This window comes from Staphylococcus sp. NWU MKU2 (genome assembly GCF_033283605.1).
In the GTDB taxonomy this organism is placed as follows: domain Bacteria; phylum Bacillota; class Bacilli; order Staphylococcales; family Staphylococcaceae; genus Staphylococcus; species Staphylococcus haemolyticus.
Genome location: NZ_JAVSMH010000007.1, coordinates 1 through 106,673, shown reverse-complemented (window position 1 = coordinate 106,673; position 106,673 = coordinate 1). Strand labels below are relative to the sequence as shown.

General features: G+C 31.9%; 105 protein-coding genes and 1 pseudogene. 38 read left to right on the top strand and 68 right to left on the bottom strand.

Features of this window, described 5'->3' with window-relative positions; all coding sequences use genetic code 11:
* Nucleotides 1–625: 625 nt before the first annotated feature.
* From perR to bcp, 3 genes are all read right to left on the bottom strand, one after another.
* Nucleotides 626–1,078 (bottom strand): peroxide-responsive transcriptional repressor PerR, encoded by a 453-nt coding sequence (gene perR, locus SBL15_RS10545; protein ID WP_011275403.1) that lies wholly within the window; start codon nucleotides 1,076–1,078, stop codon nucleotides 626–628.
* Between the two features lie 93 nt (nucleotides 1,079–1,171).
* A complete protein-coding gene (locus SBL15_RS10540) occupies nucleotides 1,172–2,122 on the bottom strand; it encodes an NAD(P)-dependent oxidoreductase (RefSeq protein ID WP_317955931.1) in 951 nt (316 codons plus the stop codon).
* Between the two features lie 5 nt (nucleotides 2,123–2,127).
* Nucleotides 2,128–2,583: a thioredoxin-dependent thiol peroxidase gene (bcp, locus tag SBL15_RS10535; protein ID WP_037537928.1), complete on the bottom strand. Its 456-nt coding sequence runs from the start codon at nucleotides 2,581–2,583 to the stop codon at nucleotides 2,128–2,130.
* A gap of 81 nt (nucleotides 2,584–2,664) precedes the next feature.
* Between bcp and SBL15_RS10530 the strand changes: the two genes are divergently transcribed.
* Nucleotides 2,665–3,954, top strand: coding sequence for a glutamate-1-semialdehyde 2,1-aminomutase (locus SBL15_RS10530; protein ID WP_107612151.1), 1,290 nt, complete (start codon nucleotides 2,665–2,667; stop codon nucleotides 3,952–3,954).
* Between the two features lie 153 nt (nucleotides 3,955–4,107).
* Nucleotides 4,108–5,202: an aromatic acid exporter family protein gene (locus SBL15_RS10525; RefSeq protein ID WP_317955929.1), complete on the top strand. Its 1,095-nt coding sequence runs from the start codon at nucleotides 4,108–4,110 to the stop codon at nucleotides 5,200–5,202.
* 187 nt (nucleotides 5,203–5,389) lie between these two features.
* On the opposite strand, the gene SBL15_RS10520 is transcribed toward SBL15_RS10525, so the two are convergent.
* The 3 genes from SBL15_RS10520 to mutY all read right to left on the bottom strand — a co-directional run bounded on the left by SBL15_RS10520 (nucleotide 5,390) and on the right by mutY (nucleotide 9,002).
* Nucleotides 5,390–7,126, bottom strand: a complete 1,737-nt coding sequence (locus SBL15_RS10520) for an ABC transporter ATP-binding protein (protein ID WP_107612153.1) — start codon at nucleotides 7,124–7,126, stop codon at nucleotides 5,390–5,392.
* A 164-nt stretch (nucleotides 7,127–7,290) separates the two neighbouring features.
* Complete coding sequence (locus SBL15_RS10515) at nucleotides 7,291–7,833, bottom strand: DUF402 domain-containing protein (protein ID WP_011275396.1); 543 nt, start codon at nucleotides 7,831–7,833, stop codon at nucleotides 7,291–7,293.
* 122 nt (nucleotides 7,834–7,955) lie between these two features.
* Nucleotides 7,956–9,002, bottom strand: coding sequence for an A/G-specific adenine glycosylase (mutY, locus tag SBL15_RS10510; protein ID WP_107612154.1), 1,047 nt, complete (start codon nucleotides 9,000–9,002; stop codon nucleotides 7,956–7,958).
* A 143-nt stretch (nucleotides 9,003–9,145) separates the two neighbouring features.
* Here mutY and SBL15_RS10505 point away from each other — a divergent pair, with 143 nt between their 5' ends.
* A complete protein-coding gene (locus tag SBL15_RS10505) occupies nucleotides 9,146–10,123 on the top strand; it encodes a metal-dependent hydrolase (RefSeq protein WP_016931354.1) in 978 nt (325 codons plus the stop codon).
* 56 nt (nucleotides 10,124–10,179) lie between these two features.
* Here the strand turns inward: SBL15_RS10505 and SBL15_RS10500 are convergent, their stop codons facing one another.
* The 7 genes from SBL15_RS10500 to SBL15_RS10470 all read right to left on the bottom strand — a co-directional run bounded on the left by SBL15_RS10500 (nucleotide 10,180) and on the right by SBL15_RS10470 (nucleotide 15,696).
* Complete coding sequence (locus SBL15_RS10500; RefSeq protein ID WP_107612155.1) at nucleotides 10,180–10,971, bottom strand: teichoic acid transporter; 792 nt, start codon at nucleotides 10,969–10,971, stop codon at nucleotides 10,180–10,182.
* An 8-nt stretch (nucleotides 10,972–10,979) separates the two neighbouring features.
* Nucleotides 10,980–12,491 carry an ATP-binding cassette domain-containing protein gene (locus tag SBL15_RS10495; protein WP_107612156.1) on the bottom strand — a complete coding sequence of 504 codons (1,512 nt, stop codon included), beginning with the start codon at nucleotides 12,489–12,491 and terminating at the stop codon, nucleotides 10,980–10,982.
* A 15-nt stretch (nucleotides 12,492–12,506) separates the two neighbouring features.
* Nucleotides 12,507–12,821, bottom strand: a complete 315-nt coding sequence (locus SBL15_RS10490; protein WP_053017412.1) for a YfhH family protein — start codon at nucleotides 12,819–12,821, stop codon at nucleotides 12,507–12,509.
* Nucleotides 12,814–13,617, bottom strand: a complete 804-nt coding sequence (gene recX, locus SBL15_RS10485) for a recombination regulator RecX (RefSeq protein ID WP_037537945.1) — start codon at nucleotides 13,615–13,617, stop codon at nucleotides 12,814–12,816. Before recX ends, SBL15_RS10490 begins: the two co-directional genes overlap by 8 nt.
* 206 nt (nucleotides 13,618–13,823) lie before the next feature.
* Nucleotides 13,824–14,636 (bottom strand): monofunctional peptidoglycan glycosyltransferase SgtB, encoded by an 813-nt coding sequence (gene sgtB, locus SBL15_RS10480; protein ID WP_107612157.1) that lies wholly within the window; start codon nucleotides 14,634–14,636, stop codon nucleotides 13,824–13,826.
* Between the two features lie 290 nt (nucleotides 14,637–14,926).
* Nucleotides 14,927–15,445 (bottom strand): type 1 glutamine amidotransferase domain-containing protein, encoded by a 519-nt coding sequence (locus tag SBL15_RS10475; RefSeq protein ID WP_053041859.1) that lies wholly within the window; start codon nucleotides 15,443–15,445, stop codon nucleotides 14,927–14,929.
* A gap of 89 nt (nucleotides 15,446–15,534) precedes the next feature.
* On the bottom strand, nucleotides 15,535–15,696 hold the full coding sequence (locus SBL15_RS10470; RefSeq protein ID WP_011275386.1) for an SE1561 family protein: 162 nt from the start codon (nucleotides 15,694–15,696) through the stop codon (nucleotides 15,535–15,537).
* 153 nt (nucleotides 15,697–15,849) lie between these two features.
* Here SBL15_RS10470 and yfkAB point away from each other — a divergent pair, with 153 nt between their 5' ends.
* Nucleotides 15,850–16,989 carry a radical SAM/CxCxxxxC motif protein YfkAB gene (yfkAB, locus tag SBL15_RS10465; RefSeq protein WP_182703535.1) on the top strand — a complete coding sequence of 380 codons (1,140 nt, stop codon included), beginning with the start codon at nucleotides 15,850–15,852 and terminating at the stop codon, nucleotides 16,987–16,989.
* A 132-nt stretch (nucleotides 16,990–17,121) separates the two neighbouring features.
* Here the strand turns inward: yfkAB and SBL15_RS10460 are convergent, their stop codons facing one another.
* Genes SBL15_RS10460 through SBL15_RS10450 form a run of 3 tightly spaced genes read right to left on the bottom strand, consistent with a single transcriptional unit; the run spans nucleotide 17,122 to nucleotide 19,158 of the window.
* On the bottom strand, nucleotides 17,122–17,655 hold the full coding sequence (locus SBL15_RS10460) for an acyl-CoA thioesterase (protein ID WP_011275382.1): 534 nt from the start codon (nucleotides 17,653–17,655) through the stop codon (nucleotides 17,122–17,124).
* Between the two features lie 32 nt (nucleotides 17,656–17,687).
* Nucleotides 17,688–18,935 (bottom strand): aminopeptidase, encoded by a 1,248-nt coding sequence (locus SBL15_RS10455; RefSeq protein WP_107612159.1) that lies wholly within the window; start codon nucleotides 18,933–18,935, stop codon nucleotides 17,688–17,690.
* Between the two features lie 13 nt (nucleotides 18,936–18,948).
* Complete coding sequence (locus tag SBL15_RS10450) at nucleotides 18,949–19,158, bottom strand: DUF1128 domain-containing protein (RefSeq protein WP_080290985.1); 210 nt, start codon at nucleotides 19,156–19,158, stop codon at nucleotides 18,949–18,951.
* Nucleotides 19,159–19,299: 141 nt separating this feature from the next.
* Here SBL15_RS10450 and SBL15_RS10445 point away from each other — a divergent pair, with 141 nt between their 5' ends.
* The 3 genes from SBL15_RS10445 to SBL15_RS10435 all read left to right on the top strand — a co-directional run bounded on the left by SBL15_RS10445 (nucleotide 19,300) and on the right by SBL15_RS10435 (nucleotide 21,466).
* Entirely contained in the window at nucleotides 19,300–19,764 is a 465-nt protein-coding gene (locus tag SBL15_RS10445; protein ID WP_037537954.1) for a low molecular weight protein-tyrosine-phosphatase, read from the top strand.
* Between the two features lie 5 nt (nucleotides 19,765–19,769).
* Nucleotides 19,770–20,054: a YtxH domain-containing protein gene (locus SBL15_RS10440; RefSeq protein WP_011275378.1), complete on the top strand. Its 285-nt coding sequence runs from the start codon at nucleotides 19,770–19,772 to the stop codon at nucleotides 20,052–20,054.
* A gap of 200 nt (nucleotides 20,055–20,254) precedes the next feature.
* Nucleotides 20,255–21,466, top strand: coding sequence for a YihY/virulence factor BrkB family protein (locus tag SBL15_RS10435; protein ID WP_107612160.1), 1,212 nt, complete (start codon nucleotides 20,255–20,257; stop codon nucleotides 21,464–21,466).
* Nucleotides 21,467–21,528: 62 nt separating this feature from the next.
* Here the strand turns inward: SBL15_RS10435 and vraR are convergent, their stop codons facing one another.
* The 4 genes from vraR to SBL15_RS10415 are packed head-to-tail and all read right to left on the bottom strand — an operon-like array spanning nucleotide 21,529 to nucleotide 24,303.
* Nucleotides 21,529–22,158 (bottom strand): two-component system response regulator VraR, encoded by a 630-nt coding sequence (vraR, locus tag SBL15_RS10430; protein WP_037551137.1) that lies wholly within the window; start codon nucleotides 22,156–22,158, stop codon nucleotides 21,529–21,531.
* On the bottom strand, nucleotides 22,148–23,194 hold the full coding sequence (locus SBL15_RS10425; protein WP_037537960.1) for a sensor histidine kinase: 1,047 nt from the start codon (nucleotides 23,192–23,194) through the stop codon (nucleotides 22,148–22,150). The genes vraR and SBL15_RS10425 overlap by 11 nt, the downstream gene beginning before the upstream one ends.
* Nucleotides 23,191–23,892: a cell wall-active antibiotics response protein LiaF gene (gene liaF, locus SBL15_RS10420; protein ID WP_011275374.1), complete on the bottom strand. Its 702-nt coding sequence runs from the start codon at nucleotides 23,890–23,892 to the stop codon at nucleotides 23,191–23,193. Before liaF ends, SBL15_RS10425 begins: the two co-directional genes overlap by 4 nt.
* A 24-nt stretch (nucleotides 23,893–23,916) precedes the next feature.
* Complete coding sequence (locus tag SBL15_RS10415; protein ID WP_037537962.1) at nucleotides 23,917–24,303, bottom strand: hypothetical protein; 387 nt, start codon at nucleotides 24,301–24,303, stop codon at nucleotides 23,917–23,919.
* A 213-nt stretch (nucleotides 24,304–24,516) separates the two neighbouring features.
* Here SBL15_RS10415 and SBL15_RS10410 point away from each other — a divergent pair, with 213 nt between their 5' ends.
* Nucleotides 24,517–25,524 carry a HoxN/HupN/NixA family nickel/cobalt transporter gene (locus tag SBL15_RS10410; RefSeq protein WP_053019077.1) on the top strand — a complete coding sequence of 336 codons (1,008 nt, stop codon included), beginning with the start codon at nucleotides 24,517–24,519 and terminating at the stop codon, nucleotides 25,522–25,524.
* Nucleotides 25,525–25,592: 68 nt separating this feature from the next.
* Nucleotides 25,593–26,450 (top strand): annotated as a pseudogene (locus tag SBL15_RS10405) (SDR family oxidoreductase).
* A gap of 114 nt (nucleotides 26,451–26,564) precedes the next feature.
* Here the strand turns inward: SBL15_RS10405 and map are convergent.
* Nucleotides 26,565–27,317 carry a type I methionyl aminopeptidase gene (gene map / locus SBL15_RS10400; RefSeq protein WP_011275369.1) on the bottom strand — a complete coding sequence of 251 codons (753 nt, stop codon included), beginning with the start codon at nucleotides 27,315–27,317 and terminating at the stop codon, nucleotides 26,565–26,567.
* A 151-nt stretch (nucleotides 27,318–27,468) separates the two neighbouring features.
* On the opposite strand from map, the gene SBL15_RS10395 reads away from it, so the two are divergent.
* Complete coding sequence (locus tag SBL15_RS10395; RefSeq protein ID WP_053017429.1) at nucleotides 27,469–28,458, top strand: FUSC family protein; 990 nt, start codon at nucleotides 27,469–27,471, stop codon at nucleotides 28,456–28,458.
* Nucleotides 28,459–28,522: 64 nt separating this feature from the next.
* Here SBL15_RS10395 and SBL15_RS10390 read toward each other — a convergent pair whose 3' ends face one another.
* Both SBL15_RS10390 and SBL15_RS10385 read right to left on the bottom strand, forming a co-directional pair.
* Nucleotides 28,523–29,239 carry a type 1 glutamine amidotransferase gene (locus SBL15_RS10390; protein WP_107612162.1) on the bottom strand — a complete coding sequence of 239 codons (717 nt, stop codon included), beginning with the start codon at nucleotides 29,237–29,239 and terminating at the stop codon, nucleotides 28,523–28,525.
* 2 nt (nucleotides 29,240–29,241) lie between these two features.
* Complete coding sequence (locus SBL15_RS10385; RefSeq protein WP_107612163.1) at nucleotides 29,242–30,552, bottom strand: Mur ligase family protein; 1,311 nt, start codon at nucleotides 30,550–30,552, stop codon at nucleotides 29,242–29,244.
* A gap of 196 nt (nucleotides 30,553–30,748) precedes the next feature.
* Between SBL15_RS10385 and ftnA the strand changes: the two genes are divergently transcribed.
* Nucleotides 30,749–31,249, top strand: a complete 501-nt coding sequence (ftnA, locus tag SBL15_RS10380; protein ID WP_011275365.1) for an H-type ferritin FtnA — start codon at nucleotides 30,749–30,751, stop codon at nucleotides 31,247–31,249.
* A 254-nt stretch (nucleotides 31,250–31,503) separates the two neighbouring features.
* Entirely contained in the window at nucleotides 31,504–32,055 is a 552-nt protein-coding gene (locus tag SBL15_RS10375) for a 3'-5' exonuclease (RefSeq protein ID WP_037537979.1), read from the top strand.
* 61 nt (nucleotides 32,056–32,116) lie between these two features.
* Here the strand turns inward: SBL15_RS10375 and dinB are convergent, their stop codons facing one another.
* The 7 genes from dinB to gatC form a co-directional block, all read right to left on the bottom strand.
* Nucleotides 32,117–33,187: a DNA polymerase IV gene (gene dinB, locus SBL15_RS10370; protein WP_317955925.1), complete on the bottom strand. Its 1,071-nt coding sequence runs from the start codon at nucleotides 33,185–33,187 to the stop codon at nucleotides 32,117–32,119.
* A gap of 114 nt (nucleotides 33,188–33,301) precedes the next feature.
* Entirely contained in the window at nucleotides 33,302–33,850 is a 549-nt protein-coding gene (locus tag SBL15_RS10365) for a DUF3267 domain-containing protein (RefSeq protein ID WP_037537985.1), read from the bottom strand.
* Between the two features lie 127 nt (nucleotides 33,851–33,977).
* Nucleotides 33,978–35,342: a 23S rRNA (uracil(1939)-C(5))-methyltransferase RlmD gene (gene rlmD, locus SBL15_RS10360; RefSeq protein WP_317955923.1), complete on the bottom strand. Its 1,365-nt coding sequence runs from the start codon at nucleotides 35,340–35,342 to the stop codon at nucleotides 33,978–33,980.
* A gap of 101 nt (nucleotides 35,343–35,443) precedes the next feature.
* Nucleotides 35,444–36,436, bottom strand: a complete 993-nt coding sequence (locus SBL15_RS10355; RefSeq protein ID WP_037537988.1) for a diacylglycerol kinase — start codon at nucleotides 36,434–36,436, stop codon at nucleotides 35,444–35,446.
* A gap of 248 nt (nucleotides 36,437–36,684) precedes the next feature.
* Nucleotides 36,685–38,112, bottom strand: coding sequence for an Asp-tRNA(Asn)/Glu-tRNA(Gln) amidotransferase subunit GatB (gene gatB / locus SBL15_RS10350; RefSeq protein ID WP_107612167.1), 1,428 nt, complete (start codon nucleotides 38,110–38,112; stop codon nucleotides 36,685–36,687).
* Nucleotides 38,113–38,124: 12 nt separating this feature from the next.
* On the bottom strand, nucleotides 38,125–39,582 hold the full coding sequence (gene gatA / locus SBL15_RS10345) for an Asp-tRNA(Asn)/Glu-tRNA(Gln) amidotransferase subunit GatA (RefSeq protein ID WP_011275357.1): 1,458 nt from the start codon (nucleotides 39,580–39,582) through the stop codon (nucleotides 38,125–38,127).
* A 1-nt stretch (nucleotide 39,583) separates the two neighbouring features.
* Nucleotides 39,584–39,886 carry an Asp-tRNA(Asn)/Glu-tRNA(Gln) amidotransferase subunit GatC gene (gene gatC, locus SBL15_RS10340; protein ID WP_011275356.1) on the bottom strand — a complete coding sequence of 101 codons (303 nt, stop codon included), beginning with the start codon at nucleotides 39,884–39,886 and terminating at the stop codon, nucleotides 39,584–39,586.
* A gap of 465 nt (nucleotides 39,887–40,351) precedes the next feature.
* Between gatC and putP the strand changes: the two genes are divergently transcribed.
* The gene (putP, locus tag SBL15_RS10335; RefSeq protein WP_107611671.1) at nucleotides 40,352–41,890 is read left to right on the top strand and encodes a sodium/proline symporter PutP; all 1,539 of its coding nucleotides are present in this window, start codon (nucleotides 40,352–40,354) and stop codon (nucleotides 41,888–41,890) included.
* Nucleotides 41,891–41,949: 59 nt separating this feature from the next.
* Here putP and SBL15_RS10330 read toward each other — a convergent pair whose 3' ends face one another.
* The 10 genes from SBL15_RS10330 to SBL15_RS10285 all read right to left on the bottom strand — a co-directional run bounded on the left by SBL15_RS10330 (nucleotide 41,950) and on the right by SBL15_RS10285 (nucleotide 53,436).
* On the bottom strand, nucleotides 41,950–43,155 hold the full coding sequence (locus SBL15_RS10330; protein ID WP_107611672.1) for a CamS family sex pheromone protein: 1,206 nt from the start codon (nucleotides 43,153–43,155) through the stop codon (nucleotides 41,950–41,952).
* Between the two features lie 12 nt (nucleotides 43,156–43,167).
* Nucleotides 43,168–45,171: an NAD-dependent DNA ligase LigA gene (gene ligA / locus SBL15_RS10325; protein ID WP_107634581.1), complete on the bottom strand. Its 2,004-nt coding sequence runs from the start codon at nucleotides 45,169–45,171 to the stop codon at nucleotides 43,168–43,170.
* A 3-nt stretch (nucleotides 45,172–45,174) separates the two neighbouring features.
* Complete coding sequence (pcrA, locus tag SBL15_RS10320; protein WP_107613491.1) at nucleotides 45,175–47,370, bottom strand: DNA helicase PcrA; 2,196 nt, start codon at nucleotides 47,368–47,370, stop codon at nucleotides 45,175–45,177.
* Nucleotides 47,367–48,062, bottom strand: a complete 696-nt coding sequence (locus SBL15_RS10315; protein ID WP_317955919.1) for a heptaprenylglyceryl phosphate synthase — start codon at nucleotides 48,060–48,062, stop codon at nucleotides 47,367–47,369. Before SBL15_RS10315 ends, pcrA begins: the two co-directional genes overlap by 4 nt.
* 276 nt (nucleotides 48,063–48,338) lie before the next feature.
* Nucleotides 48,339–48,641, bottom strand: a complete 303-nt coding sequence (locus SBL15_RS10310; protein WP_011275350.1) for a YerC/YecD family TrpR-related protein — start codon at nucleotides 48,639–48,641, stop codon at nucleotides 48,339–48,341.
* Between the two features lie 94 nt (nucleotides 48,642–48,735).
* Nucleotides 48,736–50,031 carry an adenylosuccinate lyase gene (gene purB / locus SBL15_RS10305; protein WP_107611676.1) on the bottom strand — a complete coding sequence of 432 codons (1,296 nt, stop codon included), beginning with the start codon at nucleotides 50,029–50,031 and terminating at the stop codon, nucleotides 48,736–48,738.
* 277 nt (nucleotides 50,032–50,308) lie between these two features.
* Nucleotides 50,309–50,479, bottom strand: coding sequence for an NETI motif-containing protein (locus tag SBL15_RS10300; protein ID WP_011275348.1), 171 nt, complete (start codon nucleotides 50,477–50,479; stop codon nucleotides 50,309–50,311).
* Complete coding sequence (locus tag SBL15_RS10295) at nucleotides 50,460–51,068, bottom strand: DUF2179 domain-containing protein (protein ID WP_011275347.1); 609 nt, start codon at nucleotides 51,066–51,068, stop codon at nucleotides 50,460–50,462. The genes SBL15_RS10300 and SBL15_RS10295 overlap by 20 nt, the downstream gene beginning before the upstream one ends.
* Before the next feature lie 84 nt (nucleotides 51,069–51,152).
* Nucleotides 51,153–51,974, bottom strand: coding sequence for an ammonia-dependent NAD(+) synthetase (gene nadE, locus SBL15_RS10290; protein ID WP_107611677.1), 822 nt, complete (start codon nucleotides 51,972–51,974; stop codon nucleotides 51,153–51,155).
* On the bottom strand, nucleotides 51,967–53,436 hold the full coding sequence (locus SBL15_RS10285; RefSeq protein ID WP_107611678.1) for a nicotinate phosphoribosyltransferase: 1,470 nt from the start codon (nucleotides 53,434–53,436) through the stop codon (nucleotides 51,967–51,969). Before SBL15_RS10285 ends, nadE begins: the two co-directional genes overlap by 8 nt.
* Before the next feature lie 179 nt (nucleotides 53,437–53,615).
* Here SBL15_RS10285 and SBL15_RS10280 point away from each other — a divergent pair, with 179 nt between their 5' ends.
* Nucleotides 53,616–54,683: a nitric oxide synthase oxygenase gene (locus tag SBL15_RS10280; RefSeq protein ID WP_317955916.1), complete on the top strand. Its 1,068-nt coding sequence runs from the start codon at nucleotides 53,616–53,618 to the stop codon at nucleotides 54,681–54,683.
* 29 nt (nucleotides 54,684–54,712) lie between these two features.
* The gene (locus SBL15_RS10275) at nucleotides 54,713–55,513 is read left to right on the top strand and encodes a prephenate dehydratase (protein ID WP_107611680.1); all 801 of its coding nucleotides are present in this window, start codon (nucleotides 54,713–54,715) and stop codon (nucleotides 55,511–55,513) included.
* Between the two features lie 158 nt (nucleotides 55,514–55,671).
* On the opposite strand, the gene SBL15_RS10270 is transcribed toward SBL15_RS10275, so the two are convergent.
* The gene (locus SBL15_RS10270; RefSeq protein WP_107613488.1) at nucleotides 55,672–56,754 is read right to left on the bottom strand and encodes a glycosyl hydrolase family 28-related protein; all 1,083 of its coding nucleotides are present in this window, start codon (nucleotides 56,752–56,754) and stop codon (nucleotides 55,672–55,674) included.
* A gap of 168 nt (nucleotides 56,755–56,922) precedes the next feature.
* On the opposite strand from SBL15_RS10270, the gene SBL15_RS10265 reads away from it, so the two are divergent.
* The 3 genes from SBL15_RS10265 to SBL15_RS10255 all read left to right on the top strand — a co-directional run bounded on the left by SBL15_RS10265 (nucleotide 56,923) and on the right by SBL15_RS10255 (nucleotide 60,013).
* Nucleotides 56,923–57,483 carry a cysteine hydrolase family protein gene (locus SBL15_RS10265; RefSeq protein ID WP_107611682.1) on the top strand — a complete coding sequence of 187 codons (561 nt, stop codon included), beginning with the start codon at nucleotides 56,923–56,925 and terminating at the stop codon, nucleotides 57,481–57,483.
* 50 nt (nucleotides 57,484–57,533) lie between these two features.
* Nucleotides 57,534–58,463, top strand: a complete 930-nt coding sequence (locus SBL15_RS10260; RefSeq protein WP_107611683.1) for a manganese-dependent inorganic pyrophosphatase — start codon at nucleotides 57,534–57,536, stop codon at nucleotides 58,461–58,463.
* A 167-nt stretch (nucleotides 58,464–58,630) separates the two neighbouring features.
* The gene (locus SBL15_RS10255) at nucleotides 58,631–60,013 is read left to right on the top strand and encodes an aldehyde dehydrogenase (protein WP_053018845.1); all 1,383 of its coding nucleotides are present in this window, start codon (nucleotides 58,631–58,633) and stop codon (nucleotides 60,011–60,013) included.
* 51 nt (nucleotides 60,014–60,064) lie between these two features.
* Here the strand turns inward: SBL15_RS10255 and SBL15_RS10250 are convergent, their stop codons facing one another.
* Nucleotides 60,065–61,099, bottom strand: coding sequence for a lactonase family protein (locus SBL15_RS10250; RefSeq protein ID WP_107611684.1), 1,035 nt, complete (start codon nucleotides 61,097–61,099; stop codon nucleotides 60,065–60,067).
* Between the two features lie 141 nt (nucleotides 61,100–61,240).
* Nucleotides 61,241–61,414 (bottom strand): hypothetical protein, encoded by a 174-nt coding sequence (locus SBL15_RS10245; protein ID WP_011275337.1) that lies wholly within the window; start codon nucleotides 61,412–61,414, stop codon nucleotides 61,241–61,243.
* A gap of 364 nt (nucleotides 61,415–61,778) precedes the next feature.
* On the opposite strand from SBL15_RS10245, the gene SBL15_RS10240 reads away from it, so the two are divergent.
* The gene (locus SBL15_RS10240; protein ID WP_107611685.1) at nucleotides 61,779–62,819 is read left to right on the top strand and encodes a C45 family autoproteolytic acyltransferase/hydolase; all 1,041 of its coding nucleotides are present in this window, start codon (nucleotides 61,779–61,781) and stop codon (nucleotides 62,817–62,819) included.
* 66 nt (nucleotides 62,820–62,885) lie between these two features.
* On the opposite strand, the gene SBL15_RS10235 is transcribed toward SBL15_RS10240, so the two are convergent.
* The 3 genes from SBL15_RS10235 to SBL15_RS10225 form a co-directional block, all read right to left on the bottom strand.
* Entirely contained in the window at nucleotides 62,886–63,728 is an 843-nt protein-coding gene (locus SBL15_RS10235) for a DUF4097 family beta strand repeat-containing protein (RefSeq protein ID WP_107611686.1), read from the bottom strand.
* The gene (locus SBL15_RS10230) at nucleotides 63,725–64,282 is read right to left on the bottom strand and encodes an HAAS signaling domain-containing protein (RefSeq protein ID WP_107611687.1); all 558 of its coding nucleotides are present in this window, start codon (nucleotides 64,280–64,282) and stop codon (nucleotides 63,725–63,727) included. Before SBL15_RS10230 ends, SBL15_RS10235 begins: the two co-directional genes overlap by 4 nt.
* Nucleotides 64,283–64,366: 84 nt before the next feature.
* Nucleotides 64,367–64,852, bottom strand: a complete 486-nt coding sequence (locus tag SBL15_RS10225; protein ID WP_107611688.1) for a hypothetical protein — start codon at nucleotides 64,850–64,852, stop codon at nucleotides 64,367–64,369.
* A gap of 211 nt (nucleotides 64,853–65,063) precedes the next feature.
* Here SBL15_RS10225 and SBL15_RS10220 point away from each other — a divergent pair, with 211 nt between their 5' ends.
* On the top strand, nucleotides 65,064–65,624 hold the full coding sequence (locus tag SBL15_RS10220; protein WP_107611689.1) for a thioredoxin family protein: 561 nt from the start codon (nucleotides 65,064–65,066) through the stop codon (nucleotides 65,622–65,624).
* Between the two features lie 79 nt (nucleotides 65,625–65,703).
* Here the strand turns inward: SBL15_RS10220 and pmtD are convergent, their stop codons facing one another.
* The 7 genes from pmtD to SBL15_RS10185 form a co-directional block, all read right to left on the bottom strand.
* Nucleotides 65,704–66,432, bottom strand: coding sequence for a phenol-soluble modulin export ABC transporter permease subunit PmtD (gene pmtD / locus SBL15_RS10215; RefSeq protein ID WP_107611690.1), 729 nt, complete (start codon nucleotides 66,430–66,432; stop codon nucleotides 65,704–65,706).
* Nucleotides 66,433–67,305 (bottom strand): phenol-soluble modulin export ABC transporter ATP-binding protein PmtC, encoded by an 873-nt coding sequence (gene pmtC, locus SBL15_RS10210; RefSeq protein WP_011275330.1) that lies wholly within the window; start codon nucleotides 67,303–67,305, stop codon nucleotides 66,433–66,435.
* Nucleotides 67,302–67,985: a phenol-soluble modulin export ABC transporter permease subunit PmtB gene (pmtB, locus tag SBL15_RS10205; protein ID WP_107611691.1), complete on the bottom strand. Its 684-nt coding sequence runs from the start codon at nucleotides 67,983–67,985 to the stop codon at nucleotides 67,302–67,304. The genes pmtC and pmtB overlap by 4 nt, the downstream gene beginning before the upstream one ends.
* A complete protein-coding gene (gene pmtA, locus SBL15_RS10200; protein ID WP_053041871.1) occupies nucleotides 67,982–68,881 on the bottom strand; it encodes a phenol-soluble modulin export ABC transporter ATP-binding protein PmtA in 900 nt (299 codons plus the stop codon). Before pmtA ends, pmtB begins: the two co-directional genes overlap by 4 nt.
* A complete protein-coding gene (pmtR, locus tag SBL15_RS10195; RefSeq protein ID WP_011275327.1) occupies nucleotides 68,878–69,258 on the bottom strand; it encodes a PSM export ABC transporter transcriptional regulator PmtR in 381 nt (126 codons plus the stop codon). Before pmtR ends, pmtA begins: the two co-directional genes overlap by 4 nt.
* A 187-nt stretch (nucleotides 69,259–69,445) precedes the next feature.
* Entirely contained in the window at nucleotides 69,446–69,622 is a 177-nt protein-coding gene (locus SBL15_RS10190) for an SE1626 family protein (RefSeq protein ID WP_029376652.1), read from the bottom strand.
* A gap of 175 nt (nucleotides 69,623–69,797) precedes the next feature.
* Nucleotides 69,798–69,893, bottom strand: coding sequence for a Trp-rich small protein (locus tag SBL15_RS10185; RefSeq protein ID WP_233641593.1), 96 nt, complete (start codon nucleotides 69,891–69,893; stop codon nucleotides 69,798–69,800).
* A gap of 194 nt (nucleotides 69,894–70,087) precedes the next feature.
* Between SBL15_RS10185 and SBL15_RS10180 the strand changes: the two genes are divergently transcribed.
* Nucleotides 70,088–71,374, top strand: a complete 1,287-nt coding sequence (locus SBL15_RS10180; protein WP_011275324.1) for an aminotransferase class I/II-fold pyridoxal phosphate-dependent enzyme — start codon at nucleotides 70,088–70,090, stop codon at nucleotides 71,372–71,374.
* Nucleotides 71,375–71,771: 397 nt separating this feature from the next.
* Here SBL15_RS10180 and SBL15_RS10175 read toward each other — a convergent pair whose 3' ends face one another.
* The 3 genes from SBL15_RS10175 to groES form a co-directional block, all read right to left on the bottom strand.
* Complete coding sequence (locus SBL15_RS10175) at nucleotides 71,772–72,284, bottom strand: ClbS/DfsB family four-helix bundle protein (protein WP_107611693.1); 513 nt, start codon at nucleotides 72,282–72,284, stop codon at nucleotides 71,772–71,774.
* Between the two features lie 165 nt (nucleotides 72,285–72,449).
* Nucleotides 72,450–74,069 carry a chaperonin GroEL gene (groL, locus tag SBL15_RS10170; RefSeq protein WP_011275310.1) on the bottom strand — a complete coding sequence of 540 codons (1,620 nt, stop codon included), beginning with the start codon at nucleotides 74,067–74,069 and terminating at the stop codon, nucleotides 72,450–72,452.
* Nucleotides 74,070–74,130: 61 nt separating this feature from the next.
* The gene (groES, locus tag SBL15_RS10165; RefSeq protein WP_016931053.1) at nucleotides 74,131–74,418 is read right to left on the bottom strand and encodes a co-chaperone GroES; all 288 of its coding nucleotides are present in this window, start codon (nucleotides 74,416–74,418) and stop codon (nucleotides 74,131–74,133) included.
* 176 nt (nucleotides 74,419–74,594) lie between these two features.
* On the opposite strand from groES, the gene mroQ reads away from it, so the two are divergent.
* Nucleotides 74,595–75,335: an intramembrane glutamic endopeptidase MroQ gene (mroQ, locus tag SBL15_RS10160; protein WP_107611694.1), complete on the top strand. Its 741-nt coding sequence runs from the start codon at nucleotides 74,595–74,597 to the stop codon at nucleotides 75,333–75,335.
* Nucleotides 75,336–75,396: 61 nt separating this feature from the next.
* Here the strand turns inward: mroQ and SBL15_RS10155 are convergent, their stop codons facing one another.
* Nucleotides 75,397–77,424, bottom strand: a complete 2,028-nt coding sequence (locus tag SBL15_RS10155) for an SdrH family protein (RefSeq protein WP_260678026.1) — start codon at nucleotides 77,422–77,424, stop codon at nucleotides 75,397–75,399.
* 185 nt (nucleotides 77,425–77,609) lie between these two features.
* Between SBL15_RS10155 and SBL15_RS10150 the strand changes: the two genes are divergently transcribed.
* From SBL15_RS10150 to agrA, 6 genes are all read left to right on the top strand, one after another.
* Nucleotides 77,610–78,233 (top strand): nitroreductase family protein, encoded by a 624-nt coding sequence (locus SBL15_RS10150; RefSeq protein WP_317955907.1) that lies wholly within the window; start codon nucleotides 77,610–77,612, stop codon nucleotides 78,231–78,233.
* Nucleotides 78,234–78,425: 192 nt separating this feature from the next.
* On the top strand, nucleotides 78,426–79,211 hold the full coding sequence (locus SBL15_RS10145; protein WP_107611696.1) for a carbon-nitrogen family hydrolase: 786 nt from the start codon (nucleotides 78,426–78,428) through the stop codon (nucleotides 79,209–79,211).
* A 729-nt stretch (nucleotides 79,212–79,940) separates the two neighbouring features.
* Nucleotides 79,941–80,507 (top strand): accessory gene regulator AgrB, encoded by a 567-nt coding sequence (locus SBL15_RS10140; protein WP_033079903.1) that lies wholly within the window; start codon nucleotides 79,941–79,943, stop codon nucleotides 80,505–80,507.
* A gap of 2 nt (nucleotides 80,508–80,509) precedes the next feature.
* Nucleotides 80,510–80,650, top strand: a complete 141-nt coding sequence (agrD, locus tag SBL15_RS10135; protein ID WP_317955905.1) for a cyclic lactone autoinducer peptide AgrD — start codon at nucleotides 80,510–80,512, stop codon at nucleotides 80,648–80,650.
* A 26-nt stretch (nucleotides 80,651–80,676) separates the two neighbouring features.
* Complete coding sequence (agrC, locus tag SBL15_RS10130) at nucleotides 80,677–81,960, top strand: quorum-sensing sensor histidine kinase AgrC (protein WP_053017475.1); 1,284 nt, start codon at nucleotides 80,677–80,679, stop codon at nucleotides 81,958–81,960.
* An 18-nt stretch (nucleotides 81,961–81,978) separates the two neighbouring features.
* Nucleotides 81,979–82,695, top strand: coding sequence for a quorum-sensing response regulator AgrA (gene agrA / locus SBL15_RS10125; RefSeq protein ID WP_037538035.1), 717 nt, complete (start codon nucleotides 81,979–81,981; stop codon nucleotides 82,693–82,695).
* Between the two features lie 177 nt (nucleotides 82,696–82,872).
* On the opposite strand, the gene SBL15_RS10120 is transcribed toward agrA, so the two are convergent.
* The 7 genes from SBL15_RS10120 to SBL15_RS10090 form a co-directional block, all read right to left on the bottom strand.
* The gene (locus SBL15_RS10120) at nucleotides 82,873–83,778 is read right to left on the bottom strand and encodes a carbohydrate kinase family protein (RefSeq protein ID WP_107611698.1); all 906 of its coding nucleotides are present in this window, start codon (nucleotides 83,776–83,778) and stop codon (nucleotides 82,873–82,875) included.
* A 3-nt stretch (nucleotides 83,779–83,781) separates the two neighbouring features.
* On the bottom strand, nucleotides 83,782–85,266 hold the full coding sequence (locus SBL15_RS10115) for a sucrose-6-phosphate hydrolase (protein ID WP_107613506.1): 1,485 nt from the start codon (nucleotides 85,264–85,266) through the stop codon (nucleotides 83,782–83,784).
* An 84-nt stretch (nucleotides 85,267–85,350) separates the two neighbouring features.
* On the bottom strand, nucleotides 85,351–86,310 hold the full coding sequence (locus tag SBL15_RS10110) for a LacI family DNA-binding transcriptional regulator (protein WP_107611700.1): 960 nt from the start codon (nucleotides 86,308–86,310) through the stop codon (nucleotides 85,351–85,353).
* A gap of 100 nt (nucleotides 86,311–86,410) precedes the next feature.
* Entirely contained in the window at nucleotides 86,411–87,655 is a 1,245-nt protein-coding gene (locus SBL15_RS10105; RefSeq protein ID WP_317955901.1) for an ammonium transporter, read from the bottom strand.
* Nucleotides 87,656–87,775: 120 nt separating this feature from the next.
* Nucleotides 87,776–88,000 (bottom strand): sulfurtransferase TusA family protein, encoded by a 225-nt coding sequence (locus SBL15_RS10100; RefSeq protein WP_037538043.1) that lies wholly within the window; start codon nucleotides 87,998–88,000, stop codon nucleotides 87,776–87,778.
* A 19-nt stretch (nucleotides 88,001–88,019) separates the two neighbouring features.
* Nucleotides 88,020–89,117: a YeeE/YedE family protein gene (locus tag SBL15_RS10095; RefSeq protein WP_317955899.1), complete on the bottom strand. Its 1,098-nt coding sequence runs from the start codon at nucleotides 89,115–89,117 to the stop codon at nucleotides 88,020–88,022.
* Nucleotides 89,118–89,313: 196 nt separating this feature from the next.
* Complete coding sequence (locus tag SBL15_RS10090; RefSeq protein ID WP_317955898.1) at nucleotides 89,314–89,952, bottom strand: redox-sensing transcriptional repressor Rex; 639 nt, start codon at nucleotides 89,950–89,952, stop codon at nucleotides 89,314–89,316.
* A gap of 240 nt (nucleotides 89,953–90,192) precedes the next feature.
* On the opposite strand from SBL15_RS10090, the gene SBL15_RS10085 reads away from it, so the two are divergent.
* Nucleotides 90,193–92,136: an ABC-F family ATP-binding cassette domain-containing protein gene (locus tag SBL15_RS10085; RefSeq protein WP_107611702.1), complete on the top strand. Its 1,944-nt coding sequence runs from the start codon at nucleotides 90,193–90,195 to the stop codon at nucleotides 92,134–92,136.
* Between the two features lie 382 nt (nucleotides 92,137–92,518).
* On the opposite strand, the gene tsaD is transcribed toward SBL15_RS10085, so the two are convergent.
* The 4 genes from tsaD to tsaE are packed head-to-tail and all read right to left on the bottom strand — an operon-like array spanning nucleotide 92,519 to nucleotide 95,084.
* The gene (gene tsaD, locus SBL15_RS10080; RefSeq protein ID WP_107611703.1) at nucleotides 92,519–93,547 is read right to left on the bottom strand and encodes a tRNA (adenosine(37)-N6)-threonylcarbamoyltransferase complex transferase subunit TsaD; all 1,029 of its coding nucleotides are present in this window, start codon (nucleotides 93,545–93,547) and stop codon (nucleotides 92,519–92,521) included.
* Nucleotides 93,540–94,004 carry a ribosomal protein S18-alanine N-acetyltransferase gene (gene rimI / locus SBL15_RS10075; RefSeq protein WP_107613510.1) on the bottom strand — a complete coding sequence of 155 codons (465 nt, stop codon included), beginning with the start codon at nucleotides 94,002–94,004 and terminating at the stop codon, nucleotides 93,540–93,542. The genes tsaD and rimI overlap by 8 nt, the downstream gene beginning before the upstream one ends.
* Nucleotides 93,977–94,642 (bottom strand): tRNA (adenosine(37)-N6)-threonylcarbamoyltransferase complex dimerization subunit type 1 TsaB, encoded by a 666-nt coding sequence (gene tsaB / locus SBL15_RS10070; RefSeq protein ID WP_317955896.1) that lies wholly within the window; start codon nucleotides 94,640–94,642, stop codon nucleotides 93,977–93,979. The genes rimI and tsaB overlap by 28 nt, the downstream gene beginning before the upstream one ends.
* Entirely contained in the window at nucleotides 94,623–95,084 is a 462-nt protein-coding gene (tsaE, locus tag SBL15_RS10065; protein WP_053017493.1) for a tRNA (adenosine(37)-N6)-threonylcarbamoyltransferase complex ATPase subunit type 1 TsaE, read from the bottom strand. Before tsaE ends, tsaB begins: the two co-directional genes overlap by 20 nt.
* 496 nt (nucleotides 95,085–95,580) lie before the next feature.
* Here tsaE and ilvD point away from each other — a divergent pair, with 496 nt between their 5' ends.
* The 9 genes from ilvD (at nucleotide 95,581) to ilvA (ending at nucleotide 106,276) form a co-directional block, all read left to right on the top strand.
* On the top strand, nucleotides 95,581–97,269 hold the full coding sequence (ilvD, locus tag SBL15_RS10060; RefSeq protein WP_107611706.1) for a dihydroxy-acid dehydratase: 1,689 nt from the start codon (nucleotides 95,581–95,583) through the stop codon (nucleotides 97,267–97,269).
* Nucleotides 97,270–97,329: 60 nt separating this feature from the next.
* On the top strand, nucleotides 97,330–99,063 hold the full coding sequence (gene ilvB, locus SBL15_RS10055; RefSeq protein ID WP_317955932.1) for a biosynthetic-type acetolactate synthase large subunit: 1,734 nt from the start codon (nucleotides 97,330–97,332) through the stop codon (nucleotides 99,061–99,063).
* The gene (locus tag SBL15_RS10050; protein ID WP_037538958.1) at nucleotides 99,060–99,302 is read left to right on the top strand and encodes an ACT domain-containing protein; all 243 of its coding nucleotides are present in this window, start codon (nucleotides 99,060–99,062) and stop codon (nucleotides 99,300–99,302) included. Before ilvB ends, SBL15_RS10050 begins: the two co-directional genes overlap by 4 nt.
* Nucleotides 99,303–99,437: 135 nt before the next feature.
* Nucleotides 99,438–100,442 (top strand): ketol-acid reductoisomerase, encoded by a 1,005-nt coding sequence (gene ilvC / locus SBL15_RS10045; RefSeq protein ID WP_119472236.1) that lies wholly within the window; start codon nucleotides 99,438–99,440, stop codon nucleotides 100,440–100,442.
* Between the two features lie 20 nt (nucleotides 100,443–100,462).
* Nucleotides 100,463–101,995, top strand: a complete 1,533-nt coding sequence (locus SBL15_RS10040; protein WP_053018823.1) for a 2-isopropylmalate synthase — start codon at nucleotides 100,463–100,465, stop codon at nucleotides 101,993–101,995.
* Nucleotides 101,995–103,035 (top strand): 3-isopropylmalate dehydrogenase, encoded by a 1,041-nt coding sequence (leuB, locus tag SBL15_RS10035; RefSeq protein WP_107611709.1) that lies wholly within the window; start codon nucleotides 101,995–101,997, stop codon nucleotides 103,033–103,035. Before SBL15_RS10040 ends, leuB begins: the two co-directional genes overlap by 1 nt.
* Before the next feature lie 17 nt (nucleotides 103,036–103,052).
* Nucleotides 103,053–104,423, top strand: a complete 1,371-nt coding sequence (leuC, locus tag SBL15_RS10030) for a 3-isopropylmalate dehydratase large subunit (protein ID WP_037538950.1) — start codon at nucleotides 103,053–103,055, stop codon at nucleotides 104,421–104,423.
* 2 nt (nucleotides 104,424–104,425) lie between these two features.
* Nucleotides 104,426–105,001 carry a 3-isopropylmalate dehydratase small subunit gene (gene leuD / locus SBL15_RS10025; protein WP_053017507.1) on the top strand — a complete coding sequence of 192 codons (576 nt, stop codon included), beginning with the start codon at nucleotides 104,426–104,428 and terminating at the stop codon, nucleotides 104,999–105,001.
* A gap of 6 nt (nucleotides 105,002–105,007) precedes the next feature.
* Nucleotides 105,008–106,276 carry a threonine ammonia-lyase IlvA gene (gene ilvA, locus SBL15_RS10020; RefSeq protein ID WP_053017509.1) on the top strand — a complete coding sequence of 423 codons (1,269 nt, stop codon included), beginning with the start codon at nucleotides 105,008–105,010 and terminating at the stop codon, nucleotides 106,274–106,276.
* Nucleotides 106,277–106,673: the final 397 nt, after the last annotated feature.

The window sequence follows — 106,673 nt, the reverse complement described above, 5'->3', positions numbered from 1 at the left end:
AACTCTCCATAAAAATTTATGATGTTTGATTAGCTCATAATACTAAATAGTGTTTGTAACATTTAAGTTACTGTTTTTTTGGAATTAACGTTGACATATTGTCATTCAGTTTTCAATGTTCATTTAAAGCAATTACATTTATTAATTATATCAATAATCTTTATATTATGTCAAGAACTTTTTTAAATTTTATTTTATTCAAAAATTCTTCTGTTCAAAACTTAATTGATTATTTCAACAAATAACATCTTATATTGTCTTGCAAAGTTTTTCAATAGTCAAAATTACACTTTCTTAACATTAATTTAATGAAATTAATTTCTGAAACAAGAAAGTTTACATTCGTTTTTGACGACTTTTATATAATAGCAAGTTTGCAAAGGTACGTCAATCATTTTCGCATCATAATAATGGCTAAATTTTCACCTCTAATGTATTGTTTTGAATTAAGAGTATAATTTACATAATTTTTATCATTATTTTGTCGATGGATTTATTATAAATACTAGTGTATATGATTTTCGCGCTTAATAAATCATTTAAGGTGTGTTTATTTATCGCTTATAGCTAGTTTTAATAAAAGAAGCAATGGTTTAGTACCATTGCTTCTTTTACTTCTATTCTACTATTCTTCTTTATCTTTGCATTCTTTACAAATACCATATATTTCCATACGGTGATGTGTTACGTCGAACTCTGTGATGTGCTGTGCAAGTTGTTCAACTTCATCAAGTTGAGGATAATGAAAGTCTACAATCTTGCCACATTTCTCACAGATAACGTGATAATGATTATGAGTATTAAAATCAAATCGACTTGATGCATCTCCATATGTTAACTCTTTAACTATGCCAATACTTTTAAACACTCTTAAATTATTATATATAGTCGCAACACTAATATTTGGAAAATCAGGTGAAAGTGCTTGATAAATTTCATCCGCAGTTGGATGTGAATGAGATGCAATGAGATAACGAATGATGGCTTGACGTTGTGGTGTGATTCTTACACCAGCTCTTCTTAGGGCTGCAATTGACTCTTCTAACTCATGATCAATAGACTCTAATTCTGCACTCATTTGATTCACCACTTTCTACTTAATAATAATTATTACTTGATATTAATATAACCGTTTCGAAAGTGTGATGTCAATAAGTACGAACGATTTCCATTAATAACCTTTATATAAATCGACTCTATTCTCAATTACATCATTTTTATTGAGAAAATCATCCAAATTCCTCTCAAATAGTTTTGTAGCATCACTTTTTATATTTTTGTCATTTCCTGTTATATGTGCTGTAATCGTCACATTATCTAATTTATATAATTCATTGTTTGCATCTAATGGTTCATTTTCAAATACATCTAAATATGCATGGCGAATTAAGTTATGACTTAATACTTTTATGAGTATTTTCTCCTCAACAATTGTTCCTCTACCTACATTAATAAATAAACATTTATCATCCATAATTTTGAAATGTCTCTCTGACAATAAATGATATGTTTCTTGAGTTTCAGGTAATGTATTAATAATAATATCAGCTTTATTTAAATGTGATTCTAAATCTTCTATTGTATAAATATTATCGAAACCATCTTTATGATGACCGGATTTACTTATACCGATTATTTCCAATTCAAACGGTTTGAGTAATTTGACGGTTTGTTGAGCTAACGATCCTGTTCCTAGTATTAATACTTTTTCATCGCTCAATCGTTTACCAGTTAGTTTAGAATCATAAACTTTATTTACTTGATTAACATATGATGTACGCATTTTCTTATAGTCATCAAGTATGAAGGATAAAACAAATTCTGAAACTTGTTTAGCCTGTATTCCCCTAGTATTAGTTAAAATAATATTTCTTTCTTTAATAACTTCTAATGGTAGATTATTAACACCTGTAGCATACCAGGAGATCCATTTTAAGTTTGGACAGGCATTAATAAAGTTCTTATCAACGCCACTATCATAGCCAATCAATATCTCTAATTCATCTTTAAGTTCTGTCGGTATATCTACTGCATTCTTGAAAAAGTAAAATTCTAAATCCGGGTAGTTGTTTATAAGTGAAGCTTCTATTTCTCCTAATCGCTTTAAACTAACTATTTTCATTGATTTCACCCCAAAATTTGATTTAGTTCTTCAATTTGTGTTTTTACTTTAACCTTTTCAATGACATCGATGATAACGCCATCCTCATCAATAATAAATGTTGTGCGAACAATACCCATAGATTCTTTACCAAATGATTTTTTCAATTGATAGACACCTATTGCTTTAGATAATTGAAAATCCTCATCAACTAATAAATCAAAATTAAGATTATGTTTTGCAATAAAATTTTGATGTTTTTTCTTAGTATCACCACTGACTCCATATATTTGAACATTCAAGCCATTAAATTGTTCTAAGTTGTCTCTAAAGTCACATGCTTCTGTTGTACAAGTTGGAGTGTTATCACGTGGATAAAAATAAATAATTGTTTTACTTCCTTTTATTGTCTCATTGGTAATCCATTCACCATTCTGATTTTCTAATTTAAAATTTGGAAATTTTTGACCTTTTTTGAGCATTATATCACCTATTTCTTAATTATATTAATTATATGATACGATAGTAAGGAATAATATTAAAATAAGAGAGGTTGAAATAAGATGAAATTCACTGAGAGTGAACGTCTACAACAATTGTCAAATGAATATATTTTGGGTGGCGTTAATTCACCATCACGCTCTTATAAAGCGGTTGGTGGAGGTGCTCCTGTTGTAATGCGCGAAGGACACGGCGCATACTTGTATGATGTTGATGGCAATAAATTTATTGATTATTTACAAGCATATGGTCCTATTATCACAGGTCATGCTCATCCTCATATAACTAAAGCTATTCAAGATCAAGCAGCTAAAGGTGTACTCTATGGCACGCCAACAGAATTAGAAATTGAATTTAGTAAAAAATTACGAGAAGCTATTCCGTCACTAGAAAAAATACGATTCGTAAACTCTGGAACTGAAGCAGTTATGACAACGATTCGTGTTGCGAGAGCTTATACAAAGAGAAATAAAATTATTAAATTTGCAGGTTCCTATCACGGTCATTCTGATTTAGTATTAGTAGCTGCTGGTAGTGGTCCATCACAATTAGGATCTCCTGACTCTGCAGGTGTTCCAGAAAGTGTCGCTAAAGAAGTAATTACAGTACCGTTTAATGATATTGAATCATATAAAGAAGCTATGGAGCATTGGGGAGACGAAGTAGCTGCTGTGCTAGTTGAGCCAATTGTTGGTAATTTTGGTATGGTTGAACCACAACCAGGTTTCTTAGAAAAAGTTAATGAAATTACTCACGATTATGGTGCGTTGGTGATTTATGATGAAGTTATTACTGCATTCCGCTTCCATTATGGTGCAGCCCAAGATCTATTAAATGTATATCCAGACTTAACTGCATTCGGAAAAATAATTGGGGGCGGCCTTCCAATTGGTGGCTATGGTGGCCGACAAGATATCATGGAACACGTTGCCCCATTAGGTCCGGCTTACCAAGCTGGAACGATGGCAGGTAATCCACTTTCTATGAGAGCAGGTATCGCATTACTAGAAGTACTAGAACAAAAAGGTGTCTATGAAAGATTAGATCAATTAGGAAAACGACTTGAAGATGGTCTATTAGAGCTAATTGATAAATATAATATTACAGCAACTATTAATAGAGTATATGGCTCTTTAACACTTTACTTCACAGATGAAAAAATCACACATTATGAGCAAGTTGAGAATTCAGATGGAGAGGCATTTGCTAAGTTCTTTAAATTAATGTTGAACCAAGGTATTAATTTAGCTCCATCAAAATTTGAAGCATGGTTCTTAACTACAGAGCATACTGAAGAAGACATTGATGAAACACTCAAAGCTGCTGATTATGCGTTTAGCCAAATGAAATAGCAAATTTATAACCTACAATAAAGGAACGTAAATTATAACGTTGCCCTTATTGTAGGTTTTTTTAATCAAAACAAAAACTTGTATCTATTCAGTCTTCAAGTGTATACTAGTTTAAAATATTATTATAAAAATATATTTAAAGGAGCGTTATAGTTGAGGCTAGGAGCTCGTATACTTAAGACTGGTATTGCAATTATTCTTGCTTTGTTTATAGCGTCTTTCTTACCTGATAATGTCGGTTTAAAATCTGTAGCAGGAATTAGTGCGATTGTTGCTATGCAACCTAATATCTACCGTTCTATTAAAACTATTTCAGAACAAGCTACAGGTAATGTCATTGGTGCTTTATTAGCAGTCATAATGGTAACAATATTTGGGAAAAATATCGTTATTATGGGTGTTACTGTCATTCTATTAATTGCTATCTTATATAAATTAAATTTAGCTCACGTTGCTACATTAGCTGGCGTAACAGCGCTTATTATAATGGGACAACATACTGGGTCATTCTATGTCACTGCAGCATTTAGGTTTATACTAGTAATGATTGGTGTTGTCAGCGCTTCTGTAGTTAACTTAATATTTTTACCACCCAAATTTGAAACTAAGATATATCACAACTCAGTGAATATTGCTTCTGATATTTTCATTTGGTTTAAACTCGTATTAAATGACGCATCCGATTATCATCAGATAAAAGAAGATGGAGAACAAATTGAATCACATATATCAAAACTTGAACAGATTTTTAATTACTATAATGAAGAAAAAGCATTAACTAGAAAGGCTGCCTTCCAACAAAATAGAAAGAAAATTTTATTTAAAGAAGTTGTAGGCACTACAAGACAAGCTTATGAAGTACTAAATCGTATGGCTAGATATCAGAATGATCTTCACAATCTAAATTACAATTTAATTTTCCAGATTAAATTAGAATTAGATTCATTAACAGCCTACCACGAACAAATTTTAAAAAGCTTGTCGAAAAAAGCTCGTTACAATGTGGAACATTTTGATAATCAAATCATGAATCCTCAAAAGAAAGACCTAATGGATGCTTTTCAACAGCAGTTAATTCAAAACCCTTATCAAGTAGAATATTCATATTCAAATATCATGCAAATTATTGCTACAATAGAAGAATATCGTTATTATTTAGAACATCTAGATCGATTAAGATTAAGCTTCTTCACTTATCACCGCAATGACACTGATATAGATATTGCTGATGAGGATTTTGATTTATAACAAAAAATGGGGTTACGAAGCTTGTAAAATTTTCTTTATGAAATTCTCTTTGCTGACCCCCGACCACTCCGGCAAGGTTGACTAGAATTAAAAAGGATTGTTACAAGTGCATTTTTAGCCAGTCAACTACTGCCAATATATATTTGGAGCCTGAGGCATTGAATTATGCCACAGGCTCATTTTTTTACTATAAATTTTGTATGCTATATAAATGCTCATAAGCACCTTGTTTTTCAATCAACTCTTTATGCGTTCCTGTTTCTACTATTTCACCATTTTGCATTACAATTATTTTATCTGCATGTGTAATTGTTGATAGTCTATGTGCAACAATGAGTGTAGTTCTGTCTTTACTTAATACATCTAATGCTTCCTGTATAATTGCTTCACTTTCTAAATCTAATGCTGATGTGGCTTCATCTAAAATTAAAATTGGTGGATTATTTAAAAAGATTCTTGCAATTGAAAGACGTTGTTTTTGACCACCAGATAATTTAACGCCTCGCTCCCCTACTTCGGTATCATAGCCATCATGAAGATTCATTATAAATTCATGCGCGTTTGCCATTTTAGCCGCTTCAATAACTTCTTCCTCAGTAGCATCTGGGCGACCTAGTAAGATATTTTCTCTCACTGTATCTGAGAAAAGAATATTATCTTGTTGGACTAGACCAATTTGATTTCTTAAACTACCAGTAAGAAAGTCTCTAACATTATGATCATCAATTAATATTTCACCTTCAGACACATCATAGAAGCGAGGTATCAAGTTAATTAAGGTTGACTTACCACCACCACTCATACCAACAAAAGCTACAGTATCCCCTTTATTAATATTAAGATTTATATCTTTTAGTATAGTTGATTCATCTTCATTGTATTTAAAACTTACATTCTTCAACTCAATATGCCCTTGTTTAATTTCAATAGGTTGAGCGCCAATACCATTTTTTATATCGTAATCTTCATCCATCAATTGGAATACCCTATCCATAGATGCAAAACTTTGAGTTAGTGTTGTAAAGGAAGAAACCAATCTTCTCAGTGGTCCGAATAATTGTTCCAAGTATCCTACAAATGCAGCAAGTGTACCAACAGTGATTGAACCATTAATGGCTAAATAGGCACCGAAGCCAATTACGATTATTGGTCCTAAATCTGTCACAGTATTAATTGCTGCAAATGAGTAGGCATTCCATGACGTATGTTGAAATGCTCGATTTAAGAAATGTTGGTTTTTATGATCAAAGTTTTTAGCTTCATTATCTTCTATCGCAAAACTTTTAATTACAGACATACCTTGTACACGTTCATGTAAAAAGCCCTGTACTTCAGCTAAAGCTTGCGAACGTTTACGAGTTAATTTTCTTAAACGACCGAAGAAGAAATACACTGTCAAAATATAGAATGGAAAGATGAATATAGCTGCGAAAGTTAACTTAACATCTAGGAAAAACATGATAGATAGTGCAATGACAATTGTTATACAATCTAACCATATGTTCATTAAACCGGTTAAAATAAAATCTTTAGTTTGTTCTACATCATTTATCACTCTTGAAATAACTTGCCCTACCTGATTGTTCGCATAAAATCTAGCACTTAAAGCTTGCAAATGATTATATAATTGTTTTCGAATATCATATAAAATCTTGTTACTCGTCCATTGTGCAAGATATTGACGTAAGTATTCGATTGGTGGTCTCACAATTAAGAATATAAATAAAGCTATGCCGATAGCTACACTTAGATGTTGAAATTTTTCATTCGTAGAAAGTGCACTATTATTAATAACGCCATCAATTGCATATTTGATAAGTAAAGGAATTAACATAGGAATGCCGAATTTTATAATCCCGATAATTATCGTCGCTATTATACGATATTTGTAAGGTTTAACAAATTCTAAATAGCGTCGTATCATACTAGTCCCCCCTATAATTTTCAATTCAATTTTTTAGAAAATTAATAGAGGTTGAAACTTTCAATTGCAAACAATCTCCTTTTGCAACTTTAAGTAAATTCAACCTCTGCTTATAATTACTCAAGTACTATAAAACATATATGTAGCAATTACATCTTTTATGCTTAGTAATTTCGAATTTTTTTGTAACGCTCTTTCCAAACTTTTATAAAATCAGGGGCGAACGGACCTTTCTTTTGTTCTATCCACTGCTGTAAAATATCTACATTACGGCGTAAAATAACATCGATATCGTGTGGATAATTCATCTGATTCATATGTTGTTCATACTCATCTTCATCTAGCAAATGATATTTACCATTAGGATAAACTTTAATGTCTAAATCATAATCGATATATTTCAAAGCTTCTTCATCACAAACGAATGGTGATGAAAGATTACAATAGTAATAAATGCCATCTTCTCTAAACATACAAATAACGTTAAACCAGAATTCTGAGTGAAAATAAACGATTGCCGGTTCTCGAGTAATCCACGTGCGACCATCACTTTCAGTAACTAAAGTATGATCATTTCCACCGATAATAACATGATCTGTTCCTTTTAAAATCGTCGTTTCAGACCATACTCTATGAATATTACCATCGTGTTTGTAACTTTGAATTTTTATATTTTCGCCTTCTTTAGGTATGGATTCTTTTACCATACTCCACACCACCCTTTTAGTAATTTTCGCACTTTAGATTATATCATAATTTTAATTAAGTCTTTAAAGATGCGTTACTATTTTTAATATAGCCTTCAAAAATCACCTATAAATTTATGTTTTTAACCATTTATATATTTATATATTTTATCCATTGATACAGGTAATGTATATTCATCACGGCGATTTAAATTCATCCACTCAAGTTTATAGTCTTCCATCATTTTTTTAGAAAGAGATACTGTCTCAATTACACTATATACTCTAATATCCCAAGTCATATGAGTGAATTGATGTTTTAGCTTAAACACTATTTCCTCAGCTATCGATAGTGACATTCCTAATTTATTCTCTAATTGTTCCAATGCATTTGGTGCTTCAAACATAGGAAATTGCCACATACCATTTAACAATCGCTCTTGTCGTTGCTCAATTAAATACTCCCCTTTTGCATTTCTAACTAAAAACACATGTTGCTGAATCGTTTTCTTCTTTATGTTTTTAGTTTTTACTGGTAAATCTAGCACAGTCCCTTCTTTGAAAGCACTGCAGTTGTCTTGAACAGGACAGAATAAGCACAACGGATTCTTAGGTGTGCAAACTAATGCTCCTAATTCCATCATTGCTTGATTGAAAGTACCAGATTGATGATAAACATAGGGCTGTAATTCTTTTTCATATGCCTTTCGTGTTGATTGCAATTTAATATCTCGTTGATCATTATTTAATCTAGACCATACTCGAAAGACATTACCATCAACGGTTGCTAAAGGTTTATTAAACGCTATACTCAATACAGCTGCTTGTGTATATGGACCAACGCCTTTAAGTTTTCCAAATTGATCTGGTGTTGAAGGAACGACGCCATTGTATTCAGATGCCACTTCTTTTACAGCAGTATGAAAGTTACGTGCACGGCTATAATAACCTAAACCTTCCCAATATTTAAGCACTTCATCTTCATTTGCCTGACTCAAGTCTTCTATAGTCGGAAAACGGCTAATAAACTTATGATAGTAGTCAATAACGGTTTTAACTTGTGTTTGTTGAAGCATAACCTCACTTAACCAAATATAATATGGATTAGAAGTCTCACGCCAAGGCATTTCTCTTTGATTTTCATTAAACCACTGTATTAATCTTTTTTTAAATGTAGATTCATTTAACATACTTAAATCCTTTCCAATCTCATTATTTATTTCATCTAATCGGTTTATAGCAAACTAATAGTATTTTAATAAGTTTCTTAATTTCGTTATTTCAATTTTTAGATTATAATATATATTAAATTAACATGAAAAGAGTGAATGTTATGGATACAGCCACGCATATAGCAATAGGTGTTGGATTAACTGCTCTAGCTAGTCAAGATCCAGCTATGGCAAATACTATGGCAGCTACTGCTACAACCTTAATTGCCGGATCGTTAATTCCAGATGGTGACACCGTTTTAAAATTGAAAAATAACGCCACATATATTTCACACCATCGTGGTATCACTCATTCTATACCATTTACAATTTTGTGGCCTATACTGATCACATTTATTATTTATGTTTTATTCCCAGGAGTAGATACAACGCATATATGGTTATGGGCACAGTTAGCAGTGTTTTTACATGTGTTTGTTGATATATTTAATTCTTATGGTACTCAAGCTTTGCGTCCACTCACAAACAAGTGGATTCAATTAAGTGTTATTAATACATTCGATCCAATCATATTTATTATACTTTGTGTAGGGATTGTCGTTTGGTTATTCGGTGTACATCCATTCATAGTATTCTTTCCAATTATTGGTATACTCATCATTTATTATATTATTCGTTTCAAAATGCAGAGTATCATTAAAAAGCAAGCATTAAGCCAGATTAAAGCACAGCATAATCCTGTTAAAATATTTGTGGCACCTACGATGAAATTCATGGAATGGCGCGTTGCTATTCAAACTGAAGAACATGATTATGTTGGAAGAGCATTTGGTCGAAATGTTGTCTTTAGTGATAAAGTTAAACGACAGAAATTTTCTCCAGACACTTTACTCTGGCAGATTAAAAGTAATAAAGACATTAGAACATTTTTGAACTTCTCATCAATTTATCGATGGCAAACTCGTAAGCTGGATGACGACACTACAGAAGTTCGTCTAATAGATTTACGCTATTTAAATAAAGGGCATTATAGTTTTGCTGCAATAGCACATGTCGATAATGATAACAATATAGATCACTCATATATAGGATGGGTTTTCACTGAAGAAAAATTACAAAAAAAATTATATTCTAAATAATTTTTAAAAAGAGTGAACCAGAACCATAAACTACACTATGATTCTGATTCACTCTTTTATTTATTTTTTGTCGCAATTATATTAGAGGAATATTTATATTTTGAATGTGCTACATATCTCATAAGCATAAAATTAATTGCTCCAATCGTTACTATTATTAAAATGAAATAGATATGATATGAAATATTATACATATTCACTACGCCATAAATCGTAGAAGTCGCTAATCCATCAATTAAATAAAACAGAGGATTTAACTTTAACAATTGAATCATTAAATTCTCATTTGCAGAAGGAATAAAAATAATAGGTACTATAAAAAAGTTTATAACTACAGCTAACCAGAATATCATAGTCATATTTTTATATATAGTATCTAACAATCCTAAAGTAACAGATATGAATATTATAAATAGAATCATCATTATATAAAATACAATAAATGCAATGAAAGATGCATCGAAATTCACTGGTTTAAACAATAAAGAAATAATTGATAATATACAACAAATAGAACTTCCGATAAGTGCGTTCGCAACTGTAGTTATCAATGGTGTTGATTGGAACGACTTAGTTATTAAATAATCTTGACTATACTCTTTAAAAGATTTAAAAATTGTCGCAAACATTGTCACAAATGTAATCAAAGCAACAATTCTATATAACCATCTAGCTTTACTAATATCTTCAATCTCGATAAACGACAGCGTAATTAGTGCTATTAATACTAAGACAAGTTCAACAATGAAGAGAAATGCAAACCATTTCCAAGTATCTATTATACGTTGCTTAGTAAACTTTATTAGTGAAGGGAAAAGTTTTATATATAATAAAATGTTATCTATCATTTTTACACCTACAATTCAATGTATATCCACTTACTATTTTTCATATCTGCGATTAAATATCCATCACCTGACTTAACTATCCATAAATCTTGATTAATATGATATTTATCTTTAAGTTCATCTTTATTAATTATTGGAAAAACAAATCCTGTTAATTTATCTTGATCATTAAATAACATTTCTACTGGTTGTTGCGTTACTCCTACAACATATCTAGAATCCTTATCGGGAACAAGTGTTTTTTTAACTCGATCATGTTTTTTATGTAAATGGCTATTATAATAATCTACAAAATTACTATAATTTGATTTCATATATGGAGATAATTTTTTAAATGAATGCGACTCATATAAAGCTGCTGGGTTAAAATATTGTAATTTATGTTTTTCTACAACATAATCTTGATTATCGATATTAACACGATATTTTTTTGAATTTTCACCTGTTATTGTTAAAAATGCGTATTTAGGAACTTTTGTATTAGAATCACCATTTAACGTTATCGAGTCGTCTAATACGATTCCATATGCCAATTTTTCCTCAAATGGGTCTTTATTTTCAACTTTCTTTTGAGCTTCAATTATAGGAACATCAAAGCGCCCAATGTTGTTAATGACTAATGCTCCAACGATGGCCAAACAAATCAAGCTTGCAATCAAAATTGTCCAAAACCTCACGACAAAATCAGGAACTTTCGCATGTCTATATCTTTCTACTCTTTTAAAGTTATAACTCATTTCAGGGAGTCGACTACGACTTTCTTTCCAATCTAAATCAAAATTTTGCTGTTCTTCATCATTTCCTATACTCATTCGATCTTGCTCATGTTCTTTAAACACAGGTAAAACTTGATTTAGTGAACCTTCCATCCTTAATTGCCCATGTGAAATCCATGCTACATAATTACTTACTTTTTCAACTTTTTCAATATCATTATCGATGAATACTAACGAATTATTATCGTTAACATAGTCTTTCGATAATTGTTTTGCTTTTTCTAAAAAGTCTTCATCAAGATGTTCAATGATATGGTTCAAAATAATCAATTCTTTTCGACATACACGTGCAATGCTTAATATTAATTGTGCAAAATCAGAGTGACTAAGCATATTTATATTAAACGTAGACTTATCATCTAAATGTGCAAATTTGATAATTTGATCAACACTGTGTGATGTTGTTTCGTAAGAAAATAATCTTTGAATTTCTTTTACATATTGTCGCACTGTTATATGTATTAAATGTTTGTCTTTTATATCACCATAATAAGTAGAGACCGATTTATTAATTTTACCTCTATCAGGTTTAATATCACCAGCCATTATCCTACCTAATAAAGTTTTAGAAGCCCCCAGCTCGCCAATAATAGCTAAAGCCTCACCTTGATATATATGTAGTGAAATATTGTTTAATTCTATGTCTTCTGCGGCATAACCAAATGGTAAATACCACTTTCTATTTTTCTTACTTCTATAATAATGCGTGACATTGAGCATTTTTAAGACTATTGAACTTCCCATTCATGTTACATCCTTCTAAATTTTTAATAAAGCGAGTGGCAATCCTTCTTCAGGGGTCTTACTATTAATTCTATATCCCCATGCAAATACACCTTTTAATCGTTCGACTTTGAAGTATTGGTCGCTTCCATCATTAAGTTTATACATTCTACCAAGCACTACCTTAGTACGATCGACTAAGTAACTTTCAGCAATGATGACTTTACTTTGATATACATCGTACTCATTCATGATGCCATTCATTTCAGCTTTACGCATTTTTTCTTTATATGTTTGTATTTCATGTCTTAATTCTTGCTCAGACATTTCACTTAGCTTTTTATCATTCATCTGAAATACCACTTTCTTCTAATTTTGATTTAATTTTATCATATTTATATCCTTTTCTCATAAGTGACTCTATCGTCTTCATTACTAATTGTTGTCCGTCATACTTACGTCTTTGTTTTGTATATACTTTTTCAAGATCTTTTTGCAATAAATCATCTAATATATTTTCATCTTGTTCAAAATTTAATTCAGCTATTGCTTGTTGTGCAACATCCATAGAATATCCTTTTTGTATCAGACTTTGAAGTACCTTCTGACGTATTTTAATTTCAGGGCCTTTTTTAGTTTTCATAATTTTTTTGGCAACTTCGATTACCGCTTCAAATGATTGCTCTTCTTCGTAAATCGGAACATATGTATTTATAATATTAGGTTCAATTCCAACTTGATATAATTTCTGTCTATAAATTTCAGGACCTTTGTCAGTAGTGTTTATCATCGTATTCTTTAAGCTTTCAGCATAATCTTCATGGTTAATATACGATTCTTTGTAACAATAATCTATAACTTGTTGGATTGCTATGTCACTTATTTCATTTTGTTGCAAATGTTGTCGCACTTCTTTTTCAGTTCTTTTTTTATATGATAAGTATTGAATTGCCATATTAATACCTAAACGATAATGCTCATACTTTTGAATATTCTCCATATCTGATGGCTCAAGAATTTGACCTTTTTTTAAATTGAACTTTACAAGTGTATCGATATCTATTCCCATTTCAAATACTTCATCCAAGAATAGATTAAATCGTTCTTTGTTATTCTTTTGTACTTCTATTTTCGTAATTTTAGTCATACACCCACCACCTTCACTTATAAATATGTCCTCTATTAACTCATTCAGTTTAAAATATTCTAACAATCATTATTTTATATCACTTATCGCATTACACAAAATGTTTTACCTATATAAAAAGTCCTCATAAAGTTCATTTATATTATGACTACTTTATGAAGACTAAATTATAATTACGAAATTTGTATATACGCATGCAAAACAAATCAATAGTTATTTAGTTGACTTAATGCCTCTTGATATTGGCTATCAGATATATATTCTTGTTGTTTCATTTTTTCAAGGTTTGTTTTAATTCTATTTTTAAAGTTATCAGACATATTACTTATATCATAAACACTAGGTGCATTGACCTTACTAGCTAATATCGCACTTTGTAATACTGTAATTTGAGACATACTATCACTATTTTTATTTACTGTAGTACCAAAATAGTAATTGGCGGCACTTTCGATTGTATATTGATCGCTACCGTAATAAATGTTATTTAAATAAAAACTCAATATTTCATTTTTACTATATTGTTGTTCTACTTTATGTGCTACAAACAATTCTTTTAATTTTCTAGTGAAAGAACGTTCATTATCATAATAATAATTTTTCACAGTTTGTTGCGTAATTGTACTTCCACCTTGAACATCTCTATCCCCTATCGTTGAAAACAATGCTCGTGTTGTACGTTTTACATCAAAACCGTGGTGTTTATAAAAACGTTCATCTTCCATTGAAATAAATGCACCTTTTACATAATCAGGCATATTATCTGCAGATACATAACTGCTTTTATTTTCAATAGTTTTAAGGTCATCAACATTTGCTCTAGAAGATAAGTAATACATTAATCCGATAAACAATGCAAATATGATGATAAATATAATAAACAGACGTAAAAATATGCGTTTACTCTTTTTCTTTTTAGGTGGTTTACCTACAGGTTGATAATACGTATTGTAATGTGGTTCATTACGGTATTGTGAATGTCTCTCAGGCGAGTTGTTCATTCTTTGGCTTCTTTTCATGCGGTAGCTCCTTTACTTAAACTCACTCTATATTTGAGAGTTTAACAGTAGTTCTTATAATAAGCCATACTTAAAGCGAAAAATCGGTCCCGGGGTGTATGAGAATATATGACTATGAGACCAATATCTGAAGTTAAGTCATTAAATTACTATAACTAAATTTTTGAAAGCAAAAAAGAACCGAGAAAAGACATATTAAAGTCTCTCCTCAGTTCATTAAATATTGCGAATTTATAAAATTGACTTATAAGATTATATCGAATAATATTCAAGCTTTACATCAACAAGATTTATGCTTGAAGTTGTTTAACAATTTCTCTGTTAAAATCATCTAAGTCATCTGGTGTACGACTAGTTACGATATTTTTATCAACTACAACTGATTCGTCTACTACGTTTGCACCAGCATTTGATAAATCTTTACGTACATTAAGTACAGCTGTTAGCGTACGTCCATTTAAATCATCAGTATCAATTAAAATTTGAGGTCCGTGGCAAATTGCAAATGCTGGAACATCATTTTTAGTGAAGTATTTAGCAAACGTACCATATCGACCTTCTGCATCTCCGCGAAGATGGTCTGGTGAGAATCCACCTGGAATTAGAAGTCCATCATAATTTTCTGGTTTAGCATCAGCAATACTTACGTCTACAGTAACTTTTTCACCATGCTTACCTACTACTTCAGCATTTGCAGTATCACCAATGATTTCTGTTTCAAAACCAGCTTCTTCAATTGCTTCTTTAGGGCTAGTTAATTCAATATCTTCAAATTCATTTGATAAGATAATTGCTACTTTTTTAGTCATGTATTAATCACCTTTCTTGTTCGAATTATATTTATTATATAGACGAAATAGAAGGCTATTAAACATAGTTGAACTTAAACGGCTATTATTTAGTTAGACACTTGCTTTACTTTTTCTTCTAATTGATCTAGTAAGCCAATCCATTCATCAATGTCTTCAACACTTACTTCATCAGGATTAACATGATCAATATCTTCTAAGAATTTTGATAATCTCGTTTTAATTTGTTCCATTGTTTGTTGTTCATTCATAAATGTTTCTCCTTTTTTATATGAGTTTATTTAACAATACGTTAATTTTATCCTAACAGAATTTGACAAAAAGGGATATAATCTTAATAATGTTTACTGTACTTTTGCAACGAATAGAGGAATTTTTTTAGTTTAGGAGTAATAAATATGTGGATGACAAATCAGAAAAAACCCATTTCAATTTCAAATGATCCTTGGGAAGCTTATAACGATATTGAAGACTACGGACAGTTGACGTTGAGTAATATAGAATTTACAACCACAACGCTATGTAATATGAGATGTAGCCATTGTGCAGTAGGTTATACATTACAAACAAAAGATCCGGATGCATTACCTATGGATATTATTTATCGTCGTTTAGATGAAATACCTCAATTAAGAACAATGTCAATCACAGGCGGAGAACCAATGTTCTCAAAGAAATCAATTAAAAATATCGTTAAACCCCTATTAAAATACGCGAAAGATCGAGGTATTTATGTTCAAATGAATTCTAATTTAACATTGCCTCAAGATCGTTATTTAGATATCGCGGAATACATAGATGTTATGCACATTTCACATAATTGGGGAACTATACAAGAATTTACTGATGTTGGCTTTGGCGCCATGAAAAAACAACCACCTTTAAAAGCAAAATTAAAATTATATGAACAGATGTTAGATAATGCGAGCACCCTTTCAAGTCAAGGTATGTTTGTTTCAGCTGAAACGATGTTAAATCAGAGTACTTTACCTTACTTAGATAAAATTCATAAAGAAATCGTTAATGATATGAAATGCAATCGTCATGAAGTTCATCCTATGTACCCAGCGGATTTCGCAAGTCAATTAAATGTGCTTTCTCTAAAAGAAATGAAACAAGCAATTCATCATTTATTAGATATTCGAGATGAGAATGTATGGATGCTGTTTGGTACGTTACCTATCTATCCATGTATTAATGACGAAAATGATCAAGCACTATTACAACGCTTAAGAGATGCAAAAAATGTGACAACACGAAATGATCCAGATGGACGAAGTCGCTTAAATGTAAATGTGTTTAGCGGAGATGTCATTGTAACAGACTTTGGAGATGAAAATGGTACCATCTCAAATATAAAAACAGACAAATTGACTGATGTATTTAATAAATGGCTCACTTCAGATTTAGCAAAATCTTTAAATTGTCATTGTGAGGCATTTCATTGTTTAGGCCCTAATGTTTTAGTGAAAAACATGTATTATCCAAACACTGATTTCAAACAGAAAGAAATAGAAATGCACACAGAAAATATTTTTAGTTAAGCATCCATAATTCACATATATCTATAAACTAAGCACCACATAAAGTAAGTTTTAGAATAACATTATGTGGTGCTTAGTTCTGTTTTATGAGAATTATAATATATTAGTTCCAGCGTTTAACTTGTCCGTGATTTATAATTCTTCAATATGTTGTGCATTCGATAAAAATTCAATCGTATTTTTACTTTCTTCTCTTCTATCTTTTCTACGCTGTACACGCTTAGGCGCACTTTCATAGAACCATTTTTCAACTTTTGATTCTGGATAGACATCTGGTACTTGGACTGGCTTACCATTATCATCTAATGCAACAAAAGTTAAGAAACTTAAGGCTGCTAAATGTCTTTCTTTATTTAATACATCCTCAATAATTATTTGAACACAAACTTCCATTGAACTTGTACCTGCATAACTAACCATCGCTTCATAAGAAGTAATATCTCCTGTTTTGATTGGTCTCAAAAAATCTACAGAATCAGTTGATGCTGTAACTACTTGGGCATTAGCATGTTTCATTGCAGTAATGGCTGCAATTTCATCTATGTTAGCCATCAATGATCCACCAAACATTGTGTGGTGATGATTGGTGTCTTGAGGAAATACTTGTTTAGCTTTATAACTTTTTGATTCAGACATTGATTTACGAATACCTTGAGAATTTGACATGCGTTATACCCCTTTTATTTTAATTTCTATTTTTATTGAGCCCAATTGCCGTTTTTAAACACTAATTCTTTAGTGTCATCCTGTTTAATTCCATAAATCGTTAAATCTGCACTTCCTATCATGAAGTCAACATGGACATTTGAATCATTAAGACCACTGGCAATTTTTTCTTCAGTCGTCATTTCAGTACCACCTTCAACATTAAAGCCATATGCCGAACCAATGGCTAAATGACATGATGCGTTTTCATCAAATAACGTGTTGTAGAAAATAGTATTACGATTTGAAATTGGAGAATCATCAGGTACTAAAGCGACTTCTCCTAGTCGCTTAGAACCCTCATCAGTATTGATCAAATCTCTAAGCACATCTTCGCCTTTGTCTGCTTTGAAATCTACGATTTGTCCATCTTTAAACGTTAATGTAAAGCCATCAATGATTGTACCATTATAGCTTAATGGCAATTTATTTGTTACATATCCATTAACGTTGTTACGATCAGGAGCTGTAAAAACTTCTTCAGTTGGTAAATTAGCTATAAAAGCTTGTTGATTGCCATTAACATAGCTCGTAGCATCTTCCCAAATATGTCCTTTTGGAAGTCCTACAACTAAGTCTGTTCCTTTGGATTGATAATGTAACGCTTTATAATTTTTTTCTTGCATCAATTTAGCATGTACACTTAAGTTTTCTATATGCTTTTTCCAATTTTCAATAGGATCGTTCCCGTCAATTCTTACGATATCAAACACTTCATCAATAAACTTTTCTAATGCAATTTCTTCATCTAAATCTGGATAAACACGTCTAGCCCAATCTTTAGAAGGAAAAGCAGCAACAACCCATGGAAACTGATTCTTCTGACTTCCTTCCATATATCCTTTGAATGCTTGACTATAACTCATTTGATTGGCTTTGAGTTTTTCAGGGTCTATACCATTTAGCAAGTTTGGATCACCACTAAGTAAAGCTAAATTTGCAGCGCCACGATTAGCATAATCCATTCGTTCATCTACTTCATACGATTTAACTGCCTGATTTTCAAAGTAATCTACTGATTCATACTCAAATTTAAGTCTATTTAATTTAGAATCTGAATAATTTACTTTTACGTCTGATGCTCCAGCTTTATATGATTCTTCAACTATTAAACGTGTTAAATCGATGGCATCAACTGAAGATCTAATAAAAACAGGTTGTTTAGGTTGTACATTCATACCTATTTTAACTAATAATTCTGCATACTGTTGTAATTTCTCGTTATAACTTAATGAAGTCATATCATCATCCTCCCTAATCTTGACGTAAGTTTCCCAACTCATCAGCAATTGCTGTAACTTCGCTTGGTGAAAAAGAATCTTTAGACATAACAAAATTATGAATTTCTTCTATATCTTGCTGATTGGCATTTTTAAATTTATCTGGATTTAACAAACCTTGATTAACAATATTTAATTTTTTTCTAATATCTGCAATCATTGTTTCATTTTTATTTTGACTCACGTTATCACCTCTTTAATACAATATTCTATCAAAGTATGATAATTTAACAAACTTTTATCGTATATAGTATTATTATGTCTTTATAAAATTTTAAAATAACTATAAAATGGTTTATATAAGATTAATTAGGGGGAATACAATATGGTAGATGTAGCATTTGTATGTCTAGGAAACATATGTCGCTCTCCTATGGCTGAAGCAATCATGCGTCAACGTTTGATAGATAGAAACATTTCAGACGTTAACGTTTACTCAAGAGGAACAGGTAAATGGAACCTTGGAGAACCTCCCCATGAAGGTACTCAAGATATTCTTAATCGCCATAATATACCTTTTGATGGTATGATTAGTGAGTTATTTGAATCAAGTGATGATTTTGATTATATTATTGCTATGGATCAGAGCAATGTTGATAATATCCAAAACATCAATCCTAATATAAAAGGAAAATTGTTCAAATTGCTCGAATTTAGTAACATGGAAGAGAGTGATGTGCCAGATCCTTATTACACTAATAATTTTGAAGGTGTATATGAAATGGTACAATCATCTTGTGACAATCTAATTGATTTCATCGTCAAAGATGCAAATTTGAAAGAGGGGTAAATAAAATGGAAAACAAATTAATTCCTGGTATTTTAATTGGCGCTATTGTTGGTGGTGCTGCTACTTTAGCTGACAAATCAACACGTAACGCTTTAGTTCAATCTGTAAAAGATGTTAAAGAAGGTAATCGTTCACGCAAACCTTCTAAATTCAATTCTATTAAAGACGAAGTTTTATATTGGAAAGATACAATTGAAGAAATTCGTCGCAATAACCCAGAATTAGAAAAATCAATTAAAGATGCTAAAGATACTTTCGTTGAACGTAAGAATAACCGCATTGGTCAATAATTGATTGTTTATTTTAGCTAAATCTCTTTTTTATAACTTTAGTTAAAATAAAAACTAACTGAAAGTGAAAAGTAAAATATTATTTTTGTTTTTCACTCATAGTAAGGTGGGACAATGAAATCTTTATTATATAACAGGTTTCTGTCCCGCTTATTTTACTATTTAAATTAATGTATGTGGTTAAAGCAAAGGAGATTGTTATGTCAAAAGAAAATAAATCAAACTCGAAGTATCTTAACTCTATTAAAGACGAGCAAGAGAAGAATCAAGATAAAATTAATGTTGATCGTACATATGTAGAGCCTCAAGAATTTCAATCTAAAGAACCAAAAAAAGACAATCAAGTCTTTTTCGTTTCAAGATTAAACAAACCAGCTAAGTATACAAAAAAATCTAATTTTCTTTCTTATTTAATTTATCGAATAGGCAAAGATGACGCTTCAGGCTTAGCAGCACAAATGACCTATCATTTTGTATTAGCTATGTTCCCAATGTTAATTTTCCTATTAACATTGTTACCATTATTTAACCTAGACCAAAGCCAAATCACTGGTTTATTAAGTAATGCACCTGCTGACACATCGAGTCTTATTAAAGGTGTAATTAGCGATGTCACTAAAAATTCTAGTGGCGGTTTACTTTCTATCGGGTTAATCTTAGCAATTTGGTCAGCTTCAAATGGTATGACTGCAATTATGAATTCATTCAATGTAGCTTATGATGTTGAAGATAATAGAAATGGTATTCTTTTAAAGATACTAAGTGTTATTTTCACGATTGTGTTAGGTGTCGTATTTTTAGTTGCGATGGCATTACCTACTATGGGGTCAGTTATTGCTCATTTCTTATTCGGTCCTCTTGGATTAGATAGTCAAGTTAAATGGATCTTTAGTTTAATTAGAGTTGTATTACCATTAATTATTATTTTGATTCTATTTACAATTCTATACTCTGTAGCTCCAAACGTTAAAACTAAACTAAAATCAGTATTACCAGGAGCTATATTTACATCAGTCATCTGGTTACTTGGGACTTTCGCATTTGGTTTCTACATTTCAAATTTTGGAAACTACTCTAAGACTTATGGCAGTATCGCAGGTATTATTATCTTATTAATTTGGTTATATTTAACAAGTTTTATCATTATTATTGGTGCTGAAATTAATGCAATCATCCATCAAAGACATGTTATTAAAGGACAAACTCCTGAAGAAGCAGCGCTCGACCATGATGATAATAACCAGAACCACTATAATGAAGATACTACTTATGAATATAAACATACAGCTACTGGCAAAGATGAAGACTATAAAGTCGATAAAGATCCAGAAGATAAACATGAAGAAGATGCTTCATTGACTGAGAAAATTAAAGATAAATTTACTAATAATGACGATGATAATAAAAAATAAGTGTTTAAATACTAATTAAATTAATAAAAGGTTGAGGCAACGGTTTATCGCCTCAACCTTTTTTATTGAATCAAATTATGTTGGAATGCATAAATTACGGCTTGTGTTCTATCTTGTACTTCTAATTTACTCAATATATTACTTACATGAGTTTTAACGGTTTTAATTGTAATATGAGAAGCACTCGCTATTTCTTGATTTGAATACCCTTTTGCAATTAATAATAAAATTTCCATTTCACGCTCAGTCAGCATTTCATATAATTCTGCACGTTTCTTCATTCTGTTACGCATCTTAACTAAAACTTCAGGTTCAAATACCGATTCACCATTATAAGTTTTGCGTACTGCGTCGGCTATATCACTAGCACTAGTCGTTTTTAAAATATAGCTATCTACACCAGCATCTAATGCTCTATATACTTCTTTATCTTCAATAAAACTAGTTAACATTACAACTTTAATATGCGGCAAATCTTTTTTGATTTGAGTAGTTGCTTCGACACCATCCATGTCATCCATTAATAAATCCATAAGAATTAAATCAGGTTTTAATTCATGAGCTTTTGCAATGGCGTCTTTACCAGATTCCCCTTCTCCAACTATCTCAATGTCAGATTGTGTTGATAGATAACTTGATATCCCAATTCTAACCATTTCATGGTCATCAACGAACAAAACTTTAATCGTCATTATTATCATCCTCCTTATTTAACGGTGCTTTAACTTCTATTCTCGTTCCAGAATCCGGTAACGAAACAATATGGAATGTCGCACCAATTTCTAATGCGCGTTCCCTCATATTTTTTAATCCATAACTTTGTTCTAATTTCTCGTCAACATTGAATCCTTTACCATTATCTTGAATTCGAAGTAATAGATAATCTTGTTGGTTAAATAATTCCACTGTAACTTTAGATCCATTAGAATGTCTTAACGTATTTGATATAGCCTCTTGTGTAATTCTAAATAAATGATCTTCTATACCTTTAGGCACCTTAAAATCTTGAATATCGTGTATGACTTTCATAGGCACTTTCTTTTGCAAATCAATAACTAAATCTTTGATACCTTCACCTAGAGATTTATCTTTCAGTCCTAAAGGTCTTAAATGAAGTAACAATGCGCGCATTTCAAGTTGAGATTCCTGTACCATTTTCTCTAATACTGGTATTTGTTGATCAAGCGGTGCCTCTAATTTTGTTTCTTTTATTGCAGATAACATCATGCTTGCTGCAAAAAGTTGTTGACTAACAGAGTCGTGTAACTCGCGAGCTAATCTCTGTCGTTCATCCTCAATGATTTTCTTAACTTTAACATCATTCATATTATAATTCTCATTAGTTAAGTTTTGCGTTTTCATTCGTAAACGGTGTAACTCTTGATTCAACGGAACTAATGTTTGATAAATATCTATGGTTTCGTTATAGAGCTCAATGTTTTGATCATTAATACCTACTGTTTCTCCTTCAATGGCATGCTCGATTTGCGACTTAATCCACTGATTTTGTTGATTAATTTTATATGCGAGAATTGAACCTACTATAATACAAAGTAAAATGATGACTAAATTTAAAAATAGAAAAACAGGTATCCCAAAAATTTGAGTATAAAACATACCTTGGAAATAGATAATATTAACAAATACTTTATCTATAAATAAGAACGCGGTTAACATGCTATAAACTAGTATAAGCATTGAACCGATAGCTCTTAAGTAGTGGTTCATCGATAAATCACCTCAACATCTCCTATGAATGTTGAAACATAAACATTGACATTATAATTCTCTTCTTTAGGCTTCTCTTCAACTTGGATATGATTATTTTCAACTTTATACGATTGGCCATTTAAATAAGCATTTCCATATAGAGCAGCCATGTGTAAATTAATATTATAATTCAATGGTACCACTAACTGAATTTTCCCTAAAATATGTCTTACTACTATCGTATTATTCTCTTTAATATTTGCGGCTTTTGTCATATCAATGTGTATATCACCAACACCATGTTGAATTTGTACATCTTCCCATTTATAAACATATACTGGTGTGCGTTGCTCTCCAAACCACTTTTGTTTAATAAATTGAGGTGATGTAACTTCATCTTCTGAAGCAATCACTTTTAAAGGTTTAAACTTAAAAATGAGATATCTAATGATTACGATAACTAGAAAGACAAATAATATTATGATGGTATATTTATTCGACAATAGAGTAAATGCTATAAGCAATGCACCTATCCAAAACGCTAAGAGACCCCTTACTTTATGAAAGTAAAGGTAGCCTACATAAACTAATATACATCCTAAAAGTAATACAAATAGGTAGCCTATTTTCTCAAAAAAGATGTAATAAAAATTGGCAATAATCATTAATGCCGTAAATATGATTAATAACTCTGTCGATATATATTTTCGAGTCAATGTGTCGCCTCCTATTCCTTTCAATTAAGCTACTACACTCATTTGTTCAATTATGTCACATTGGCCTTGTGTTGTGATCTTTTCTTTAGAGCAACGATGAATATCCGCTTCAATTCTTGCACAATAGGCTTCAAATAGATCAAGCTGTCTTTTAAGACCTTCAATTTCATAATTATTAATTTCTTGTGCATGTTTAATATTATACGTATTAGTAATATCAATATATTTATTTTCTAATGTTGCAGTTAAACTGTCAATCAACTTATTCATTTGCGTTTTCTTTTCTTTTAAATATTCAATGTAATTTTCAATGCTCTTTAATTTTTGATCTAAACTAATTTTGTAATCATTAATGTTTCGTTTAATAACTACTTTAAGAAAGTGTTGTAAATATAAGTCCATATAATTCATAGAACCACCTCGTCCTTGATTAAGCTCAATTATAGTTTAAAGTGACTTAAACTCATATAGGCTCTAGGACCATCTTACTCTCATACTTTAGTACGATGTTTATTATTTCTATAGAATTCATATAAAATTCATGTAAGTTATACCTCAAATTTTATTTTCAACTTAAACAGGTGTATGATTAATTATATTTATTTTTGAAAGAAGGTAACATCAATGATTAACACACATCGTCTTAATTGGCTTCCTTATGTACTTATTGTGATTTCACTTCACATTCTGGGTTTTGGCTTCCTCTATTTAGCAAATACTAATCATCTACTACTAGGTATGGGATTACTTGCTTATACATTAGGACTTCGACACGCTTTTGATGCAGACCATATAGCTGCTATTGATAATACAGTGCGTAAATTAATCCAACAACAACGTAATCCAGTGGGTGTAGGTTTCTACTTCTCAATTGGACATTCTACAGTAGTCTTTTTTATGGCTGTCTTTTTAGGCATTTCAATTAAATGGGCTAAAGATGCATTACCCCACTTTCAAGAAATTGGTGGAATTATTGGCACTCTCGTTTCAGGAACATTTTTAATTCTCATAGGTATATTAAATCTAATGATATTAATTTCTTTAATAACTTTATTTTTAAAGTTTCGCAAAGACAAAATTAATGATGAGAAGTTAAATGATTTATTAGATACACGTGGCTTTGTTTCTCGTATGGTCGGACCATACTTTAAATTTATTAGTCATAGTTGGCATGTCTTGCCACTAGGCTTTCTATTCGGTTTAGGATTTGATACTGCTAGTGAAATCTCATTGCTAGCTTTATCTTCAGGTGCGTCACAGCAAGCAATTTCATTCGTAGGTATATTATCTTTACCTATATTGTTTGCTGCCGGAATGAGTTTGCTAGATACATTAGACGGTATACTGATGACTTCTGCTTATAATTGGGCATTCTTCAATCCTATTCGGAAAATTTATTACAATATTACAATTACTGCTATATCTGTTATTGCTGCGCTATTAATTGGTACTGTTGAATTACTACAAATACTAGTTGATAAGCTTCAATTAAAAGGTTCTTTCTGGGAATTTATTGAAAACATACAATTTGATAATATAGGTTATATTTTAGTGATTTTATTTATTATCAGTTGGCTCATTTCCACTTTAATTTGGAAATTTGGCAAAGTTGAACAACGATGGTCTTCATAGATTCATTTCTTTGACATTATTCGTAGAATAGTTAATACTTTAGTGACTTTCACAAAGGAGATTATGATATGAATAAAACTATTGCTCTAGTTACTGGTGCTTCATCAGGACTAGGATTTGAAACATCGCTCATGCTGGCTGAAAAAGGATTTCAAGTATATGCCACGATGCGTAATTTAGAAAAACAAATGAATTTAAAAAATGAAGCGACTAAAAGAAATGTAGACCTAACCATTTTAGAATTGGATGTAACCAAATTAGATGGTATTAAATCTGCTGTTGAATTCATTATACAAGTAGAAGGTCGTATAGACATTTTGATTAACAATGCTGGCGCCGGCTTTAATAAAACTACAGAATAAGCAACCGATGAAGAAATAAATTGGCAACTTAATTTAAATTTAATGGGTGTTATTCGAATGACCAAAGCTGTATTACCAATCATGAGATCACAAAGAGAAGGTCGTGTTATCAATATTTCGTCAGTTGGAGGCCTAGTTGGGCAACCTTTCAACGAAATATATTGTGCCGCTAAGTTTGGTGTTGAAGGTTATACAGAATCTTTAGCAAGTTATATTCAACCTGAATTCAATATTAAATTTACTATTATTGAACCTGGTGGCATACAATCTGAATTTATGCCCAACATAATGAACCACCTAACTCAAACTGGTGGCATACAAGAAGATGAATATACGCACTTATACAATTCATATATCAGTGGTATTAAAGAAAATTATGGGCATGATGCTTCTCAAAGTTCACATGAAGTTGCGCAAGTCATTTTAAAAACTATTGAAATGAAAGAACCACCTATTAGAACGCGTACGTCTGATTGGTCTGAAACTTTCACAAAAATTAAAACCAAACTAGACACAGATGGCAAACAACAGCAGCAACAAGTCTATAAATTATTAGGTAAATAACTTTATAAAACTAACTAATATAAACTTAAAAAACCAGTAAATGAGCGTTGTCATCTCATTTACTGGTTAATTTATATATATCGAATTTTTAATTAAAAGTAATTAAATATGAAATTAATCAATTTTTGTAGTTAATAATGGTCCATCTTTAGTAACGATAACCGTATGTTCGATTTGAGCGACAAAACTTTTATCTCTAGTTTCGAAGGCCCATTCGTTTTTACCTTCTGTTACAAAAGTTGCTTTAGAAGAAATAAATGGCTCTACTGCAATTACAACCCCTTCTTTAAGTAAAGTTTTATCTTTAGGGTCATAATAGTTCATAACATGGTTAGGCGCCTCATGTAGTGATTGACCTACACCATGCCCAGTTAGATTTTTAATGACAGTTAAATCATTTTGACGTGCTGTTGCATGTACTGCTTTACCGATATTACTTAATTTAGTTCCTGGTTTAACTTTTGCCATTGCATTTTCAAATGCCATTAGTGCAACATCACATACTTTTTGTTTAAGTGGGTCACTTGCTTCGCCCACAACAAAAGAAATACCTGTATCAGCGTAATAACCATTTTTTAAGGCTGATACATCAATATTAACTAAATCTCCTTCACGAATGATTCGTTTGCCAGGAATACCATGCGCTACTTCTTCATTAACACTTATACATGTTTGTCCAGGGAAATTCTCATCATGAATAGGTGCTGAAATAGCACCATGTTCTTCAAATAAATCTTTAGCTATATTGTCTAATTCTTTAGTTGTAATACCTGGTTTAGTAGCTTCTTGCATAGTATCTCTAACCTTAGCACAAATGTAACCTATCTCTTTTAAGGCTTGTAATTCTTCTTCTGTTTTTACAATCATAATATCCCGTTCCTTTTTAAATTGTGATTACATCTTATTATACCAAAAAAATTTTGATATACTAAATATACAAAAAATGAAGCGCAAAATAATTTCTGTTTAAAAGATAAAATTATAATTGTTATTTTCGTACAACGAGAGGATTTATCATATGGATAAATGGTACAAGAAAATTATAGGAGCGAGAACAATCAAAACTGGCTTAGCAACCTTTTTAACATCGCTATTTTGTTTGATGCTTGATCTCACTCCAATCTTCGCTATATTAACTGCTATTGTAACTATCGAACCTACTGCAAAGGCATCATTAAAAAAAGGTTATAGAAGATTGCCCGCAACGGTTATTGGTGCATTATTTGCTGTACTTTTTACTTTTATTTTTGGTGACCAATCGGCTTTAACGTATACGTTCAGTGCACTTTTTACTATCTTAGTTTGCACTAAATTAAACTTACAAGTTGGTACTACTGTTGCGGTGTTAACATCGGTTGCCATGATACCTGGCATACACGACGCCTATTTATTCAACTTTTTTTCAAGATTATTAACTGCATTAATCGGTTTGGTTACAGCAGGATTGGTCAATTTTATAGTTCTGCCTCCTAAATATTATCAGCAAATTGAAGATAATTTAACACAATCCGAATATAAAATGTATGAGTTGTTCTCTTCAAGATGTAACGAATTATTATTAGGAAAATTTGATTCTGATCATAGTAATGATCTTTTAAATAAGTTGATGGGTGTAATAAACAAGACTGAAACTTTAACCGGCTATCAAAAAGACGAATTACGTTATCATAAAAACAAAGAAGATGAATGGAAACGATTAAAAAATATTTCGAACCGTTCCTATATCGATAGATTACTGGCTACTCACCTATCAAATATTATATATTTACCTAAGCACATACATTTAGTTTTTACGCCTGAGGAAAAAATAGCTATTATTAAAATTAGTAATAGCGTCAATAATATTATCAAAAGCAATCATTTTGAGCCTCACCGTTCATCTGCATCAACACTTAAATCTTCTGTCAAACGCTTAGAAGAATTTGATCAGAATCAAATCAAAAGTCATGTCATTTATGAAATACTTCTAATCTATAAATTATTAGATAGTAGATATAATGACAAATAAAAAATGACGTACTGGAAAATTTCTATAGATCCGGTACGTCATTTTTAATTGTTTATTATATTTGTTATTTTTTTGATCTTTCTATAATAACTCGTTTAGCCGCTTCTTCTTCAGTGTTATCTAATTGTTTAGGTTCAAAAGGTATACCTTTACGTTCGCAGGCTTTTTCTAATAAATAATCAGTCAGTTCATGATTCTTTGGAAGGATAGGTCCATGTAAATATGTTCCTAATAAATTTTTATAGTGAATACCTTCTTGTTTATCATCATCATTATTACCGTAACCAACCGTAACGTGTCCTAACGTACCAAAATTATGATGTGTTCGACCACCATGATTCTCGAAGCCAACTATCGTTCCAAATGTGTCACTCTCGATTACTATATCACCAGTTAATCGTTCAGTTCGTGACTCAGTATAGAAATCTAAGATACCTAAACCTTCAAGTTCAGTTCCATCAGGCGTAATATATTTTGTTCCTAAAAATTGATAACCACCACAAATCGTTAATCCTGGCATACCATCTTCAATAGCATTTTTAAGTGTAGTCTTTATCTTACTTAATTCCTTAGTAGCAATACTTTGTTCTCTATCACTGCCACCGCCGATAAAGAAGATATCACAATTATCAAGCGTCACACCTTCAGTTTGGTTAACTTCTACTACATTTAATTGAATACCACGTTTCTTTGCTCTTTGTTTGAGCGCAATAATATTTCCTATATCACTATATAAATTTAATTTATCTGACATAAAATGATAAACGGTTAATTCATTCATATTTATTGCCCTCCTTTAAATGTACGATTAAGTTGTTCTAACATTGGAGATAAAGATGTGTAGTTAGGAATAGCTACCGTGAAACCTTCATAATTCATTGTCATTGCAGTTGCTTTATAAATATCTTTTTCAAGTATAATTGGAACATTTACTTCGGCTAATTTCAGACGTAATTGTAATTCTTCAGCTCGAGTCCCTGTAACAATGATCGTTTCAATATTTTGTTCGCTTAATTTCTCGAAATCGGCATCATAAATCCAAGAAGTATCACGACCATCAGCAGCATTATCATTTAGACTAATGACATATACTTTTTTACCTTCTAACTGTTCTCCTACTGATAAACTAGCATTCATACCTGCAGGATTCTTAGCTAAATTAATCATAGCTTCTTTATGATCAAGCTTGAAATATTGCATACGACCATTATCTGAAGTATATGATTCGAAACCAATTCGAATAGACTCATCATTGAGCCCTAATTCTCTCAACACAGTATAGGCTGCTAGTGCATTATAAGCGTTGAAGTCTCCGGCAATTTTCATGTTAAATGTTGTTTCATTTATATTTAATGCTAAGAACGGTGATACTGTGAATGATGAAACTTCATATTTAGGTAATTCACGTTTGAATCCACATGAACAATGGTAATGACCGATTTGATTATAATGAATGTAATCGTATGCTAATAATTTGCCACAATTTGGGCAATACTTACTCTCATTCATAGTACTTTGCTCAAACTCATGCGCGTGTGCTTTCATACCATAATAAATGATAGAGTCACTAGCTATTTTAAGTCGACTTACAAAAGGATCATCTGCATTGAGTAACAATTTAATTCCTTTATTACTAATTGACTTAGCTATATTATTTACCATTATATCTATTTCGCCAAAGCGATCCATTTGATCACGGAAGAAATTAGTAAATATCATCATTGATGGAGTGACTTCTTTTAAAACTCGAGGAATAGATCCTTCATCGATTTCAATAACCGCTACTTTAGTATTTTTAGTGCTCTGCATGATAAAGGCAGATGTGATACCTGCTGCCATATTAGCACCTTCATTATTATGTATAATTTCAATATGATTTGCTTTTAATGTATGTCCTATAAGATTAGATGTAGTCGTTTTACCATTAGTCCCACTAATAAAAACGATGTCATCTACTTGTGCAGCTAATTTTCTTAATATATTTTGATCCACTTTGCGGGCAACTTGTCCAGGTAAATCTGTACCTTTCTTCCCAGCAGCGATACTAGCCTTACGAGCCAATTTCGCTAAGTGCGTTGCAGTCCATTGTCTCATGTGCTTCCTCCTCATATAAATCACTTGAATAATTATAACACGTAAAGGGTATAACAAAAAAACATTCTCAATTAAAAATAACAAGTTACATTCTAGATTATAATAATTATTATTTACTAATGAGAATAGATTTGTTATACTCTTAATGAACAAAGACAAAATCAATTACAAAATCTTAAATAGAGGTGACTTAATTATGCTAAGTAAAGACTTGTTAGAAGCACTTAATGATCAAATGAACCATGAATATTTCGCAGCTCATGCTTATATGGCAATGGCAGCTTATTGCGATGATGCTTCATATGAAGGTTTCGCTAACTTCTATATCCAACAAGCTAAAGAAGAACGTTTCCACGGTAAAAAAATCTATGATTATATCAACGATCGTGGTGAACATGCTGAATTTAAATCAATACCAGCGCCTAAAACTGAATTTAAATCTATCCTTGAAACATTTAAAGATGGATTAGCACAGGAACAAGATGTTACTCGTCGTTTTTACAATTTATCTGAAATAGCTCAAAAAGATAAAGACTATGCTACGATTTCTTTCTTAAACTGGTTCTTAGATGAGCAAGTTGAAGAAGAATCAACATTTGAAACACATATTGATTATTTAAACCGTATTGGCGATGACTGCAATACTTTATATTTATATGAAAAAGAATTAGCAGCTCGTTCATTTGATGAAGAATAACTTTTATCTCATGGTTTAATTATGATTGAGACAAATGATTTTTAGTACTTGCCTAGTACATGTAAGTAACTAACATGCACAAAAAGGTATAATGCTAGTTATTCATAAGACTCATAAATATTACTGGAGTGGATAATGAATTCGAAATGAATTCATTTCCACTCTTTTTTATTTTAAGAATGCAACATTCTGGAATTATATTTATATTTTTAGCTAAAATAAAAGAATCAATACTTGAAAGGACAGTGTTAGGAATGGAAAATGCCTTTATTGCATTAGACTTCGAAACTGCAAACGGTAAACGTACAAGTATTTGCTCTGTAGGTATGGTCAAAGTAGTTAACAATGAGATTGTGGAATCTTTTTATACTTTAGTTAACCCTTTTGATTATTTCTCTCAGACAAATATTGAGGTTCACGGTATTACACCTGAAGACGTAAATGATGCTCCTAGTTTTGAATATGTATTCCCCTATATGATGCAATTTATTGATAATTTACCTGTTGTTGCTCATAATGCTGCTTTTGATATGAATGTACTACATCAAAGTTTAAAACAGTTAAATATAGAAACACCCTCCATGATTTACTTCTGTTCATATCAACTTGCTAAACGTACAATTGATGCATATCGTTACGGACTAAAACATTTAATGAAACATTATAAATTAGACTTTCACGGTCATCATGATGCACTCAACGATGCTAAAGCATGTGCAATGATTACGTTTAGATTATTAAAACACTATGACAATTTACAAAGTATGCTCCAAATTTATGGCAAAAATTTAAAAGATAAAGGTTAACCCACATGAATTGCAATTACTGGTTTAGTTTAATTGCTAAAGTCATCATGAACCTTTATCTTTATATAAAATCATAAATCGTCATATTCTCATATGTTGACTGTTCTAAATTGCCAACCGTTACACCGATTAACCTTATTGGAACATCAGGATCCTTCAAATCATTATATAAATCATAAGCTACATTATATATATCAATATCTCTACTTACTGCCTCTCTCAAACTTCTTTGCTTAGAAAATGTTTCATATTGATAAGTTTTTAATTTAACTGTTACGGTACTACCTGATTTTTGTAACTTGGATAAACGTTCTGCTGTCTTGCCAGATAGTTCCCATATTTTTTGTAAAATTTCTTCATCATCATTCACATCAGTTGAAAATGTTCGTTCAGTACCCACGGATTTACGTACTCTCGTTGCTTTTACTTCACTATGATCAATTCCTCGCGCTTTAAGATATAAGCCACGACCTCTTTTTCCGAACCAACGTATTAATTCAAATTCAGTTTTATCATACAAATCTTTACCTGTATATATATCATGGTTATGCATGACTTTTTTCAATGCTTTACCCACACCTGGAAAGTCACCAATATCAAGATTCATTAAAATATCGTTTACATTATTATAATCGATAACCTTCATGCCATTAGGCTTATTCATACCACTTGCTAATTTTGCTAAAAATTTATTATAAGATACACCTGCCGAAGAAGTTAAACCAGTTTGTTCAAATATGTCGCGTCGAATAAACGTTGCGATTTTGGATGCAGACAAGTCAGGTCTAACAAGGTGAGTAATATCTAAATACGCTTCATCCAATGACATTGGTTCTACAATATCTGTATAACTTTTAAATATAGACATAATCACGGCAGAGGCTTCTCTATAAGCGTCAAATCTTGCTCTTACATAATATCCATTAGGACATAATTTATGCGCTTGAGACATTGGCATTGCAGAATGAACCCCATATTTTCTAGCCTCGTAAGAAGCAGTAGAAACCACACCACGAGTACTTGCCTTACCACCTACAATTACAGGTTTACCTTTTAATTTAGGGTTATCTCGCATTTCTACTTGTGCAAAAAAGTAATCCATATCTATATGAATTATCCTTCTTTCGGCCATCGTCTCACCTCTTTTAAAATAAACTAAATAAAATAAGCCTCAATATAATTATAATGTGACTAGCAACAAATCTCATGAAATGTGCACATAAATAATTATATTGAGACTCACTATTTATTCAAATTCGTTATTAGCTTGTATAGGTCGTTGATGATACATAATTAAACCTTCATCTGATGGATGTACATATTCAAATTTATTAGTAAATGTAATACCTACTAAATATAAATCAATTAAGCAATATCCAAAATGTATACTTAACATAATAATAATTGAGGAGTATGCGTAAATACTGAAAATAAACATTAATACTCCTGTTAATATAAACATTGGAGCTAGCATTATTGTGCAAAATTGCCATTTATTAAAATATTTTTTGGAAATATGTACTAATAAAAAACCCTTTTTATATTTAAAATGAGGCTGTTCTCCTTTTGAACAGATAAAAAATGAAATTCTATGAATCAGTTCATGTAGTCCTAAAATAACTATAAAACCTAAAATACCATATAATAAGTTAGCTAAAAATGTTTGTTCATGAATGGTTGTAAACATAAATGCCCATTTATAAGTAAACACTATCATAAATAAAATCACTACTAATTGAGTTGCCATAAATTTAGGTAAGTTGATTCTATTTGGAGAAAAATCAATTTTCTGCACAATAATGACCTCCAATCTCTGTTAATTTTCAACCATAGTATACACAGTCGATGTTGAGAAAAAAACCTTTTTTATAAGATTTAATGCTCTGTAACCATTTCTTAATATTTGTATTAAAATTTCACGTTTAAGATTTTCTTTCAAATAATGCAACTGTCTCTACATGTGTTGTTTGAGGAAACATATCGACTGGTGTAATTTCTTGCAATTCATATTGTGAATCTAATATCTGAGCATCTCTTTGTTGCGTAGATGGATTACAAGAAATGTAGACAATACGCTTAGAATTTAGTTTGAGCAACGTTTGTAAGAAAGTTTCATCGCACCCTTTTCTCGGGGGATCTACCATAACAACATCTGGTTTGATACCTTGTTGTTTCCATTTTATAATGACTTCTTCTGCTTTTCCACAGACAAAAGTTGTATTTTCAAATCCATTTAAAGTCGCATTTTGTTGTGCATCTTTAATCGCTGACGGCACGATCTCAACTCCATAAACATGTTTCGCTACTGGCGCCATATATAAACCTATCGTACCAATACCGCAATATGTATCAAGAACTGTTTCTTCACCTGTCAATTGCGCATACTCTATAGCTTTCTGATATAATTTTTCAGTCTGAGAAGAATTTATTTGATAGAATGATTGATCACTTATTTTAAATGTAGTGTCACTAAGTTGATCAGCAATCTTATCTTTGCCATATAGCGTTACAGACTGTTCCCCCATAATAACATTGGAATGACTATTATTAATATTTTGTTTAATGCTAGTTATGTTAGGAAAAGTTTCTTTCAGTTTTTCAACTAAAATTGAAGCTTGCTGGAAATTTTTACCATTTGTTACAAAAACGACCATCATATCATCAGAATAATAGCCTGTGCGAATAACTAAATGTCTTAAAAGTCCTTTTTTTGTACTCTCATTATAAACACTAATATCGTAATCAATAATATATTGTTTGACGTGGTTCATAATATCTTGATGTATATCATCTTGGATTAAGCAACTATCCATATCGATAATATCGTGACTTCTTTGTCGATAATATCCCATAATTGCTTTTCCTTCTCTATCTTTACCAATTGGCAACTGTGATTTATTTCTGTAATGCCAGGGATGATCCATACCGATAGTTTTGTTAATGATTGTATTGCTAAATTGTGCTTTTCTATGGAATAAGTTGGTAACTTGTGACTGCTTCATAGCCAATTGGGCATCATACGTCATGTGTTGCAATTGACAACCACCACACTTCCAATAGTATTTACATGGCGGTTCCACGCGTTGCTCACTTGATTTAATAACTTGAAGAAGTTTACCAATAGCAAAATTTTTCTTCACTTTTATAATTTTATATTTAATCATTTCACCAATTAACGCATTTGGCACAAATATCGGATAACGGTCGATTTTAATGACTCCATGCCCTTCATGTGTTAAATCAACAACGTTACCTTGTTTTATTTCATTTTTATTTATGGTTTCCATTATTTCACCCCACATAAAAAGAGGTTAGAGTAGTTTAATCTTGGTTTTGTTTTCATACCTAAGACATCAAAACTATTGCTCAACCTCTTCAACTGTATAATTTATTCTGATATTTCATTGTTTTTTATAATTTCTTCATTCGATGGCTTCTCTTCAATAATGCCATCTTCAACTTGTTGATCTTCAGTTAATTCCTCATTGTATATATCTTTTGGCGTACATACTTCGATATGTCTTTTTAAATTCAAGAAATTAGCTGGTAATTTACCACCATATTCACCATCTACATTCAGTTGCATTTCAGTAAAGGATGAGATATTAATTGATTTAGCTTTCTCATAAATAACTTTTGGATGTTTAATGTGTTCTCCACGAGATGCTAAAGTCATGATGTGCCCTAGTTCAGCAAGGTTAGCCTTTTCTACAATAATTAATGTGAAATGCCCGTCGTCTAACTTAGCATCAGGAACTAATTTCTCAAATCCTGCCATTGAGTTTGTCAGTCCCAATAAGAATAATAATGCCTCTCCTTGAAAAACTTGATTATCATATTCTATACGCAAATCTACAGCTTTCATTTGAGGTAACATTTCAAATCCTTTAATGTAATACGCAAAGGGACCTACAATTGATTTTAATCGACTTGGCGTCTCATAAGAAACTTGAGTTAATTGACCACCAGCTGCTAGATTGATGAAATAACGATTATTCATTTTTCCTATATCCACTTTAGTCGTGTGATCATCAATAATAACATCAACAGCACCCATAATATCACTTGGTAAGTGTAAGGCTCTACCGAAATCATTCACTGTCCCCATAGGGATGATACCTAATTTAGGGCGATTGGGTTGTTCAGCTATGCCATTAACAACTTCATTAAGTGTGCCATCTCCACCAGCTGCTATAATGATATCATAATCTCTTTTTAGTGCACGTTCAGCTTCAAGCGTGGCATCGCCTTCACGTTCAGTTGCATAAGCACTAGTCTCATAACCGGCACGTTCTAATTTAATTAAAACATCTGGTAAAGTTCTTTTAAAAAGTTCCTTTCCAGAAGTTGGATTATAAATGATTCTTGCACGTTTTCTCATAAATTATCCCTCATCTTTTTATACATATTCTTATATTAAATGATTTATAGGAGAGTTGGAAGTATTTAAATCAATAATCTTTAAAATACATTTATTACACTATTTACAATTAAATAATCATAGCAGTTATAACATTAAAAATAATTGAACTAAAAACACCAAACACCAAAATTAAAAGGCTTGTTCCCTAACCATGATAGGAAACAAACCTTAAATGATGCTTTAATTCATTATGTTTAAATCTTTAATTAACGTTTATCTAATTCTTGTTTTAATATTTGGTTTACTTTTTGAGGATTAGCTTGGCCTTTAGATGCTTTCATAATTTGACCAACTAGGAAGCCCATTGCTTTCCCTTTACCATTTTTATAATCTTCAACAGATTGAGGATTATTATCTAAAGCTTCAGTGACGAATTTAGTTAAAGTAGCTTCATCAGAAATTTGAACTAAACCTTTATCTTTCATGATTTGTTTAGCATCGCCACCATTTTCAGCTAATTCTGGGAAAACTTTTTTAGCAATTTTACTACTCATCGTACCATCTTCAATAAGTTTAATCATACCAGCAAGGTTTTCTGGTGTTAATTTAGTATCTTGTAACTCAACTTGGTTTTTATTTAAATATTCATTAACGCCACCCATTAACCAGTTTGAAGTTAACTTAACGTCTGCACCTTTTTCAATAGCACCTTCAAAGAAATCAGACATTTCTTTAGTAAGTGTTAATACGTGCGCATCGTATTCAGGTAAACCTAAATCATTTACATATTTAGCTTTACGCTCATCTGGTAATTCAGGGATTGTTTGACGTACACGCTCTTTCCATTCTTCATCTACGTATAAAGGTACAATGTCAGGTTCAGGGAAGTAACGATAGTCATCTGAGCCTTCTTTAACACGCATAAGAATTGTTTTACCAGTTGATTCATCAAAGCGACGTGTCTCTTGTCCAATTGTACCACCGTTTAATAATTCTTCTTCTTGGCGTTTTTCTTCGTACTCTAAACCTTTTCTAACATAGTTAAATGAATTTAGGTTTTTCAATTCAGTTTTTGTACCAAATTCTTCTTGTCCATAAGGACGTAATGAAATATTGGCATCACAACGTAATGAGCCTTCTTCCATTTTACAGTCTGATACACCTGTATATTGAATAATTGAACGTAATTTTTCTAAGTAAGCATAAGCTTCTTTAGGAGATCTAATATCTGGTTCAGATACAATTTCAATTAATGGTGTACCTTGACGGTTTAAGTCTACTAAAGAGTATCCATCTTTATGTGTTGATTTACCAGCATCTTCTTCCATGTGAAGACGTGTAATTCCGATACGTTTTGTTTCACCATCTACTTCAATATCAATATAACCATTTTCCCCAATTGGTTGATCAAATTGAGAAATTTGATAAGCTTTAGGATTATCTGGATAGAAATAGTTTTTACGGTCAAATTTAGAATTTGTAGCGATATCCATATTTAAAGCCATTGATGCACGCATAGCCCAGTCTACAGCACGTCTATTAACAACCGGTAATACACCAGGATATGCTAAATCAATAACATTTGTATTTGAGTTAGGTTCAGCTCCAAAATGTGCTGGTGATGGAGAGAACATTTTTGAGTCTGTTTTTAGCTCAACGTGAACTTCAAGTCCGATAACTGTTTCAAAATGCATTATTTCCACTCCTTATAATTTTTCATATGCGTCATGTAAATTGAATTGTGTTTCATATTGATATGCCACACGATATAACGTCTTTTCATCAAAAGGTTTACCGATAAATTGTAAGCCAATTGGTCTACCGTTTGATTGCCCACAAGGAACAGAAATACCTGGTAAACCAGCTAAGTTAACAGGTGTAGTTAATAAGTCATTAGCATACATAGTTAAAGGATCATCGATTTCATCACCTAAGTTAAACGCAGTAGTTGGTGCAGTTGGACCTACAACAACATCATAGTTTTCAAAAACTTTATCAAAGTCATTTTTGATTAATGTTCTAACTTTTTGTGATTTTTTATAGTAAGCATCATAATAACCAGAACTTAATGCAAATGTACCTAAGAAGATACGACGCTTAACTTCAGCACCAAATCCTTCTGATCTAGACATTTTATATAATTCTTCTAATGATTGCGCTTCTTTTGAATGGTAGCCATAGCGAATACCATCAAAGCGAGCTAAGTTCGCTGATGCTTCTGATGACGCGATAACATAATATGATGGAATACCATATTTCGTATTTGGAAGTGATACTTCATCAACTTCTGCACCTAAAGATTTAAGTGTTTCAACTGCATTCTTAACAGCTTCTTTAACATCTTCATTGATACCTTCACCTAAATATTCTTTTGGTAAAGCAACTTTTAAGCCTTTAATGTCTTTACCAATTTCTGAAGTAAAGTCAACATCTTCAACTGGTGCACTTGTAGAATCATTTCTATCAACGCCTGAAATTGTCTCTAGAACGATAGCGTTATCTTTAACATTTCTAGTGATTGGACCAATTTGGTCTAATGAAGATGCAAAAGCAACTAAACCGAAACGTGATACACGTCCGTAAGTTGGTTTCATACCCACTACACCACAATATGCTGCTGGTTGTCGAATTGAACCACCAGTATCTGAACCTAGACTGAATGGTACTAAACCTGCAGCAACTGCTGCTGCTGAACCACCTGACGAACCACCTGGTACAGCTGTATGATCGAATGGGTTAACAGTTTGTTTGAAATATGATGTTTCAGTAGAACCACCCATAGCAAATTCATCCATGTTGAGTTTACCGATTAGTATCGCATTTTCATCATGTAATTTGTTCATTACAGTAGATTCATAGATTGGAACAAAACCTTCTAACATCTTACTAGCACATGTTGTTTCCACATCTTTAGTAATGATGTTGTCCTTAATTCCCATAGGAATACCAAACAATTTACCTTCCATTTGGCCTTTTGCTTGTAATTCATCTAATTCTTTTGCTTTTTTAATAGCATTATCTTTATCTAGTGCTAAAAATGATTTAATAGTAGGATCCGTTTCTTCAATTGCATCATAGATGTCTTTGACAACTTCTGAAGGCTTAATCTCATTGTTTTTAATCATTTCTGATAATTTTTCAACTGATTCATAACGAATACTCATCTTAAGCTTCCTCCTCATTCATGATAGCTGGTACTTTAAATTGACCATTTTCTGTCTCTTTAGCATTTTTTAATGCAAGTTCTTGAGGAATGCCCTCGATTGCTTCATCATCACGTAACACATTTTGTAAATCTAATACATGATAAGTTGGTTCAATACCTTCTGTATCTGCTGTGTCATTTTGTTTAGCAAAATCTAAGATACTTTCAAGTGTATTAGCCATTTCTTCAGTTTCTTCTTCAGAAATTTGAAGTCTTGCTAAATGTGCTATATGTTCAACCTCTTCACGTGTAACTTTAGTCATTTATTAAAAGCCTCCTTATTACTCATTCATCATAAAATTGTATCAAATTTTCACTTAAAAATCTAAATATTTATTGAGACAACATAACTTCATGTCATTATTGATGATTAATTCATAGGTAAGTAATTAATAAATGTTTTTTAAATAATGTAACTCAATTATTAATTTAACGAAAATACTGACCTAAATTATATATCAAAAATATTTATAATCTTTAATATGCATATTACGTATAATAAAATCAATAAAAATTATTACATTTTGAAAACGCTTACCATTGTGCTTTGAAAGTGTTTTTCTTTTCAAAAATTAAAATTTATACTTCTCTAAACCATTCACTACATTGTATAATATTACATGTAACTAAATTATTTAAAAAAGTTACATACTCATGTAATTGAAATTTACAAATGTTTATAAGTCATCTAAGTCTTTACATCATATAAAAAAAGGGGGTATTTCTTTATGCTTATTTTAGGAGCAAGCTTGCCTAGTCAAGTTAATACCAGTTGGCAAACATACATAATGATTGCGATTTATTTTATTATTTTACTTATCATTGGATATTATGGCTACAAACAAGCTACAGGTAATTTAAGTGAATATATGCTTGGTGGACGTAGTATCGGACCATATATCACAGCTTTATCTGCAGGTGCATCAGATATGAGTGGCTGGATGATAATGGGGCTACCAGGTTCAGTCTATAGTACTGGTTTATCAGCAATATGGATAACAATTGGTCTCACATTAGGTGCATATGTTAACTATCTAGTCGTTGCACCAAGGTTGAGAGTTTATACTGAAGTGGCAGGTGATGCAATCACCCTTCCTGATTTCTTCAAAAATCGACTTAATGATAAAGAAAATATTATTAAAATCATTTCTGGTTTAATAATAGTTATATTCTTTACTCTATATACGCACTCTGGGTTTGTATCAGGTGGTAAACTATTTGAAAGTGCCTTTGGACTAAATTATCATTTTGGATTAATTTTAGTTGCAGTTATCGTTATCGCTTATACTTTCTTCGGAGGATATTTAGCTGTATCTATAACTGATTTCTTCCAAGGTGTAATCATGTTAATTGCAATGGTTATGGTCCCTATTGTTGCAATGTTACAACTTAATGGATGGGATACGTTTTCTCGAGTTGCTGAAATGAAGCCAACAAATATGGATTTATTTAGAGGGACAACTTTCCTGGGCATTGTTTCATTATTTGCATGGGGTCTAGGTTATTTTGGACAACCTCATATCATCGTTAGATTTATGTCTATAAAATCACATAAAATGCTACCTAAAGCTCACCGTTTAGGTATAAGTTGGATGACTGTAGGTTTACTTGGTGCTGTTGGCGTAGGATTAACGGGTATCGCATTCATTCCAGATAATCATATTAAGATGGATGATCCTGAGACACTATTCATCATTATGAGTCAAATTCTATTTCATCCTTTAGTAGGTGGGTTCTTATTGGCTGCCATTCTTGCAGCTATCATGAGCACAATCTCTTCACAACTATTAGTAACATCAAGTTCTTTAACTGAAGACTTTTATAAATTAATACGTGGTGAAGAGCGTGCGAAAACACATCAAAAAGAATTCGTGTTAGTTGGTAGATTGTCGGTATTAGTTGTGGCAATTGTAGCAATTGCGATTGCTTGGTCTCCTAATGATACAATTCTTAACTTAGTTGGTAACGCATGGGCCGGCTTTGGAGCTTCTTTCAGTCCATTAGTATTATTCTCACTTTATTGGAAGAAGCTAACACGAACTGGTGCTATCAGCGGTATGGTAGCAGGTGCCCTTGTGGTAATTATATGGATTGCTTGGATTAAACCTTTAGCGAGTATAAATGAAATTTTCGGAATGTATGAAATTATTCCAGGATTCATCGTTAGTGTCATCGTTACATATGTAGTGAGTTTATTGACTCAACATCCAGGTGACTTTGTTGAAAGAGATATTGAAAAAGTTAAATCTATTGTTCGTGAAAAATAATAATATTAAACAAAAACTACGGATAACCCAACTTGTAGGCGTTATCCGTAGTTTTTATGTTAATTATTATAAATATGAACTTGAGGCTCTTTATCTTCTTTAGATTTACTAATTAAAGCTCTTGGTGTATTTCCGTCTTTAATTCGAATTTCATAGCTATCGATATTGTCAAAATATTTTCTAGCTTGTTCTGTAACATATTGGGTAATACCAATCGTTTCAGCTTGACTATAATAATCAATAGGTAAATCTATAGTTAATTGTGTTGGTTTTTTACCGTCAAATTTAACTTTACCTACTGCTTGAGTGAAGTTAGTAAAGTAAGATTGTAGGTTGTCGTTGAATTGTTTAAAATTATTATTCAAATTTTCATTGTATTTTTTTGCTGTTGAAGATGGTAATAATGCTGAAACTTGATCAATTTTTTTCCATTTATTAATTTTAGTTTGATCATCATCAACTGTAGTATTAGCAATAAATTCTCCTGGTGTAATTGAATTTTGATCGGATTGTTTATAAATCGCAAAATGAATAGGAATATCTTTTAAATCATCATTGGCTCTTAATCTTGTTAAGATTTCTGAAGCCATTTGTTTACCTTGTTTTTCAATTTCCTTATCATCAAGTTCTTTGCTAAAAGTCTCTCCATCTTTCTCTTTTTGATAATAATATACACTATTCATGGCTAAGCCAATTGTCATATCTTTAATATTTTTTCCTTTTGTATCCCCACTATCGTAAAAATCTTGTTCAAGAATATTAGATAAATAAGCTGGAGATTGTTCTGCGATTTTTTCTGGATCATCCTCACCTTTGTGTGATGGATTTAATCCTAAATTTTCACTCGCTTTATTGGATTCTTTCTCTTTTTCACTCATTTTATCTATTTCTTTTTTAGTGTATTTGGGATTTAAATAACTATTAAGAGTATCTTTATCTAGATATTGGCCGTCTTGATAAAGGTAATCATCAGTTGGAAATACATCTTTACTTAGCGTCAATAAACCACTTTCGAAATCGTCACCATTGTAACTATTTGCCATATTATCTTGTAATACACCACGGGCCTTACTTTCTTTGAATGGCAAAATCGTGCGGTAATTATCACCTTGTACGTTTTTATCTGTTGCTATTGTTTTCACACTATTTGAGTCAGTTTTAGTTTCTTGTTTATTCACAGATTGGTTATTTTTATTATCATTGTTATTGCCACATGCTGTTAACAACACAATCGACGTTATAATTAAGAATAGGGTCCGCTTCATTGCCGTTCTCCTCTAACTTGATATTTCATTTTGTTTAGCCACGAAATGCTCTTCTGTCCAAATTTCAGTACCAAACTTTTCTGCCTTAGTTAATTTAGAACCTGCATCTTCACCAGCAATTACTAAATCTGTTTTTTTAGTTACACTACTTGTAACTTTTGCGCCTTGTAATTCTAACCAGGCAGTTGCTTCTTTTCGTGTCAGTTGTTGTAATTTACCTGTTAAAACAATTGTTTTATCTTTAAAATCAGGGTGCCCTTCTATATCAGAAGTTTTAATTCCATTATAAACCATATTGACATTTTTATATTTTAATTTTTCAATTAATGCTTTAATATCTTCATTTTCTAGATATGTCACAACAGATTGAGCTAACTTATCTCCAATATCATGAATACTAATAAGTTCTTCTTCTGTTACTTCAAGTAGTCTATCCATTGTTTCGTATTTTTCAGCTAGAACTTGACTTGCTTTAACTCCTAGATGACGTATTCCTAAACCAAATAATAGATGCTCTAGAGAATTGGCTTTAGCATCTTCAATCGCTTTTAGTAGATTTTCAACTTTCTTGGAACCCATACGCTCTAAAGGTAATAAATCGTCTTCAGTTAGGTAGAAGATGTCTGCCACATCTTTAATCACATTGTGATGATAGAGTTGTTGTATAATTTTAGTTCCTAAGCCATCAATATTCATGGCTTGACGTGATACAAAGTGAATCAGTCCCTCTACAAGTTGAGCCTGACACTTTGGATTTATACAACGCAATGCAACCTCCCCTTCAATTCTTACCAACTCATGGTCACAACTCGGACAATGTGTTGGCATTGAATATGGTAATGTACCTTCAGGTCGGCGTTCCGTTATACTTTTCACTACTTCTGGTATTATATCGCCAGCTTTTTTAACTACTACACTATCCCCAATTCTGATATCTCTCTCATGTATTAAATCTTCATTATGTAAAGATGCTCTAGATACAGTTGTCCCAGCAACTCTTACAGGATCAAGAATCGCAGTTGGTGTTACAACACCTGTTCTACCAATACTTAACTCAATATCTTGTAATGTTGTTACCACTTCTTCGGCAGGAAACTTATATGCAATCGCCCATCTTGGAGATTTCTGAGTGTATCCCATTTCATCTTGTTGTTCAATGTCATTCACTTTTATAACGATGCCATCAATATCATAGGATAATTGTTCACGCTGTTTTGTCCATTTCTCAATATATTCTAATACACCTTCAATATCACCCACGCGCATACGTTCATGATTTGTCTTAAATCCTAAACGATCTAATTCATCCAACGCACCACTCTGAGTAGTTGCATCAAAATCTGTGAAATCATTAACACTATATAAGAATACACTTAATTTACGTTTAGCTGCCAATTTGGGATCAAGTTGCCTTAACGATCCCGCTGCTGCGTTTCGTGGATTAGCGAATGGTTGTTCTTCATTCTTTTCTTTTTCTTCATTTAGTCTTATAAAAGAACTACGAGGCATGTAAGCTTCGCCACGCACTTCAAAACTCAATGGTTCATTAATCTTTAATGGAATAGCATGAATGGTGCGTAAATTTTCAGTGATATCTTCACCTGTAGTACCATCCCCTCGAGTTAAACCTTGAACGAAGCGACCTTCTACATATTTAAGGGACACAGCTAATCCATCAATTTTCAATTCACACATATATTCAACACTACCGACTTGTTCACGAATACGTTGATCAAAACGACGTAATTCTTGTTCATTGAAAGCATTACCTAAACTTAACATTGGTGTATCATGATTGACTTTTTCGAAAGAAGATTGCACCTCTCCTCCTACACGTACAGTAGGAGAATCAGGTGACTTAAATTCAGGATGTGCCTCTTCTATATCTATTAATTCTCTTAATAATTTATCGTATTCACTATCTGGCACTGAAGGATTATCTTGCACATAATATTCATAACCATATTGATTTAATAAATCATGTAATTCATTCACACGACTTTGGATATTGTCCATAAATTAATCCTCCTTTTTCTCGATTGGGGCAAATTGAGCTAACAGGCGCTTTGGTCCTTCTGATTTAAATATAATATCTAATTCAACTGAGCCATTTTTCTCATTAACGTTACTTACCATGCCTTCACCCCATGATTTATGCGTAACTTTATCTCCTATTTTCCAATCAGAAGCAGAGACTTGTTTTTTAGAAGTCGTTGTACGTTTGCTAAATCCACGCTTAGGTTGTTTGGATGATGCTTTTGGGGTAATCGTTTGACGCTGTTGCTTAGATGGTGTCTCTAATAGATCTTCCGGGATTTCACGTAAAAATCTTGAAGGCATATTAGATTGTGAGCGTCCATATAACATTCTAGACGTCGCGTGCGTAATATATAGAACTTCTTCAGCTCTTGTTATTGCTACATAACAAATCCGACGTTCTTCTTCCATTTCGTGGTCATCATCACTCTTAATTGCACGAATATGTGGAAATAGCGATTCTTCCATTCCCATGAGAAACACAATTGGAAATTCTAAACCTTTCGCCGAGTGCATTGTCATAAGGGTTACGCCACTTTCAATTTGAGCTTCATCAATGTCTGCTACTAGTGATAAATCCGTTAAAAAGTTAATCAAGGATTGTTCCTCTAATGGTGTATTCTCTTCATAATCTTTAGGCACAGACATAAATTCATCTATATTTTCAAGTCTACTACGTGATTCCAGTGTTTGTTCACGTTCAAGCATATCTCTATACCCAGATTTATCTAATATTTCAACAACAATTTCACTTACCTCTAAAAATTCCTGTTCTTTAATTAAGTTTTGAATTAGTTCATAAAATTTAATGCACTCTTGAGTTACTTTTTTTGAAAGACCAATAAAATCTACTTCTGCTAATGCATCAAACATACTTATATTGTTATCATTCGCATAGCGTTGAATTTTCTCAACTGATGAAGGTCCTATACCTCGTTTTGGAACATTGATAATGCGTTGTAAACTAATTTCATCATTACTATTAGCTACTACTCTCAAATAACTTAATAAGTCTTTAATTTCTTTTCTGTCATAGAATTTTTGGCCTCCAACCATCGTATAAGGAAGATTGGATTTCATAAATGTTTCTTCTAAAACACGTGACTGTGCATTGGTTCTATAAAGTATTGCCATATCACTATAATCTTTTCCAGCTTTACGGTGTTTCATTATTTCTCTAACCACATACTCAGCTTCATCACGCTCAGTCATTGCTTCATAATATTTAATTTTTTCGCCACCTGTATTTGCAGTCCACAGGCCTTTAGGCTTTCTTTCTGAGTTATGTTTAATGACTTCATTTGCAGCAGTTAGGATGGTCTTTGTAGAACGATAATTTTGTTCTAAAAATATCGTTTTAGCATCAGGGTAATCTTCTTCAAAAGATAGGATATTTTGAATATCTGCACCCCTCCAACCATAAATTGACTGATCTGAGTCACCAACTACACAAAGATTTTTAAATTTACTAGCTAACAACTTTACTAATGTATATTGTGCTTTATTTGTATCTTGATATTCGTCTACGTGAATATATTGGAATTTGTTTTGATAATATTCAAGTGCATCTGGAATGCGTTCGAACAACTGAATTGTTTTCATAATTAAATCGTCAAAATCAAGTGCTTCATTTCGAGTCAATTGACGTTGGTATCCACTATAAACAGTAGCTACCATTTGCGAATGGAAGTCATTAGCCTCATCAATTGCATCTTCTGGTGTTTTAAGTTCATTTTTTAAGTTACTAATCGCCCCAATAAACATTCTTGGTTCAAAGCGTTTACTGTCAATATTTTCATTTTTTAGAACGTCTTTTATGACGGATTTTTGGTCAGTAGGATCAATAATAGTAAAATTACGTTCAATGCCTATTCTATCTGCATCACGTCTTAATATTCTTACGCACATAGAGTGGAATGTAGACATCCAAATCACTTGTGCTTCTTCCCCTACTAATTGTTCAACACGTTCTTTCATTTCTTTAGCTGCTTTATTTGTAAAAGTAATTGCTAATATATTGTAAGGAGAAACGTCTTTTTCATCTAATAAATAGGCGATACGATGTGTTAATACTCTCGTTTTACCTGAACCAGCGCCGGCCATAATTAGTAATGGACCTTCTGTAGTTCTTACCGCTTCACTTTGCTCTTTATTCATATTATTAACTAATGAATTCATTTATTAGACTCCTTTTTTATTTTTACTGTTTTAATAGCCTTTTTAATATCGTCATAAATAATATTACCTACTACAATAGTGTCAGCATATTGTGCCATCTCTCTGGCTTGTTCTATAGATGTAATGCCACCGCCATAAAACAATTGTGTATTCGTTAATAATCTGGATGCAGCTTCCACTTTTTCAACATCGCCATACTGACCACTATATTCTAAGTACATCAACGGTAGTTTGTACATCTCATTAACCATTTGCGCATATGCCTCTACATCTTCAATATCTATATTAGTATTTGATTGCGTTAATTTTGCTACTTTACTATTAGGATTTAAAACTAAATACCCTTCTAATACGACTTCATCAAAATTAACCATGAATCCGAATTGCTTTAGAGCTTTATGCATCATTCCATTATGATATGTAGTATCCTGACTATTTAGAACTGTTGGTACAAAATAAAAATCGAAACCGGGAATAATACTCTCAATATTAGATATTTCGAGGACTAATGGTAATGGATATCTTCTTACTCTACTCATCAAATGAATGACATTATCTTCGGTAACATTATCTGTGCCACCAATCATGATAGCATCAGTATCTGACATACATAGTACATCTAAATCATTATCACTTATTTCTTTGGTGGGATCTAATTTAAACACATGTTGCCACGCTTTAATGTCATACATAATCCTTTAACTCCTTTTTTTAACATACACTAAATTATATCATTTTTGGTGTACCAATTCTAAACAGAATCATTAGAATCTATACTGTCTATTAAAGAACGAAAGACCTAATATCTTATAAGTTTATTTGTTAAAAATTAAGTAAATTAAAAGTTGTTTACTTACTATTAGCCTGTATAAATTCAATATAAAACAGAACGCTCCCATCAAAATATCCAAATTATTGTCAATTTTGAAGGGAGCATTTCAATTTATAAATATATGTTAAACGTAATATTATTTTTTTGTTTCTATATTTAATCGTTCTAATATCATTGTATATGCGTCATTACCCCATTGTAATGATCGTTTTACTCTAGATATTGTTGCTGTAGAAGCACCAGATTCTTTTTCGATTGTTGCGTAAGTATACCCTTGTTTAATCATCTTAGCAACTTGTAATCTTTGAGATAATGATTGTAATTCATTGACAGTGCATAAATCATCAAAGAATTGATAACATTCTTCTCTATTTTCAAGTGTAAGAATCGCATCAAAAAGTTCATCTAACGCTTGTCCTCGTAATTTCTCTATTTGCATCTCAAACAACCCCTATAATCCGTTTTCAATATAATCTCATTTTAACGCATTAAATAGTTAAAGTGTAGTATTTTTATTGAAAACCGTTAACTTATTACTCTAAACCTGCACGTTTAAAGATTGTATCAACTTGATTTAAATGATGTTCAGGGTTGAAACATTCATCTAATTCTTCTTTAGAAAGCACATTAGTGATAGACTCATCCTTTTCTATTAATTGACGGAATGGTGTTTTAGTTTCCCAAGATTCCATTGCTTTAGGCTGCACTCTATCATATGCTTCTTCACGAACCATGCCTTTATTAATTAACGCTAGTAATACACGTTGTGAGAAGATTAGTCCAAATGTTTTATCGATATTATTTCTCATGTTGTCTTCAAAAACAGTTAGTCTATCAACAATATTAGTGAATCTATTTAAAGCATAATCTAAAGCAATTGTAACATCTGGTAACATGATACGTTCAGCTGAAGAGTGAGAAATATCACGTTCGTGCCATAAAGGCACATTTTCATAAGCCGTTGTAATGTAACCTCGAATCACTCTTGAAATACCTGTTATATTTTCTGAACCAATAGGATTTCTTTTATGAGGCATAGCTGATGACCCTTTTTGACCTTTTGCAAATGCTTCTTCAACTTCACGTGTTTCTGTTTTTTGTAAATTACGTATCTCTACCGCAAATTTTTCAAGAGATGTAGCTATTAGTGCTAGTGTAGCGATATAGTATGCATGACGGTCACGTTGTAATGTTTGAGTAGAAACGGGTGCAGTATCAATGCCTAAATGGTCACATACATATTGTTCTATTTCAGGAGGAATGTTAGCAAATGTACCAACTGCACCACTCATTTTACCAACTTCTATTTCTTTACGTACCTCTTTGAAACGCTTTAGATTACGTTTCATTTCTGTATACCATAATGCCATTTTAACACCAAATGTAGTCGGTTCAGCATGTACACCATGTGTACGCCCCATCATCAATGTGTATTTATAATTTTTAGCTTTCTCTTCTAAAACTTTTATGAAACGTTCAATATCTTTCTCAATAATTTCGTTGGCCTGCTTTATAACATAACTTAGCGCTGTATCAACTACATCTGTAGAAGTTAAGCCATAATGAACCCATTTACGTTCGTCACCTAACGTTTCCGATACTTGTCTAGTAAATGCCACAACATCGTGTCTTGTTTCTTGTTCGATTTCTTGAGCACGTTTCACATCTACTTTAGCGTTCTGTCTTATTTTTTTTACATCTTCTTTAGGAATGTGGCCTAATTCACTCCAAGCTTCACAGGCCAAGATTTCAACCTCTAACCAAGCTTCATATCTATTTTGATCAGTCCAAATATTTGCCATTTCTTCTCTTGAATAACGATCAATCATTTCTAATCTCCTATTCTATGTATAAATTTATAATTCAAAACTGTACATTAAACGTAAATTATCGTGAAAAGTTCGTTTTTACAACTTCATTTTTAGTTTAACAGATAATTAATCAAATGTATAAATCTTTTTTTACAAACTTAGTATAATGGATTTTATCTAAATAATACACTTATCTAACAATAATCCGATAATAAAAAGAGTAAAAAGAAGTTGTACTTTAGCTTCTTTTCACTCTTAATAAAAATTAATTTAAGTTGTAATTTATATTATTAAATCAAAGCTTTTTACCAACAAATTGAATATCCTGTCTTAATACTACTACATTACCTTTTTCATCTTCAGTGTATATAGGTTTTTCAATTCGTTTAACTGGCATATAGCCTTCTTCACGCATACGTGTTAAACATTCTGAGATTGTTTCATTTTCATTTACTTTGAACTTCATCGTCATGCTCCACAACACTTTCTATTTCTTCTACTTCGTATGCTTTTACTTTTCGAGTTCGAACGCCTTTAGTCCAGAAACCGCCGTGAATCGCTCTTGGCTCATACGCTATAATAAACGCTTTCTCATCTAAATTTCGTACTGTCTCCATTAATTTACGTTCATAACGTCTTGGCGTTAAAATCTGCATTACCATTCGACTACCATCGCGACCATGTGCTGCATAGTGTGTAACACCATAACCTAAATTTCTTAACTCATTTGGTAAATCAATTTCATACTCTGATGAGGTTACATTTACGACTGTATAACCTAATGCGAGTTTTTCTTCAATTTTCATACCTACTAAAATCCCAATCGAAAAACCAAACGCATAAGCAAAGATATTTTGAATTTGGTCTAAACTAGACATTACCATACCAAGACCAACTACATATACTAACACTTCAAGGAAACTTACTGCAGCCGCCATATAACGATAACCTTTTAACGTTAATATTGTACGCATTGTTAAAAATGTAACATAAAAAACGTTGATGACGAATATCGCTAATACCATTGACCATGGATTTGAAGTTATCACTGACATACTAATCCCCTTTTCTTACATGGATATCTAAAATCGAAATAATTTTATCAGTGAATTTTTATTTTGTCACTAGAAAATCTTTTTTTAATTTTTAGGCCAAGTATAACGCGTATAGGCTAATTCACGTTTATGTGCATTTTTGACATAGTGATTTTCAATCGTATCACGGGCTACACTAGATATGTGTTTACCTTCTAAATAGTCATCAATTTGATCATAAGTAACACCCAAAGCTTCTTCATCAGGTAATTGTGGTTTATCATCCTCTAAATCTGCTGTGGGAACTTTTTCGTATAAATGCTTTGGTGCGTTCAAATATTTAAGTAGCTGTCTTCCTTGTCTTTTATTTAGACCAAAGATAGGTGCGATATCAGCAGCACCATCACCGTACTTAGTATAAAATCCTGTAATATTCTCTGCAGAATGATCCGTACCTATAACAATACCACTACGATTTGATGCGATTGAAAATTGAACCTTCATACGTTCACGTGCTTTTTCGTTACCACGTTGAAAATCTGTTAATTCAATACCAGCCTCGTTTAAAGATTTAACACTTTGATCAACAGCAGGTTTAATATTGACAGTAATGATTTCATCGGGATGAATAAAGTTTAATGCGTCTTCAACTTCTTCTGCATCTTTCTGCACACCATATGGTAATTTCACAGCAATAAATTGACAATCTCGCCCTTCATTACGTAATTCTTCAACTGCTAGCTGAGCTAATTTACCAGTCAAAGTAGAATCTTGACCACCAGAAATACCTAACACTAAAGATTTAATAAATGAATGTGATTGCACATAGCTTTTAATAAATTGAATAATTTCACGTGACTCTTGTTCACTATCAATATGTTTCTTCACTTTCATTTCATTGACTACAATATCTTGTAAATTAGTCATTGTCTTCCTCCATCTCTTTTACGTGTTCTGCAACTTCGAAAATACGCTTATGTTTGTTGTCCCAACAAGCTGTACTTAAATCCACAGGGTATTCTTGAGGATTTAAATAACGTTTATTTTCATCCCATAATTTAGATAATGCATTTTTAGAGTATTCTTGTGCCTCTTTTTCACTCGGTAATTGGTAAACAAGTTTCCCATTTTCAAAGATTGAATGATGCAAGTCAATCGCTTCAAAGTGTTTGATATGTTTCATTTTATACGTGTGAACTGGATGGAACATTTTTAAAGGTTTTTCTTTATTAGGATTCTCATGTTCTAGAGTAATATAGTCGCCTTCTGCTTTACCTGTTTTAGTATTGATGATGCGATACACTTTCTTCTTACCAGGTGTTGTCACTTTTTCTGCATTGTTGGACAGTTTAATTCTATCAACATATCGACCGTTATCATCTTCAACTGCTACTAGTTTATATACTGCACCAAGTGCTGGTTGGTCATAACCAGTAATTAATTTCGTACCTACACCCCATGAGTCAACTTTAGCTCCTTGAGATTTCAAACTCATTATCGTTTGTTCATCTAAGTCATTAGATGCGATGATTTTAGCATCTTTGAATCCCGCTTCATCTAACATTCTGCGTGCTTCTTTAGATAAATAAGCAATATCTCCAGAATCTAAACGGATACCAATGAAATTGATTTTATCCCCTAGTTCTTTCGCTACTTTAATAGCTGTAGGAACACCTGATTTAAGCGTGTGGAACGTATCAACTAAGAACACACAATTTTTATGACGTTCTGCATAAATTTTAAAAGCTTTATATTCATCACCATATGTTTGAACTAAAGCGTGTGCATGCGTACCAGAAACGGGTATACCAAATAATTTACCGGAACGCACATTACTAGTAGAATCAAAACCACCGATATAAGCAGCTCTTGCCCCCCATAGCGCAGCACCTAACTCTTGTGCACGGCGAGTTCCAAATTCCATTAATGTATCATCAGGTGCTACTTGACGAATTCTACTTGCTTTAGTCGAAATTAATGTATGGAAGTTGATTATATTAAGTAATACAGTTTCTATAAGTTGCGCTTGAATTAATGGTGCCTCCACTCTAAGTAAGGGTTCATTTCCAAAACACAATTCACCTTCTTGCATTGAACGAATATTACCAGTGAACTTTAAATTTTTTAAATAGTTTAAGAAATCATTTTTATAACCTATTGACTGTAAATATTCAATATCAGAATCACTAAAATGAAAATGTTCAATAAATTGAATTACTCTTTTTAAACCATTAAAAACTGCATATCCACTCTCAAATGGCATACTTCTAAAATACAAATCAAATACTGCATTTCGTTCATGAATACCATCATTCCAATAGCTCTCTGCCATGTTAATTTGGTATAAGTCATTATGTAACATTAAACTGTCATCTTCGTAACGATACACCACAATCTCTCCTAACGATATTTTAGTACATTTTATCATAATTCAGTAAAAGTGCGTATTCACATCCTATTGATACAATTAAAATTTAAATAAGTACCAATAAGACAAATTCGTGACAATCTATGTAATTGAATGAGTTAATTCATTGTCTAGATTATAATATGAACCGAGGTGGTTATATGTTATTGGAAGAAGCAAGAAGTTTTATCGAAACGATGTATCGTGAACTTAATTACAATCCATCTATTTTTGATAAAAGAATAAAAGAGATAGAAAAAGAAATTGAACTTACTGGTACATATACGCATACTTTGGAAGAGTTGACGTATGGTGCTAAACTTGCTTGGCGTAATTCTAATCGCTGTATTGGGCGCTTATTTTGGGATTCTTTATATGTAAAAGACGCTAGGAACGTTGATAATGAGCGTGATTTTATAGATACAATCAATCATCATCTTAAACATGCGACGAATAATGGTAAGATCAAGCCTTATATAACGATTTTTTCACCTAATCAAGCACCTCATATCTATAATAATCAACTTATTAGATATGCTGGTTATGAACATGCCGGTGATCCATCTGAACGTGAAATCACACAATTAGCGGAGCATTTAGGTTGGAAAGGCAAAGGTACTGATTTCGATGTACTACCACTCATTTATCAATTACCTAATGATTCTATAAAATGGTATGAGTTACCCAATGAATTAATAAAAGAAGTTGAAATAGAACATGAACATTATCCAAAATTAAAAGATTTAAATTTAAAATGGTATGGTGTTCCAATCATTTCTAATATGGATTTGAAAATTGGTGGCATTACTTATCCAACTGCCCCGTTTAATGGATGGTATATGGTAACAGAAATTGCAGTACGCAATTTCACTGACTCATACCGCTATAATTTATTGGAAAGTATTGCAGAAGCGTTTGAATTTGGTACACTAAAAAATAATTCTTTTAATAAAGATCGAACACTCGTTGAACTTAATTATGCGGTATACCATTCATTTAAATCTCAAGGTGTTTCTATTGTTGATCACCTATCTGCATCAAAACAATTTCAATTATTTGAAGAAAAGGAACTAGCAAATAACCGTGATGTCACTGGTAAATGGTCGTGGTTAGCCCCACCACTTTCACCGACCCTAACTTCAAATTATCATCATGGCTATAATAATGAAATCAAGGATCCTAATTTTCATTATAAAAAGAAACAGTCAATGAAATGTCCATTTCACTAGTGTTCGATAATACGAGGTGACGAACAAAGATGCGTTTATATTATTTAGGCCCTAAGGGAACATTTTCTTATTTAGCTGCAACAACTTATTTATCTGAGGAAGAAGTTACATATTCACCTAAATCAAATCTTTATGAAGTAATTAAAGCCGTTAATAGTCATAGTGATGCTGTTGGTATCGTACCTATTGAGAACTCAATTGAAGGTACTATTAATATTGTTGCGGATGCACTTGCACAAGAAGATATTTACGCTCATGGCGAAATCCATTTAGATATTAACTTTGGTTTATACGCTAATAAAGGTACTTCACTGGATGATATTGAAAAGGTCTATTCCATTGCACCAGCAATAAGTCAAACGAGTCAATATATCCATCGACATCATTTCTTATATGATTATGTTGATAGTACGATTCAAAGTTTAGAGAAGATTGACACACATGTCGCTGCTATTGCACCATTAGGAAGCGGAGAGTCATATGGTTTCGAACCGATAGACACACATATACAAGACTATCCACATAATGTCACTCGTTTTTTAGTAGTAAAAAGTAACGAGCACTACAATGAATTTGCTTCTAGTACACTATTACTGATAACACCTAAACATGATAAAGCTGGATTATTAGCTAGTATACTTAACACATTTGCATTATTTGACATTAACTTGTCATGGATTGAGTCTAGACCTCTCAAGACGCAGTTAGGTATGTACAGATTTTTTGTTCAAACCGATATTGGGAAAAATGAAAAACTCAATAAGGTTATCACAATATTACAGACTTTAGATTTTGAAGTTAAAATTATAGGTGCATTTAATCGCCATTAGATAAATATCGTAAGGCATTATGACGAAATTATAAAAAATTTGTTGTCTTGCCCTTATTTAACACTGATGTATCGAAATTAAATAGCCAGTAAATGCGTCTTCAAAACGTATTTACTGGCTATTTATTGTTGGGTTGTGTTCGAAAACATTATCTCTACTCAGTCTACATTAATTTTTTTAATAGTAACATCTTCACCCTGGTTTAGGGTTAAATCTTCTATATCTTCTAAATGTATGGTTTGTGATGCTTTATCAAAAGTATTTCCGGCGATAAACACTTGCTGATGTTTTATATTATTATAGCTTCTAATGTGAATGGCATCTTTTTTCATTTCTCCAATAAAGTGATTACCAATCACACTGAAATTCTCACCAGCTTGAGATTCCATGACTTTGCCAGTAACAGGGTCAGCAGCATTCTTTCCATCTTTTACCCCTAAAAATCGAATACCACCTTTACAATTTTTGAATTTATTGCGTGAAATAATCATATTTTTAGCTTTTAAGGGTGTTAGTGCATAGTCTTGAGTCCCCTCAAAACAATTATCTTTTATATGAACATTTTCGTAGAACTTATTATACCTGCTTGCATGTGAGCCAATTGCTCTATTCCATGGACGCATTTGATGGTCATCTGAATTCCCAAAATAACAATTCTCAATGACTACATTTTTAGTGATAGTTCCGTCTGTCGTCCCAAATTTAGGAAACGCACCAGGTACTTGAATATCTAATTGAATTGCTTCAGAAAATGAACGATCTCCATCGAAATCATTAAAACCTTTAAAATTGCAATTCTTGATATACAAACCATTGATACCACAAGCGTCTAGAGCGTGTCCGCCAACTACGTTTAATACTGTTACACCTATTAATTGAATATCTTCGGCATGTCCAATTGACATCGCAGTATTATTGTAGGGATATTCAGAGCCATTCATATCAAACGTTCCACCTTTAATATAAATATGACTATTACCTTGATATCCTTTATAAAAACCAAAACGATGGCCATTTTTTAAAAGTGCATCCTTACCACATCTTAGTAATGTCGTATCATCTTCTAGTAATAAAGTTGTTGAGTCATAAATAATGAGTGCTTTCGAAATATAATATGTACCGCTAGGTATAAGTACTGTGTGTTCACCATATCTTGCTTTATTCAGTGCTCGTTGTATTGCTTTAGTGTCTTTACGTTTATTACATCCTTTTAATCCATAATCTTGAGCATTTATTAACATAACGTATCCCCTATCTAAACTTTCAAACCTATTATATTGCTATATACCATTTTAGAATGGGATTAGCTATAATATATATAATGATTAATGAGGTAATAATTTAATCGTTTCTATATAATTATACAATTTTTAAATAGCTCAAACATTTAATAGAGAGGAAGATTGATCATGACTAGAAAAGCACTAATAGTAGTAGATTATTCTTATGACTTCATTGCAGATGATGGTCGATTAACATGTGGTAAACCTGGGCAAGATATTGAATCTTTTATCCTGAAACGTTTAGAGGCATATCAGTCTGAAGGCCAAGACATTTTCTTTATGATGGATTTACATTATGAGAACGATATGTTCCATCCCGAGACACAATTATTCCCTCCTCACAATATTGAAGGCACAGCAGGACGTGAATTATATGGTAAGATTAAAGCCTTTTATAATAACATTAGTGGAAACAGTAATATTCATTATTTAAATAAGCGCCGTTATGATTCATTCTATGGTACACCTCTCGATAGTCTATTGAGAGAGAGAAATATAAAAGATATTGAAATTGTGGGCGTTTGTACAGATATTTGTATTTTACACACTGCTGTTTCAGCCTATAATTTGGGGTATAACATTACTATTCCTAAAGATGGTGTTGCTTCATTCAATGAGAGTGGTCATAAATGGGCTTTAGGACATTTTGTAAACTCATTAGGCGCAGAGGTAGATGTAGCTAAATGAAACATGATAAAATAAGATGAAAAATTAAATGATAAGGGTGGTTAATAACAATGGCAAAAACTTATATTTTTGGACATCAAAATCCAGACACAGATGCAATAGCATCAGCTATCATCATGGCTGATTTTGAACAATTAACTGGTAACTCTGAAGCGACGCCATATCGTTTAGGAGATATTAATCCTGAAACTAAATTTGCTTTAGATCATTTTGAAGTTAAAGCACCAGAATTATTAAGTGATAATTTAGATGGTCAAGAAGTAATCTTAGTCGATCACAATGAGTTCCAACAAAGTGCTGAAACAATTTCTGACGCAGAGATTAAACACGTTGTGGATCATCATAGAATCGCTAATTTCGAAACTGCTTCACCGCTTTGGTACCGCGCAGAACCAGTTGGTTGTACTGCTACTATTCTTTACAAAATGTACAAAGAACGTGGCTTTGAAATTAAACCGCATATCGCAGGTTTGATGATTTCAGCAATTATTTCTGATAGCTTATTATTCAAATCTCCTACTTGTACTGATGAGGATGTAAATGCTGCTAAAGATTTAAAAGATTTAGCAAATGTTGATTTAGATGAATATGGCTTAGAAATGTTAAAAGCTGGTGCATCAACTACTGATAAATCTGCAGAGGAATTATTAGACATGGATGCTAAATCATTTAATATGGGCGACTATGTTACACGCATTGCCCAAGTAAATACTGTCGACATCGATGAAGTATTAAATCGTAAAGAAGATCTTGAAAAAACAATGTTAGAAACAAGTGCTAATGAAAAGTATGATTTATTTGTATTAGTAGTTACTGACATTATTAATAGTGATTCTAAAATCTTAGTAGTAGGTGCTGAAAAAGATAAAGTCGGCGAGGCATTTAAAGTTCAATTAGATGATGGCATGGCATTCTTATCAGGCGTTGTATCACGTAAAAAACAAGTGGTACCTCAAATCACAGATGCTCTAACTAAATAAAACATATTGGCAATTTAGTTATCGCCTTTATATACGCAGTTGAATGAATCTTTTCATTCAACTGTTTTTTTATTGAAAAATATTTAGGGTATAGATATGATGAATTACATCATTTATTTTAATTTAATTCTTTAATATAGATTTTACTATTTAGGAGGTATCACACATTGCCAAGCATTGAGCAACAATTTGAAGAAAGTAAAGCTTTTTTCAAAACACATAAAACGAAAGATTTAAAATTTCGAAAACATCAATTAAAACTTCTAAGTAAAAGTATTAAAAATCATGAAAATGATTTACTAGATGCTCTAAAGACTGATTTGGGAAAAAGTCCTGTTGAAGCATATGCCACAGAAATTGGTATCACACTAAAAAGTATTAAAACTGCGAGAAAAGAACTTAAAAATTGGTCTAAAACAAAACAAGTTGATACACCTCTATTTATGTTTCCGGCAAAAAGTTATATCAAACAAGAACCATATGGCACAGTATTAATCATTGGTCCATTTAATTATCCTGTACAGTTACTATTTGAACCTTTAATTGGGGCTATTGCAGCTGGAAATACTGCTATTATAAAACCATCTGAATTAACACCTCACGTTGCCACGGTCATTCGTCAAATTATTGAAGACGTATTTACTACTGATTATATAGGTGTTATCGAGGGTGGTATAGAAGAAACACAAACATTAATTAATCTGCCATTTGACTACATATTCTTTACAGGTAGTGACAAGGTTGGTCAAATCGTGTATGAAGCAGCAAGCAAAAATTTAGTTCCTGTTACCCTTGAATTAGGCGGTAAATCTCCAGTTATTGTAGATGATACTGCTAATATTAAAGTTGCTAGTGATCGTATTAGTTTCGGTAAATTTACTAATGCAGGACAAACATGTGTGGCTCCGGATTATATATTAGTTAATAAGAAGGTTAAAAACGAATTGATTGAAGCACTTAAACAAAGTATTCAAGAATTTTATGGTACTAACATAGAGGAAAGTCCAGATTTTGGTCGCATAGTTAATGATAAACACTTTAATCGCTTAAATGAATTACTTAACGTGCACCAAAACCATGTTATTTTCGGTGGTAATGCAAATGCTACAACACGCTATATAGAACCAACTATTTTAGATGGTATTACGTCAAGTTCTAAAATCATGCAAGATGAAATCTTTGGACCTATATTACCTATTATTACTTATGATGATTTTAATGAGGCAGTAGATATTATTCAGAGTAAAGCTAAACCGCTAAGTTTATATTTATTTAGTGAAGATGAGAATACTACACACCGTGTATTAAACGAATTATCTTTCGGTGGCGGTGCAATTAATGATACTTTAATGCATCTTGCTAATCCTAATTTACCATTTGGTGGTGTCGGAATGTCTGGCATTGGACAATATCATGGTAAATATACTTTCCAAACCTTTAGCCATAGCAAGTCATACATCTTTAAGTCTACGCGATTAGATTCAAGTGTTATGTATCCGCCTTATAAAGGTAAATTTAAATATATTAGAACATTTTTTAAAAACTTATAAAAATTTGCAAAAAGCCACGACATTTTACACTGCCGTGGCTTTGTATTTTACTTAAATAAAACTAACATGTACACCTTCAGGTGCAATTTGTTGATTATCTGTTGGCGTTAATTTACCAGTATTTGTGTCTCTTTTAAAAACTGTAATTTCATAATTACCCTGTTGATGGGCACAAACTAGATAGTCATCTGATTCAGTAATATTAAAATCTCTTGGGAATTGGTCCCCACTTTTAACGATTTCTACAGGGTTTAGTCCCGCGCCATTCTCTGTAATCGTGAATACCGCAATACTGTCATGACCACGGTTACTAATATATAAAGTTTGTTGATCATGCGATAAGCGAACAGCCGCTAATTTAGTGTCATCATTAAAATCTTCAGGAACAGTTAAATGACGTTCTAGTTCTTCAAATTGACCATCTTTATATTTAGCTACGCTAACATAATTAGATAATTCATGAACAATGTAGGCATATTCACCATTATTGTGAAATGCAATATGTCTTGGACCATCTTGATCTTTAAATTTAGAAACTTTGTATTCTTTAAGACCTTCATTACTGAATTCATAAGTTACAACTCTGTCTGTACCTAAATCAGTAGCTACAACATATTTGCAATCGGGTGTTTCATTTATATAGTGGACATGTGAATGCTCTTGACGCTCATGACTTCCAAGTGGATAGTCGTGATTTAATTCTTGAATTAACTTAATAATCTCACCTGTATCTTTATTCAATTGATATATTCTAGTGATACCGGCGCCGTATACCGCTTCAAATAAAAAATTGTGGTCTGATGATACCGATATATAGCAACCTGTACCCTCTTCAGATTCTAAGCATTTATTAATTAATGTTAACGAACCAGAAGCTTCTTTTTTAAAAGCAGCTACCCCGCAGTGTGCGCCTTCTTTAGTGATTGCGTATAAATAATCATCTGTTTGAGCAAGATAAGTAGATGCTTCAATCTCATAACCAGTATTAACAGAACTAATTTGTCCACTATCTTCATTTAATTCGAATAAGTAAATACCTTTACCTTCTTTTTTTGTGTATGAACCAATATAACCCTTCGTCGTCATCAGAATACCTCCTATTGTCTAATTACCTTTATTTTATTAAAAGATTGGTGTCTATGACAATTATTCTTAATCATTGTTTGAATTTATTGAAATAAAAAACCAGTAACTTCAAAACTGAAGTCACTGGTTAAATTAATATTATTACGCGTTATTACTTTCGATATCTGAAACGATTTCTTTAGTTTTTCTTTCGATATCTTCAAAGTCTTTCTTGAAGATGTAAGCAAATGCTACAACACCTACACCAACTACTACTGATGTAATAACTACTAAGCTTAATAAGAATTTGAATAAACCTTTAATTAAATCCCACATGTATGTTTCACCTCTAAATAGATATAAGTATGTTTACAATATTATATATTATCATACTTACTGTTATGGTTAAATAGATAGCATTTTCAACATTTAAAAACTTAAAAATTTAAAGAAATAAATGTAAATATTACTGTGTAATACTTTTAATTCTTTATCATAAGCTAATTTAAACCGAAATAACCATTTACATTTTAAATTTCTTATACAAGTCTATAGCTGCTTTTCTGAAATCATTAAATGATGACATGGTATCCCTCCTTGAGATTTTTATGAATCTTGCTATCATGTTTAGTATAATTATATTTTGAATTGAATTCAATCAATCCTATGTTATAAATAAACCTTATAGGAGGCTATTTAAGTGCAACAAGTGAAATCAGATATAATGACGTTTAGAGGATCACATTTTGATTTAGGAGTCAGTACAGCACAATGGCTAAAACAAACACCCTTATTGCAAAATCGTGAACGTGAATGGAAAAAACGTATGCCCCGATTTGATATAGATGTTAACGAAACGTATCAAGTATTTCAAACATACGCACCAGAAATATGGGAAGAGTTAATGGGTATGCAAGAAGTACTGAACTTACCTACAAAACAAATGATATTAAATTTTGCACATTACCGCTTCACAGATTTAAAAGAGAGTGGATGTACTGTATTTCAAGGTAAGGATTTTATGGTGCGCAATTATGATTATCATCCTGCCACATACGATGGGAGATATTTATTATTCCAACCTAATGACGGTGGGCTAGCGCAAATTGGTCCTACGTCTAGAGTGACAGGTCGTATGGATGGTATGAATGAAGCTGGTTTGACGATGGGCTATAACTTTATGCATCGTAAACACCCTGCTAATGGCTTTGTATGTTATATGATTGGTCGTCTTGTTTTAGAATATTGCAAAGACGTTGATGAAGCCGTTAGATTCTTGAAAGAACTCCCTCATAGAAGCTCATTCAGTTATATTTTAATGGATAGAAAGCTTAATCACGCAATCGTTGAGGTTACACCACGTTCTTTTGATGTCAGATATGATAAAGTATGTACAAATCATTTCGAAATCTTAACGCATGAAAACCGAAATTACACAAAAGAATCACGTGAACGTTTAGAACGTACTGTCTCACAAACCTCACAAAGCTTAGATAAACATACAGCTTTTAAATTGTTTAATGACCCAAAATTCGAAATATATAGCAAATTATTTAGAAGTTGGTCAGGTACGATACACACTTCAATGTATGAACCACAAAACTTAACCGCTTGGATGACTCTAGGAGAAAATCAAGCACCCACTTCAATTAATTTTCAATCATGGCTAGATGGTAATGAGTTAACTATCCAACAATTTAACGGTCAAATTGATACCAATTTAACATTCGCAAATTATTAAAAAATCGACGAACTTTGAAATCGTCCGTCGAATTGAAAAAATGATTGCCTCTTATTGTTTAGGCAATCATTTTATTGTGATGTCTTCTTTTACTGTATAAAATTCAATTACATTATTACTATTTCCTACCTTACCTTTATTAAAAGCTTTATTTTCAACTTTTCCCTCTCCTGTACCTGGGTGTAATTTTAATAAAGTATTTTTAGGCTCATCCTTATAGTCTAAATGAATATAATCATGCTTACTTGAGCCTTTTACATCTGTTTCACTACTCATGTTTGTGAAATTAAGATAACCATCTTCACTTACAAATAATGATTTTTGAAGCTTTGAATTATCTACATTCATGTCACCCAAGTAAGTCTTAAATTTACTATTAAGTATTTCACTATTTTTAATATTTACTCCACCGGTATTATTCCTAAAGGAAAGGTTATTTAATTTTGAATTGTTAATTTTTAAATGACTGTTGTCTTGATAAATCGAACCTTTCTTCGCGTTAATGCCATCAAGATTCACATTTCCAAATCCTGAATATACATCTAAATTATTAATGTTTTTATTTGGAAGTGTAACTTCAATTTTTGATTTACTTTGATTAAAAGGATTAATATTAACGCTATAACCCCTCTTATCAGATTTATGCTCTTTTATATTTAATGTATCTTTTGTGCGATATACCTTAACATCATTATCACCATAATATTTAACACCACAATGTTCTCCTTGCTTAATTGTGAGTTCTGAATTATAGCTGTCAATATTTAAATTATTCATTTTCACATTACTGTATGCTCTATCATATTTTAGCTTTTTATATTCATCTTTATCATGCACAAACCAGACTAAAGTTGCTGCTAAGAAAAATCCTACAAATATTACTATGCCTGTTATCATTGCCTTCTTCATTGTTTAATTCTTCCTTTAACCGTTTGGATATACCAAGTTAAATATTTTAATACAAGTCGATATAAATTTTGTGTAATTTTCATGGTAACTACAAATAAGACGATACCTAATCCAGCATATGAAATGCTAAATAAGAAATTGCTAAACGAATCAACAATCCCTTTTATGATACTCATTGATATTATTATTAATGGAAGAGAAATTAAAAAAACAGAGAATATAAACACAACAATCAATAACGCTATAAATATTACAATAGGGATGATGATGAAGAAAAAAGAAAGCACGCCAAGACTTAATGAAGCCATTATAGCCCTAATAATATTCCGTAGGTTAGGGGTTACTTTAGCATAGGATATTGCTTCTTTGGCTTTAACTTCTTTACCTATATCATGTGGTTCTCTTAAATCCGATATAATATCTTTTTCTGATTTCCCTTTCGATTCTTGTTCATTGAAATGATTTTCATAATCATCCATGAGTTTATCTTTTTCTTCTCTTGATAATTCATCAAGTTCTAATTCAAGTTCATTTAAAAAGGTAATCTTATCCATTATTTCACTTACTTTCTTAATTGAATTATCTCTATCTTATCGAAAAGTAGCTTATTTTGAAGTGCATTGTAAAAGTATCACTTTTTAACGACTAAAAAATTCAATTCGTTTAACCACATTATCCTTATATAAAATGGATAGCTTCATATGGTGCTCTTTATCAACATAAATTAACGCATCATATCCCTTACCTACTTTATCTTTACGATAATTATCACCTAAATAATTGATTGCATGATCCACTCTATCTCCAATTTTAACACCAAAGTTTGTTGTTACATCATGATCATTAATCAATACGATCCCTTTTACTGTTTGGTGTTTATTTTTTACTTTTACAATTAAATCTTTATGTTTTTTATCGTTATAGAATTTGTATCTATCCAACTTTATGTGATGATTTATCTCATAATCATTTTCATTAAATGGTTCATTTAATTGAATATCATTTATCTTCACTTCAGTAAGATTAATTGTTTTTTCATTTTTATAGATTGTAAGACACGTAACCACTATAAAAGCTATTATTGTAAAAATACTAAAGATTATCCATCGATTTTGAATGCGCAACCGTACCACCACTTCTATTCTTATTAACTTAAAAATATCATAACCACTTACTGAGAAACATCTAAACCACTACAATCATTTCTTACAGAATTGTAACGTTGTTTTAACATTCTTATAATTGTGATAAAACTAATATATTTTAAGTTTTATAATTATTCATTCTTAGTAAAAATTGTTATAATGATATAAATTTAACGGGGAGGTTTTATTTATGGCTAATTTAGAAACATATTTTAATAATAGTCAGCCACTTGATGAATATATCGATAACATGACTGTGAATAAAGATAATGTACTAACAATTTTCAATGCATTCACATTACCTTCGTCTGACGATAGAATCAATCAACTTAAAGATAGTTCTTATTCTAAAGTCTTGGTTATAAGTGAAGATTGGTGCGGCGACGCTATGATGAACTTACCTATATTAAAGCGTATAAGTGAATCACTACAGTTAGAAGTACGCGTATTCCATAGAGATGAAGACACAAATCTCATTGATCAATATTTAACAAATGGTACAGCACGCTCGATTCCAATCTTTATCTTTATGAATGATCAATTTGAACAAGTGAGTGTTTGGGGCCCTAGAGCTCGTGAAGCTCAAGAATTTGTTACTCAACTTAGAGCTGAAAAACTACCACCTAAAGATGCACACAATTATGAGGATAAAGAAAAAGAAGTACATCATGAAATCACTTCTAAATATAAATCAGATACTGACTTATGGAATCAAGTTTATGACTCTATAATCAGTAAGTTAATTCTATAAAAGGATATATAGTAAGAGGGTAATAAAACAAAATTTGTTTTACTACCCTCTTTTTTGGATATCAATTTCTTGGCATATATTATATATCCCTTTTAGCTGCATAAGCAATATTCGCAATGAATAAAATAACAATTGATGTTAAAGAAATAAACCATTGCCAATTTGAAAATTTAATACTATCTGTTTGAGATTTCTCAGTTAAATAACTAAACGGAATATACTTTAATGATTTTTGAATTTTTTCTCCCCAGTCAGGAATCAAACCAATAAAAGGTTGAATAAATGGAACTATAAATACTAAGAATATACCTAGTGTAAAAATTACTGCCGGTTTTTGAACAATTAATGTAACTAAGAATAATAGTAAACCGAAGAATAGTAAGAAGATAAGATAGAACCAAATGTTCGTTAAGAACTTATCTCCGTCTAAATTTTTTTCGTCTGTAAACACTTGTACTAACATTAATGTGATATATGTGATGAATGCAAAAATGAATGAAAATAAAATAATTGAAATTGTTTTAGCAATAATATACCCAATTCTATTTCTCACTTTATTCATATAAAGTTGAATCGTACCTTGTGAATAATCACGTGTAATTGTCTTAATCACTACTAACAAGCCAAAGAATAAGAACATCCAATTTGCCATAGATAAAATAGATGAATAATTTACTTGATCATTATTTCGTGCCATTAAGAACGTTATTAATCCTAAAACTAACCAGATTAAAATTAGTGCTATATATGTTAAATAGCTTTTACAAAAACTCAATATATCATATTTAACTAATTGTAAACTTCTCATTTATTTGTCACCTCTTTGATTAATATTAAAGTACGTATCACGAAGCGAACTTTTTCTTGTTTCAATATACTTAGGATATAAATCTTTTTGTGCTAAAGATTTGAGTAATTGTTTATAATCTTTTTGTGCTTTAATCATTATTTCTCCACTATCTTTGTGTGATTGAAGCACGTTAAAATGTTCTGTTAAATAATCTAGTGCTGTATTAAATTCACTAACTTCAAATTTAATCGATGTATGATCTTGCGCACTACCATCTTTCATATTGACATCTTGTACAAAGTTTCCATCACGTAGAAAGACAGCTCTATCACAAATCAATTCAATATCTTCCAATTTATGACTTGAAATTAGAATTTTCATTTCTAAATCATTCACTAATGATTGAATTGTCTCTAATACATCAATTGAGCCATCTGGATCCATACCGTTTGTCGGTTCATCAAGAATTAGATATTTTGGTTTGTTCATTAATGAAACTGCAATCGCAAGTTTTTGTTTCATACCCATTGAATACTTTTTCACTTTTTTCTTAATGTAAGGTCTCATGCCAAATGCGTCTATGATTTTATCTGTATATTCCTTGTCGAAACCTTTGCCTAGAACTTGAGCAAATAATTTCAAGTTATTTAATCCTGTTTTATTATCATATAATTTCGGATGTTCAATAAGATAGCCAACGTTCTCGTTATCATTTAATTGAACTTTTCCTTTAAAATTAATAATATTGCCATTCATGACTTTCATTAATGTTGTTTTACCAACACCATTTTTACCAATTAAACCTACAATTTTACTATTTCCAAAATCAAAATTGATATTATCTAAAACATTGTTATCTCCATATGTTTTTGTAATATTTTCTAATTTCATATAGGCCCTCCTTTATTTTCACGCTGAATTATACGTTTTAATTGAATCAAATAATTTAAAATCATCCAAACAATACTTAAGCTTAATAAACCATAATTGTTATATATGCTAAAGATATTATAAGAAATATGATGATGAAAAACGAATGCATTAATTAGTGTAAAAACTATTGTAATAGCAAATGGAATAACTAACATCATTATCAAGATATAAGGTGCATATGATATCCCTTCGCGTTTCTTTTCAGTATTCCTACTAAATGCAATTGGAATACTTAAAAAGTTTACAAATATAAAAGCAATCGCAGTTGAGTATCTTAAATCCCCAAAATCAATATTAGAAGATTGAAAATTGTACAAAGCGATAATAAAACCACCAAAAAGTGTTAATACGATACAGGTAATGTAATTCGCATTAAGCATGTCTTTTTTAGAGACAGGTAAACTTTCGTAAAACAAATATGAACTTTTACCTCCTAATCTTCTATGTAGTCTAAACAAGTGTCCAGAGTCTAATATGCTAACCGCCATTAATGTGATTGCAATCGGTGCATAGAATAAAAAATAAAGTTCTGTTTTAGAAAATACGAAAGCATATAACGGATTTAATAGAAGTAATAAGATATAAATGGCAATCGTTATACTCCTACATTTAAAATTTCTAATTAGTAATTGCGTCATTTTATCAACCTACTTTGCTGAAAATCTTGTTGATTGTCATTACTTTTAGACTTTTCAATGTAAATCATAAGTTCTTCAATCGTAGGTTGTTTAATATTAACTTTTTTTCCGAACAATTCTTTAAACACTTGGGCCTGTTTAGTAAAACCAACAAAACCTGTCGACTTCACTTCTTTATAAAGGAACAAGCGATTTAATTCCTCGTCTAAATCTTGATTATCACCTTGTACAATTGAGTATTGTTCTTGAAGTTGATGACGAAAACCTTGCATAATAACTTCTCCATCTTTTATATGTACAAGATAGTCAGCAATTTTCTCTAAATCCGAAATAATATGGGTTGAAATAAATAAAGTCTTATGTTCGTCGAGTAATTCACTTTGTAAAATTTCTAACACTTCATTACGAACAATAGGGTCTAACCCCGCAGTTGGTTCGTCTAATATAAACAATTCAGCATGGTGACTCAAAGCTAGTGCTAAAGACAATTTCATTTTCATACCTGTAGAAAAATGTTTTATTTTTTCATTGAAAGGTAAATTGAATTTTTCTAAATAATTTTTAAATGCTTGTGAGTCCCAATCGGTATAAAATGGTGAAACCATTTTTTCAAGTTTTTTTGCAGTCCATTGTTGGTTAAAATAAACTTCTGAATAAACAAAACCTATTTTATTTTTTATCCATTTCGGTTTATTTGCTATTGGTTCACCAAATATTGATATATGACCATGATTAGGTTCTATAATATCCATTATCATACGAATTATCGTTGTTTTCCCTGCCCCATTAGCCCCAATGAATCCAGTTACAAATCCTTGAGGAATACTGAATGAAAGATTGTTTATTGAAAATGCACTACTTTGAAACGACACATCTTTTACTTCAATGACATTCATTCTTCTTCCTCCTCATAAATTAAAGCTAGTATTTCTTTTAATTCCTTGAGAGGCATATCTATTGTTTTAGCTTCTTTAATCATTAATCGAGCAAGATTTTCAATTACAAAGAATTGCTTTTCTTTTAATATGGAACTATCTTGTTCTTTAACAAATGTACCTTTTCCTCGGACAGTTGTTACGAATCCCTCTTTCTCAAGATCTTCATAAGCTCTTTTAGTTGTAATTAAACTCACCTGTAAATCTTTTGCAAGCTCACGCATCGAAGGTAAGTGGCTACCAGCTTCAACATACCCCTTTAAAATATTCTCTTTTATTTGTTGTTTGATTTGTTCATAAATGGGTTGTTCACTGGTGTTCTTCAATATAATTTTCATTGATGTCCCCCTTTAATAACTGTATATAAATAATATACACACTATATACACGTTTGTAAAGGAAATTATGCAAATACTTGTATTTGTTGGTATTAAAGCTACAAACTGTATATACATTATAGATACAATTCTATTTAAAAATAAAACTCTATATCTAACGTCAAACGCTAATATAGAGTCTAAAATGTTATTTTCTGTTTTTCTTTCTATCATTATTACGATTAATAAAAGCACATATGATAAACATAATTGCTGCTAATAATAATTTAACACCTTGATTCTCGTGTCCTGTAGCCTGTAAATAATATCCAATAACAAATAAGATAATTGCCAAACTAACGAAAATCTTAGTTAAATGTTTCATCATAATCAACACCTCAATACATGTATTATAACAAATTAAAATTATAAATTTGCTTACTAAATACAATTAAAATTGAAAATATTAATCCATGTGTTACAATTTAATTGTATCCACGAATTACATTACACAACCCCTAACTTGTGACGGCAAGTTAGGGGCTTTTGTGTATGGTCATCTATTTATCTTTCCACTTAGATTCTAACCAAACACGAAATACAACGAGTATACCACCCGAAATTAATGTCACCATACCATCTAATAGCCACGACATTACACTACACCTCCAAATGAAAAGTGTCATATCTTATGATGACCTGTCATTATTCTAACATAAAACGCGAACAAATGTTCGCTTTTGTAAAAACTCAATTATCAATTCTTTGTAATCATTATAGGAACACTTTATCTTTAAGGCATTTAAAGATAATATATTATTAAACACTAAAATAAAGTGAGGTTAAATAAATGAACCCATTAGCACAAAATTTAAATAATCAACTTGTTGATCATTGTCCAGAAATATTAAGTATGCTATCAAATTTAGGTCAATCAATGTATTATCCAAAAGGCATTTTATCTCAATCTGCTGATGCTAAAAAAACTAAATATAACGCTACAATTGGAATGGCTACTAATAAAAACGGGAAAATGTATGCTGATACTTTATTTGATGTCTATAATCATTTATCTCCAGATGAAGTCTTTCCATACGCCCCACCTCAAGGATTAGAAGCTTTAAGGGATTTATGGCAAGACAAAATGCTAAAAGAAAACCCTGATTTATCGAAAGAGACAATTACTAGACCTATTGTCACTAATGCGTTAACTCACGGGTTATCTTTAATAGCTGATTTATTTGTAGAGAGTGGAGATACTGTTTTAGTACCAACACATAATTGGGGTAACTACAAACTAATTTATGAAACACGTCATTCTGCAAATATTGAGACATATTCGATCTTTAACCAAGAAGGACATTACACAACAAATGATTTAGTTACTACTTTAGAAAATTTCAATCAAGACAAAGTCATTTTAATTTTAAATTATCCAAACAATCCTACCGGCTATACACCGAACAACGATGAAGTTACAACTATAGTTTCAGCGGTTCGTTCACTAGCTGAAAAAGGAACAAAAGTTATAGCTGTAGTAGACGATGCATATTATGGTTTATTCTATGAAGATGTTTATCGTCAGTCTATTTTTACTGCACTAAATCAAATTGAATCAAGCAATATTTTACCAATTCGTTTAGATGGTGCTACTAAAGAATTCTTTGCGTGGGGGCTACGTGTTGGTTTCCTTACATTTGGATTAAATAATAATGTTGCTAAAGAAGTGTTAGAAGCGAAAGTTAAAGGTTTAATACGAAGTAATATTTCAAGTGGACCAATGCCTTCTCAAAGTGCTATTAAATACGTTTTAGAAAATCATGATGAATTTGATAAAGAAATTCAACAAAATATAGATACATTACAAGAAAGATATGAAGTTACAAAATCTGTTGTTTATGACGATAAATATAAAAATCATTGGCAAGCCTATGATTTTAATTCTGGTTATTTTATGGCAGTCAAAGTCAATGGCGTAAATCCTGAAGAACTACGTACCCATTTAATTAACGAATATTCAATCGGTATTATAGCGTTAAATGACTCAGATATCCGTATTGCTTTTAGTTGCATTGAAAAAGATGATATTCCACATGTTTTTGAATCAATCGCAAAAGCAATCGATGATTTAAAGTAAACGATTGATATAAATAAAAAGAGTAATTATGATGACATTGAAGAAGTATTGATATTCGATTTATTCATTCTATCGAAACTAAAAATAACTCGAAAGCTGTGATCTAAATGGTAATTATTTTTTCAATATTACTTATTATTACATTAATCTCCACGTCATATTATTTGTATCTTTACGCTTTTACTTCGAAAGGACATGTATCCAAAAATTTATATTTGTTCATAGGATCACTCATTCTATTTATTTTATTTGGAGCATGGTTATTAGATTTATTATAAATTTTCGGATTATAGTTCTTAATTAAAAGACGAGTCTTGGGTTTAATTCCTAGACTCGTCTTTATTTTAGATAATATGTTTTTTCATATTGTTATAATCTTTCGAAAGTTAAGTTATCTTTATATTTCTGTTGTCTTCCATTTTCTAATTTTAGTTCTAAATGACTTAAATGGTGCTACGGTGTTAATGTGAATCCATTTCCAAACTGGCCATTTGGAAGGCGTTGATGAAGCCCATTGCCTTTTTCCACTCTCAAATAATGTTTCATTATCTAAACTTTTAATTAAATCAATAATGCTATCTACTTCCTTATTGAACTGATTAATAAGTTGTTCTAATGTGTAGTTTGAGTACGTTTTATAGAATTCTTGATATAATCCTCCTAAATTATTCCACTTATAGTCAGGACTGGGAGTTACAACTGGTATATTATTTTTATTATCATTCTCCCACGATTGAATTAAATTTAACCATCCAAGCTGGTATGCGATCATCTGTGCAGGTGTTCTATCGACACCAATTTTATATACATCCTTATCTGATTCTGATACATCACTAAATTCATTAATAAAAAGTTCAGCCCTCTTACTAATTTCAAATATTAAATCATCTTTATTTGAATAAGTCTGCATCTTATCACCGCCTAGCATTTATATATTTATTATATATTGTAATGCACATTTAATCAGTTTAAATAAACATTTATATTAAGATTTCCCATTAAAAAAGACGCTTTTCAAATGTGATTTTTTTTCGAAAAGCGTCTAAATTAATTAATTTGGTTAAGTTTGTATGACTTACATCATACCTGGCATACCACCCATACCTGGATTATCATTATTATCTGGTTCAGGGATAGTTGCAACTACTGCTTCTGTAGTTAAGAACATCGCAGCAACACTTGCCGCATGTTGTAAAGCTGAACGTGTAACTTTAGTTGGGTCTACAATACCTTCTTCAAGCATGTTTACCCATTCATTTGTCGCAGCGTTAAATCCAACACCTGCATCTGCATGTTTTAATCTTTCAACAATAACTGAACCTTCTAGCCCAGCATTTTCAGCGATTTGACGTACAGGAGCAGATAAAGCTTTAAGTACGATATTAACACCTGTTGCAACGTCACCTTCAGCTTCGATTTCATCTACTTTATTATAAATATTTACTAATGCAGTACCACCGCCAGCAACAATACCTTCTTCAACTGCAGCACGTGTAGAGTTTAAGGCATCTTCAATACGTAATTTACGTTCTTTCAATTCAGTTTCAGATGCAGCACCTACTTTAATGACTGCAACGCCACCAGCTAATTTAGCTAAACGTTCTTGCAATTTCTCTCTGTCAAAGTCAGAATCAGTTTCTTCAATTTGTGCTTTAATTTGACTCACACGAGCATCAATACTATTGTCATCTCCATCACCATCGACAACTGTAGTATTATCTTTTGTTACTTCAACTTTATTAGCACTACCTAACATATCAATTGAAGCATCTTTTAATTCTAAACCTAAATCATCTGTAATAACTGTAGCTCCAGTTAAAATAGCTAAGTCTTCTAACATTGCTTTACGTCTATCACCGAATCCAGGTGCTTTTACTGCAACTGCAGTAAATGTTCCACGCATACGGTTTAATACGATATTTGTTAAAGCGTCTCCTTCAACTTCGTCTGCTACAATTAAGATTGGACGACTAGATTGAACAACTTGTTCTAATAAAGGTAAGATATCTTGGAATGAAGAGATTTTTTTATCTGTTACTAAAATATATGGTCTTTCTAACTCAGCAATCATTTTATCTGAATCTGTAACCATGTATGGTGATTGATACCCTCTATCAAATTGCATACCTTCAACAACTTCTAATTCTGTATCAAGTCCGTTTGATTCTTCAATGGTAATAACACCATCATTACCAACTTTATCCATTGCTTCAGAAATGTATTTACCGATTTCTTCATCTGCTGCAGAAATTGCACCTACTTGTGCGATTTCATTTTTATTTTCAACTTTTTGAGAAATATCGTGTAGAGCTTGTACAGCTACTCTTACTGCTTTATCAATACCCTCACGTAATCCTACTGGGTTAGCACCACTTGTTACATTTTTCAATCCTTCTTGAATCATTGCTTGTGCCAATACGGTTGCAGTTGTTGTACCATCACCAGCAATTTCGTTTGTTTTATTAGCAACTTCTTGAACTAATTTAGCTCCCATATTTTCATAGGGATCTTCTAATTCAATCTCTTTAGCAATTGTGACACCATCATTTGTAATTAATGGTGCTACATATTCTTTATCTAATACAACGTTACGTCCTTTAGGTCCGATTGTAACTTTAACGGCGTTAGCTAATTTATCGACACCACGTAACATAGCTTGTCTTGCATCTTCAGAAAATTTAAGGTCTTTAGCCATTGATTATACCTCCATTATTTAAAATAGTTTAATATTACTAATTAATTATTATTTATAAATTTTAGTCTTCAATTATAGCAAGTAAATCTTCAACATTTAAAATTAAGTATGTTTCATCTCCACGTTTAACTTCTGAGCCAGCGTATTCTTGGAATACAACTCGATCTCCTTCTTTAACCTCTGGAGCAACCTTTTCACCATTGTCTAAAACTCGTCCGGTTCCAACAGCTACTACTATACCTTCGTTAGACTTTTCTTTTGCACTGTCAGTAAGTACAATGCCACTTTTAGTTGTTTGTTCTTGTTCTTTGCGTTCAATAATCACACGATTTCCTAATGGTTTAAGCATGATCGTTCCTCCTTAACAGGTTCCTTTTTAGCACTTAAATGTAATGAGTGCTAATCTATATTTTATATTAATCAAATTTGGTCAATTTTTCAAGCGAAAGGGTTATCTATATTTTGTATAACATACAAATTTACGATAAACTAACTAATGTTGATTATTATTTTTGGAGGAATAGAATGAAGAGAATTTGGGTAGCATTTCTTACCATTGTTATTTATGCATTAGCACAGTTCTTACCCTTACTTGCACAGCAATTACCTTTCTTTAAAGATTTAAAAGGGATGGAACTAGCTAAAGCGGGCGTATACACTCAAGTTATTTTATTTGTAATAGCAGCATTATTAATAATTTGGTTAAATAGTATTATCAAAAATCCAACAACACTGGAGCGAGGTTATAAAGAACCTAAACGCTACATTTTACCTTGGGCTTTATTAGGATTTGTTGTCGTGATGATTTACCAAATGGTAGCTAGTCTAATCACTATGTGGTTAGTTGGACAACCACAGCAAAGTCCAAATACTGAGAGAATTATGGCAATTGCAAAACAGCTTCCAGTTTTCATATTATTAATCTCAATAGTTGGCCCAATTCTAGAGGAATACATATTTAGAAAAGTTATATTTGGTGAAATCTATAATAAAATTAAAGGAAATCGAATTGTTGCGTTCTTAATTGCTTCAATAGTAAGTTCAATTTTATTTGCGATAGCACATAACGATGTTAAATTTTTCTTCATATATTTTGGTATGGGTATGTTATTCTCTCTTGCTTATGTTTTAACTAAACGTATTGCGGTTCCAATTATCATTCATATGTTACAAAATGGTTTTGTAGTGGCAGTCCAATTTTTCTTTGGTGACACAGTTAAACATTTACAAGAACAAAGTAATTTTATAATTCATTTTCTATTTTAATAAATGAACGCATCTATTAATCTCATCATTTTAAATGACAATAATAGATGCGTTTTCTATTTTAGTTTTTAATTTTCCTATAAATAAACCTACCTGTAACACCTACGAAAATCATAATTATAGATGTAATTAAAGCAATATTTATGTTTTTATATTTATCTTTATTTTCCTCTTCTTTACTTTTTTCATTGGTATCTATAATTTTATCATCATCATGGCTCTGTATATCTGCATCCTCTTTTTTATCTCTATCACTTGGCTTTTTCAATTCAGGCATAGATCCGATTTCTCCAGTTATAAGTGCCAATACTTGCTCATCTAAATTTTTATAATACTTTTTCGAATTTAAAGGGTTAAAATATTCAAATCTGAAATAGTTAGAACCTTTTTGTAAATAATCTAAGTATTCATTATTAAATGATTGTTTTCGGAAAAGTCTGTAAAAATCTTGATTCGAGATATACTCATTATTATTTCCCAACCGGTTTACCTGATTAATAATATATGGATTGTATTTATATGAACCAGTTGCTAAACTATTTAATCTATTTAATAGCATTGACTTGCTATAAAAAGGAACTTCACTTCGCATATTGTCATTATTTGAATAAGTTTCAATATGACTTTGTCGATGATTTTGTTGTAAGTTATCGCCATAGTGCCATTGATTAGTATTAGACCCACTCATAATTGATTGATTTTGATTTCTGTTAGAATGAGATGTCGAGTTGCCATTATTCTTATGTGGGGAAATTTGATGAATCATTGAATCAGATACACTGTTGTTGTGATGATTAGAACCAGTTGAATGGTTTCCGTTTGTTGAACCATTATTATTATTAAAAACGGGTTTATTAGGTTTTACTGTATCATTGGTACTTGAGTGACCTGAATGATTGCCTGGATAGTTACTATTATTATTTGAATTGCTATTGGAATTATTTTGCGAACCATTATTTGATTCATTTGATCCAGAATTTGAATGATGATCACCTTGATTCGAACCAGAATTCCCATCATGTTTAGGTGGTTGCTGATGATTGCCACTGTCTCCTGGCTTATTTCCTCCATCATCTTGCTCGCCTGAGTCATTATTCCCTGGACTGTTTCCATTGTCGGGTTTACCTGAATCATTATCTCCTGGTTGTTCTCCGTCATCTGGGTTGCCTGAATCATTGTCTCCTGGTTGCTCTCCGTCATCTGGATTGCTTGATGAATCATTGTCTCCTGGCTTATTTCCTCCATCATCTTGCTCGCCTGAGTCATTATTCCCTGGATTGTTTCCATTGTCGGGTTTACCTGAATCATTATCTCCTGGTTGTTCTCCGTCATCTGGGTTGCCTGAATCATTGTCTCCTGGTTGCTCTCCGTCACCTGGATTGCTTGATGAATCATTGTCTCCTGGTTGTTCTCCGTCATCCGGTTTACTTGAATCATTGTCTCCTGGTTGTTCTCCGTCATCCGGTTTACTTGAATCATTGTCTCCTGGTTGCTCTCCGTCATCTGGATTGCTTGATGAATCATTGTCTCCTGGTTGCTCTCCGTCATCTGGATTGCTTGATGAATCATTATCTCCTGGTTGTTCTCCGTCATCTGGTTTTCCTGAATCATTGTCTCCTGGTTGTTCTCCGTCATCTGGTTTTCCTGAATCATTTTCTCCTGGTTGTTCTCCGTTATCCGGATTGCTTGTATCGTTGTCTCCAGAATTATTTGTGTCATCACCATTATTTAAATCAGTATTACTGCCTGAGTTACTATTATCAGATGAGTCACTTTGATCCACAGTATTATCACTATTTTCATTAGCATCATTCTCGTTATTTGATGATGAATTGCTTTCAACGCTATTTTGATTATTATTATTTTTTCCTAATTCAGTTGAATCTTGGGTATCAGATTGATGATTTTCATTGATGTTATTACTACTATTTTGACGTTCTTGGGTATCCGTATCAGAACTAACATTACTACTATCAACTTCATTCGTAGCTTGTTGATTACTTTCTGCAGCTTTTACGATGCTCTCATGCCCTAGCATAGATGTGCCTATAGCTAAAATGAGACCTGTATGAGCTATTTTCTTTTTCATCAATCTTCCACCTCCTTGTTTTATAACACTTACAGTATAAAGAATATTTACATATAATGCATTGAAATAAGGTTAATGATAAAAAATATTAATATATTTGACATTTTTTGTTAAAAAACATTTTACATATTTAAGTATAATATTTATACTAGAGATATAACTTATATAAACAAAGGAGATTTAACATGGGCTTATTTAGCAAATCAAAAACAAAACCATTTTTACAAGAAATCGAAGATAGACGTACTATCTATAGCACTGAAACAACAATTTCAATTAGTGATAAAGAACTAGAAGATATGATAGAACATATTATTAAATACACACCTTCAGCTTTTAATTCTCAATCTACTAGAATCGTATTGTTATTAAATGACCAACATCACAAATTCTGGGACAATACTAAAACAGTATTAAAAGATGTTATGGGACCTGACCGTGATTTCACTCCAACTGAACAACGTATCGACGGATTTAAACATGCATATGGCACAATTCTTTATTTCGAAGACGAAGATGTTATTAAAGGTTTACAAGAACAAATGCCAAATTATGCTGATAACTTTGCTAATTGGTCAGTTCAAACAAACGCAATGCATCAATTTGCAATTTGGACTGCATTAAGTTCAAAAGGAATTGGCGCTTCATTACAACATTACAATCCTTTAGTAGATCAAATCACTACACAAGAATTTGACATCCCTGCTTCATGGAAACTTGTTGCTCAAATGCCATTTGGTGACATCCGTGAAAAAGCTGGTGAAAAAGATATACAACCAACTAACAATAGATTAATAGTTAAAAAATAATCTACATTAATTGATATCGATTAGATCAACAATTCAAGACTCAGTTTCTCTAGGATTCATTTCTATGTTGAAATTGAGTCCTTTTTATATTTATTTTCAAAAATTAAGCATTTTAATCATGACTTTCAAATTTTGATTTTCTTAATCTATTTTAGTAAATTAGAGATAATCATAGGATGAGGAGATTTTTAAATGAAAATACAATTATTTCAATTTTATGTATCATACGGCAATGTAGAAAAAAATGAAAATAAAATAAAAAATTGGTTCGAAAATAAGTTGGAGGAAGATACAGAGGTTGTTGTTCTTCCTGAAATGTGGAATAACGGATATGCATTAGATGAATTAAATGAGAAAGGAGATAGAGAACTTAGTAGAAGCTTTCCCTTTATTCAATCCTTAGCTAAACAATATAACGTCGATATCGTAGCTGGATCTGTATCAAATATTAGAAATAGCAAAGTTTATAATACTGCATTTACCGTTTCTAAAAACGGACATAGAATAAATAAGTACGATAAAGTTCACTTAGTCCCTATGCTAGATGAGCCGACATATTTAGAAGATGGCAAAGCGGTACCAGAACCATTTCCTCTATCTTCAGGTACTCAAGCTACACAAATTATTTGTTATGATTTAAGATTTCCAGAGTTATTAAGATATCCCGCGCGTAATGGTGCGCAGATAGCTTTTTTTGTAGCTCAATGGCCAACACCTAGATTGAATCACTGGAGAGTCTTACTTCAAGCACGTGCAATTGAAAATGACATGTTTGTTGTTGCTTGTAACGGAACTGGAAATGACGGTAATACTGATTACGCTGGTCATTCAATGATTATCAATCCAAATGGTGATATATTAGCTGAATTAGGCCAGGATGAGGACACAATCGCATTTGATATTGATTTAAATGAGGTTGATGTTCAACGTGAAAATATTCCTGTATTCAAAAATTTAAAACCAAATCTATATAAATAGTTACTAATCTGTATCCAATTTTATGGATACAGTTTTTTTTACAAAAAAAGTCACGAGCTTGGGAGGAACTCGCGACTTTCATATTAAGGGAATGTTTTTACAGTTATTTCAATCTTTTGGGGATGTTATTAATTATGAAAATTTTACGATAGCTTACATCCTGAAAATATTTAACTTCTATATCTTACAATAGCTAAGTTAAACACTTTCCACTGAGTTTAAACTTCAGTAACTTTACTTAGTTCATTAATAAGTTGGGATGGCTTATTAATGAACACGTTTAACTACACGAAGAAAACAAAGTAAGAAACTTCATATAAACAAGAAGTCACTTTAGTAATAATGATCAATGGGACATTACTACTATTGCAATGGTTTCATAACCATTAATAACACTTACAACATATGGTAAAGGATACAATAATTTCGCAACTACAAACAAAATTATTTAACTCAATTACCAAACAATAACTATTAAATTTAAAGACTAAGATTATTAAGTTTTTATCACTTGTAAGTGATATGAGTCTATTTAAACACAACCTATGAATAAATAATTAATTATTTCTTAAATCGCATTTTTTTATACATAACTGTAATATTTTATATGTTAAAATATTACTTGTAATTTCAATATAACAGTTAAGTATTTATTTTGAACAGTTAAGCATAAGTACCCAGACCAATTGCACTAAATTGTATAATTGATATAAGGAGAGTGGCACACCATTGAAAGCAATTGATAATAAGATTGAGCAATTCGCATTATATTTGCAACGCAAAAATAATCTTGATCATATTCAATTTTTGAAAGTAAGATTAGGATTACAAGTTGTTGTAAGCAATCTAGCAAAAACAATTGTGACATATGGTGTTGCACTTATCTTCCATACATTTCTATACACTTTATTTACACATGTTAGTTATTTTTTAGTTAGACGTTATGCACACGGGGCACATGCAAAATCATCATTGCTATGTCATGTTCAAAATTTAGCTTTATTTGTAGCATTACCCTGGTTGCTAGTATATTTTCAAGTGAATCTGGGTATTATGTATTCTGTAGTTGCAATTGGGACTGTTTTAATTATTTACTATGCTCCTTCAGCAACTAAGAAACAACCAATTCCTAGTCACTTAAAAATGAAAAAGAAGTTATTATCAATCATCATAACAATGGTTTTATTAATAATTTCATTTTTAGCACCAGAACCGTTTAAGCAATTAATTTTATTAGGAATTACACTTGAGAGCATTACATTATTACCAATCTTTTTTCCTAGGGAGGATTATTAACTATGACATTATTATTCGATTTGTTTATTAAATTTTTCTCATTTTTATTAGAATCTGTAGGTACATTAGCTTCTTATACTCCATGTGCTACGTACTTTGATGAGCCAGAAGTTCCTGAAGAGTTAACTAACTTAAATAGATAATAAATGTTAGAAAGTGTGAGAGAAGTATGGATGTATTATCAAACGTTCCATTGGCTTTTTTTCAAGGGTTTCTCTTATTTTTAATCGCTAAAATTATTTTAGACATAAGTTATACTAAAAGGGATTATTTAGCCATTCTAGTGGTTATAATCCCTTCAGCCTTTTTATTTATTTACTTGGGCAGTATATCAATTTTATATTTATTAATTGGTTGTGGCTTAATCTTGTATACAAAGGTTAAGCTGTATTCATTGATTGCTGTATTAAGTAGCGCCATTCTTATGTTTTTCGGTAATTTTTTAGGTTTTTTATTTGTGGTTTTAGTTGAAAATCACACTCAAAATTACGTAATAATTTCTTTTTCATACATAGTTATATTTTTTGCTATTTCATTAGTTTTGGCCTTTTCAGTTCAAATTTTATTAAAAAAACTAATGCAATCTTATTTGTCCATCAATAAAACTTATTTAACTATCATTTCATTAGTATTAGTTTTATCTTTTATTATCTTGTATGTTTATTCTCAAATACCTAATATAAATAATTCATCTTTAAAAATGTACGGTTTAATTTTCATTGGAATTATTCTTTTCTTTACTGTTCTAATTATTTTCATATCTAACTATATGATTAAAGAACTTCGTTATAAACGTAACATGGAAGAGATTGAAACATACTATGAATATACGTTACAAATTGAGTCAATTAACAATGAAATGCGTAAGTTTAGACATGATTACGTAAACATCTTAACTACAATGTCAGAATATATTCGTGAAGATGATATGCCTGGATTAAGACAATATTTTAATGAAAATATCGTACCTATGAAAGATAATCTTCAAATGAAGTCTATTAAAATTAATGGAACTGAGAATTTAAAAGTACGTGCGATTAAAGGCTTAGTTACCACTAAAATTCTACAAGCTCAAGAAAAAAACATTCCAATTAGCATAGAAGTACCTGAGTTAGTAGAACATATAGAAATGAACACGATTGATCTTAGTCGTATCATTGGAATTATTACTGATAACGCAATCGAAGCATCTGAAACGCTTGAAGATGCGTTAATACGTATCGCTTTTATTAATACAGATTCTTCCGTCATGTTTATTGTTATGAATAAATGTAAAGAAGATATGCCACGTATTCACGAACTATTTCAAGAGCGCTTTTCAACTAAAGGAGAAAATAGAGGTCTAGGATTAAGTACTCTAAAAGAAATAACTGATTCTACTGAAAATGTATTGCTAGATACCACAATAGAGAATGGCTATTTTATACAAAAAGTAGAAATCATTAACAATTAGTCATAAGGATGTGTAATCATGAAAATATTCATTTGTGAAGATGATGTAAAACAACGCGAAAATATGGTTTCAATTATTAATAATTACATTATGATTGAAGAAAAACCTATGGAGATTGCGCTTGCAACAGACGATCCTTATGAAGTCATTGAAAAATCTAAAGAGATGAATGATGTCGGATGTTACTTTCTAGATATTCAATTAGAGGCTGATATCAACGGTATTAAATTAGGTAGTGAAATTCGTAAGTATGACCCTATTGGAAATATCATATTCGTTACAAGTCATAGTGAGTTAACGTACCTAACCTTTGTTTACAAAGTGTCAGCAATGGATTTTATCTTTAAAGATGATCCAAGCCAATTACAGTCAAGAATTATTGATTGCTTAGAAACTGCACACACTCGATTAAAATTATTATCTAAAGAAAGTACTGTTGAGACGATTGAATTGAAACGAGGAAGTAATTCAATTTATGTTCAATATGATGACGTAATGTTTTTCGAATCATCTACAAAATCACATCGATTAATCGCACATTTAGATAATCGTCAAATTGAGTTCTATGGCAATTTAAAAGAACTTGCACAACTTGATGAGCGGTTCTTTAGATGTCACAACAGCTTCGTTGTTAATAGACATAATATTGAATCCATAGATTCAAAAGAACGTATTGTCAATTTTAAAAACGGTGAGCACTGTTATGCTTCAGTTCGTAATGTCAAAAAAATATAGTTATGTCTATCAAACTTTTTAAATATAAATTTCATTACAGAAGTAAAAATAATTGAGAATATCACGTATAAAAAAGCCAGTAAATGAACTACTAAAATCATTTACTGGTAATTTTTATCATTTATTTAATTCAGTTGTAACATCTTCAATTGTAGGAATACTCTCTATTGCACCATATTAAGTTGTAACCTTTGCGGCCACCATGTTGCTAAATTTGAGAATGTCCTGTCCTTCTTCTTTAAGCAACTTAGTAATATTTAATTCGTCACTCAATAGCATTCTACTTATTGCAGCTCCTATAAATGCATCCCCTGCGCCAGTTGTATCAATTGCTTTCACTTTAAATCCTTCATGGTAAATCTTAGTCCCATCTTTTAAAATGATACTTGCACCTGCAGCACCTTGAGTATATATAACCGCTTCTACAGACCCCTCAAATAATGATTGAATAGCTTTATCTTCATCCGCTTCACCAGTTATAAATTCTAGCTCTTCATCTGAAATTTTAATCACATTAGCTTTCGGTAAAAATTCATGTATTGCTTCTTTACATGCTTCAGCATTTTGCCAAAGAGGTAAACGAACATTAGGATCAAAAACAATGGTTGCATTTGCTGACTTAAATTTATTTACCATAGCTTTGTGAGCTTCTTTCATATTACTTTCAACTAAATCAACAGAACAGAAATGTAATACATCGTTTGGATTAATCGTAATTTCATTTAGATATTCAGCTTTATAAAGCATATCAGCTGAGGGTTTACGATAAAATGAAAAATCTCTTTGTCCATCTTCTTTTAAACTCACAAATGCTAGTGCAGTATTAGCTTCATCTGTTCGCTTTATAAATTGAGTACCTACACCAATATTTTTTAAAGTTTCTACAATAATGTCTCCAAATGCATCATTACCTAATTGAGTGACCATTTCAGTGGAGGCACCCATTTTTCGAGCAACACTCACAACATTAGCTGGTGCACCTCCAACCTGCCTACTAAACTGTTCAACATCTTTAAGTTCAGAGTTCTTAACATTTGGAATAAAATCTATTAATGCTTCACCTATCCCATATAATTTTCTCATTTTTTACTCATCCTTAAGTTCATATTTAGTGAATTTTAAATATACTTGTCCAGTCTCTGTTGAAGTTTCTATACCTGTAGCATTTTCATTTGGAAATATTCTTGATGTTAAAACACGTTCCCCATCATTACAGAATATTTCAATACTAGATGTATCAACAAATATTTGCAAACGTGTGAGAGAAGAATCCAATATCGTACTTCTCGTTAAATCTTGAACATTATCAGGCAATAATCCACTTTCTGAGCGATCTAATGTAATTTTTTGTTCCCTTGTATTGTAAATAATTTTGGTGTTATTTTGTTTTGAGGTACGTAATTCAAAATAAATTTTTGAAGCGTCATTTTCAATAACGTCAATAATTAGTTCATATTGTTTGCCTTCATATGGATGTAATTTTCGGTTAAATTTATTTGCATAACCTAATGCCGTTTCTTTATTTTTACGTAATCTTTCAAGACCTTTAAACGGGCGTTGTCGTAATTGATTATTCTCTATTGTTAGTACTCTAGGTATCGTTAAACAATGTGCCCATCCTTCTTCATCAGTAGGATAATTTATTTCTGGTAAGCCCATCCAACCTATTAAAACTCGATTGCCATTTTCATCTAAAAAAGTTTGGGGTGCGTAAAAATCAAAACCATTATCCAGTTCTACAAATTCACTATGATCAAAGGATAATGAATCAAAATTTAAATCCCCAATTAAATAGCCTGATTGATATATATTTCTATACTGATCCCCTTGTGGTTCTATTCCTTGAGGGCTGAACAGTAAGATATCCTTAGAATCTAATTTAAAATAATCGGGACATTCCCACATATAACCAAAGGTTTTTAATTTAGTATCAATTTCTCCACAATATGACCATTGATTTAGTTGCTTATCATTCGTTTTATATATTAGGCAGCAACCAAGTTCCTCGTTTTTTTGAGCACCTATAATCGCATAATATTCATTATTTAATTCAAAAACTTTAGGATCTCTAAAATGACTTGTATACCCTTCAGGTTGTGAAGGAATTACGGGTTCATCAAATTTAGTAATCTCTCCATTACTTTGAACTTTAGCGATCATCTGACTAGCATATCGGTTCCATTGTTCATCACGATGATTGCCTGTATACATATAATATAAATCTCCATTATGCTCAAAAGCACTACCACTGTAGACACCATGGCTATCATAATATGTATCGGGTTTAATTAGGGTATCTTGTGGTTCAAACGTCACTAAATCATCACTAGTATAATTAAACCAATATTTCAATCCATGCACTGCTCCTAATGGGAACCATTGATGTGAAACATAATATTTGCCGTTATGATAAATTAATCCATTAGGATCATTTAACAAACCAGTTTCAGGTTGAATATGAAATGTTTGACGAAATCTTGACGCTTTAACTTGTTGCTTGAGATTTTCTAAGTACTTTTTATCAACGTCTTCAATACGACGATAACGTTCTTCTCTTGACCATTCAGCCATATTATTCCTCCAAAATAATTTAAATCTAAATTTACTACAATTTTATCATTGATTATGGTATCGGTTCCATAGTTTTAAATATTTTTAAAATTTCTCTATTTCAACAGAAATGACAGTTTTAGATACTGCATTTTTAGAAAAAATTAATTCATTCAATTGGTTCATGGCATATGTGCCAGCTTTAAAATAATTGAATTTAACTGTCGTAATAGCGGGTGTAACAAGTTGTGTCATTGGGTCTCCCCCAAATCCAAAAATTTGATAATTTCTAGTAGCATTGTTTTGTTGAGAATAAAATTTATGAATTGCTAATGCAATAGGATCTGTTGCTCCAATTAACGCATCGATACCACTAGCATTTTTCAACTTCTCAGAAACATCATTTTTTGCCTCTTCATATTTAAAAGAAGTTAAATAAATTTCAGGATAAACATCGTATTTTTTCAAACCATCAATGATACCTTGTTTACGTTTGACTCCTACAGCAACGTCCTCCTCACTTACACCAAAGAATACAACATTTTTATGCTTTTTACGCCCTATCTGTTCCCCTACTATAAAACCTGCTTGATAATCATCATGAATTATACTATGTAAATTGGGATAGGATTGTCCAACCAGAATTACCGGTACATTTAATTTTTCAATTACTTCCAAGTGTTCATCAGTCAATGTAGTAGCCATTAATATGATGCCATCCACTTTACTTCTTGAAAATGTCTCCAAGGCCTCGATTTCAGCACGTATATCTAAACCAGTATAGTTAAGTAATAATTGATATTGATGTTGATGGCATACAGATACAATTCCTTTCACAGTTTCATCAACCGCATGTGAATTCATCCTTGGAATGATAGCACCAATAAGATTCGTATGCTTAGCTCTTAAACTTTGAGCAAACTGATTCGGCTGATAATCATGTTCTTCAATAATTCGACTTAATTTTTCTTTAGTTTGATGGCTTACTGAGCCACCATTTAAAAAGCGGGAGACCGTGCTTTTAGATACTCCCGCTAATTTTGCGATATCTGATATATTTTTCATTAGATTAATCACCTAAATTAGTTTTCATTTAAGAATTATTTTATCACAGAAATAATCTCTCAAAGTAACTTTTTTAATATGTATTAGTCTAATAATATTATCAATATCTCTTATTTAATTTGTTTAGTTCTCCATAAAAATAGGCTTTCTCACCATGAACAAGTTGATCTAAACCTGCTTTATCTTCTTCTTCAGTAGTAGCGATAGGCATTATTTTCTGTAAAATTTTTCCAATAATCCATGTTAAAACAATGGTATAACACAATACCACGATAACAGCTAGTATTTGAATTAAGACTGAGTGTACATCTCCTGTATAGATTAAACCATTTGATACATCATTATTAACATGTTGTGATTGAAAAACACCGGTAAGAATGGCACCAACAATTCCTCCAGCGCCATGGATACCAAATGCGTCAAGTGTATCATTATATTTATACTTCACTTTAATTACATTAATAACAAGATAACAAACGATTCCACCTGCAAATGAAATAATAAAAGCACTGAAATAACTAACGTAGCCTGCTGCCAGTGTAATAGCGACTAACCCTGCCAACACGCCTGATAACAACCCAAGTAAACTTAATTTCTTAGTAATACAGTACTCAACTACTAACCAGCTAAAAGCGCCACCACTTGCAGCAATAATCGTATTTACAAATGATGTTAATGCGACATCATTTAAAGTATATGCACTACCTGTGTTAAATCCATACCAACCTATCCATACTAAAATACCGCCAATTAAAGTGATTAAAAGATTATGTGGCTGTATTTTTTCAATTTTTTTACCATTACCTATCATAATAGCCAAAATTAGTCCTGAGAGTCCAGATGTGATATGTACAACTGTACCACCTGCATAATCAAGAGCACCAAGTTGTTGAATCCAACCTCCGCCCCACACCCAATGAGCAACTGGACTATATATTAAAATCACCCATAAAAAGATAAAGATAATAAATGGAAAGAATTTCATACGTTCAGCGATTGAACCTGAAAGTATTGAAACTGCAATTGTACAAAACATCATTTGGAATAGCATAAATAATGCAAATGGAATATGCGGACTTAATTGATCATTAACTGCAAAGCCAACATGCTGTAGCCCAATTAAATCAAAATTCCCTATCAAAGCATTTCCAGTTCCAAAACTCAATGAAAATCCTAATGCAACCCATGTGAAAGTCACGATAACCATTGCTGCCATACTTTGCATTACTGTATTCAAAACATTCTTTGATTGAACTAGACCACCGTAAAACAAGCTAAGACCTGGTGTCATAATCCATACGAGTAAAGTGCAAAGAAATAAAAAAATTGTGTCATCCATCTTCATAATTACCACTTCCTTTAAAAATATCATAATGATACTAAATTGAAATAGCAAAATTACGTAAGATAAAATGACACAATATGTTACATAATATAACAAAGACACTTTACTTGCCTATTTGTTTTAAGCTTTCTGAATTGTAATTGTCCATGAAGCATCGTCTAATTGTTCATAATTCGTAACTGGATAACCTTGCTCGGCTGCCCAATTAGGAATAGCTTCTGTTGCTTGTGTACAATCAAAATCAATTTTAAGTTCATCACCACTATCTAGTGTTTGCATTTTCTTTTGCGCTTCTATTAATGGGAATGGACAAACCATACCTACAGTACCTAATTCATATAACATTGTATTACCTCCAAATTAATTAAGTTGTTTGTACTTGTTTTGTCGCTGATGTTGCTTGAGACTTAGATGTTTGTTTTTCTAATTTTTTCATTGGTCTAATAAATATAAAGTAACTCATAAACCATACACCTAAAATCATAGAACCAAGTGCTATCCATCCTTTCCAAGACATGATAGCAGTTTCTACTAAACCATTTCCAATTGAACATCCTCCAGCTACTGAAGCACCAAATCCCATACAAATACCACCAATAGCACTATTGCGAATGGTCTTCTTATCAGGTAATCGCCATTTAAATTCACGTGATCCTTTAGCAGCAATATAAGAACCTAAGAATATACCTAAAATCAATAATACTCCCCAATCAATTAGCTTAGTATCACCAGTAATTAAAAAGGTAATTAAGTTTGCTGAAGGTGTAGTAATGCCTAAGCCGTAATCTCTTCCAGTAGAAATACTCATTGGCCAAGCTATCAAAGCAATTAACCCTACTGCAATACCAGCTACAAATGGATGGTATCGTTTTTCAAATAAATAGTGTCTCAAGCCACTATACTTTTGTTTAAGCTTTTGAACTGCAAACTTGGGTTTTGGTTTACGTAATGTTTTAGTTACAAAAATGATAGTTATAATCGTTAATACTAACGTAAACACCCACATAGGAATACCGGTAGTCTGAGACATATTTGCATTAATGTTTGTAGGTTTATTAATCCATGTCATTACTGGAAGTAAAATACCAGTTTTAGTAATAGCGGCAGTTACAGCATATAGTACGAGCGCTACCCAACTGCCAATCAAACCTTCACCAGCTCGATACCATGTACCTGTAGCACATCCTCCTGCTAATACAATACCAATTCCAAATATAAAAGCACCAATAATTGTACCTATAATTGGAAATGTACTATCTGGTATAGATATAACATTTAATCCGGTTAAAATAAGTAGTCCAATACTTTGGACTGTAATAGCAACTAATAAGGCATAAAACATTTTATTATTTTTTTGAACGTACATATCTCTGAAGCCGCCAGCCAAACAGAAGCGTGTACGTTGCATCACAAACCCTAATAATATACCTACTATAAGACCACTAATAATCATCCATATCACTATCAATTCATCCTTTCCCGATTATTTTACTAAGGTATTATAATCAATTGTACTAAATTTGGCAACATCTTAAAATTAAACGCTTTTGATTTTTAATAATATGCTGTTTTCAATACTAAATGAAATTAATGATTGTTAAACGCAAATTAAAAAACATCCCTCTTATAGAAGGATGCAAGAATATAAATATGAAAATTTAATTAGAATAGTTTTTCATGAAGAATAGCAATGATTGCAATTCTATGCCCAAGTCAATATGATGCACTTGTACGGTATTAGGTACTTCTATTCTAGCTGGTGTGAAATTTAGTATACCCTGAATATCAGCTTCAACTAATTGATTTGCAACGTGTTGTGCCGCTTCTTCTGGTGTAGTTAATATTACAACATTGATTTTTTGAGCATTGAGTACTTTTTTTAAATCGTTCATATGATGCACAGATACATCACCAATCTCTGTTCCGACAATCTGTTCATCTATATCAAAAGCCTCAGTTATTGTCATTTCATCATGAATTGAAAAGTTATATGTCAAAAGTGCTCGACCTAAATTACCAACACCTACTAAAGCTATGTGTATATTATCACTATCACTTAGTGCTGTTTTAAAGAATTCTAATAGACTATCTATATTGTAACCGTAACCTTTTTTGCCTAATTCTCCAAAGTAGGAGAAATCTCTTCGGATAGTTGCTGATTCAATATTAAGTGCCTCACTAATAGCCTTAGAATTAACCCTATCAATGCCTTTAGACTTGAGTGTGTTAACGAATCTGTAATATAAAGGTAATCGCTTCAAAGTTGCCCGTGGAATTTTAGATTTATTATGAGCCATTTAAAATGCCCCCCTTTATGTTTGAATTTTATAATCTATGTATCCAAACTATTTTGAGTGCTATACTTTTTAAATTTAAAAATGTCGTTATGTCCTATTATGAATACTGGAATATTATACCTTAACATATTTTAAAAATAAATAACTTAGTTTCAAGAAACTAAGTAATACGGTAAAATATAGAGTAATATACAATCTAATTTCGAGTAATAAACTTATAAATAGAAAGGTGAAACCTGAATGATACTCTTGCAATTAAACGATATTTCGAAATCATTTGATGGCGAAGATATTTTTACGCGTGTGAATTTCGAAGTAAAAACAGGCGAACGAATTGGTGTCGTTGGCAGAAACGGTGCTGGTAAATCGACTTTAATGAAAATCATTGCCGGTGTTGAAGACTATGATAGCGGTCATATATCAAAGATCAAAAATTTACGTATGGGTTATTTAACACAGCAAATGACACTTAATTCATCTGCTTCAGTCTTCGAAGAAATGTCAAAACCGTTTGAACATTTAAAAAAAATGGAACTTCTAATTAGAGAAGAAACGAACTGGCTAGCTGATCATGCATCTAACTACGATTCCGAAGAATATCAACAACATATGGAACGCTATGAATCTTTAACTAATCAATTCGAACAACTTGATGGTTATCAGTATGAGAGTAAAATCAAAACTGTTCTACATGGTTTAAATTTCAATGAAGATGATTTCGATAAACCAATCAACGATTTCAGTGGTGGTCAAAAAACGCGATTATCCTTAGCCCAAATGCTATTGAATGAGCCAGATTTATTACTACTAGACGAACCTACAAACCATTTAGATTTAGAAACGACGAAGTGGTTAGAGGATTATTTAAAATATTTCAAAGGTGCCATTGTTATTATTAGTCACGATAGATATTTCCTAGATAAAATCGTCACTCAAATTTATGATGTTGCACTTGGCGATGTTAAACGTTACGTCGGAAATTATGAAAAATTTATTGAGCAACGTGATAAATATTACGAAAGCAGAATGCAAGAATATGAACGTCAGCAAGATGAAATTAAACGATTAGAAACATTTGTAGAGAAAAATATAACACGTGCTTCAACTAGTGGAATGGCAAAAAGTCGTCGAAAAACACTAGAAAAAATGGAACGTATTGACAAACCTATGTTGGATGCAAGAAGTGCTAACATTCAATTTGGCTTTAATCGTAATACAGGTAACGACGTTATGCATATTCGTAATCTGAAAATTGGTTATGACTCGCCTATAACATCTCCTATTAATATTGAAGTAAGTAAGGGGGATCATATTGCTATTATTGGCCCAAATGGCGTAGGTAAAACTACTCTAATCAAGACCATCGCTCGACGACAAAATCAATTAGAAGGTGAAATCACCTTTGGTGCCAATCTTCAAATTGGTTATTACGATCAAAAGCAAGCTGAATTTAAATCTAATAAAACAATTATCGACTATGTTTGGGATCAATATCCAACAATGAATGAAAAAGATATTCGTGCTATACTCGGACGTTTCTTATTCGTGCAAGATGATGTAAAGAAAGTCATCAATGATTTATCTGGTGGAGAAAAAGCTCGTTTGCAATTAGCACTACTAATGCTTCAAAGAGATAATGTATTAATTCTTGATGAACCAACAAACCATCTTGATATAGATTCTAAAGAGATGTTAGAACAAGCGCTAAAAGATTTTGAAGGAACTATTCTTTTTGTGTCACACGATCGTTACTTTATTAATCAATTAGCAAATAAAGTGTTCGACTTAAATAATGACGGTGGCCAAATGTATTTGGGAGATTATCAATATTACATCGAGAAAACAGAAGAAGCAGCGGCACTTGAAGCTTTTAAAAATGAACGAAATGATTTAAGTAAAGAGGATACTTCAAATCAAAATGAAGCTAATGAAAATATAAATACCTATGATTCTCAAAAGCAACAACGTCGTGAGCAACGAAAATTAGAACGTCTCATTGAGAACTGTGAAGCCAAAATTGAAACATTTGAGAATGAAATAGCACGCATTGATGAACAACTCACTCAGCCTGACGTGTTCAATAATCCTGACAAAGCCTCATCATTAGCGAATCAGAAACTTGAAACCGAACAGAAGTTAGAACAGGTTATGTTGGAATGGGAAAATTTACAAGAAAATATCTAAAAACTCATCATTTTACTATTAGCTAGAAAGTATTATTGAACTTTCTAGCTAATTTTTTTATACAAATTTCAACAAAAGTTATAAACAGCTAAAATACGATACTATCAACTATCCACATAGTTATCCTACTTATCCACAACTTATTTTAAATTCTTTTACAAACTTTTTACACAAAATTAAATTCATATCCACATTGTTAAGAACGGTTTATCCACAACTTATACACTTAATGTTGATAAGTACAAACGTTCCCTATTGACCTTTTGAATTATTTTTCTCTCAATAAAAAACCTCTTATTAACAGTGGATCTTAATCCTTACGTTAAAAGAGGTTCCTTATGATTATTGAAATAATTAATTCGATTAAATAAATAATATAAATTTAAACGTCTATAGAAGCTTCTTCTATATCCATATTATTTTCGCCATTCAAATCTAACTTAGCTGTAATTCCTGACTGATAATAGTAATATGCTGCAGCACCAATCATTGCTGCATTATCAGTACATAATTTAGGACTTGGAATGGATAAATGAATATGATTATCTTCACATAATTGTTGTAAACGATGTCGCAGTCCTTTATTACTAGCAACACCTCCAGCAACAATAAGTCTGTTAACTTTATAGGCTTTACATGCATTAATCGCTTTAGTACTTAACACGTCTACAACACTATTTTGAAAACTAGTTGCTACATCTTCTTTTACAACTTCTTCATTCTTTTGTCGCAAATTATGCAGTTTATTTATAACAGAACTTTTCAATCCACTAAAACTAAAATCATAACTTTCCTTTTCTAACCACACTCTAGGAAAATCATAAGTATCTTTACCATATTGAGCTAATTTATCAATTTGTGGCCCTCCTGGGTATGGTAAATCAATTGTTCGAGCGACTTTATCATACGCCTCTCCCACTGCATCATCTCTTGTCTCACCAATAACTTCGAAATGCATATGAGATTTCATATATACTAATTCAGTATGGCCCCCTGACACAATTAGCGCAATTAATGGAAATGTTAATGGTTCTTCTAAATGATTAGCATAAATGTGACCAGCAATATGGTGCACAGGAATAAGTGGCTTGTCATATGCAAAAGCTAGTGCTTTCGCTGCATTAATACCGATAAGTAATGCACCAATTAATCCTGGTCCTTGAGTCACTGCTATTGCATCAATGTCATTCATTGATATATTTGCAGTTGTTAATGCTTCATCAATCGTTGTCGTAATCCCTTCAACGTGATGTCGACTTGCAACTTCAGGTACAACACCACCGAAACGCTTATGACTCTCAATTTGACTTAATACAATATTAGATAAAATTGAATTTCCATTTTTAATGACACTTACACTTGTTTCATCACAACTCGTTTCTATTGCTAATATTAATGTTTCTTTATTCATTTAAGTTCACCCACATTACCATTGCATCCTCGCCTTCTCCATAATAATTTTTACGTTTACCTCCATATTGAAACCCCAAATTAGTATAAACATGTTGCGCAATTACATTATCTACCCTAACTTCCAAACTCATCACTTCACATGAATGACTTGCATAATCCATGACATATTTTAATAATAATTGTCCCAGTCCATAACCTCTATAGTCTTTACGAATTGCTATCGTTGTAATTTGAGCTTGATCAATAACCATCCATAGTCCTATATATCCGATAATTTCATTTTCAAAAACAATCACAAAATATTTAGCAAAGTTATTTTCATTCAATTCATGATAAAATGCATCAATTGTCCACGAACTATCATTGAAACTATCTCGTTCTATATCGAATACTCTGGGGACATCATCTACTTGCATTGCTCTAATTGTTAATTCTGTTTCTGTTGGTTTAGCCAATTTCTTTCAGCCTCTGATAATTTAATATAATTAGGAACAAATGTATGAACCGGTTCACTTTTAGTTATGAGTTGTTTCATAGTTGGAGCATGAGGTAAATTATTTTTTATTTCTCCACCTAGGTGTTCGGATAACTTATCAGCATCTCTACCAACATAAAGAAATGGTTGGTTCATTTCAGTTAATTGCTTTTTTAATTCTTCAATAGGTAAATATTGATCTTCTAAAATAGTTGTTAAATTTCCATCAACGTTTTGATAAACACCAGTGTATACCGCTTCACGACGCGCATCAATGATTGGAACTAATAATTTTTGTTCATCATTCTCCACTGTTGCAGCTAATGCTGCTAAAGATGATACACCATATAATTTAGTATTTAATGCATAGGCCAACGTTTTAGCGGTGGTTACGCCAATTCTAACTCCAGTATAGGAACCTGGACCCTTAGCAACAACAATCCCATCAATAGCATTTTTTTCAATTTTTGTTTCTTCAAATAAGTACTGAATACCAGGCATAAGTTGACTCGAATGATCTTTTTTATCTTCTGACGTAGTTTCTGCCAAGACGATATCATCTTGCATGATTGCGATTGACATCGGTTGATTAGATGTATCAATCATTAATAAATTCACTTTCAACTTCCTCCTTTACTTTTAAATAATGGGTTCCTTGGGCTTCTAATTTTATAGTTCTTTTTGTTTCACTTAAAGTTTCTATATTGATTATTAAATGTTCCTTAGGTAATAAATCTTGAATAAATTGACTCCATTCAATTATGGTAATGCCTTCATCTTGAAAATATTCATCAAATCCTAGATCTTCATCTGAATCTTCCAAACGATAACAGTCCATATGATGTAATTTTAAATTACTCCCTTTATATGATTTTATAATGTTAAAGGTAGGAGAATTAATATTACGCTTAACTCCTAAATGTTTACCTATGAATTGTGTTAGTGTAGTTTTACCTGCCCCTAGGTCGCCATTTAAAAGGATTAAATCACTAGGCTCTAAGTGTCGAACTAACACGTCTGCAAAATGATTTAATTCATCCAAATTATTAATACTTATCATTAGTCCCACTCTTTCAAATTTTTTTAAATCAAATGATTATTCATGACCATTTCAGAACTTATGGTAACTTATTTTATTCTCTCAAACTAAATTAAGTCATAAAAATTTTAACTTACTAATTATAACAAATTCCTTAAACAATTTCCCTATACTCAACACAAGAATGATGAGATGAAGTTGTTAGAAAATTCTTAAAAAGGCTATTGACTTAATAAAAATGATATAGTAAATTAAGTTTATCGAATTTTTAAACAATTCTAACTATTCTAATATAACCATTCAAGAAAGGAGTATATTAAAATGACAAATCAAACATATAACCCGACTGACAATTTAATTATTTTATTATACTCGCAAGGACTGGAACTTTAGTAATTATCTGTTACTAAATGTTTAAGTCCTATTTCTCATTGAATGGGACTTATAGACGTCCCAATCATAAATTGGGGCGTCTTTTAATGTTTTAAACTTATTGTGTTTTATGGGGGAATTATTTATGAGAAGTGACATGATAAAAAAAGGTGATCATCAAGCACCTGCTCGAAGTCTTTTACACGCCACGGGCGCACTTAAAAATCATACAGATATGAACAAACCTTTTGTAGCAATATGTAACTCTTATATCGATATTGTACCTGGACATGTGCATTTAAGAGAATTGGCTGACATTGCTAAAGAAGCTATTCGTGAGGCAGGCGCTATACCTTTCGAGTTTAATACCATTGGTGTTGATGATGGTATAGCTATGGGACACATTGGAATGCGTTACTCACTACCCTCTCGAGAAATCATTGCTGATGCTGCAGAGACCGTCATTAATGCGCACTGGTTCGATGGCGTATTTTACATTCCTAATTGCGACAAAATAACACCCGGTATGTTATTAGCTGCCGTTAGAACCAATGTACCAGCTATATTCTGTTCTGGTGGGCCTATGAAAGCTGGTTTATCAGCGCAAGGTAAAGCTTTGACATTATCATCAATGTTTGAAGCGGTAGGCGCATTTAAAGAAGGTAAACTCTCCAAAGAAGCATTTTTAGATATGGAACAAAACGCCTGCCCTACTTGTGGTTCTTGCGCCGGAATGTTTACTGCAAACTCAATGAATTGTTTAATGGAAGTCTTAGGCTTAGCACTACCATATAACGGTACAGCTTTAGCAGTAAGCGAACAAAGAAGAGAAATGATTCGTGAAGCTGCATTTAAATTAGTAGATAATATCAAAAAAGATATCAAACCACTTGATATCGTAACTCGAGAAGCTATCGATGATGCATTTGCACTTGATATGGCGATGGGTGGTTCAACTAACACGGTATTACATACGCTAGCCATTGCAAACGAAGCTGGTATTGATTACGATTTGGAACGTATCAATGAAATCGCTAAAAAGACGCCTTATTTATCTAAGATTGCGCCAAGTTCTTCATATTCTATGCATGATGTCCACGAAGCAGGTGGTTGTCCAGCTATCATCAATGAATTGATGAAAAAAGAAGGAACATTACATCCAGATAGACTCACAGTTACTGGAAAAACACTTCGTGAAAATAATGAAGGTAAAGAAATTAAGAATTTTGATGTCATTCATTCACTAGATGATCCTTATGATAAGCAAGGTGGTCTCTCAATATTATTTGGAAATATAGCGCCTAAAGGGGCTGTCATTAAAGTTGGTGGCGTTGATCCTTCTATTAAGACATTTACCGGTAAAGCAATTTGTTTCAATTCACACGATGAAGCTGTTGAAGCAATTGATAATAAAATCGTACGCGAAGGTCACGTTGTTGTTATTCGATATGAAGGTCCTAAAGGTGGACCAGGGATGCCTGAAATGTTAGCCCCTACTTCTTCAATTGTAGGTAGAGGTTTAGGTAAGGATGTCGCATTAATAACTGATGGTAGATTCTCTGGTGCAACGAGAGGTATCGCTGTCGGCCACATTTCACCGGAAGCAGCTTCAGGTGGACCTATTGGACTCATTAAAGACGGCGATGAAGTTACTATTGATTTAATCAATCGAACTTTAGATGTTAATCAAACTGAAGAAGAACTTAATCATCGTAAAGAAGCATTACAACCTTTTAAGGCAAAAGTGAAATCAGGTTATCTGGCAAGATATACTGCTTTGGTCACTAGTGCGAATACTGGTGGTATTATGCAAGTTCCCGAAAATCTAATCTAACTAGAGGAGTTGTTCAACATGACAAGTAAAAAGGAAAGTAGCGTAGTAAGTCCTGATGCTATGGACTATTCAAAACAAACTAGTCTAAAAGAAGATAGTGATTTAGACACAAATAATAATTTCAGATCCGGTTCAGAACTTTTAGTAGAGGCATTATTACATGAAGATGTTGATTTCATATTCGGTTATCCTGGTGGTGCAGTTTTACCATTATACGACACTTTCTATGATGGTAAAATCAAACACATCTTAGCAAGACATGAACAAGGTGCTACTCACGCTGCAGAAGGTTATGCAAGAGTATCTGGCAAAACTGGTGTAGTGGTTGTAACAAGTGGTCCTGGCGCTACAAATGCGATTACCGGTATAACAGATGCGTACTGTGATTCCCTTCCCTTAGTTGTATTCACTGGACAAGTAGCAACACCAGGAATTGGTAAAGACGCTTTTCAAGAAGCAGATTTACTTTCTATGACTACACCAATTACAAAAGCTAATTTCCAAGTTAAAAATGTAAATGATATTCCAAGAATTATTCATGAAGCATTTTACTTAGCAAATTCTGGAAGCAAAGGCCCTGTAGTTATAGATTTTCCTAAAGATATGGGTGTGCTTAAAACATCTGCACCACTTGTAGATGAGGTGGACTTACCGGCATATAAAGTCATTGAAAATCCCAAAGATAAAGATATTAGTCAATTAATTCAATATTTAGAGAATGCAAAACAACCACTTATCTTAGCAGGCGCTGGCATCAATCATTCACAATCTAATGAATTATTAACTCAATTTGTAACCAAACATCAAATTCCAGTAGCTACTACACTTTTAGGTCTGGGAGCTATTCCTTATGACAATCCACTATTTCTAGGTATGGGTGGTATGCATGGCTCCTATGCAAGTAATATGGCTTTAACTGAATGTGATTTATTAATTAATTTAGGTAGTCGGTTTGATGATAGATTAGCAAGTAATCCTAATGAATTTGCTCCTCATGCAACCGTAGTTCATGTGGATATTGATGAATCAGAGATTAACAAGGTGATTTCGACTGACCTAGGAATAGTTGCTGACTGCAAAAAAGTACTCGAAGCTTTATCTCAAAGATTTACAAATAAAACTTCCCATGAACACTGGGTTAACCATTGTATTGAGAATAAGCACAAACATCCTTTTAAATATAAAAAAGCTGATGACACATTTTGCAAACCTCAAGAAGCTATTGAATACATCGGAAAAATAACAAACGGTGAAGCTATAGTTACTACTGATGTTGGTCAACATCAAATGTGGGCAGCTCAATTTTATCCATTTAAACATCATGGTCAATGGGTTACTAGCGGTGGTTTAGGTACTATGGGCTTTGGTATTCCATCAGCTATCGGTGCTCAATTAGCTGAACCTGATAAAACAGTTATTTGCTTTGTTGGTGATGGTGGTTTTCAAATGACAAATCAGGAAATAGCGTTACTGCCTGAATACGGACTCAATGTAAAAATCGTTCTAATCAATAATGGCACATTAGGTATGGTTAAACAGTGGCAAGATAAATTCTTTAACCACCGATTCTCTCATTCAGTATTTAATGATCAACCTGATTTCATGAAGATGGCAGAAGCATATGGTGTTAAAGGTTTCTTAGTTGATCATCCAAATAAACTAACTAAAACACTTGATTCAGCATTTAGTTATAGTGGACCTGCGCTAATCGAAGTGAGAATCTCACCTACTGAACCAGTTAATCCTATGATTCCAAGTGGCAAAGCGAATCATGAAATGGAGGGGTTAGAATGAAACGAATTTTACATTTAAAAGTAACCGATCAAGTGAGCACATTAAACAGAATTACAAGTGCATTCGTTAGACTACAATATAATATTAATGAATTAACAGTTAAACCATCTAAAGAAAAAGGTATCTCTGATATGCAAATTACTGCAGATATTGAAGATGAAGCTATATTTAAAATTTTAATTGCGAAGTTAAAAAAACAAGTCAGTGTACTCGAAGTTCAAGATATTAGTCAGAACTGAGATAAGCTGTACATTGATGCGCTAGTATAATTAAATAAATAACCACTAACATCACATAATTTAGATAATTTCTTTATCTAAAATTTTAAGAATATTCTAAATATTAAGTTATTTAAATTTTTGGAGGAATGTATTATGACTAAAGTTTATTACGATCAATCAGTTGAGAAAGATGCATTACAAGGTAAAAAAATTGCAATTATCGGTTACGGTTCACAAGGACACGCGCATGCACAAAACCTTAAAGACAATGGTTATGACGTTATTGTTGGTATTCGACCTGGTCATTCTTTTGATAAAGCTAAAGAAGATGGCTTCGATGTTTATCCAGTTGCAGAAGCTGTTAAGCAAGCAGATGTCATCATGGTGTTATTGCCAGATGAAATCCAAGGAAATGTCTATAAAAATGAAATTGAACCTAACTTAGAGGCTGGAAATGCCCTAGCATTTGCACATGGTTTTAATATCCACTTTGAAGTTATCAAACCACTTAAAGATGTGGATGTCTTCTTAGTAGCTCCTAAAGGACCTGGTCATTTAGTAAGACGTACCTTTGTTGAAGGAACTGCTGTACCAGCATTATTTGGAGTACAACAAGATGCTACTGGTCAAGCACGCGATATTTCATTAAGTTATGCGAAAGGTATTGGAGCTACGCGTGCAGGTGTAATTGAAACAACATTTAAAGAAGAAACTGAAACAGATTTATTCGGTGAGCAAGCAGTACTTTGTGGTGGTATTCATAAATTAATCCAAAGTGGCTTTGAAACTTTAGTTGAAGCGGGCTATCAAAAAGAATTAGCATATTTCGAAGTATTACATGAAATGAAGTTAATTGTTGATTTAATGTATGAAGGCGGTATGGAGAACGTTCGTTACTCAATTTCTAACACAGCAGAGTATGGTGACTATGTTTCAGGACCTAGAGTCATCACTCCTGATGTTAAAGACAATATGAAAGCAGTATTAAAAGATATTCAAAATGGTAATTTTGCAAATAGCTTTGTTAAAGACAATGAAAATGGCTTTAAAGAATTCTATAAATTACGTGAACAACAACACGGTCATGAAATTGAAGCAGTTGGTCGTGAATTAAGAAAAATGATGCCATTTATTAAATCTAAAAGTATTCAAAAATAAAAGCTAAGGGGTTGTTAAAGATGGAAAGCCATATTCAAATTTTTGATACAACATTAAGAGACGGTGAACAAACACCTGGAGTTAACTTCTCATTTGATGAGCGATTAAAGATTGCCAAACAGTTAGAAACATGGGGTGTGGATATACTTGAAGCAGGTTTTCCCGCTTCAAGTGCTGGTAGCTTTAAGTCTGTTCAAGCTATTTCAAATACTTTAACTAAAACGGCTGTATGTGGATTAGCACGATGTAAAAAATCAGATATCGATGCTGTTTATGAAGCTACAAAAGATGCTGTAAAACCAGTTATTCACGTTTTTATAGCAACTTCACCTATTCACTTAACTCATAAACTCAAAATGACTCAACAACAGGTTTTGGAATCAATTAAAGAGCACGTCAGTTATGCCAAACAATACTTTGATGTCGTTCAATTTTCACCTGAGGATGCCACAAGAACTGATACAGATTTCTTAATAAAATGTGTACAGATGGCAGTAGACTGTGGTGCTACAATCATTAACATCCCAGATACAGTCGGTTATAGTTATCCAAATGAATATGGTCGAATTTTTAAAACCTTGATTGAGAACATTAACTCTAAACAAGACATTACTTATAGTGCACATTGTCATGATGATTTAGGAATGGCAGTTGCTAATAGTCTGGCTGCTATTGAAAATGGTGCTAAACGAATCGAAGGAACAGTAAATGGCATCGGTGAACGAGCAGGTAATACTGCTATAGAAGAATTAGCTTTAGCACTGTTTGTCCGTAAAGATCACTATGGCAATGAAACACGATTGAAACTATCAGAAACAAAAAATACTTCAGATATTATATCTCGTTATGCTGGAATACGCGTTCCTAGAAATAAAGCCATTGTTGGTCAAAATGCTTTTAGTCATGAGTCTGGCATTCACCAAGATGGTGTTTTGAAAAATCCAGAAACTTATGAAATCATGACGCCACAACTTGTTGGTATAAGTAAAAATGATTTACCTCTAGGTAAGCTATCAGGTAAACACGCTTTTGCTGAAAAATTAAAATCTTTAGGATACGATATTGAACCACAAAATCAGGCTGAATTATTTAAACAATTCAAAGCCATTGCTGATAAAAAGAAAAGTGTAACTGATCGAGATATACATGCGATTATCCAAGGTACTGAACATGAGCAAAATGCAATTTATCAAGTTGATACACTTCAATTGCAGTTTGTTTCCAATGGTTTACAAAGTGCTGTTGTCGTTATAAAAGATAAAAATGGTAATATTTATCAAGATTCAAGTATAGGAACTGGGTCAATTGTGGCTATATATAATGCAGTTGATCGCATTTTTAAACATAAAAGTGAACTCATTGATTACCGTATTGATTCTGTCACTGAAGGTACCGACGCTCAAGCAGAAGTACATGTTTCATTAACTATTGAAGGTCAACCTGTTAATGGTATTGGTATTGATCATGATGTGTTATATGCCTCTTGCAAAGCATATGTAGAAGCACATGCTAAATACGCTAGTGAAATTAACAAAAAGGAAGGTAATCACTAATGACTTATAATATTGTAGCTTTGCCTGGTGATGGAATAGGACCAGAAATCTTAAGTGGTACGCTAGAATTATTAGAACTAATCAGTAAAAAATATAAATTTGATTATCAATTAACGTCATATGATTTTGGAGGTGCAGCCATAGATTCGCATGGTGTTCCCCTTCCTGATGATACTTTAAATGCTTGTAAAAATGCTGACGCAATTTTATTGGGTGCTGTAGGTGGTCCTCAATGGACTGATTCTAATAATAGACCTGAGCAAGGATTATTAGCATTACGTAAATCTCTAGGTTTGTTCGCCAATATACGACCTACTAAAGTTACTGAGGGTACAAGTCATTTTTCTCCAATTAGAGAATCACGTGTCAAAGGAACGGATTTTATCATAGTGAGAGAATTAACTAGTGGCTTATATTTTGGTGAACCACGACATATTGATAATCAGAGTGCACTAGACTCACTAACTTATACTAAAAAGGAAATTGAACGTATTGCAAGGATAGCTTTTGAATTAGCATCTCAAAGAAAGAAAAAATTAACGTCAGTTGATAAAGAAAATGTGTTAGCTACAAGTAAACTTTGGCGTCAAACTATTAATGAAATTAGTCATGAATTTCCTGATGTTAAAGTGAATCATTTACTAGTTGATGCTTGTAGCATGCAGTTAATTTCCCAACCTACTAATTTTGATGTCATTGTTACTGAAAATCTATTTGGAGATATTTTAAGTGATGAAGCTTCTACCATTCCAGGTTCATTAGGTTTATCACCTTCTGCAAGTTTTAGTTTAGAAGGACCAAGACTTTATGAACCTATACATGGTTCAGCACCCGACATTGCAAATCAAAATCTAGCTAACCCATTTGGTATGATACTCTCGTTAGCAATGTGTTTACGTGAAAGTTTTAACTTTGATGATGCGGCGTCTGAACTAGAACAGGCTGTATATCAACTTATTAAAGATGGTAAAACAACTAAAGATTTAAATGGGCACTATACTACATCAGATATATTCAATGAATTAAAAAAGAATTATTAATAAGGGGGAATGCTTTTATGGGACAAACGTTATTCGATAAAGTTTGGAATAAACATGTTTTAACCGGGAATGAAGGTGAACCTCAATTATTATATATTGATTTACACTTAATTCATGAAGTGACTTCCCCACAAGCTTTCGAAGGTTTAAGACTTCAAAATAGAAAATTGAGACGCCCTGATTTAACATTTGCAACTTTAGATCATAATGTTCCTACAATAGATATTTTTAATATTAAAGATGAAATTGCGAACAAACAAATTACTACACTTCAAAAGAATGCAAAGGAATTTGGTGTTCAATTATTTGATATGGGTTCTGATGAACAAGGTATTGTTCACATGGTAGGTCCAGAAACAGGTCTCACTCAACCTGGAAAAACAATCGTTTGTGGTGATTCACATACCGCCACGCATGGGGCCTTTGGTGCAATCGCATTTGGTATAGGGACAAGTGAAGTTGAACATGTATTTGCTACTCAAACACTTTGGCAAACTAAACCTAAAAATTTAAAGATAGACGTTACAGGTCAATTACCAAAAGGCGTCTATGCGAAAGATATTATCTTGTATCTTATTAGTCAATATGGTGTTGATTTTGGTACTGGGTATGCTATTGAATTTACAGGTGAAACGATTAAATCTCTGTCTATGGAAGCTAGAATGACTATCTGCAACATGGCCATTGAAGCTGGTGCTAAATATGGATTGATGCAACCAGATGAAACGACATTTGCTTATGTCAAAGGCAGAAAATATGCTCGAAATTTTGACCGTTCTATCAATGATTGGCGTCAATTATATACTGATGCCGATGCTAAATTTGATAAAGTTATCAAACTTGATGTTACAAATTTAGAACCTCAAGTTACATGGGGAACAAATCCTGAAATGGGTGTTAGTTTTAATACACCTTTTCCAAAAATTAAAAATATTAATGATGAACGCGCTTATCAATATATGGGCTTAAAACCAGGCCAAAAAGCTGAAGATATTGATTTAGGTTATGTGTTCTTAGGTTCTTGTACCAATGCAAGATTATCAGACTTAGTAGAAGCTAGTCGAATCGTTAAGGGTAAACAAGTCCATCCAAAAATCACTGCAATCGTTGTACCTGGCTCTCGCTCAGTTAAAAAAGAAGCTGAAGCATTGGGTTTGGACAAAATATTTAAAGATGCAGGATTTCAATGGAGAGAACCAGGTTGTTCAATGTGTTTAGGTATGAATCCTGATCAAGTACCTGAAGGCATACATTGTGCCTCTACGAGCAATCGTAACTTTGAAGGAAGACAAGGTAAAGGCGCTAGAACGCATCTAGTGTCCCCTGCTATGGCTGCTGCAGCGGCTATTGAAGGTAGATTCGTAGATGTTAGAAAGGTGGTTGTTTAGTAATGGATATCCAACCTATTACAACCTATACAGGAAAAGTTGTACCATTGTTTAATGACAATATTGATACTGACCAAATTATTCCCAAAGTACATCTTAAACGAATAACTAAAAGTGGTTTCGGTCCATTTGCATTTGACGAATGGAGATACCTTCCTGATGGTACAAATAATCCAGATTTTAATCCGAATAAACCTGAATACTCTGGTGCTACTATTTTGATCACTGGTGACAATTTTGGTTGTGGTTCAAGTCGTGAACATGCTGCATGGGCTTTAAAAGATTATGGATTCAATATTATTATAGCTGGTAGCTTTAGTGACATATTCTTTATGAATTGTACAAAAAATGGCATGTTACCTATTACTTTAGGTGAAAACGAAAGAAAATATTTAGCTTCTCAAAAAGAAATTACCATTGATTTACCAAATCAAACTGTTTCAGCTAATGATAAATCATTTAACTTTCAAATTGATGAAACATGGAAACATAAATTAGTTAATGGTTTAGATGATATAGCCATAACATTAGAATATGAAGATTTAATAGAACAATATGAAAATAAGAATAAAGGTTGAGATAAAATGACTGTGAAGACAACTTTAAATGCTAAAGATGTAGAAAATGCATACTTAAGAATAAAAGATGTTGTTAAAGAGACACCTTTACAATTCGATCTCTATCTTTCTCAAAAATATGACTGTAATGTGTATTTAAAAAGAGAAGACTTACAATGGGTTCGCTCTTTCAAACTTAGAGGTGCATATAATGCAATTTCTGTTCTAACAAGTGAAGCTAAAGAAAAAGGTATTACATGCGCAAGTGCTGGAAATCATGCTCAAGGTGTTGCTTATACTGCTAAAGCATTAAATTTAAAAGCTGTGATTTTCATGCCTGTTACCACACCTCTTCAAAAGGTTAATCAAGTTAAATTTTTTGGTTCTAAAAACGTTAAAATCATATTAACTGGAGATACTTTTGATGATTGCTTAAAAGAAGCTTTAATTTATACTGAACAAAATCACATGACTTTTATCGACCCTTTTAATAATGTAGATACAATAGCTGGACAAGGAACATTAGCAAAAGAAATTTTGAATCAATCAAGTAATGATTCAATTACGTTCGATTATCTATTTGCTGCTATTGGTGGTGGAGGTTTGATTTCAGGTATTAGTACTTATATGAATCAATATAGTCCACAAACTAAAATTATTGGTGTCGAACCCTCTGGCGCTAGTAGCATGTACGAATCAGTTGTTGTCCAAAACAAAATAGTGACACTTGATCATATTGACAAATTTGTAGATGGTGCTTCTGTGGCACGAGTTGGTGATATCACTTATGATATAGCTAAGAAATTTGTAGACGATTATATTCAAGTAGATGAAGGTGCTGTTTGTTCAACTATTTTAGATATGTACTCTAAACAAGCTATTGTTGCTGAACCAGCAGGTGCATTAAGTGTTTCAGCATTAGAGCACTATAAGGAAAAAATTAAAGGTAAGACAGTAGTTTGTGTAGTTAGTGGTGGTAATAACGATATTAATCGAATGAAAGAAATTGAAGAACGTTCATTACTTTACGAGGAGATGAAACATTACTTTATTCTTAACTTTCCTCAACGTCCTGGTGCATTAAAGGAATTTGTTAACGATGTATTAGGACCTCAGGATGATATTACTAAGTTTGAATATTTAAAGAAAACTTCTCAAAACACTGGTACTGTCATTATCGGTATTCAACTTAAGAATCATGATGACCTTAACCAACTAAAAATTAATGTTCATGATTTTGATCCATCAAATATTTATATTAATGAGAATAAAATGTTATACTCACTTTTAATTTGAATATTAAACACTCCCATTCCTTGATATGGGAGTGTTTTTCATTAATTTTCTTGGTAACATCCTACTCTAGCGGAACGTAAATCTGCTACCACCGGCGCTAAGAAACTTACTTTACTTCGATTCAAGCGCTCGCATCCTTCCTCATTTTCTTAAATTACTTGCTCTTTTAGCTCAACTAAACTCGCTTCTCAATTTTCTCAATTCATCGGCTTCAAACGCTTTCTCCTCGTAAAGCTATTACACTTTCATTTGTTGATATCTTATTAAACCTTCGGTTTTATTTTATGCATAAAAAAAGAGACCTTTCGGTCTCATTAATTTGCCTGGCAACGTCCTACTCTAGCGGAACGTAAATCCAACTACCATCGGCGCTAAGGAGCTTAACTTCTGTGTTCGG

What these genes read in the sequence shown, in the direction of transcription:
- bcp (WP_037537928.1), bottom strand. Translation starts at nt 2,583, where the DNA reads ATGCTCAAAAAAGGTCAAAAATTTCCAAATTTTAAATTAGAAAATCAG.
- SBL15_RS10150 (WP_317955907.1), top strand. Translation starts at nt 77,610, where the DNA reads ATGGGCTTATTTAGCAAATCAAAAACAAAACCATTTTTACAAGAAATC.
- agrD (WP_317955905.1), top strand. Translation starts at nt 80,510, where the DNA reads ATGACATTATTATTCGATTTGTTTATTAAATTTTTCTCATTTTTATTA.
- SBL15_RS10090 (WP_317955898.1), bottom strand. Translation starts at nt 89,952, where the DNA reads ATGGCTCATAATAAATCTAAAATTCCACGGGCAACTTTGAAGCGATTA.
- SBL15_RS10050 (WP_037538958.1), top strand. Translation starts at nt 99,060, where the DNA reads ATGAAACGAATTTTACATTTAAAAGTAACCGATCAAGTGAGCACATTA.
- SBL15_RS10220 (WP_107611689.1), top strand. Translation starts at nt 65,064, where the DNA reads ATGGCTAATTTAGAAACATATTTTAATAATAGTCAGCCACTTGATGAA.
- SBL15_RS10235 (WP_107611686.1), bottom strand. Translation starts at nt 63,728, where the DNA reads ATGAAGAAGGCAATGATAACAGGCATAGTAATATTTGTAGGATTTTTC.
- ilvA (WP_053017509.1), top strand. Translation starts at nt 105,008, where the DNA reads ATGACTGTGAAGACAACTTTAAATGCTAAAGATGTAGAAAATGCATAC.
- SBL15_RS10330 (WP_107611672.1), bottom strand. Translation starts at nt 43,155, where the DNA reads ATGAAGCGGACCCTATTCTTAATTATAACGTCGATTGTGTTGTTAACA.
- SBL15_RS10280 (WP_317955916.1), top strand. Translation starts at nt 53,616, where the DNA reads ATGTTATTGGAAGAAGCAAGAAGTTTTATCGAAACGATGTATCGTGAA.
- SBL15_RS10265 (WP_107611682.1), top strand. Translation starts at nt 56,923, where the DNA reads ATGACTAGAAAAGCACTAATAGTAGTAGATTATTCTTATGACTTCATT.
- SBL15_RS10245 (WP_011275337.1), bottom strand. Translation starts at nt 61,414, where the DNA reads ATGTGGGATTTAATTAAAGGTTTATTCAAATTCTTATTAAGCTTAGTA.
- SBL15_RS10435 (WP_107612160.1), top strand. Translation starts at nt 20,255, where the DNA reads ATGTCAAAAGAAAATAAATCAAACTCGAAGTATCTTAACTCTATTAAA.
- SBL15_RS10460 (WP_011275382.1), bottom strand. Translation starts at nt 17,655, where the DNA reads ATGTCAAATTCTCAAGGTATTCGTAAATCAATGTCTGAATCAAAAAGT.
- mutY (WP_107612154.1), bottom strand. Translation starts at nt 9,002, where the DNA reads ATGTTAAATGAATCTACATTTAAAAAAAGATTAATACAGTGGTTTAAT.
- SBL15_RS10250 (WP_107611684.1), bottom strand. Translation starts at nt 61,099, where the DNA reads ATGACGACGAAGGGTTATATTGGTTCATACACAAAAAAAGAAGGTAAA.
- SBL15_RS10230 (WP_107611687.1), bottom strand. Translation starts at nt 64,282, where the DNA reads ATGGATAAGATTACCTTTTTAAATGAACTTGAATTAGAACTTGATGAA.
- SBL15_RS10415 (WP_037537962.1), bottom strand. Translation starts at nt 24,303, where the DNA reads ATGAATTATATGGACTTATATTTACAACACTTTCTTAAAGTAGTTATT.
- SBL15_RS10310 (WP_011275350.1), bottom strand. Translation starts at nt 48,641, where the DNA reads ATGCAAATAGAGAAATTACGAGGACAAGCGTTAGATGAACTTTTTGAT.
- SBL15_RS10395 (WP_053017429.1), top strand. Translation starts at nt 27,469, where the DNA reads ATGGATAAATGGTACAAGAAAATTATAGGAGCGAGAACAATCAAAACT.
- SBL15_RS10530 (WP_107612151.1), top strand. Translation starts at nt 2,665, where the DNA reads ATGAAATTCACTGAGAGTGAACGTCTACAACAATTGTCAAATGAATAT.
- SBL15_RS10505 (WP_016931354.1), top strand. Translation starts at nt 9,146, where the DNA reads ATGGATACAGCCACGCATATAGCAATAGGTGTTGGATTAACTGCTCTA.
- vraR (WP_037551137.1), bottom strand. Translation starts at nt 22,158, where the DNA reads ATGACGATTAAAGTTTTGTTCGTTGATGACCATGAAATGGTTAGAATT.
- SBL15_RS10105 (WP_317955901.1), bottom strand. Translation starts at nt 87,655, where the DNA reads ATGAAGATGGATGACACAATTTTTTTATTTCTTTGCACTTTACTCGTA.
- tsaE (WP_053017493.1), bottom strand. Translation starts at nt 95,084, where the DNA reads ATGATAAGTATTAATAATTTGGATGAATTAAATCATTTTGCAGACGTG.
- SBL15_RS10040 (WP_053018823.1), top strand. Translation starts at nt 100,463, where the DNA reads ATGGAAAGCCATATTCAAATTTTTGATACAACATTAAGAGACGGTGAA.
- SBL15_RS10475 (WP_053041859.1), bottom strand. Translation starts at nt 15,445, where the DNA reads ATGACTAAAAAAGTAGCAATTATCTTATCAAATGAATTTGAAGATATT.
- leuC (WP_037538950.1), top strand. Translation starts at nt 103,053, where the DNA reads ATGGGACAAACGTTATTCGATAAAGTTTGGAATAAACATGTTTTAACC.
- leuD (WP_053017507.1), top strand. Translation starts at nt 104,426, where the DNA reads ATGGATATCCAACCTATTACAACCTATACAGGAAAAGTTGTACCATTG.
- SBL15_RS10115 (WP_107613506.1), bottom strand. Translation starts at nt 85,266, where the DNA reads ATGGCTGAATGGTCAAGAGAAGAACGTTATCGTCGTATTGAAGACGTT.
- SBL15_RS10500 (WP_107612155.1), bottom strand. Translation starts at nt 10,971, where the DNA reads ATGATAGATAACATTTTATTATATATAAAACTTTTCCCTTCACTAATA.
- ligA (WP_107634581.1), bottom strand. Translation starts at nt 45,171, where the DNA reads ATGGACAATATCCAAAGTCGTGTGAATGAATTACATGATTTATTAAAT.
- gatC (WP_011275356.1), bottom strand. Translation starts at nt 39,886, where the DNA reads ATGACTAAAGTTACACGTGAAGAGGTTGAACATATAGCACATTTAGCA.
- rlmD (WP_317955923.1), bottom strand. Translation starts at nt 35,342, where the DNA reads ATGGAAACCATAAATAAAAATGAAATAAAACAAGGTAACGTTGTTGAT.
- map (WP_011275369.1), bottom strand. Translation starts at nt 27,317, where the DNA reads ATGATTGTAAAAACAGAAGAAGAATTACAAGCCTTAAAAGAGATAGGT.
- agrC (WP_053017475.1), top strand. Translation starts at nt 80,677, where the DNA reads ATGGATGTATTATCAAACGTTCCATTGGCTTTTTTTCAAGGGTTTCTC.
- leuB (WP_107611709.1), top strand. Translation starts at nt 101,995, where the DNA reads ATGACTTATAATATTGTAGCTTTGCCTGGTGATGGAATAGGACCAGAA.
- yfkAB (WP_182703535.1), top strand. Translation starts at nt 15,850, where the DNA reads ATGACAAATCAGAAAAAACCCATTTCAATTTCAAATGATCCTTGGGAA.
- groL (WP_011275310.1), bottom strand. Translation starts at nt 74,069, where the DNA reads ATGGCTAAAGACCTTAAATTTTCTGAAGATGCAAGACAAGCTATGTTA.
- pcrA (WP_107613491.1), bottom strand. Translation starts at nt 47,370, where the DNA reads ATGAATTCATTAGTTAATAATATGAATAAAGAGCAAAGTGAAGCGGTA.
- SBL15_RS10185 (WP_233641593.1), bottom strand. Translation starts at nt 69,893, where the DNA reads ATGTCGTGGCTATTAGATGGTATGGTGACATTAATTTCGGGTGGTATA.
- SBL15_RS10515 (WP_011275396.1), bottom strand. Translation starts at nt 7,833, where the DNA reads ATGGTAAAAGAATCCATACCTAAAGAAGGCGAAAATATAAAAATTCAA.
- SBL15_RS10375 (WP_037537979.1), top strand. Translation starts at nt 31,504, where the DNA reads ATGGAAAATGCCTTTATTGCATTAGACTTCGAAACTGCAAACGGTAAA.
- SBL15_RS10110 (WP_107611700.1), bottom strand. Translation starts at nt 86,310, where the DNA reads ATGAAAAATATATCAGATATCGCAAAATTAGCGGGAGTATCTAAAAGC.
- SBL15_RS10120 (WP_107611698.1), bottom strand. Translation starts at nt 83,778, where the DNA reads ATGAGAAAATTATATGGGATAGGTGAAGCATTAATAGATTTTATTCCA.
- SBL15_RS10390 (WP_107612162.1), bottom strand. Translation starts at nt 29,239, where the DNA reads ATGAATGAATTAACCGTTTATCATTTTATGTCAGATAAATTAAATTTA.
- SBL15_RS10175 (WP_107611693.1), bottom strand. Translation starts at nt 72,284, where the DNA reads ATGCAGACTTATTCAAATAAAGATGATTTAATATTTGAAATTAGTAAG.
- SBL15_RS10270 (WP_107613488.1), bottom strand. Translation starts at nt 56,754, where the DNA reads ATGTTAATAAATGCTCAAGATTATGGATTAAAAGGATGTAATAAACGT.
- SBL15_RS10190 (WP_029376652.1), bottom strand. Translation starts at nt 69,622, where the DNA reads ATGAAACATTTAACTAAGATTTTCGTTAGTTTGGCAATTATCTTATTT.
- SBL15_RS10100 (WP_037538043.1), bottom strand. Translation starts at nt 88,000, where the DNA reads ATGTTATATGAATTAGGTACTGTAGGTATGGTTTGTCCATTCCCATTA.
- SBL15_RS10520 (WP_107612153.1), bottom strand. Translation starts at nt 7,126, where the DNA reads ATGATACGACGCTATTTAGAATTTGTTAAACCTTACAAATATCGTATA.
- SBL15_RS10445 (WP_037537954.1), top strand. Translation starts at nt 19,300, where the DNA reads ATGGTAGATGTAGCATTTGTATGTCTAGGAAACATATGTCGCTCTCCT.
- SBL15_RS10275 (WP_107611680.1), top strand. Translation starts at nt 54,713, where the DNA reads ATGCGTTTATATTATTTAGGCCCTAAGGGAACATTTTCTTATTTAGCT.
- pmtD (WP_107611690.1), bottom strand. Translation starts at nt 66,432, where the DNA reads ATGAGAAGTTTACAATTAGTTAAATATGATATATTGAGTTTTTGTAAA.
- groES (WP_016931053.1), bottom strand. Translation starts at nt 74,418, where the DNA reads ATGCTTAAACCATTAGGAAATCGTGTGATTATTGAACGCAAAGAACAA.
- SBL15_RS10540 (WP_317955931.1), bottom strand. Translation starts at nt 2,122, where the DNA reads ATGAAAATAGTTAGTTTAAAGCGATTAGGAGAAATAGAAGCTTCACTT.
- tsaD (WP_107611703.1), bottom strand. Translation starts at nt 93,547, where the DNA reads ATGAATAAAGAAACATTAATATTAGCAATAGAAACGAGTTGTGATGAA.
- perR (WP_011275403.1), bottom strand. Translation starts at nt 1,078, where the DNA reads ATGAGTGCAGAATTAGAGTCTATTGATCATGAGTTAGAAGAGTCAATT.
- SBL15_RS10155 (WP_260678026.1), bottom strand. Translation starts at nt 77,424, where the DNA reads ATGAAAAAGAAAATAGCTCATACAGGTCTCATTTTAGCTATAGGCACA.
- SBL15_RS10425 (WP_037537960.1), bottom strand. Translation starts at nt 23,194, where the DNA reads ATGAACCACTACTTAAGAGCTATCGGTTCAATGCTTATACTAGTTTAT.
- recX (WP_037537945.1), bottom strand. Translation starts at nt 13,617, where the DNA reads ATGACTAAAATTACGAAAATAGAAGTACAAAAGAATAACAAAGAACGA.
- sgtB (WP_107612157.1), bottom strand. Translation starts at nt 14,636, where the DNA reads ATGAAAAGAAGCCAAAGAATGAACAACTCGCCTGAGAGACATTCACAA.
- SBL15_RS10085 (WP_107611702.1), top strand. Translation starts at nt 90,193, where the DNA reads ATGATACTCTTGCAATTAAACGATATTTCGAAATCATTTGATGGCGAA.
- SBL15_RS10440 (WP_011275378.1), top strand. Translation starts at nt 19,770, where the DNA reads ATGGAAAACAAATTAATTCCTGGTATTTTAATTGGCGCTATTGTTGGT.
- SBL15_RS10315 (WP_317955919.1), bottom strand. Translation starts at nt 48,062, where the DNA reads ATGTATGACATTAAAGCGTGGCAACATGTGTTTAAATTAGATCCCACC.
- nadE (WP_107611677.1), bottom strand. Translation starts at nt 51,974, where the DNA reads ATGACTAATTTACAAGATATTGTAGTCAATGAAATGAAAGTGAAGAAA.
- ilvB (WP_317955932.1), top strand. Translation starts at nt 97,330, where the DNA reads ATGGACTATTCAAAACAAACTAGTCTAAAAGAAGATAGTGATTTAGAC.
- SBL15_RS10260 (WP_107611683.1), top strand. Translation starts at nt 57,534, where the DNA reads ATGGCAAAAACTTATATTTTTGGACATCAAAATCCAGACACAGATGCA.
- agrA (WP_037538035.1), top strand. Translation starts at nt 81,979, where the DNA reads ATGAAAATATTCATTTGTGAAGATGATGTAAAACAACGCGAAAATATG.
- SBL15_RS10355 (WP_037537988.1), bottom strand. Translation starts at nt 36,436, where the DNA reads ATGAGAAAACGTGCAAGAATCATTTATAATCCAACTTCTGGAAAGGAA.
- SBL15_RS10495 (WP_107612156.1), bottom strand. Translation starts at nt 12,491, where the DNA reads ATGGGAAGTTCAATAGTCTTAAAAATGCTCAATGTCACGCATTATTAT.
- SBL15_RS10490 (WP_053017412.1), bottom strand. Translation starts at nt 12,821, where the DNA reads ATGAATGATAAAAAGCTAAGTGAAATGTCTGAGCAAGAATTAAGACAT.
- pmtA (WP_053041871.1), bottom strand. Translation starts at nt 68,881, where the DNA reads ATGAATGTCATTGAAGTAAAAGATGTGTCGTTTCAAAGTAGTGCATTT.
- pmtR (WP_011275327.1), bottom strand. Translation starts at nt 69,258, where the DNA reads ATGAAAATTATATTGAAGAACACCAGTGAACAACCCATTTATGAACAA.
- SBL15_RS10145 (WP_107611696.1), top strand. Translation starts at nt 78,426, where the DNA reads ATGAAAATACAATTATTTCAATTTTATGTATCATACGGCAATGTAGAA.
- purB (WP_107611676.1), bottom strand. Translation starts at nt 50,031, where the DNA reads ATGATTGATCGTTATTCAAGAGAAGAAATGGCAAATATTTGGACTGAT.
- gatB (WP_107612167.1), bottom strand. Translation starts at nt 38,112, where the DNA reads ATGCATTTTGAAACAGTTATCGGACTTGAAGTTCACGTTGAGCTAAAA.
- dinB (WP_317955925.1), bottom strand. Translation starts at nt 33,187, where the DNA reads ATGGCCGAAAGAAGGATAATTCATATAGATATGGATTACTTTTTTGCA.
- SBL15_RS10455 (WP_107612159.1), bottom strand. Translation starts at nt 18,935, where the DNA reads ATGACTTCATTAAGTTATAACGAGAAATTACAACAGTATGCAGAATTA.
- SBL15_RS10180 (WP_011275324.1), top strand. Translation starts at nt 70,088, where the DNA reads ATGAACCCATTAGCACAAAATTTAAATAATCAACTTGTTGATCATTGT.
- putP (WP_107611671.1), top strand. Translation starts at nt 40,352, where the DNA reads ATGCTTATTTTAGGAGCAAGCTTGCCTAGTCAAGTTAATACCAGTTGG.
- pmtC (WP_011275330.1), bottom strand. Translation starts at nt 67,305, where the DNA reads ATGAAATTAGAAAATATTACAAAAACATATGGAGATAACAATGTTTTA.
- ftnA (WP_011275365.1), top strand. Translation starts at nt 30,749, where the DNA reads ATGCTAAGTAAAGACTTGTTAGAAGCACTTAATGATCAAATGAACCAT.
- mroQ (WP_107611694.1), top strand. Translation starts at nt 74,595, where the DNA reads ATGAAGAGAATTTGGGTAGCATTTCTTACCATTGTTATTTATGCATTA.
- pmtB (WP_107611691.1), bottom strand. Translation starts at nt 67,985, where the DNA reads ATGACGCAATTACTAATTAGAAATTTTAAATGTAGGAGTATAACGATT.
- SBL15_RS10470 (WP_011275386.1), bottom strand. Translation starts at nt 15,696, where the DNA reads ATGAATGAACAACAAACAATGGAACAAATTAAAACGAGATTATCAAAA.
- ilvC (WP_119472236.1), top strand. Translation starts at nt 99,438, where the DNA reads ATGACTAAAGTTTATTACGATCAATCAGTTGAGAAAGATGCATTACAA.
- SBL15_RS10300 (WP_011275348.1), bottom strand. Translation starts at nt 50,479, where the DNA reads ATGAAGTTCAAAGTAAATGAAAATGAAACAATCTCAGAATGTTTAACA.
- ilvD (WP_107611706.1), top strand. Translation starts at nt 95,581, where the DNA reads ATGAGAAGTGACATGATAAAAAAAGGTGATCATCAAGCACCTGCTCGA.
- gatA (WP_011275357.1), bottom strand. Translation starts at nt 39,582, where the DNA reads ATGAGTATTCGTTATGAATCAGTTGAAAAATTATCAGAAATGATTAAA.
- SBL15_RS10410 (WP_053019077.1), top strand. Translation starts at nt 24,517, where the DNA reads ATGATTAACACACATCGTCTTAATTGGCTTCCTTATGTACTTATTGTG.
- SBL15_RS10295 (WP_011275347.1), bottom strand. Translation starts at nt 51,068, where the DNA reads ATGTCAGTGATAACTTCAAATCCATGGTCAATGGTATTAGCGATATTC.
- SBL15_RS10385 (WP_107612163.1), bottom strand. Translation starts at nt 30,552, where the DNA reads ATGAGACAATGGACTGCAACGCACTTAGCGAAATTGGCTCGTAAGGCT.